The 114,938-nt window shown below is 63.4% G+C and carries 102 protein-coding genes and 1 pseudogene (2 of these 103 cut by a window edge); 40 read left to right on the top strand and 63 right to left on the bottom strand.

Translation table 11 applies throughout. The annotated features are described in order from the left end of the window. Window positions 1–376: the 5' portion of a flagellar basal body-associated protein FliL gene (gene fliL / locus V1283_RS05170; protein ID WP_334385375.1), read on the bottom strand. It extends 116 nt beyond the left edge of the window; 376 of the gene's 492 nt are visible here — the first part of the coding sequence; its start codon is at window positions 374–376; its stop codon lies beyond the left edge, outside the window. A gap of 389 nt (window positions 377–765) precedes the next feature. Here fliL and flgF point away from each other — a divergent pair, with 389 nt between their 5' ends. Genes flgF through flgH form a run of 4 tightly spaced genes read left to right on the top strand, consistent with a single transcriptional unit; the run spans window position 766 to window position 4,189 of the window. Beyond that, window positions 766–1,530: a flagellar basal-body rod protein FlgF gene (gene flgF / locus V1283_RS05165; RefSeq protein WP_334385374.1), complete on the top strand. Its 765-nt coding sequence runs from the start codon at window positions 766–768 to the stop codon at window positions 1,528–1,530. A 17-nt stretch (window positions 1,531–1,547) separates the two neighbouring features. Further along, the gene (flgG, locus tag V1283_RS05160; protein WP_334385372.1) at window positions 1,548–2,336 is read left to right on the top strand and encodes a flagellar basal-body rod protein FlgG; all 789 of its coding nucleotides are present in this window, start codon (window positions 1,548–1,550) and stop codon (window positions 2,334–2,336) included. Window positions 2,337–2,345: 9 nt separating this feature from the next. Then, a complete protein-coding gene (flgA, locus tag V1283_RS05155) occupies window positions 2,346–3,431 on the top strand; it encodes a flagellar basal body P-ring formation chaperone FlgA (RefSeq protein WP_334385371.1) in 1,086 nt (361 codons plus the stop codon). 5 nt (window positions 3,432–3,436) lie between these two features. After that, window positions 3,437–4,189 carry a flagellar basal body L-ring protein FlgH gene (flgH, locus tag V1283_RS05150; RefSeq protein ID WP_334385370.1) on the top strand — a complete coding sequence of 251 codons (753 nt, stop codon included), beginning with the start codon at window positions 3,437–3,439 and terminating at the stop codon, window positions 4,187–4,189. A gap of 240 nt (window positions 4,190–4,429) precedes the next feature. Here flgH and V1283_RS05145 read toward each other — a convergent pair whose 3' ends face one another. Further along, window positions 4,430–4,687 carry a DUF3551 domain-containing protein gene (locus V1283_RS05145; RefSeq protein WP_334385369.1) on the bottom strand — a complete coding sequence of 86 codons (258 nt, stop codon included), beginning with the start codon at window positions 4,685–4,687 and terminating at the stop codon, window positions 4,430–4,432. A gap of 315 nt (window positions 4,688–5,002) precedes the next feature. Between V1283_RS05145 and V1283_RS05140 the strand changes: the two genes are divergently transcribed. Continuing rightward, the gene (locus tag V1283_RS05140; RefSeq protein WP_334385368.1) at window positions 5,003–5,362 is read left to right on the top strand and encodes a PRC-barrel domain-containing protein; all 360 of its coding nucleotides are present in this window, start codon (window positions 5,003–5,005) and stop codon (window positions 5,360–5,362) included. A gap of 892 nt (window positions 5,363–6,254) precedes the next feature. Continuing rightward, entirely contained in the window at window positions 6,255–6,731 is a 477-nt protein-coding gene (locus V1283_RS05135) for a ClpXP protease specificity-enhancing factor SspB (RefSeq protein WP_334385367.1), read from the top strand. 4 nt (window positions 6,732–6,735) lie between these two features. Here V1283_RS05135 and V1283_RS05130 read toward each other — a convergent pair whose 3' ends face one another. The 4 genes from V1283_RS05130 to V1283_RS05115 all read right to left on the bottom strand — a co-directional run bounded on the left by V1283_RS05130 (window position 6,736) and on the right by V1283_RS05115 (window position 9,695). Then, entirely contained in the window at window positions 6,736–7,554 is an 819-nt protein-coding gene (locus V1283_RS05130) for a hypothetical protein (RefSeq protein WP_334385366.1), read from the bottom strand. Between the two features lie 109 nt (window positions 7,555–7,663). Then, window positions 7,664–8,449: a 2-keto-4-pentenoate hydratase gene (locus V1283_RS05125; RefSeq protein WP_334385365.1), complete on the bottom strand. Its 786-nt coding sequence runs from the start codon at window positions 8,447–8,449 to the stop codon at window positions 7,664–7,666. A 68-nt stretch (window positions 8,450–8,517) separates the two neighbouring features. Continuing rightward, on the bottom strand, window positions 8,518–8,883 hold the full coding sequence (dksA, locus tag V1283_RS05120) for an RNA polymerase-binding protein DksA (RefSeq protein WP_092509290.1): 366 nt from the start codon (window positions 8,881–8,883) through the stop codon (window positions 8,518–8,520). Between the two features lie 200 nt (window positions 8,884–9,083). Continuing rightward, complete coding sequence (locus tag V1283_RS05115) at window positions 9,084–9,695, bottom strand: NAD(P)-dependent oxidoreductase (protein ID WP_334385364.1); 612 nt, start codon at window positions 9,693–9,695, stop codon at window positions 9,084–9,086. Window positions 9,696–9,809: 114 nt separating this feature from the next. On the opposite strand from V1283_RS05115, the gene V1283_RS05110 reads away from it, so the two are divergent. Next, on the top strand, window positions 9,810–10,199 hold the full coding sequence (locus V1283_RS05110; RefSeq protein ID WP_334385363.1) for a winged helix-turn-helix transcriptional regulator: 390 nt from the start codon (window positions 9,810–9,812) through the stop codon (window positions 10,197–10,199). A gap of 72 nt (window positions 10,200–10,271) precedes the next feature. Here the strand turns inward: V1283_RS05110 and V1283_RS05105 are convergent, their stop codons facing one another. Continuing rightward, window positions 10,272–10,685 (bottom strand): flagellar assembly protein FliX, encoded by a 414-nt coding sequence (locus V1283_RS05105; protein WP_334385362.1) that lies wholly within the window; start codon window positions 10,683–10,685, stop codon window positions 10,272–10,274. A gap of 266 nt (window positions 10,686–10,951) precedes the next feature. Between V1283_RS05105 and V1283_RS05100 the strand changes: the two genes are divergently transcribed. The 4 genes from V1283_RS05100 to V1283_RS05085 all read left to right on the top strand — a co-directional run bounded on the left by V1283_RS05100 (window position 10,952) and on the right by V1283_RS05085 (window position 13,441). Beyond that, a complete protein-coding gene (locus tag V1283_RS05100; protein WP_334385361.1) occupies window positions 10,952–12,076 on the top strand; it encodes a flagellar basal body P-ring protein FlgI in 1,125 nt (374 codons plus the stop codon). Next, on the top strand, window positions 12,076–12,402 hold the full coding sequence (gene flgJ / locus V1283_RS05095; RefSeq protein WP_334385360.1) for a flagellar assembly peptidoglycan hydrolase FlgJ: 327 nt from the start codon (window positions 12,076–12,078) through the stop codon (window positions 12,400–12,402). Before V1283_RS05100 ends, flgJ begins: the two co-directional genes overlap by 1 nt. A 17-nt stretch (window positions 12,403–12,419) precedes the next feature. Continuing rightward, window positions 12,420–12,911: a hypothetical protein gene (locus tag V1283_RS05090; protein ID WP_334385359.1), complete on the top strand. Its 492-nt coding sequence runs from the start codon at window positions 12,420–12,422 to the stop codon at window positions 12,909–12,911. A gap of 164 nt (window positions 12,912–13,075) precedes the next feature. Further along, the gene (locus V1283_RS05085; RefSeq protein ID WP_334385358.1) at window positions 13,076–13,441 is read left to right on the top strand and encodes a hypothetical protein; all 366 of its coding nucleotides are present in this window, start codon (window positions 13,076–13,078) and stop codon (window positions 13,439–13,441) included. 11 nt (window positions 13,442–13,452) lie between these two features. On the opposite strand, the gene flaF (V1283_RS05080) is transcribed toward V1283_RS05085, so the two are convergent. The 13 genes from flaF (V1283_RS05080) to V1283_RS05020 all read right to left on the bottom strand — a co-directional run bounded on the left by flaF (V1283_RS05080) (window position 13,453) and on the right by V1283_RS05020 (window position 29,933). After that, window positions 13,453–13,818, bottom strand: coding sequence for a flagellar biosynthesis regulator FlaF (gene flaF / locus V1283_RS05080; protein ID WP_334385357.1), 366 nt, complete (start codon window positions 13,816–13,818; stop codon window positions 13,453–13,455). A 205-nt stretch (window positions 13,819–14,023) separates the two neighbouring features. Next, the gene (locus V1283_RS05075) at window positions 14,024–14,389 is read right to left on the bottom strand and encodes a hypothetical protein (RefSeq protein ID WP_334385356.1); all 366 of its coding nucleotides are present in this window, start codon (window positions 14,387–14,389) and stop codon (window positions 14,024–14,026) included. A gap of 33 nt (window positions 14,390–14,422) precedes the next feature. Then, entirely contained in the window at window positions 14,423–14,791 is a 369-nt protein-coding gene (gene flaF / locus V1283_RS05070; protein ID WP_334385355.1) for a flagellar biosynthesis regulator FlaF, read from the bottom strand. Window positions 14,792–14,794: 3 nt separating this feature from the next. Beyond that, window positions 14,795–15,172 carry a flagellar biosynthesis repressor FlbT gene (gene flbT / locus V1283_RS05065; protein WP_334385354.1) on the bottom strand — a complete coding sequence of 126 codons (378 nt, stop codon included), beginning with the start codon at window positions 15,170–15,172 and terminating at the stop codon, window positions 14,795–14,797. 230 nt (window positions 15,173–15,402) lie between these two features. After that, window positions 15,403–16,662, bottom strand: a complete 1,260-nt coding sequence (locus V1283_RS05060) for a flagellin N-terminal helical domain-containing protein (RefSeq protein ID WP_334385353.1) — start codon at window positions 16,660–16,662, stop codon at window positions 15,403–15,405. A 260-nt stretch (window positions 16,663–16,922) separates the two neighbouring features. Then, window positions 16,923–18,182 carry a flagellin N-terminal helical domain-containing protein gene (locus tag V1283_RS05055; RefSeq protein ID WP_334385352.1) on the bottom strand — a complete coding sequence of 420 codons (1,260 nt, stop codon included), beginning with the start codon at window positions 18,180–18,182 and terminating at the stop codon, window positions 16,923–16,925. Window positions 18,183–18,712: 530 nt separating this feature from the next. Next, a complete protein-coding gene (locus V1283_RS05050) occupies window positions 18,713–19,972 on the bottom strand; it encodes a flagellin N-terminal helical domain-containing protein (RefSeq protein WP_334385351.1) in 1,260 nt (419 codons plus the stop codon). Window positions 19,973–20,385: 413 nt separating this feature from the next. Next, window positions 20,386–22,284, bottom strand: a complete 1,899-nt coding sequence (locus V1283_RS05045; protein WP_334385350.1) for a tetratricopeptide repeat-containing glycosyltransferase family protein — start codon at window positions 22,282–22,284, stop codon at window positions 20,386–20,388. Between the two features lie 123 nt (window positions 22,285–22,407). Beyond that, a complete protein-coding gene (locus V1283_RS05040) occupies window positions 22,408–23,895 on the bottom strand; it encodes a flagellar biosynthesis protein FlgL (RefSeq protein ID WP_334385349.1) in 1,488 nt (495 codons plus the stop codon). Window positions 23,896–23,934: 39 nt separating this feature from the next. Further along, window positions 23,935–25,791: a flagellar hook-associated protein FlgK gene (gene flgK / locus V1283_RS05035; RefSeq protein WP_334385348.1), complete on the bottom strand. Its 1,857-nt coding sequence runs from the start codon at window positions 25,789–25,791 to the stop codon at window positions 23,935–23,937. A 53-nt stretch (window positions 25,792–25,844) separates the two neighbouring features. Further along, window positions 25,845–27,692 carry a flagellar hook protein FlgE gene (locus V1283_RS05030; protein WP_334385347.1) on the bottom strand — a complete coding sequence of 616 codons (1,848 nt, stop codon included), beginning with the start codon at window positions 27,690–27,692 and terminating at the stop codon, window positions 25,845–25,847. 189 nt (window positions 27,693–27,881) lie between these two features. Further along, entirely contained in the window at window positions 27,882–28,382 is a 501-nt protein-coding gene (msrB, locus tag V1283_RS05025) for a peptide-methionine (R)-S-oxide reductase MsrB (RefSeq protein WP_334385346.1), read from the bottom strand. A 63-nt stretch (window positions 28,383–28,445) separates the two neighbouring features. Further along, complete coding sequence (locus tag V1283_RS05020; RefSeq protein WP_334385345.1) at window positions 28,446–29,933, bottom strand: NAD(P)/FAD-dependent oxidoreductase; 1,488 nt, start codon at window positions 29,931–29,933, stop codon at window positions 28,446–28,448. 94 nt (window positions 29,934–30,027) lie between these two features. Between V1283_RS05020 and V1283_RS05015 the strand changes: the two genes are divergently transcribed. After that, window positions 30,028–30,582 carry a SixA phosphatase family protein gene (locus V1283_RS05015; protein WP_334385344.1) on the top strand — a complete coding sequence of 185 codons (555 nt, stop codon included), beginning with the start codon at window positions 30,028–30,030 and terminating at the stop codon, window positions 30,580–30,582. A gap of 158 nt (window positions 30,583–30,740) precedes the next feature. Continuing rightward, the gene (locus V1283_RS05010; RefSeq protein WP_334385343.1) at window positions 30,741–31,166 is read left to right on the top strand and encodes a universal stress protein; all 426 of its coding nucleotides are present in this window, start codon (window positions 30,741–30,743) and stop codon (window positions 31,164–31,166) included. Window positions 31,167–31,203: 37 nt separating this feature from the next. On the opposite strand, the gene V1283_RS05005 is transcribed toward V1283_RS05010, so the two are convergent. Beyond that, the gene (locus tag V1283_RS05005; protein WP_334385342.1) at window positions 31,204–31,440 is read right to left on the bottom strand and encodes a DUF1127 domain-containing protein; all 237 of its coding nucleotides are present in this window, start codon (window positions 31,438–31,440) and stop codon (window positions 31,204–31,206) included. Between the two features lie 179 nt (window positions 31,441–31,619). On the opposite strand from V1283_RS05005, the gene V1283_RS05000 reads away from it, so the two are divergent. Further along, complete coding sequence (locus V1283_RS05000; protein WP_334385341.1) at window positions 31,620–32,960, top strand: aminotransferase-like domain-containing protein; 1,341 nt, start codon at window positions 31,620–31,622, stop codon at window positions 32,958–32,960. 2 nt (window positions 32,961–32,962) lie between these two features. On the opposite strand, the gene V1283_RS04995 is transcribed toward V1283_RS05000, so the two are convergent. Together V1283_RS04995 and V1283_RS04990 are read right to left on the bottom strand one after the other, a co-directional pair. Further along, a complete protein-coding gene (locus tag V1283_RS04995) occupies window positions 32,963–33,571 on the bottom strand; it encodes a YdcF family protein (protein WP_334385340.1) in 609 nt (202 codons plus the stop codon). Between the two features lie 94 nt (window positions 33,572–33,665). Next, window positions 33,666–33,980, bottom strand: a complete 315-nt coding sequence (locus V1283_RS04990; RefSeq protein WP_334385339.1) for a hypothetical protein — start codon at window positions 33,978–33,980, stop codon at window positions 33,666–33,668. A gap of 362 nt (window positions 33,981–34,342) precedes the next feature. Here V1283_RS04990 and V1283_RS04985 point away from each other — a divergent pair, with 362 nt between their 5' ends. Next, the gene (locus V1283_RS04985; RefSeq protein ID WP_334385338.1) at window positions 34,343–34,777 is read left to right on the top strand and encodes a hypothetical protein; all 435 of its coding nucleotides are present in this window, start codon (window positions 34,343–34,345) and stop codon (window positions 34,775–34,777) included. A 31-nt stretch (window positions 34,778–34,808) separates the two neighbouring features. Here the strand turns inward: V1283_RS04985 and V1283_RS04980 are convergent, their stop codons facing one another. The 4 genes and pseudogenes from V1283_RS04980 to V1283_RS04965 all read right to left on the bottom strand — a co-directional run bounded on the left by V1283_RS04980 (window position 34,809) and on the right by V1283_RS04965 (window position 41,527). Continuing rightward, on the bottom strand, window positions 34,809–37,211 hold the full coding sequence (locus V1283_RS04980; RefSeq protein WP_334385337.1) for an EAL domain-containing protein: 2,403 nt from the start codon (window positions 37,209–37,211) through the stop codon (window positions 34,809–34,811). 129 nt (window positions 37,212–37,340) lie between these two features. Then, window positions 37,341–39,353, bottom strand: a complete 2,013-nt coding sequence (locus V1283_RS04975) for a S9 family peptidase (protein WP_334385336.1) — start codon at window positions 39,351–39,353, stop codon at window positions 37,341–37,343. 85 nt (window positions 39,354–39,438) lie between these two features. Continuing rightward, window positions 39,439–40,859: pseudogene (locus V1283_RS04970) on the bottom strand (MFS transporter). A 161-nt stretch (window positions 40,860–41,020) separates the two neighbouring features. After that, window positions 41,021–41,527: a YciE/YciF ferroxidase family protein gene (locus tag V1283_RS04965; RefSeq protein ID WP_334385335.1), complete on the bottom strand. Its 507-nt coding sequence runs from the start codon at window positions 41,525–41,527 to the stop codon at window positions 41,021–41,023. Between the two features lie 381 nt (window positions 41,528–41,908). Here V1283_RS04965 and V1283_RS04960 point away from each other — a divergent pair, with 381 nt between their 5' ends. Both V1283_RS04960 and V1283_RS04955 read left to right on the top strand, forming a co-directional pair. Continuing rightward, window positions 41,909–42,973: a lysylphosphatidylglycerol synthase transmembrane domain-containing protein gene (locus tag V1283_RS04960; protein WP_334385334.1), complete on the top strand. Its 1,065-nt coding sequence runs from the start codon at window positions 41,909–41,911 to the stop codon at window positions 42,971–42,973. Between the two features lie 88 nt (window positions 42,974–43,061). After that, the gene (locus V1283_RS04955; RefSeq protein ID WP_334385333.1) at window positions 43,062–45,047 is read left to right on the top strand and encodes a hypothetical protein; all 1,986 of its coding nucleotides are present in this window, start codon (window positions 43,062–43,064) and stop codon (window positions 45,045–45,047) included. Window positions 45,048–45,176: 129 nt separating this feature from the next. Here the strand turns inward: V1283_RS04955 and V1283_RS04950 are convergent, their stop codons facing one another. Continuing rightward, window positions 45,177–45,791, bottom strand: coding sequence for a DUF2147 domain-containing protein (locus tag V1283_RS04950; protein ID WP_442895702.1), 615 nt, complete (start codon window positions 45,789–45,791; stop codon window positions 45,177–45,179). 121 nt (window positions 45,792–45,912) lie between these two features. Beyond that, complete coding sequence (locus V1283_RS04945; RefSeq protein WP_334385332.1) at window positions 45,913–46,941, bottom strand: NAD(P)/FAD-dependent oxidoreductase; 1,029 nt, start codon at window positions 46,939–46,941, stop codon at window positions 45,913–45,915. 159 nt (window positions 46,942–47,100) lie between these two features. Here V1283_RS04945 and V1283_RS04940 point away from each other — a divergent pair, with 159 nt between their 5' ends. Further along, a complete protein-coding gene (locus V1283_RS04940) occupies window positions 47,101–47,556 on the top strand; it encodes an acyl-CoA thioesterase (protein WP_334385331.1) in 456 nt (151 codons plus the stop codon). Window positions 47,557–47,686: 130 nt separating this feature from the next. On the opposite strand, the gene V1283_RS04935 is transcribed toward V1283_RS04940, so the two are convergent. Together V1283_RS04935 and V1283_RS04930 are read right to left on the bottom strand one after the other, a co-directional pair. Further along, window positions 47,687–48,007: a 2Fe-2S iron-sulfur cluster-binding protein gene (locus V1283_RS04935; protein ID WP_065749294.1), complete on the bottom strand. Its 321-nt coding sequence runs from the start codon at window positions 48,005–48,007 to the stop codon at window positions 47,687–47,689. Between the two features lie 134 nt (window positions 48,008–48,141). Further along, window positions 48,142–48,519 carry an Hpt domain-containing protein gene (locus V1283_RS04930; RefSeq protein WP_334385330.1) on the bottom strand — a complete coding sequence of 126 codons (378 nt, stop codon included), beginning with the start codon at window positions 48,517–48,519 and terminating at the stop codon, window positions 48,142–48,144. Between the two features lie 387 nt (window positions 48,520–48,906). Between V1283_RS04930 and V1283_RS04925 the strand changes: the two genes are divergently transcribed. The 5 genes from V1283_RS04925 (at window position 48,907) to V1283_RS04905 (ending at window position 58,353) form a co-directional block, all read left to right on the top strand. Then, window positions 48,907–54,147: a negative regulator of septation ring formation gene (locus V1283_RS04925; RefSeq protein WP_334385329.1), complete on the top strand. Its 5,241-nt coding sequence runs from the start codon at window positions 48,907–48,909 to the stop codon at window positions 54,145–54,147. Between the two features lie 179 nt (window positions 54,148–54,326). Beyond that, window positions 54,327–55,925 (top strand): flavin monoamine oxidase family protein, encoded by a 1,599-nt coding sequence (locus V1283_RS04920; RefSeq protein ID WP_334385327.1) that lies wholly within the window; start codon window positions 54,327–54,329, stop codon window positions 55,923–55,925. A 10-nt stretch (window positions 55,926–55,935) separates the two neighbouring features. Next, on the top strand, window positions 55,936–56,373 hold the full coding sequence (locus V1283_RS04915; protein ID WP_334385326.1) for a c-type cytochrome: 438 nt from the start codon (window positions 55,936–55,938) through the stop codon (window positions 56,371–56,373). 28 nt (window positions 56,374–56,401) lie between these two features. Next, window positions 56,402–56,887, top strand: coding sequence for a RidA family protein (locus V1283_RS04910; RefSeq protein ID WP_334385325.1), 486 nt, complete (start codon window positions 56,402–56,404; stop codon window positions 56,885–56,887). A 29-nt stretch (window positions 56,888–56,916) separates the two neighbouring features. Then, window positions 56,917–58,353, top strand: a complete 1,437-nt coding sequence (locus V1283_RS04905) for a M20/M25/M40 family metallo-hydrolase (protein ID WP_334385324.1) — start codon at window positions 56,917–56,919, stop codon at window positions 58,351–58,353. Between the two features lie 47 nt (window positions 58,354–58,400). Here V1283_RS04905 and V1283_RS04900 read toward each other — a convergent pair whose 3' ends face one another. The 3 genes from V1283_RS04900 to V1283_RS04890 form a co-directional block, all read right to left on the bottom strand. Further along, window positions 58,401–59,309 (bottom strand): MlaD family protein, encoded by a 909-nt coding sequence (locus V1283_RS04900; RefSeq protein WP_334385323.1) that lies wholly within the window; start codon window positions 59,307–59,309, stop codon window positions 58,401–58,403. A gap of 113 nt (window positions 59,310–59,422) precedes the next feature. Continuing rightward, the gene (locus V1283_RS04895) at window positions 59,423–60,193 is read right to left on the bottom strand and encodes an ABC transporter ATP-binding protein (RefSeq protein WP_334385322.1); all 771 of its coding nucleotides are present in this window, start codon (window positions 60,191–60,193) and stop codon (window positions 59,423–59,425) included. A gap of 2 nt (window positions 60,194–60,195) precedes the next feature. Next, a complete protein-coding gene (locus V1283_RS04890; protein WP_334385321.1) occupies window positions 60,196–61,329 on the bottom strand; it encodes an ABC transporter permease in 1,134 nt (377 codons plus the stop codon). Between the two features lie 140 nt (window positions 61,330–61,469). Here V1283_RS04890 and dgcA point away from each other — a divergent pair, with 140 nt between their 5' ends. Next, on the top strand, window positions 61,470–62,465 hold the full coding sequence (gene dgcA / locus V1283_RS04885; RefSeq protein ID WP_334385320.1) for an N-acetyl-D-Glu racemase DgcA: 996 nt from the start codon (window positions 61,470–61,472) through the stop codon (window positions 62,463–62,465). Here dgcA and V1283_RS04880 read toward each other — a convergent pair. Further along, on the bottom strand, window positions 62,435–63,634 hold the full coding sequence (locus tag V1283_RS04880; RefSeq protein WP_334385319.1) for an MFS transporter: 1,200 nt from the start codon (window positions 63,632–63,634) through the stop codon (window positions 62,435–62,437). The two genes, dgcA and V1283_RS04880, sit on opposite strands and share 31 nt — an antisense overlap. Before the next feature lie 76 nt (window positions 63,635–63,710). Here V1283_RS04880 and V1283_RS04875 point away from each other — a divergent pair, with 76 nt between their 5' ends. Together V1283_RS04875 and V1283_RS04870 are read left to right on the top strand one after the other, a co-directional pair. Further along, on the top strand, window positions 63,711–64,997 hold the full coding sequence (locus V1283_RS04875) for a hypothetical protein (protein ID WP_334385318.1): 1,287 nt from the start codon (window positions 63,711–63,713) through the stop codon (window positions 64,995–64,997). 147 nt (window positions 64,998–65,144) lie between these two features. After that, a complete protein-coding gene (locus V1283_RS04870) occupies window positions 65,145–66,083 on the top strand; it encodes a diacylglycerol/lipid kinase family protein (protein ID WP_334385317.1) in 939 nt (312 codons plus the stop codon). A gap of 247 nt (window positions 66,084–66,330) precedes the next feature. On the opposite strand, the gene V1283_RS04865 is transcribed toward V1283_RS04870, so the two are convergent. From V1283_RS04865 to glsA, 4 genes are all read right to left on the bottom strand, one after another. Then, on the bottom strand, window positions 66,331–66,894 hold the full coding sequence (locus V1283_RS04865) for an HdeD family acid-resistance protein (protein ID WP_334385316.1): 564 nt from the start codon (window positions 66,892–66,894) through the stop codon (window positions 66,331–66,333). 50 nt (window positions 66,895–66,944) lie between these two features. Beyond that, entirely contained in the window at window positions 66,945–67,265 is a 321-nt protein-coding gene (locus tag V1283_RS04860) for a hypothetical protein (protein ID WP_334385315.1), read from the bottom strand. A gap of 11 nt (window positions 67,266–67,276) precedes the next feature. Beyond that, window positions 67,277–68,929 carry an MFS transporter gene (locus V1283_RS04855; protein ID WP_334385314.1) on the bottom strand — a complete coding sequence of 551 codons (1,653 nt, stop codon included), beginning with the start codon at window positions 68,927–68,929 and terminating at the stop codon, window positions 67,277–67,279. Between the two features lie 64 nt (window positions 68,930–68,993). Continuing rightward, entirely contained in the window at window positions 68,994–69,992 is a 999-nt protein-coding gene (glsA, locus tag V1283_RS04850; protein WP_334385313.1) for a glutaminase A, read from the bottom strand. Between the two features lie 489 nt (window positions 69,993–70,481). Here glsA and V1283_RS04845 point away from each other — a divergent pair, with 489 nt between their 5' ends. Further along, window positions 70,482–71,003: a DUF1269 domain-containing protein gene (locus V1283_RS04845; RefSeq protein ID WP_334385312.1), complete on the top strand. Its 522-nt coding sequence runs from the start codon at window positions 70,482–70,484 to the stop codon at window positions 71,001–71,003. Window positions 71,004–71,039: 36 nt separating this feature from the next. Continuing rightward, window positions 71,040–72,770, top strand: a complete 1,731-nt coding sequence (locus V1283_RS04840; protein ID WP_334385311.1) for a metallophosphoesterase — start codon at window positions 71,040–71,042, stop codon at window positions 72,768–72,770. Here the strand turns inward: V1283_RS04840 and V1283_RS04835 are convergent. Further along, window positions 72,767–73,801 (bottom strand): AI-2E family transporter, encoded by a 1,035-nt coding sequence (locus V1283_RS04835; protein ID WP_334385310.1) that lies wholly within the window; start codon window positions 73,799–73,801, stop codon window positions 72,767–72,769. The two genes, V1283_RS04840 and V1283_RS04835, sit on opposite strands and share 4 nt — an antisense overlap. Window positions 73,802–73,963: 162 nt before the next feature. Between V1283_RS04835 and V1283_RS04830 the strand changes: the two genes are divergently transcribed. Next, entirely contained in the window at window positions 73,964–75,550 is a 1,587-nt protein-coding gene (locus V1283_RS04830) for a caspase family protein (protein WP_334385309.1), read from the top strand. A gap of 70 nt (window positions 75,551–75,620) precedes the next feature. On the opposite strand, the gene V1283_RS04825 is transcribed toward V1283_RS04830, so the two are convergent. The 6 genes from V1283_RS04825 to thiD all read right to left on the bottom strand — a co-directional run bounded on the left by V1283_RS04825 (window position 75,621) and on the right by thiD (window position 82,212). Further along, complete coding sequence (locus tag V1283_RS04825; protein ID WP_334385308.1) at window positions 75,621–76,610, bottom strand: threonine ammonia-lyase; 990 nt, start codon at window positions 76,608–76,610, stop codon at window positions 75,621–75,623. Window positions 76,611–76,681: 71 nt separating this feature from the next. Beyond that, window positions 76,682–77,740: a glycosyltransferase family 4 protein gene (locus V1283_RS04820; RefSeq protein ID WP_334385307.1), complete on the bottom strand. Its 1,059-nt coding sequence runs from the start codon at window positions 77,738–77,740 to the stop codon at window positions 76,682–76,684. Beyond that, window positions 77,737–78,549: a UDP-2,3-diacylglucosamine diphosphatase gene (locus tag V1283_RS04815; protein ID WP_334385306.1), complete on the bottom strand. Its 813-nt coding sequence runs from the start codon at window positions 78,547–78,549 to the stop codon at window positions 77,737–77,739. Before V1283_RS04815 ends, V1283_RS04820 begins: the two co-directional genes overlap by 4 nt. A 337-nt stretch (window positions 78,550–78,886) precedes the next feature. Next, entirely contained in the window at window positions 78,887–79,672 is a 786-nt protein-coding gene (locus tag V1283_RS04810) for a peptidoglycan recognition protein family protein (protein WP_334385305.1), read from the bottom strand. 20 nt (window positions 79,673–79,692) lie between these two features. After that, entirely contained in the window at window positions 79,693–81,186 is a 1,494-nt protein-coding gene (locus tag V1283_RS04805; RefSeq protein ID WP_334385304.1) for a hypothetical protein, read from the bottom strand. A 225-nt stretch (window positions 81,187–81,411) separates the two neighbouring features. Further along, window positions 81,412–82,212: a bifunctional hydroxymethylpyrimidine kinase/phosphomethylpyrimidine kinase gene (thiD, locus tag V1283_RS04800; protein WP_334385303.1), complete on the bottom strand. Its 801-nt coding sequence runs from the start codon at window positions 82,210–82,212 to the stop codon at window positions 81,412–81,414. Between the two features lie 132 nt (window positions 82,213–82,344). Between thiD and V1283_RS04795 the strand changes: the two genes are divergently transcribed. The 3 genes from V1283_RS04795 to V1283_RS04785 all read left to right on the top strand — a co-directional run bounded on the left by V1283_RS04795 (window position 82,345) and on the right by V1283_RS04785 (window position 84,803). After that, window positions 82,345–82,590 carry an Lrp/AsnC ligand binding domain-containing protein gene (locus V1283_RS04795; RefSeq protein WP_029583462.1) on the top strand — a complete coding sequence of 82 codons (246 nt, stop codon included), beginning with the start codon at window positions 82,345–82,347 and terminating at the stop codon, window positions 82,588–82,590. A 70-nt stretch (window positions 82,591–82,660) separates the two neighbouring features. After that, window positions 82,661–83,731: an Ldh family oxidoreductase gene (locus V1283_RS04790; protein WP_334385302.1), complete on the top strand. Its 1,071-nt coding sequence runs from the start codon at window positions 82,661–82,663 to the stop codon at window positions 83,729–83,731. Between the two features lie 247 nt (window positions 83,732–83,978). Then, window positions 83,979–84,803, top strand: a complete 825-nt coding sequence (locus tag V1283_RS04785) for a J domain-containing protein (protein ID WP_334385301.1) — start codon at window positions 83,979–83,981, stop codon at window positions 84,801–84,803. A 21-nt stretch (window positions 84,804–84,824) separates the two neighbouring features. Here the strand turns inward: V1283_RS04785 and V1283_RS04780 are convergent, their stop codons facing one another. Continuing rightward, entirely contained in the window at window positions 84,825–85,760 is a 936-nt protein-coding gene (locus tag V1283_RS04780) for a c-type cytochrome (protein ID WP_334385300.1), read from the bottom strand. A 167-nt stretch (window positions 85,761–85,927) separates the two neighbouring features. On the opposite strand from V1283_RS04780, the gene V1283_RS04775 reads away from it, so the two are divergent. Continuing rightward, window positions 85,928–86,347 (top strand): CHRD domain-containing protein, encoded by a 420-nt coding sequence (locus V1283_RS04775; protein ID WP_334385299.1) that lies wholly within the window; start codon window positions 85,928–85,930, stop codon window positions 86,345–86,347. Between the two features lie 164 nt (window positions 86,348–86,511). Here the strand turns inward: V1283_RS04775 and V1283_RS04770 are convergent, their stop codons facing one another. The 7 genes from V1283_RS04770 to V1283_RS04740 form a co-directional block, all read right to left on the bottom strand. Further along, window positions 86,512–86,958 (bottom strand): c-type cytochrome, encoded by a 447-nt coding sequence (locus V1283_RS04770; protein ID WP_334385298.1) that lies wholly within the window; start codon window positions 86,956–86,958, stop codon window positions 86,512–86,514. Between the two features lie 104 nt (window positions 86,959–87,062). Then, a complete protein-coding gene (locus V1283_RS04765) occupies window positions 87,063–89,372 on the bottom strand; it encodes a xanthine dehydrogenase family protein molybdopterin-binding subunit (RefSeq protein WP_334385297.1) in 2,310 nt (769 codons plus the stop codon). 330 nt (window positions 89,373–89,702) lie between these two features. Next, window positions 89,703–91,244 carry a murein biosynthesis integral membrane protein MurJ gene (murJ, locus tag V1283_RS04760; RefSeq protein ID WP_334385296.1) on the bottom strand — a complete coding sequence of 514 codons (1,542 nt, stop codon included), beginning with the start codon at window positions 91,242–91,244 and terminating at the stop codon, window positions 89,703–89,705. A 117-nt stretch (window positions 91,245–91,361) separates the two neighbouring features. Continuing rightward, window positions 91,362–92,513, bottom strand: a complete 1,152-nt coding sequence (locus V1283_RS04755) for a DegT/DnrJ/EryC1/StrS family aminotransferase (protein ID WP_334385295.1) — start codon at window positions 92,511–92,513, stop codon at window positions 91,362–91,364. Window positions 92,514–92,541: 28 nt separating this feature from the next. Continuing rightward, window positions 92,542–93,558, bottom strand: a complete 1,017-nt coding sequence (locus tag V1283_RS04750) for a Gfo/Idh/MocA family oxidoreductase (RefSeq protein WP_334385294.1) — start codon at window positions 93,556–93,558, stop codon at window positions 92,542–92,544. A 169-nt stretch (window positions 93,559–93,727) separates the two neighbouring features. Then, window positions 93,728–95,140, bottom strand: a complete 1,413-nt coding sequence (locus tag V1283_RS04745) for a mannose-1-phosphate guanylyltransferase/mannose-6-phosphate isomerase (RefSeq protein ID WP_334385293.1) — start codon at window positions 95,138–95,140, stop codon at window positions 93,728–93,730. 7 nt (window positions 95,141–95,147) lie between these two features. Continuing rightward, window positions 95,148–96,128 (bottom strand): NAD-dependent epimerase, encoded by a 981-nt coding sequence (locus tag V1283_RS04740; protein WP_334385292.1) that lies wholly within the window; start codon window positions 96,126–96,128, stop codon window positions 95,148–95,150. A gap of 177 nt (window positions 96,129–96,305) precedes the next feature. Between V1283_RS04740 and V1283_RS04735 the strand changes: the two genes are divergently transcribed. Beyond that, window positions 96,306–97,265 carry a lysylphosphatidylglycerol synthase transmembrane domain-containing protein gene (locus V1283_RS04735; protein WP_334385291.1) on the top strand — a complete coding sequence of 320 codons (960 nt, stop codon included), beginning with the start codon at window positions 96,306–96,308 and terminating at the stop codon, window positions 97,263–97,265. 28 nt (window positions 97,266–97,293) lie between these two features. Further along, window positions 97,294–98,307: an MraY family glycosyltransferase gene (locus V1283_RS04730; protein ID WP_334385290.1), complete on the top strand. Its 1,014-nt coding sequence runs from the start codon at window positions 97,294–97,296 to the stop codon at window positions 98,305–98,307. Here V1283_RS04730 and V1283_RS04725 read toward each other — a convergent pair whose 3' ends face one another. The 7 genes from V1283_RS04725 to rfaD form a co-directional block, all read right to left on the bottom strand. Next, window positions 98,308–98,733: a GFA family protein gene (locus V1283_RS04725; RefSeq protein WP_334385289.1), complete on the bottom strand. Its 426-nt coding sequence runs from the start codon at window positions 98,731–98,733 to the stop codon at window positions 98,308–98,310. 118 nt (window positions 98,734–98,851) lie between these two features. Beyond that, the gene (locus V1283_RS04720; RefSeq protein WP_334385288.1) at window positions 98,852–100,054 is read right to left on the bottom strand and encodes a glycosyltransferase family 4 protein; all 1,203 of its coding nucleotides are present in this window, start codon (window positions 100,052–100,054) and stop codon (window positions 98,852–98,854) included. A gap of 46 nt (window positions 100,055–100,100) precedes the next feature. Next, window positions 100,101–102,017, bottom strand: a complete 1,917-nt coding sequence (locus tag V1283_RS04715; protein WP_334385287.1) for an SDR family NAD(P)-dependent oxidoreductase — start codon at window positions 102,015–102,017, stop codon at window positions 100,101–100,103. 85 nt (window positions 102,018–102,102) lie between these two features. Beyond that, window positions 102,103–103,389, bottom strand: a complete 1,287-nt coding sequence (locus tag V1283_RS04710; RefSeq protein ID WP_442895701.1) for an O-antigen ligase family protein — start codon at window positions 103,387–103,389, stop codon at window positions 102,103–102,105. 23 nt (window positions 103,390–103,412) lie between these two features. After that, window positions 103,413–104,690, bottom strand: a complete 1,278-nt coding sequence (locus tag V1283_RS04705) for an O-antigen ligase family protein (RefSeq protein ID WP_442895700.1) — start codon at window positions 104,688–104,690, stop codon at window positions 103,413–103,415. Continuing rightward, the gene (gene rfaE1 / locus V1283_RS04700) at window positions 104,687–106,159 is read right to left on the bottom strand and encodes a D-glycero-beta-D-manno-heptose-7-phosphate kinase (protein ID WP_334385286.1); all 1,473 of its coding nucleotides are present in this window, start codon (window positions 106,157–106,159) and stop codon (window positions 104,687–104,689) included. Before rfaE1 ends, V1283_RS04705 begins: the two co-directional genes overlap by 4 nt. Window positions 106,160–106,177: 18 nt before the next feature. Further along, window positions 106,178–107,155, bottom strand: a complete 978-nt coding sequence (gene rfaD / locus V1283_RS04695; RefSeq protein WP_334385284.1) for an ADP-glyceromanno-heptose 6-epimerase — start codon at window positions 107,153–107,155, stop codon at window positions 106,178–106,180. Between the two features lie 160 nt (window positions 107,156–107,315). Between rfaD and waaF the strand changes: the two genes are divergently transcribed. Next, window positions 107,316–108,380 carry a lipopolysaccharide heptosyltransferase II gene (gene waaF, locus V1283_RS04690; protein ID WP_334385283.1) on the top strand — a complete coding sequence of 355 codons (1,065 nt, stop codon included), beginning with the start codon at window positions 107,316–107,318 and terminating at the stop codon, window positions 108,378–108,380. Between the two features lie 88 nt (window positions 108,381–108,468). Here waaF and V1283_RS04685 read toward each other — a convergent pair whose 3' ends face one another. After that, complete coding sequence (locus V1283_RS04685) at window positions 108,469–109,512, bottom strand: glycosyltransferase family 4 protein (protein WP_334385282.1); 1,044 nt, start codon at window positions 109,510–109,512, stop codon at window positions 108,469–108,471. Between the two features lie 185 nt (window positions 109,513–109,697). On the opposite strand from V1283_RS04685, the gene galE reads away from it, so the two are divergent. The 4 genes from galE (at window position 109,698) to V1283_RS04665 (ending at window position 113,973) form a co-directional block, all read left to right on the top strand. After that, complete coding sequence (galE, locus tag V1283_RS04680) at window positions 109,698–110,711, top strand: UDP-glucose 4-epimerase GalE (protein ID WP_334385281.1); 1,014 nt, start codon at window positions 109,698–109,700, stop codon at window positions 110,709–110,711. A gap of 103 nt (window positions 110,712–110,814) precedes the next feature. Beyond that, window positions 110,815–112,635, top strand: a complete 1,821-nt coding sequence (locus tag V1283_RS04675; protein WP_334385280.1) for an ABC transporter ATP-binding protein — start codon at window positions 110,815–110,817, stop codon at window positions 112,633–112,635. 45 nt (window positions 112,636–112,680) lie between these two features. Beyond that, window positions 112,681–113,382, top strand: a complete 702-nt coding sequence (locus V1283_RS04670) for a fumarylacetoacetate hydrolase family protein (RefSeq protein ID WP_334385279.1) — start codon at window positions 112,681–112,683, stop codon at window positions 113,380–113,382. Between the two features lie 276 nt (window positions 113,383–113,658). Further along, a complete protein-coding gene (locus V1283_RS04665; RefSeq protein ID WP_334385278.1) occupies window positions 113,659–113,973 on the top strand; it encodes an EthD family reductase in 315 nt (104 codons plus the stop codon). An 83-nt stretch (window positions 113,974–114,056) separates the two neighbouring features. On the opposite strand, the gene V1283_RS04660 is transcribed toward V1283_RS04665, so the two are convergent. Continuing rightward, window positions 114,057–114,938: the 3' portion of an aspartyl/asparaginyl beta-hydroxylase domain-containing protein gene (locus tag V1283_RS04660; RefSeq protein WP_334385277.1), read on the bottom strand. The gene runs 48 nt beyond the window's last position; the window shows 882 of its 930 coding nt (coding positions 49–930); its start codon lies beyond the right edge, outside the window — the gene reads right to left on this strand; its stop codon occupies window positions 114,057–114,059.

Genomic DNA, 114,938 nt, shown 5'->3' with positions numbered 1-114,938 from the left:
TGTCGGAGGGGCGCAGTTCGCGCAGATAGGTCTGGAACAGGTCGGTGACGCGCGGCAGGTTCGGCTTGATCGCCTCGACCTGCTTGTCGTCCTTGATCTCGAGCACGACCTTGACGCGGAGATATTGCACCCGCTCGCCGGGAGCCCCGACCAGGTTGACCATCATATCGGGCACTTCGACAAAGGACGGCGGCTTTGGCGGCGGCGCTTCGGCGTGCTTCTCCTCGCCATGGCCGCGCATCAGGAAGAACCCGCCGGCGCCGGCGCCGAGAATTGCGATGAACCCGACGGCCGCAATGATCAGCTTGAGCTTGCTCTTTTTGGACGACGCGGCTTCTGCGCCGTCTGCGCCTTCCGCCTGCTCGTTGTCAGCCATTGCCCCGCCCGCTTCGATTTCCGAAAACGAACGCGGTTGCCACCAGCCTGGGTAACGAAGCCCCCACAACGCGAAACAAAAGCCGCCAGCGCACACGCGCTCTCTATAGCTGCAACGCTAGGGTAGTAATGGTTAACGGAACCTTTCCCATTCGCACCCAAGTAGGAAAAATCTGCCGGGCAAACATGGTCAACAAGACCTTTCTGCCGCCCGCCTCGCATCCTGAAAAACGCCTAACCCCTTACAAACCCGGTATTTCCCGACTTGGCACGGCTTTCGCTGAGTAACTGGCGTGACCTGCCGGCTTGGGAGAGCCCAAAGGTTTACGACGGATCCGGACCACGGGCTTGGGAGAGCCCGCCTCGGATCGATCAAGGGGAGAACCACCGATGGAGAATATGCTTCTCGTCGGACTTTCGCGGCAGATGACGCTGGAACGGCAGATGGATGTCGTCGCCAACAACGTCGCCAATATCAACACGACCGGCTTCAAGGCCGACCGGTCGCTGTTCGAGGAATATCTGCGCTCGCCGGCGCACGAAGACAATTTCGCGCGTGCGGACCGTCGCGTCTCCTTCGTGCAGGACCGCGCCACCTTTCACGATTTCGCAGCCGGCCCCTCCGAGCAGACCAAGAACCCGCTCGACGTCGCGATCGACGGCGGCGCCTTCCTGGCGGTGCAGACGGCAGCCGGCGAGCGCTACACCCGCGACGGCGGCCTGCAGATCAACAACCAGGGCCAGCTCGTGACCGCGAGCGGCGATCCGGTGCTGGGCAACTCCGGCCCGATCGTGTTCCAGCCGACCGACAAGGCGATCAGCATCGCAGCCGACGGCAATATCACGGTCCTCGAGGGCACCGGCCGCACCGACTCGGTCCGTGGCAAGCTGCGGCTGGTCTCGTTTGCCGATGCGCAGAAGCTCGTCAAGGAAGGCAGCAACCTCTACTCCGCGGGCCAGGGCGTCGCCGCCCAACCCGACACCACCTCGCGCGTCCGCCAGGGCTTCATCGAGAAGTCGAACGTCAATTCCGTCCACGAAATGAGCCGCATGATCGAGATCACGCGCACCTACACGCAGATCTCGGCGATGCTGCAGCAGCAGCACGATCTGCACCGAACCGCAGTCGATAAACTCGCCGACGTTCCGGCATAACCGTAAGGCATTGATCGATGCGCGCCCTTTACACAGCAGCGACCGGCATGGCGGCACAGGAACTCAACGTTCAGGTGATCTCCAACAACATCGCCAACATGCGCACCACCGGCTACAAGAAGCAGCGGGCGGCGTTTCAGGATTTGATCTACGACCACGTGCGCCGTGTCGGCGCGCAGGCTTCCGACCAGGGCACCATCCTGCCCGTCGGTGTCGATGTCGGCGGCGGCGTCAAGACTGTCGGCACCCCGCGCCTGATGAGTCAGGGCACGCTGTCGCCGACCGGCAACGACCTCGACGTCGCGGTCCGCGGCGAAGGCTTCTTCAAGATCCAGGTGCCCGACGGCACCTATGCCTATACCCGCGACGGCTCGTTCATGATGGACGCGCAGGGCCGCGTCGTCACCGCACAGGGCAACCCGGTGCAGCCGACGATCACGATCCCGCAAAACTCCTCGCAGATCACCATCAATGCGCAGGGCCAGCTGACGGTGATGCTGCCGGGCTCGACCACGCCGACCCTGGTCGGCCAGATCGGCCTGACGCGCTTCATCAACAAGGCCGGCCTCAACCCGATCGGCGACAATCTGTTCACGGACACCCCGGCCTCCGGCACGCCGCAGGACGGCATCGCCAACACCGACGGCTTTGGCGACATGCAGCAGAGCAATCTCGAACAGGCCAACGTCGAGGTGGTGACCGAAATCTCCGACCTGATCGCCGCCCAGCGCGCCTATGAGATGAACGCCAAGGTCGTCAGCGCGGCCGACCAGATGCTGCAATCCACCTCCAACATGTTCCGCTAAGGACTGGTCATGATCGCCCGCACCCTCCTCCTGGCCACAGCCCTGATTACCGCATCGAGCGCGGCCGCGGTCGCGCAGACCCGGGAAACCTTCGCGAACCGCAACGCGATCGCCGCGCCCGTGCTGCGCGCCAACGTGCAGGTGTCCGGCGATCTGGTGCGGATCGGCGACGTCATCGACAATGCCGGCAGCGCCGGGCAGATCGCGATCTACCGCGCGCCGGATTTGGGCACCACCGGCTCGCTGCCGGTCGCGCAGGTGCTCAACACCCTTCGCGCCCATCAAGTGATCGGCGTCGACACCCGCGACCTGAAGGAAATTTCGGTGACGCGCCTGGCTCGCACGCTCGAGGGCAAGGATATCGAGTTGCAGGTCGCCCGCGCGCTGGAGCGCCGCAACGGTCTCGGCGACGCCGCCAATCTGTCGCTGACCTTCGACCGCGACCCCGGCGACGTCAGGCTGGACGCCGGCTTCGCCGGCGCCATGCAGGCCGCCATCGTGCGCTACGACAACCGCAACGGCCGTTTCGACGTCACCTTTGAAATCGGCAGCGATAGCGGCGCTGCCGCGGCCAAGCTGCGTTTCACCGGCACGGCGATCGAGACCGTCGAAGCCGCGGTGCTGGCCCGCAATATCGAGCGCAATGAGGTCTTGAAATCATCCGACGTCGTGGTGGAGCGCCGCCCGAAGGCGGAAACCGGCACCGACGCCGCCGCGCGCGACCGCGCGGTGGGCATGCAGGCTCGCCGCCAGCTCCGCGCCGGCCAGGCGATCCGCACCGCCGATCTCGCCAAGCCCGACCTGGTGCAGCGCGATCAGAACGTCACGTTGATCTACGAGGCGCCCGGAATCTACCTCACCATGCGCGGCAAGGCGCTGGAAAACGGCACCGAAGGCGACGTCGTCAACGTCATGAACCTGCAGTCGAAGCGTACACTGTCCGGCACCGTGACAGGCCGCGGCCAGGTTTCGATCACGCCGGTGCCGCCTCGTCCGCCTCAGACCAGCGATGCCACCTCCTCGCCCGGCGCAACACAACCCGCGCCCGTCGCGGTCGCTACCGTCAGTTCGTCAGTCGCTCCAAAAGCCGAGTAATGTAAATGTCAGTTATCCGTCTCAACCGCATCATTCTCACCGGTGCCCTGCTGTCGCTGGCCGCCGTCGCGAGCGGTTGTTCCTCGATCGACCGTCTGTCCCAGATCGGCGAAAAGCCGAAGCTGACGGAGATCGAAAACCCGACCACGCAGCCCGGCTACAAGCCGGTGCAGATGCCGATGCCGAAGCCGGAACAGGCGTCCTATAATGCGAACTCGCTGTGGCGGAACGGTTCTCGCGCATTCTTCAAGGATCAGCGCGCCGCCCGTATCGGCGACCTGCTGACGGTGACCGTCAACATCACTGACAAGGCCAACATCGCCAACGAGACCCAGCGCAGCCGCACCAACAAGGAAGATTCCGGCATTACCGATTTCATCGGATCCAAGACGATCACGCAGGCAAACAAGATCCTGCCCGGCCGCATCCTGACCGCGGACTCCACCGCCTCGAGCGACGGCAAGGGTTCGGTCACCCGCCAGGAAGCGCTGCAGACCAATGTCGCCGCCGTGGTCACGCAAGTCTTGCCGAACGGCAATCTCGTGGTCGAAGGCAAGCAGGAGATCCGCGTCAACTTCGAAATTCGCGAACTGATCGTCGCCGGCATCGTCCGCCCCGAAGACATCCAGAGCGACAACACCATCGATTCCTCCAAGATCGCGCAGGCCCGCATCGCCTATGGCGGCCGCGGCCAGATCACCGACGTGCAGCAACCCCGTTACGGCCAACAGGTGATGGACGTGCTGCTGCCGTTCTGAGTTTCATTCGAGCTCCCACATCTCGTTGCGAACCTAGGCGCGACGGAGATGTTCTACGCGGCCCTCGTCAGCTCCCCTGGCGAGGGCCGTGGTCGTTTCTCGATCACGCATCAGGTCCGGCGACTTCTGGCCATCAAGGCGAAAACCACGGCTAGCGCCGACGTTGCCATGTCGGAAGCAGTCATCGCTTTTGAACGAAAAATGGCGAAACCGAATAAATGCTACGCGCACCGCGCGATTTTAGTGCGAACGATGGCGCAGGCGGCTCTTGTCGATGAGCAAGGCATTGGCGTTGAAATAACGGTTGGGTTCGCAATGAGCCGTCCGTCCTGAAGCGGTCGCCTGGCACTGCGCGTAGCTTGAGAAGCTGCACTCGCCGGCCCCGCCGGGGAAATCATCACCTTGGATGCAGTATGGATAGTTCTGCGCTCCCGCCGGGGTCAAGCCGGTTGCAAAAATGGCTGCGGACGTCACGAGAGCAAGAAATACGGTACGCATTTTTCTCTCCTGCGGTTTCAAGTCCCCGCGCATGTGCTAGGTCCGATTGCAGCCCCGTAGCATGAAGTACTTCACATCGCCCCGCTCACTGTTAGGTGACCGGTTGCGTGAGTGCCGAAAACAGGCGGGATGCTTTCCCAACTCCTCGCCCACGATCCCGCCCTTCGCTGTGACCGGCGGACAGCGCTCGGTACAAAACGTAACTCAGGAACTTCGCCACGCACGCATCACGCTGCGTCAATGCGCAACGTCTGCTTTCGGAACGCTTTCGTGTGCCCTTCGTTTTTCCTTCATCTCGCATCTGGAGGAGAACCCATGGCATTGGAAGCAAACGAAACCGGCAACCTGATCGGCAGCGACAAGGTTGAGGGAACTGCGGTCTATGGCGCCGATCAAAACAAGATCGGCTCGATCGAGCGCGTCATGATCGACAAGAAGAGCGGCAAGGTGTCTTACGCCGTGCTCTCTTTCGGCGGCTTTCTCGGCATCGGCGACGACCATTATCCGCTGCCCTGGCAATCGCTGAAATACGATACCTCCCTCGGGGGCTACGTCACCGGCGTGACGGAAGCACAGCTCAAGGGCGCACCGCATTACCGCAACGACAACACCTGGAACTGGAGCGACCCGACCAGGACCCGCGCCGTCAACGACTATTACGGCGTCGCGATCTGATCGCGATCACACCTCGACTTCCGAAGGGGCCCGCCTCGATGGCAGGCCCCTTGCGGACGCAGGTGCGTTCGCGCGTCAGCACAGAACTATTCCTGCTGCTTTGCGTTGGGGATCTAAAGAGGCAGAGCAATGGGAAAATTCTTCTTGATCATTATCGCCATAAGCGTCGCCGTTTTGCTGGCGACGAGCGCGTATGTCATCAGCCTGTGACGGTGATGCGATTGCCAACAGCCCGACTAAAAGGCGCCGGCTGCGAGGGACGCGGCGATAGTTGCCGCTGCGAAGAACCGAAACGGCGCTTTCGCGTTTTAAAAAGACAGGCTCCAGCGCCTCTCGGGGGCGAAAGATTGCGCCGAAGCCTGCCAAGGTTACCGTATGTCTAGCGACACAATTGCATAATTTTCCCGATCGAGAATCGTTCCTTCGGACGTCACTTCTTCGTCGTCCCGCCTGGAGAAGTCGCATCGCCCTTCTTCATGCTGCGATCGTCGCGAACGATGCGGTGGGCTCCGGTGTGCAAGTTTGTCGCAGGATGGCGCGCAAACGAACGTCGCTTATAATCGCCTACGCCAGGACTTCGGTCGCCAGGACTTCGGTCGCCAGGACTTCGGCTGGCAGCGCGTGCCCACCCGATACGATTGGTTAACGAGGCTGCGACGGCGAGATAAGGGGGCTCTGGTATCCGTTATTAGCGCCACGGAGGCGAACCGTCTTCGCGCCCGGCCAAGCTTTCAATTAACCACCAGCTCTCCGGCGTGTATCTGCCACAAACACACACGCGAGTGTAGGTGCACGGCGACCTGGCATTCCCCGGGCCCTCTTTCCTTTTTGATGGAACTGGTTAGCATGACCGTGGGTGGAGCGAGCGCGGCGACACGAACGGACGGCCCCGTTGTCGTTCGTCCGCGCGGGCAGGCGATCGAGTATTCCAGAGACAGCAGTGATGGACACGACAGGTCGCGGCGTACTGGATACCCCGCAGGTGCGGGGTATGACGATCTCCTATGCGGCGATGCTTCTCTTCCTCGCGATCCTCATCCCGGCCTCGCCTGTGTTCGCCGAGCCGTGCAGCAGGCCGGCAGCACGCTCCAAGATTGTCGAGACGCTCCCGCTCGCTTCGGAGCAGCGGCCGCTCAATATCACGTTCCGCACCCACGCCGACGGCGTGAAACTGTCGGTTGGCCTCAAGTCGAAATATCCCGACGATATGACCATCATTCTGCAGCATGACTTCGAGCAGCTGAACATCAGGGACGACCGCTTCGAGGTCTTGCTGCGGCTGATGGGGGCTCGGGAACGCCTCTCGGTGCCCTTCACTGCGATCAAGGCATTTTGGGATAAATCCGAGCTGAAGTGCTCCGACGGCTGATGCGTCAGTGCGGCGTCGCGCGCCTGATCAGGGCGCAGAGCCCCGTCATGCGCGCGATCGGATGTTCGACGAATAGTCGGCAGGAAGCCAGCGCGCCCTTCAGCGTATCGGGTGGCGTGGCAGGTTTCAGTTGCGATGCGAGAACCGCACCATGGGCATACCCAAGCGCACGAGTCGAAAGCGTCAGCGAATTCAGCCGCCCTTCCCGCTGCAGCGGCGCCAGCATGGTACGCACCAGCGCCAGGTATGCCGGCCAGTAAGCCAGATGCCGGTACATGCTCGCGATCAGTTGCGGCTCGGTGTCTTCGCCGAAGGAATTCAAATCACCGACCAACGCCGCCACTTCGGGATCGAGCGCATCCATCGGCGGCAATTCCGGGATTTTGACGCCGGACGGTTTTGGCGCGGTATCGGCAGGCTTCACGGCATCGACCGGGCGCGGCTCGTAATGCACCAGCAGCGCCGAGAGCACGACGAGTGCCAGCGCGTTGGTATATTGATAGCTGTCGAGCACGTCACGAATGAGCGCGCGTTCGGTCTCGTCCACCCCGGCGGCAAGCAAGCTGTCGATGGAGAAGCCGGGCCAGTCCGGCAGCGCGATCGTTTGCCTGACGGCTTCGGCATGCAATGGGGCGTCGCCGAGATAGAGCGGACGGACGGTGGACCAGGTCCATTCCAGCGCACCCGGCATGGTCGCGAGGTTGCGCCAGATCAGGTTGACCACGCTGGTGCCGAGAACTTTTCGAATGTCGGCATAGATGTTGGCGATTTCACCTCTGGCTTCGGCTTCGAGAACCGACGGAACGCTCTCCTGCCCCTGCATGTACTCATCCCGAAATCAAACGGTGCCCGTAGCCCGGATGAGCGAAGCGATATCCGGGAACAAACACCATACCGCCCGGATGTCGCTTCGCTCATCCGGGCTATGAAGTTTACAGAAACTTCGCTTCCACGGTACCCAACCCGTCCAGCTCCATCTTCACGCTGTCGCCGGCATCGAGCCACACGGTTTTCACGAGACTGCCTGTGAGCACGATCTGCCCGGCATGCAGCCCCTTGCCCTCGTCGGCGAGATGGTTGGCGAGCCAGGCCAGCGCGTTGTGGGGATGGCCGAGCACGTCGGCGCCGGTGCCCTTGCCGGCCTCCTTGCCGTTGACGATAGCGCGGCCCTTGACCGTGAGCAGGTCCGGCGCTTTGGTGCGCGTCACCGCCTTGCCGAGCACGCAGCCGGCGGCGAAGAAATCATCGGCAACCAGCGTCGGCGCGCCCATCGTCTCCCATTTGACGTAACGGTCGTCGACGATCTCGATCGCGGGGTGATAGGCCTCGATCGCTTCCATCATCCACTCCGCGGTGAAAGGTCCTTCGCCGGGCGACAGATTGCGTGCGAGTCGCACCGCGATCTCGCATTCGACCCCGACACGGACATAGTCGCCGTGGCGCAGCTTGGCACCGCTATCGTGAACGCCCTTGGCGAACACGCCGCCGGCGCAGGGATGGGGGATGTCGAGATATTCCTGCATCACCGCGCTGGTGCAGCCGATCTTGTAACCGACCAGAGCGCCCGTCTGTGGCAGCAGCAGGTCATGGACCGCGCGTTGAATGCGATAGCCTTCCGCCTCATCGCCAGGCATGAGCTCAGGAGCAAGCGAGGCCAGCGGCGCGCGACTGCGGCGCGCGGTGGCGATGATTTGTGCGGCCGCGAGAATGTTGTCCATCAGCGGCGGCTTTCTTGTTGCAAGGCGGAGCGCTGACCGCACACGGCGGTCAGTCGCCCGTCGATGCCCTACTCATCCCGGTAAACCTTCTCGCGCTTCTCGTGGCGTTCCTGCGCTTCCACCGACAACGTCGCGATCGGACGGGCTTCCAGCCGCTTCAGCGAAATCGGTTCGCCGGTCTCCTCGCAATAGCCGTAAGTGTTGTCCTCGATGCGTTGCAGCGCTGCGTCGATCTTGGAGATCAATTTGCGCTGGCGGTCGCGGGCGCGCAGTTCGATGGCGCGATCGGTTTCGGAAGAGGCGCGATCAGCCAGATCGGGATGATTGACGTTCTCTTCCTGGAGAGTCTGCAGGGTGATCTTTGATTCCCTCAGGATCTCGTCCTTCCACGCCAGCAGCTTGGCGCGAAAATAATCGCGCTGGCGGTCGTTCATGAAAGGCTCTTTTTCGGAGGGTCGATAATTCTTCAACTTTTCCAAGGCCAGCCCATCTTCACGTGCAAGGCGGGGCGGAAAATTGTCCGTCCGCGCGGGCCTTATATAGCGGCGGGTTGTGACAGACAATATAGGTGATCCCCTTGGGGGTACCTCCCCCAAGGCCTTGCACAGGCAAAGTTATCGGGACCGTCGGCCCTTTAGTAGCCGACTGTGAAGCGCTGGCGGATATGGGCCGGGCGTTCGATCTCGTCGGCGAGTGCAACTGCGAAGTCCTCGAAGGAAATCGAGCTTTTGCCGTCGGCAGCGGTCAAAAGCTGGTCGGTCCCGAGGCGGAACTTGCCGGTCCGCTCGCCGGCGGTGAACAGGGCCGAGGGCGACAGAAAGGTCCAGTTCAGCTCTTTTTCGGCCCTAAGCAGGTCCAGGAACGCCGCCCCTTTCTCGGCTTCGGCCTTGTATGCCACGGGAAAGCCGGGGGTCGTGACCAGCCGGACACCGGGGACCACTTCGAGGCTGCCGGCGCCGCCGACGACGAGGTAACGGGTGACCTTCGAATCCCTGGCGGCCCCGATCAGCTTCAGCGGATCGCTGGCGAGAAAGTGGACCGAACTGACCGCCGCATCATGGCCGGTCAGCAGCCGGGCAAGTCCGGTCTGGTCCATGACGTCGCCCTGGATCGGCGTGACGTTGACCTGGGCGGCAATCTTTTCGGGATGGCGGGCGATCGCGGTGACGGCGTGGCCGCGGCGGGCGAGTTCAGCGGTGATGCGCGAACCGGCATTGCCGGACGCGCCGATGACGGCGATTTTCATGAAAGTCTCCCTTGCGATACGCGAATGCGGTATCCGATGGTGACTAGATAGCGAAAGGGATGTAAGTGTGAAGAGAGCACTTTTGGGTCACCTGATTACGCAGGAGTAACCGCCGTGAAAGCCGCCAATTCGAAGATCCCGAACGCCTATTCGGCCGATTGCCCGACGCGCCAGATTCTCGATCGCGTCGGCGACAAATGGGCGGTCTTAATCCTGCTTCTCGTGCGCGACGAGCCGATGCGTTTCAATGCGTTACGGCGGACGATTGAAGGCATCTCGCAGAAGATGCTCAGCCAGGTTCTCAAGTCGCTTGAACGCGACGGACTGATCCGGCGCCGCGCGATCGCGACCGTGCCGGTCACGGTGGAGTATTCGATCACGCCGCTCGGCGCGACCCTCGCCGACGCCGTCGATCCGTTGCGCGACTGGGCGGAAAAGAACCTGAAGGAGGTGTTGAACGCGCAGCGCCGCTACGACGCGGCGCGCAAGGATATCGCGGCGTGAGACATCCACCGCCGTCATGCTCCGCTTCAAGCGGCACATGAAGTGCGCCGCCCGGGCAACGACATGCAGAATCTAGAACTGCCCGGCCTTTGCGAGCTCCACCTCAACCCGCAACTCGATCTCGGACAATACCGCGTCGAGGCCTGGATCGCCGGAGGAGGATTTCAGGTTGGCCGCGGCATCGCGCAGCCGGTTCACGGTGGAAGCATCGAGATTGCCGGAGAGCAGCCCGAGCTTGAGTTCGTCGAGCACGTCAAGCGCGCCCCTGCCCCGCGCCACCGAACGCTTGCGGCGCTCGGTCGGATCCTCGACGCCCTGCAGCGCGAGCAGCGCATCGATGTTGCCGGCGGCCTTGGGTGCTGCGGCCGAGCGAAGCTCTTCGGGCGCGGCCGTCGTCTCCGGCAGCGAGAAGCCGGTCGAACTGGTTCGCCGCGTCTGACTCGTGGGCGATCCAAGCGTGGTGCCGTTCGGTCCGTAGATGCGCATCGTGGTGATCTCGCCGTGAGAGTCGGGAGACCTTCGCCTTGTTATGGTTAATGATGCGTAAATAGCCCGGCAAAATCTGCCGACGTGCGGCAGTTTCGCCCATCGTGGTGAAGCCGCAGCAAGATCATGCCTCCGGAGAACATTCAGCACTATCAAAGTATTGGCCGAGAAACGCGACATGGCATGACCCTCGCATAGTTAATGCCGGATCGCCGTCATGGGAGTGGCGCAAGCGGTCCGGTGGAAGACCTCGAGGGGAGCACAGGATGCCCGGCATCCGTTCGGCAAGACTGATTTGGGTGACCTGCGCCGCGCTGCTGGCGCTGGCGTTATCGCCCTTGCCCGCGGGTGCGACATCGCGGATCAAGGACCTCGCCAACATCGAAGGCGTGCGGCAGAACCAGTTGATCGGCTACGGCCTCGTGGTCGGCCTCAACGGCACCGGCGACACGCTGAACAACATCCCCTTCACCAAGCAATCGCTGCAGGCGATGCTCGAGCGCATGGGCGTCAACATCCGCGGCGCCACCATCCGCACCGGCAACGTCGCCGCCGTCATGGTCACCGGCAACCTGCCGGCGTTCGGCACCCAGGGCACGCGGATGGACGTCACGGTGTCCGCGCTCGGCGACGCCAAGAACCTGCAGGGCGGCACCCTGCTCGTCACCCCCCTGCTCGGCGCCGACGGCAACGTCTATGCGGTCGCCCAGGGCTCGCTGGCGATCTCCGGCTTCCAGGCCGAAGGCGAAGCCGCCAAGATCACCCGCGGCGTGCCGACGGTGGGCCGCATCGCCAACGGCGCCATCATAGAGCGCGAGATCGAATTCGCGCTCAATCGCCTGCCCAATGTCCGGCTGGCGCTGCGCAACGCCGATTTCACCACGGCCAAGCGCATCGCGGCGGCCGTCAACGATTTCCTCGGCGTCAAGACCGCCGAGCCGATCGATCCCTCCACCGTGCAGCTGGCGATCCCCGCCGAATTCAAGGGCAACGTCGTCGCCTTCCTGACCGAGATCGAGCAATTGCAGGTCGAGCCGGATCTCGCCGCAAAGATCGTCATCGACGAACGCTCCGGCATCATCGTGATGGGCCGCGACGTCCGTGTCGCCACCGTGGCAGTAGCGCAAGGCAATCTCACCGTCACGATTTCCGAGAGCCCGCAAGTCAGCCAGCCCAATCCGCTGTCGCGCGGCCGCACCGTGGTGACGCCGCGCACGGGCGTCAGCGTCAGCGAAGACGGCAAGAAATTCGCGGTCGTGAAGGACGGCGTCTCGCTGCAGCAGCTCGTCGACGGCCTCAACGGGCTCGGCATCGGTCCGCGCGACCTGATCGGCATCCTGCAGGCGATCAAGGCCGCCGGCGCGATCCAGGCCGACATCGAGGTGATGTGATGATCGGGATCGACAAGGCCTCGCTGATCAACGGCCGCAAGGATCCGCTGCTCGCCGAAGCACTGACCAAGGTTTCGCCCGAGGCGCAGAAAAAGACGCGCGCCAAGGCGCAGGAATTCGAGGCGATGTTCCTCAACTCGATGTTTTCGCAGATGACCACCGGCGTCAAAGGCGAAGGGCCGTTCGGCGACACGACCGGCACTGGCGTCTGGCGCTCGATGCTGACGGATGAATATTCGAAATCCTTTGCCAAGTCCGGCGGCATCGGCATTTCCAACGACGTCTTCCGCACCTTGATCCTGCAACAAGCCAACCGTGCCGGCTGATCAAAAGGGAATCCAACATGAATCAGCGTCTTCAAGCCAAGCCCGCGCCGGCCCCGGCAAAAGCGATTTCCACGCCGGTCGAGGCGCGCCAGCTCACCGAAGAGCTGATGGAAGTGATGAACGGGCTGCTCGGCATCATCGAGCGCGAAACCGAACTGGTTCGCGCCGGCAATGTGCGCGAGGCGATGCAGCTGGAACGGCAGAAAAGCGAGTTGTCGGGCCGCTACATGGTCGCAGTCGAAAGCCTGAAGAACGCGCAAAAATATCTCAATCAGGTCTCGCCGGAATTGCTGACCACGCTGCGGCGCCATCACGACACCTTCCGTGCCATGCTGCAGATCAATCTCACGGTCCTTGCAACCGCGCACGCGGTGTCCGAAGGCATCGTGCGCGGCGTCAACACCGAGATCCAGCGTCGCAATATTCCGAACACCTACACCGCCGCCGGCCAGCGCGCCGTCCCCGGCCCGCGGCACATCAAGCCGCTCTCGGTCAGTCGCTCGCTGTGATCATTCCGGCGCTTGTAAAAAATAAGAGCAATTTTAATTAAAAACTTGCGCGGATTTGAGCGTGAAATTCAGGGCATTCTCTAACATTGTATTGAGGGGTGTTGGGGCATAGTTGCGATTCGAGAGGGGTTGGGATTTGACTCGAAGCAAGCCAGGAGGCTGCCGTGAGTACAGATTTCAGCATCAGACCGGTGGGGGCACCGGTTGCTACGCCGATTGTGCAGCACGTGAGCGAAGCGGCGCACAAGGCGGTGGCGACAGAACTGCCGGCGCCGCAAAGCGTCACGGCGGCAGATGTGAGCGCACGCGCGCGCGCGGAGTCCGATGCGGTCAATGTTTCCAGATCGCGTCAGGTGGTTTTCGATCGCGCAGCCGCCTCGATCGTCTACCAGGTCGTCGATGTCAGGACCAGCGCGGTGGTGCAGCAGTTCCCCGATGAAGCTGTGCTGCGCCGTCGCGCCTATTTCCATACCCTCGACCTGGCCAAGGGCGCCCCTTTGCGTGCCCTTGCCACCGACCGCAAGGCTTGACGCGCGAACCGTCAGGGCTTGCCTGACAGGCCCGCCGCGAGGTTGCAATTGATGTCGATCAGCGAATTCAGTTTCGCCGGATCCGGATTCAATTGCATCTCGACCGTTTGCTTCATCACGAACACGCCGAGATTGGCGATGTTCTGACGAATTTCCAGCGGTTGCGGGTTGTCGTTGGCCTCGACCGCGCTCATGAAGATCGACCACAGCCGGCGATTGAAGAGCAGCGCGCTGTGCATGTTCTTATCGGGACCAGCCCAGTTGGCCTGGACATCCAGAAGCTGTCTCGCAGCCTTCAGCAGCGCCTGCGCCTCGATTTCACGGGGGGATGCCGTCGTATGTGACGTACGCGAGTAGGCCTGGGCTGCATTAGACATTCACGACCTCAATGGGAGCGGTTCGCAGGACCGCGGGGGGACTTCAAAACTGCCCAACTTTCATACAGTTGGCGCCTTTAAATATGGTTAGCAACGGTTACCAAATGTGACGTAATCCAGGCAGTCACGCGACCGCGCCGATCGTCGATGAGTTGCATCGTTGATGATCGTGACGTCGATCGCGCCGGTGCAAAGTTCACAACAATCAGACCCGATCGACCGGCGCCGAGTTCAGGGCCGACTGTCCGGTGGCGGCATTGGTGACCACGGTCTTGATCGTACCGTGGCCCTCCTTCGACAGCAGGAATTTAGAGTCGCCGAACTTGAAGGCGTTGTCCTTGATCAGGATATCCTGGTATTTGATCGGACCGTTGCCGCTCTGATATCGCACCTTGCCGCGAAATCCCTGCACGTTGGACACCGAGAAGGAAAACTTCTCGCCCGTCGAATAGGTCCCCTTCCAGGTCCCTTCCCACTGCGTGGCATCGACCGGGACATAGGTCGTATGGGACGGAATCGCCGCGGGCTTGGACGTGTAGCCTGCCGCGAGAACGCTGAAGATGTCACCCATAGCTCAACCCTCCTGCTTGATGCCCGCTGCTATTCAGGCGCGGCCGCTGAGGCCGGCCGCGAGATTGCGGTTGATCTCGATCAGCGGCTTGATGTGCTCGACCTGCGGGCTGATCTGCAGCGCCATGGTCTGGCTCAGAACGAAGATGCCGATGTTGGCGATGTTCTGTCGCACCTGCAGCGGTTGCTGGTTTTCGTCGCGCAAGACGTCGCCGAGAAAGATGGACCACAGCTTGCGGTTGAACATCAGCGCTTCGGAGATCTGCTCGCTCGTCGCGTTTTCATTGCCGACGATAGCCTGCAACTTGTTCGCCGCCTTCAGCAGGGCCTGGGCTTCGATATCACGGGGAGAGGAGGTAGTGGTCGCAACACGCGCGTAAGCCTTGGCAGCAGCACTAGACATTCGTCACCTCAGCAACTCCTCTTCCATTCTGACAAGCTTGCGGATTTCCTTTAACGAAGTGTAGAGTTGGCCGCTTAAAATTAGCTTACTTGCGGCCTCGATCTGCGGCCTGAAGCTCGGCACCGCCTCCAGCAAATCCTTGACGAAGCCCATATAAAGCTCCTGGTACTTCGGGATGTCCTTCTCCAGGTACATCTGCTGCACGCAGAGATAGAGCCGCTTCACCGGGGTATTGGCTGTCTCCGCCGTCAGGATGTCCTTCTCGCGCAGGATCGGCGCTTCGCCATCGATCAAAAAGTGGGCTCGCGTCTCCGAATTGGTGATGACGCTTTCACCGATGATGATCCGCTCGAACGGCTTCAATTCAACCTTCAGCGCCATCGCCTAACCCCTTGCAAACCGCCGCGTCGCGGCGCGCGTGTGCGGAAACAATTCCACGAATCACCATGAACAATACCCGAACATTCCAATGCAAAACTGCATCAAAAAAAAGGCTTTTGCTTCATCAACGGAGCGGGTTTGGGGCGTCGTCCGTCGGCTCCATCGCGGCTTCAAGGAATAGCGGCGGGGCCCTGCCCCGCCGTTTTGATGGCTCGAAACGTTGCTCCGGCTTACTGCAGAAGCTTGAGCACGCTCTGCTGCGACTGGTTGGCGAGCGCGAGCGCGGAGACCGCGATCGACTGGCGGGTCGACAACGCCTGGCTGTTGGCCGCCTCCTCGTTGGAGTCGGCCAGGGTCAGGTTGGCCGATCCGGTCTGCAGCACGTTGATGATGTTCTTCGCGAAATCCTGACGGATCTGCACGATCGAGAGGTTGGCGCCGAACGCCGAGGCCTGCGAGCGCAGCGTGCTGCTGGCGTTGTTGAGCGCGTTCAGCACCTTGCCGGTCAGCACGTTGTCGATGAAATCGGTGCCAGGGGCGAGCGGTGCGAGGCCGAGGCCATTCGGGTCGAAGCTGACGCCCGCAATCGTCAGCGTCGACTTGCCGGTTTCGTTGAAGATCAGCTTCAGCGAGTTGCCGTCCAAAAGGTTGATGCCGTTGAACGATGCATCCTGCGCTGTGGTCTTGATCTGCTCGATGACCTGGTTGTACTGGCTGACTAGCGTGGCGCGCGCGGTTTGCGACACCGCATCGGGAACCGTTGCAACGACTGTGCCGCCGGCGCCGCCACCGAGCGCATTGGCGCTGATGTTGATTGCATCCAGCGCGGTAGGCGCAGCAGCGGCCGTCGTGCCGGTGATCGTCTGGGCTGCACCGTCGTTGGTCGATGTGAAGGTCAGCTCGTCCGTGTTGGTGATCGAAGCCGACAAGTTGACGCCCGCTACTGCCAGCGCCGTGTTGAGCTGGTCGAGCGTCTTGACGGTCGCCGTCTTGCTCGTGGAGTTGAAGGGCGAGGCAGCCGTGCCGATCGTGATTGTCACAGCGGTGCCCGCCGAATTGGTGAACGTGAAAACACCACCGTTGAGCTTGCTGGTCGTGAGGTCGGCGGCAGTCGCCGGACCTGCGGGGGGGACCCCGGTGCCCGTACCGGTGAATGCAATGCTGGACTTGGTGCTGTAGCCCGTCGGCTGCTGCAGCGCCTGGTTGGCGATCGACTTGGCGGTATCGACCAGCTTCTGCAGCGAGGTGATGCCGGTGTTGGCGGCCTGCAGCACCTGTACGCCGTTGCCGATGCTGTCGAGCAGATTGCTGATGTCACCGGCGCGGGCATCGAGGCCGGCCGCGGTGAAGTAATTGGTCGGGTTGTCGAGCGCGCTGTTGACCTTCTTTCCGGTGGCGAGGCGGGTCTGCGTCTTCGAGAGCAGGTCGGCGGTGCCCTGCAGCGAGAGCAGGTTCTGGCGGACTGCCGCCGTCAGGACGATATCGGACATATTCAACGCCTTCCTCAAGTGTGCGTCGCCGGCACCTTCTCCCGCGCCGGCGGCCTACATGACCTCACCCGAGTACGTTATGAACAAAAGCTTTTAAAATGTGGTTAACGGTACCTTATGAGGCATGGTTAATAACCGGTTCCCCTGCTCACGACCCTTTAAGGCGCTGTTTTCGAACGACATGATCCTCCCGTTCCAGACACAAAAAAACGGCGGGGCCGAAGCCCCGCCGCCGTGATGGATCGAGTAGTTCGCCGAAATCAGCGCAGGAGCTGCAGAACGCTCTGGTTCGACTGGTTGGCGAGCGCGAGCGCGGAGACCGCGATCGACTGGCGGGTCGACAGCGCCTGGCTGTTGGCCGCTTCCTCGTTGGAATCGGCCAGGGTCAGGTTGGACGACCCGGTCTGCAGCACGTTGATCAGGTTCTTCGAGAAGTCCTGACGGATCTGCACGATCGAGAGGTTGGCACCGAAGGCCGAAGCCTGCGAGCGCAGCGTGGTGCTGGCGGTGTTGAGCGCCGTCAGAACCGAGTTGGTCGCGGAGTTATCGATGAAGTCGGTGCCGTTGACGAGCGACTTCAGGCCAAGACCGTTCGGATCGAAGGTCACGCCCGTGATCGTCGAGGTCGACTTGCCGGTTTCGTTGAACACCAGCTTCAGCGTGTCGCCGTTGAGCAGGTTGACGCCGTTGAAGGACGCGTCCTGCGCAGTGGTGGTGATCTGCTGGATGATCTGGTTGTACTGGGCAACGAGACTGGAACGGGCCGTCTGCGACACCGTGTCCGCAACAGCGGCGACAACGGTTCCGCCAGCGCCACCACCAGCCGCGTTCGCGGAGATGTTGATGGTGTTGGCAGCAACACCGGTCGCAGCTGCCGTCGTGCCGGTGATGATCTGGCTCGCGCCGTCATTCGTCGACGTGAAGGTCAGCTTATCCGTGCCGGAAATCGAGGCCGTCAGATTGACGCCAGCCGCCGACAAGGCCTGGTTGAGGTCGTCCAGCGACTTAACCGTCGCCGTCTTGGCGGTGGCATTGTAGGCGACAGCCGTCGCACCGACCGTGATCGTGGCGGCGGTACCAGCCGAGTTCGTGAAGGTGAACACGCTACCGGTGAGAGCGCCCTGGTTCAGGTTCGAAGCACTTGCCGTGGTTGTTTGGCCGGTCGCAGCGCCGGTGAACTCCAAGCTGGCCTTCGTGCTGTAGCCCGAGGACTGCTGCAGAGCCTGGTTGGCGATCGACTTCGCGGTATCGACCAGCTTTGACAGCGAGGTGATGCCGGTGTTGGCGGCCTGCAGCACCTGCACGCCGTTGCCAATGCTATCGAGCAGGTTGCCGATGTCGCTGGCGCGGGCGTCGAGGCCGGAGGCGGTGAAGAAGTTGGTCGGATTGTCGAGCGCGCTGTTGACCTTCTTGCCGGTGGCGAGGCGGGTCTGCGTGGTCGAGAGCAGGTTCGCGGTGTCCTGCAGCGAGAGCAGGTTCTGGCGAACCGAAGACGAGAGCGTGATGTTGGAGAGAGACATGAACAAAACCTTTCTGGTGTTACGCAACAGCCCGGCCTTCTTGGCCGAACCCGGGGGCACCCTGAAAGCAAATGATCAATGGGAAATGAAATCGGCCTGAGAGATCCGCCGATACCAGGCGGGTTCTGAAGTCATGCGGAATAAAGAGTGAAAATGATGGGTAAATGATAGGTAGAAGTCGAAGCGATCGGGCGGCAAGGCCATCCGGGGACGCCCAGGTTTCAGGCCATTACAGAGCGATTGGTCGCCCCGCCCCAGCGTCAGTTCCGGACCACGGACAATCGGCATAGGGGGCGACCTTTCGGGTCGCTCCCCCGCCACACCACCCGGCATGCGGGTCCGCACCGGGCGGTTCAAGAAATTGAGGTCATGAGAGAGGAGGCAGTCCGCTCTCGCCAGACCTTCGGCGTTTGCGCCAGCGGAAAGTATGCCTTCCAACCCAGAACATTCGGCCGCAGATGACCCACCACATCAAAAAAACGGCGGGGCCGAAGCCCCGCCGCCGTGATGGATCGAGTAGTTCGCCGAAATCAGCGCAGGAGCTGCAGAACGCTCTGGTTCGACTGGTTGGCGAGCGCGAGCGCGGAGACCGCGATCGACTGGCGGGTCGACAGCGCCTGGCTGTTGGCCGCTTCCTCGTTGGAATCGGCCAGGGTCAGGTTGGACGACCCGGTCTGCAGCACGTTGATCAGGTTCTTCGAGAAGTCCTGACGGATCTGCACGATCGAGAGGTTGGCACCGAAGGCCGAAGCCTGCGAGCGCAGCGTGGTGCTGGCGGTGTTGAGCGCCGTCAGAACCGAGTTGGTCGCGGAGTTATCGATGAAGTCGGTGCCGTTGACGAGCGACTTCAGGCCAAGACCGTTCGGATCGAAGGTCACGCCCGTGATCGTCGAGGTCGACTTGCCGGTTTCGTTGAACACCAGCTTCAGCGTGTCGCCGTTGAGCAGGTTGACGCCGTTGAAGGACGCGTCCTGCGCAGTGGTGGTGATCTGCTGGATGATCTGGTTGTACTGGGCAACGAGACTGGAACGGGCCGTCTGCGACACCGAGTCCGCAATTGCGGCGACAACGGTTCCGCCAGCGCCACCACCAGCCGCGTTCGCGGAGATGTTGATGGTGTTGGCAGCAACACCGGTCGCGGCTGCCGTCGTGCCGGTGATGATCTGGCTCGCGCCGTCGTTCGTCGACGTGAAGGTCAGCTTATCCGTGCCGGAAATCGAGGCCGTCAGATTGACGCCAGCCAGCGACAAGGCCTGGTTGAGGTCGTCCAGCGACTTAACCGTCGCCGTCTTGGCGGTGGCATTGTAGGCGACAGCCGTCGCACCGACCGTGATCGTGGCGGCGGTACCAGCCGAGTTCGTGAAGGTGAACACGCTACCGGTGAGAGCGCCCTGGTTCAGGTTCGTAGCACTTGCCGTGGTTGTAAAGCCGGTCGCAGCGCCGGTGAACTCCAAGCTGGCCTTCGTGCTGTAGCCCGAGGGCTGCTGCAGCGCCTGGTTGGCGATCGACTTCGCGGTATCGACCAGCTTTGACAGCGAGGTGATGCCGGTGTTGGCGGCCTGCAGCACCTGCACGCCGTTGCCGATGCTATCGAGCAGGTTGCCGATGTCGCTGGCGCGGGCGTCGAGGCCGGAGGCGGTGAAGAAGTTGGTGGGGTTGTCGAGCGCGCTGTTGACCTTCTTGCCGGTGGCGAGGCGGGTCTGCGTGGTCGAGAGCAGGCTCGCGGTGTCCTGCAGCGAGAGCAGGTTCTGGCGAACCGAAGACGAGAGCGTGATGTTGGAGAGAGACATGAACACAACCTTTCTGGTGTAACGCAACAGCCCGGCCTTCTTGGCCGAACCCGGTCAGCCTTCTTGGCCGAACCCGGGGAGACCCTGAAACCAAATGGTCAACGAAAACTAAATTGGACCGGCAGATGCGGTGCTACCGCGCCGGTTTCAAAATCATGGTTAAAAAAGGGTGAAGGGGATCGGAGAGCTCGACGCGGCCGGGTGGTCACCGGCGGTCGGGCGGTCACCGGCGGTCAGGTGTCACCAGGCGTAAACAGCGCGCGGACCAGCTTCCGAGGTCCTGCTCGCTCGCACATCATTGAAGGTCGGAAAAAGCGCCGCGCGTCTTCAGAGCGGTCGCAAGGCCCGCGGGCATGATCATGCCTGGAGCCAACAGGCTCCGAGCGACGGCGGCGGGCGGGCCGGTGCGAAGCTCAGCTCGTCAATGCCGGCTCGTCGGGCGATGCAGATGCCGCGAGAGGGGTTTCGGCCATCTCCGGCGCGGGCCGCCACTCGCCGATCCGATTCTGCAGCTCGGTCCGAATGCGATCGATCACGGGTGCGTAGTCGCGCGTTTCGGTCTGCCGGAACAGACGCGCGGTCGGATACCAGGGGCTGTCGTCGCGATCGAGCAGCCAGCGGTAGTCGGGCGTGAACGGCAGCATGATCCACACCGGGCAGCCGAGCGCCCCCACGAGGTGGGCAACGCTGGTGTCCACCGTGATCACGAGATCGAGGCAGGAGATCAAAGCGGCCGTCGCGACGAAATCCGTGAGGTGTTCGCTGACGTCGAGGATTTCGGCGCGTTCGCGAAGGAAGACCATGTCCTGGTCGCGCGGATCCTTCTGCAGGCTGACGAAGGTGGCGTCGAGATCCAGAATCGGTGACAGCGCCTGTAGCGCTATCGACCGGTTGTGATCGTTCTTGTGAACCCGGTTGCCGGACCATACGAGGCCGACGCGGAAGCGATCGTGCGGTCCTAGCCGGCTTTGCCATTCCTCACGGCTCGCCTGCGGAACAGCAGGCAGATACGCCACCGGCGCCGGAATCGTCTCCAGCCGCGTGCGGAACGCCAGCGGCAGGCTGGACAACGGGCAATGGACATCGAACGCCGGCATCATGGGGAAACCCCGCGGCACGCCGTGCGTCACCCCGGACATCCCCAGCATCAGGGAATGGATCGCACCCGGGACCTCGAGAATGACCCGCGCGCCGAGCGCAGCCACCATCGGCACATAGCGGGCGAAATGGATCACATCGCCCAATCCCTCGTCCGCATGCAGCAGGATGGTCTTGCCTGCGATGGACTCTTGCCCCAGCCAAAGCGGCTGGGTGAAGTTGCGCTCGATCAGGCCGACATTGGCCTTCCAACGCGCTTCGCGGCCGGCCCAGCCGGTTTCGAAATCGCCGGTCAGCAACTTGTGCATGGCAAAGTTCCAGCGCGTCGACGGATTATCCGGATCGATGGCCAGCGCTTTCGCGTAGAGCACAAAGGCTTCATCGAACCGATGCTGTTCGACCAGCGCGAGCGCCTTGTTGGTCAATGTCGTCGGCTGCTTCGGATTCAGCTTGAGCGAGCGATCGAAGCACGCGTGCGCCTCGTCGAAGCGAAAGAATCTCAGATGGACGACGCCCAGATTGCAGTGGGTTTCAGCGTGGCGCGGATCGAGCTGCAGCGCCCGGTTGTAATCGGCCAGCGCTTCCTCGAACCGCAACGTCTGCTCGAAGCAAATGCCGCGCACCTGAAAGACCCCTACGCGCCCCGGCTCGATCTCGTCGGACTGATTGAACAAGGCCAGCGCTTCGTCATAGCGTTTCAGATTGAACAGCAGTTGCGCGCAGGTGCTCGCAGCTTCCAGATGGCGCGGATTGAACTTCAAGGCATGCTGAAAACTCAGCACGGCCTCGTCGCGACGCTCCAGCTTGATGAGCACGTTGCCCATGCTCTTCCACAGCTCGGCGTCCTCGGGCTCGAACATCACGCCGCGATCATAAGCCTTCAGGGCCTCGTCCAGCCGCCCTGCCTGTTGCAATGCATTGCCGAGACTCATGAGATATTCGGGTTTCGGGACCTGCCGCAGGGCACCGGCGATCCACTCGACGGCGTGATCGTATTGCTGCTTGTGAAAGGCGACGATGCCCATCAGATGCAGCGCATCGGCATAGTCCGGCTGCTGCGTCAGGGCTTGCCGGGAACAGCCTTCGGCTTCGGCGACCTGCCCCGCTTGCAGAAGTTTGAAACCGAGTTCACAGAGCGCAGCCGGCGTGGTCGCGTGCGGGCCGGGCACGATCTTCGCGGATTTAGCGGCAGTCCGGCGTTGGTGACGGTTCATCAGCCCCCCAGTTCAGAATGACCCCAGCGCCGAATCGTTAGATGATTCCGCGGCAACCGGGAAGGAATACAAAGTCTCAAGCCCCAAGTCCGGCGATGACGGAGGCCAGTGATGGCCGACCCGTTACAGGTATTTCAGCAGCGAGGTTTGATACAGCATCGCCGTCGTCTGGTACGATGCATTGAGGCTGTTCTGCACGGCGAGGAGTTTCGCCGTGACCTCCGCGTCGGTGACGCCTTCGATCGATTGCAGCATGGTCTCCGCGGTGTTCTTGGTCTGGGTCTGCCGATCGGCTGCCGACTGCATCGCGATCTGCGCGCCGGCGAAATCCGCCGTCATGTCCTGCACGGTCTGCTGGCCGCTCTGCGGCAGAAGTTTTGTCGCCACCCGCTGGTAGAGCGCGCCGATCTGGGCGCTGGCGTTCGGGTCGCCGCTCGTGGTGGTCATGGCGGCCATGGCCGCGATGGTCTGCAATTGCGCCGTCAGCGCCGGCTCGTTGGCGCGGGCGCCGTATTGCACGGTGATGCCGTCGTCGACGCGTGCCACCGCAGTGCCGCGCGCGGGATCGGTGCCGGTTTCGCCATTGTACCAGGAGAGCGTATTCGCAGCCGTGCCGGGCACCTGCGCCGTCGCGGTGGCGAACGGCGGACCGCTGACGCGCGGCACCGGGCTGCCGCTGAAGAATTCGCTGGACGCCTTCAGCGCGGACGCCGCGACCAGCGCGCCGTTGGCGAGGCCGCTGACCGCGGTGGTCAATGCGGCGTTGATGTTGGCGGCGGTCGCGGTCGAGTTGGCGCCGATCAGGAACTGGCCGGCCTGCGGCGGCGTCGTGGTGGTCGCGGTCAACTGCACGTTTTCGCTGGTGCCGTCCGGTAGATTGAACGCCAGCGTGATGCTGTCGCCGGTGTTCAGGTTGGTCGCGCCGAGATCGAACGACCCGGTGGCCGGCGAGCCGGTCGGCCCAGAGGTCGTGACGCTTGCGGCCGACGAGGTGATCGAGGCGAGCTTCAGGCCGAACGGACCGGTGTCCTCGGTCAATGAAATCGACGTCGGCGTCGGCGTCGCCTGTGTCAGCCGGCCGGTGCCGGAGCCGACATCGGCCTGCTTGCGTTCCGCGATCAGCTGCTTCAGGCCCGCCTGCGCGCCGACGCCGTTGAGAATGTCGTCGGTCGCCGCCGTCGCCGCCGTGTCGGTGGCGCGTCCGGAAAACAGATAGCGGTCGCCCGACTGGCTGTTCAGCAGGCTCAGCATCTCGTCGAGCGAACTGCGCGCCGTGCCCTGGGCAATGGTCTGGCCGTTGCTGGTGATCTGGGTCGAGGACGTCACCGCCGCGCCCTGCACCGTGGTTCCGATCGCGACAATCCGCGTCAGTGCCGCGTTGGCGACGTTGATGCGCGTGGTGACATTGGTCTGCGTGTCCGCGAACGCGTCGATGCTGCTGATCTGCGCACGCAGCGCGACGGCAAAGCCGCGATTGGTGCCCATGCCGGCATAGGTGTTCGATTTCTTGCCGGTGGCAAGCTGGGTCTGCAGACTGTCGAACTGGCTTTGCAGATCCAGGATCCGCGATGCCAGAATCGATGTCTTGATGCCTACGCCGCTAACCGTCATGATGACCTACTCCAAAACCGTCGCGCCAAACCGATAACGTTAGACCTGCATCAACGTGTCGAACATCTGCTTGACGGTCGACATCACCCGCGCGTTCGCCGCATATGCATTCTGCAGCGACAGCAAATGCGCCATCTCTTCGTCGATATTGACGCCGGACTGGCTGTTGAACTTCTGCTGCAGCGTACTCAGCACCACATCCTGACCGTCGGCGATCTGTTTGGCGCTGTCCGCCGCCTGGCCCTGGGCGCTGGCGACCTGCTGCGAAAAATTCAACAGCGTCGCCTGGAACGGTAACGTCGAGGTACCGAAGCCGGTCGAAGGTGAATACAGCGACTTGCCGGCGGTGAGCTGCTGGTACAGGAAATCCGGTCGCAGGGTGTCGCCGGACGGCGTCGTCGCGTTGTACTGCACCAGCTTGGCCGGATCACCGACGAGCTGGCTGTTCACCCGGATGCGCGCCGCGAGCCCCACCGACTGCTGGCCCGCCGCGGTGATCGCGCCGGTGTAAAGGGCGTTGCCGTCGGTAAACAACGGCACCTCGCCGCTGCCGCCCTGCAGCGAGGATGTAGTCGACGTCACCGAGGCGGCGTTCACGGTCGCGGTCCCGACGCCGTCGTCGAGCACCCGCAGCGTCGAGCCGGTGTTGGAGAATTGCAGGCCGGCCGAACCGAGCGCCGCATTGAGCTGGCTCGTCACCGAAGCCATGCCGCCGGAGAAATTGATACCGATCACCTGATCGTTGGGATCGGTGGTGGCGTTGTTGGACAAGGGCAACACCGACGGATCGTCGACCCGCACCAACGACAGTTGATGCTGGACGTTGCCGACATCCGTATAGGTGAGATGGATTACATTGCCGTTCTGCAGGCCGGACAGATCGAGATCGAAGCCGTTCGACGCCCCCGAGCTCACCGCAGTTCCCGCCGTGGTCTTGTCGGACAGCAGGCTCGACATGTTGGCGGCAAACTGATCAAGCTGGGTTTGCGCCTGCACCAGCGTTTTGTCGCGCAGCTCGAGATAGCCGGCGATGGTGCCGGAGCGGATCGAATTGGTTTGAATCAGGTTGAGCGAACCGCCGTTCGGGAAATGGACCGCGAGGGTACCGAGCGTGCTTTTGGTCGGATCGGCGTCCCACTGGGTGTTCGGTGTCACCGTGCCTTGCGGATTGAACGACAGCGTCGAGGCCTCGGCACCGACCAGCTGCACGCCCGAATTGGTGAAGACCTGGATTTGATTGTTGCCGCTGTCGATGACGCGAATGTCCATCAGTTGCGACAACTGATCGACATACTGGTCGCGCTGGTCCTTCAGGGCCGCGGCCGCAGCATCGCTGGTGTTGCCGCTCTGAAGCTGGGTGTTGAGATTGACGATCTGCTGCATCGCCGTATTGGCGGTGTTGACCGCCGAATTGAGCCCGGCTTCCGCCTGGCTGCGCAGCGACTGGATGCCGCCCGACATGCTGTTGAGCTGCTGCGTCAGCGACTGCGCGGCATTGAGCACGCCGATCCGTGCCGACTGGCTGTCCGAGCTGGTCGACAGCCCCTGCACCGCGGTGACCAGATTGTTGAACGCGGTTTCCAGCGTTCCGGTGCCGCCGGGGGTGCCGTAGATCGACTGCAGGCTGCTCAGGATCGAGGAGCGCAGGTCGGCGTACGACGCACCGGACTGCTCGGTGCGGATCTGCTGCTGCAGATACAGGTCGAGTTCGCGATTGACACCGGTGACGCTGACGCCGGCGCCGATCGAACCGGAGGACGTCTGGATCTGGTTGACGGTCTTGCGAATGTAGCCCGGCGTGTCGGAATTGGCGACGTTCGACGACGTCAGCGACAGCCCAAGCTGGTTGGCGCGCAATCCCGACATGGCAATTGAGAGGGCTTGACTGAGACTCATGACAAACTGCTCGTTTCAATTCCCTGTCGGATCAGAGCGTCCATGTGCGTGACCTATCGCAGCACGTTCAGCAGATCCTGAACCATCGAGTTGGATGTGGTGATCACCTTCGTGTTGGCCGAATAGGCCTGCTGGGTGACAATCAGCTTGGTGAACTCGTCGGCGATGTCGGTGTTGGAGTTTTCCAGCGACGAGCCGACGATCGTGCCGCCGCTGCCGAACAGCGCCTGGCCGGACTGGTCCGTCGCCTCGAACGCGCCGCCGTCGATGCGTTTGAGGAAGTTGGTGCCGTTGAAGGTTGCGACCGAAATCTGCGCAAGGTCGATGTTGCGACCGTTGGAATAGTTGCCGACCACCCGGCCGTTCTGGCCGATCGACACGGTCTGCAGCGAACCGGCCGGAAAGCCGTCCTGCTGGATCTGGTTGACCTTCACGTTGCCGTTGGCATCGGCGAACTGGGTGATGCCGCCGGCGCCGAAGTTGAGCGAGATATTGCCGAGCGGCACGCCGCCAATGGTCGGCGCCGTCAGGGTGATGCCCGCGATCGCCGGCGTCATCTGGCCGTTCGGCGAGAAGGTGAAGTCGGTATTGACGTTCTGCCAGGCGACGCTGGTACCGGTGGCGCTGGAGTCGACCTGGTAGAACAGGTTCCAGGTATCGGTGTGGCTGGTGCCGAGCGACGAACTGTCGACCTTGGCCCAGCGCAGTTGCAGGCTGACCGGCGAGCCGGAGATGTCGTAGGCCGTCACCGCTCCGCCGCTGACGGATTCGTTGATGAAGGCCTGCAGATCGCTGCCAACCACCCTGCCGGTGCCGGCAGTGCCGCCGCCGGTTCGCGACACGTTCACGGGCGCGCTCAGGCCGAGGGCCCCCAATGCCGAGGTGGCGTTGGTCGTGGTGATCTGCAGGTCAGCCGTGACACCGGTATGCAGGGTGATGGCACCGCTGGAGTTGATCGTGGACGGCGTTGGCGGCGTCGTCGATGACGCACCGGTGATGCCGTCGATGGTCGAGAGCAGGTTGCCGACGGTGGCTGTCGCGAGATCGAGATAAAGATTCGGCGGCGCGCCTGCGCTGCCGCCGGCAGCCGAGTCGTAGAACTGGATGGTTGTTGTGTTCACGGTAATGGTATTGCCGGCGGCGAAGTTCGTGGTGAGCGAATTCGTATTGGTGCCTCCGGCCAACAGGGTTGATGTCGAGATGGGAGTCGGCGTCGTCAGCTTGTTGTTCCTGGCGGCGCCCGCGATCGTGGCGTCGGCAAAAGGCGTTGCAGGCGTGCCGAGCGAGCGCGGATTGCCGGACGCGAAATCCGCCGGCTGCAGCAGTTCCGACCCCGGGATCGAATTGTCGTGCTTGGTGGTCAGCGGATAGCTCGCCAGGTTGGCGCGATAGCTCACTACCGATGTCGGCACCGCCGGCAGGAAGTCGTTGGCGAATTTCAGCACCTGCGGCACGCTGCCGGTCATGTTGCCGGTCGCCGGATCGATCGGCACACCTTCGACATAATAGCCCGCGCCGTTGACCAGGTAGCCGTTCTTGTCGAGCGCAAAGTCGCCGCGGCGGGTGTAATTGTCGACGCCCGAAAACACCGGCTGGTTGTCGCTGAAGCTGCCGGGCTTCTGCACCACGAAGAAGCCGTTGCCGTTGATCGCCATGTAGGTGGAGACCGACGCGGTCTGCACGTCGCCCTGCACCGTGTTGGTTTCGCGCGATGCGGTGGTGACGCTGCCGGCGAGCTGATTGTTGACGCCGGTGTCCGGGATCAGATCGAGGAAGCTGGTGTCGATCCGCTTGAAGGCGGTGGTCTGCGAGTTGGCGATGTTGCCGGAGATGTTCTCCAGCGCATAGGACTGCGCGCGCAGGCCCGCGACGGAGGTCGTAAGAGCGCCGAAGATACCCATGACATTTTCTCCAAATTCGATCCGGGCGGCTCGCCGGTCTCAGGAAACCCAGGCCGCGTCGGGAGAAGATGTCGCAAGCGTCGTGCCAAACTATAAAATCACAACAAATCAATGGCTTAAATAAAAAGCCCCGGTCGGGGGACCGGGGCACATTTGCCGGGCGGGGCAACAATTGCCGGGCGTAAACCGTCAGGACGCCGACGGACCGGCCGGGTGAAACACCAGCCCAAACCCGTCGATGCAATAGCGCAAACCGGTCGGTTTCGGCCCGTCGTCGAAGACATGACCCATATGTCCACCGCAGCGGCGGCAGTGGACTTCCGTGCGCGTCATCCCGAACGTCGTGTCCTTGGTTTCGCCAATGGCATTGTCGAGCGGCTTCCAGAAGCTCGGCCAGCCGGTGCCGCTCTCATATTTGGTGTCCGAGGAGAACAGCGGCAGGTCGCAACCGGCGCAGGCGAAGATGCCCTTGCGTTTTTCCTTCAGGAGCGGGCTCGAACCCGGCCGCTCGGTGCCGTGGTTGCGCAGGATTTCATACTGCTGCGACGTGAGCTGCGCGCGCCATTCGGCGTCGGTCTTTTCCACCTCGAATTTCTCGGCGGCTTGCGCCGGCGTGGTGCGCAGCCAGCGGAAAGCGGCGAGGCCAAACAGGCCGGCCAGGGATGTGAGCAGGATACGGCGTTCGATCATGGAAATCTCCGTGCGAGGCGGGCGTAACGGTTCGCCATCAGGTACGGCCCACGGGCGCCGACGTTACACGGAACCGTCCCGGATTTTCTCACTTTCCTGCGAGGGAGCGGCTGATATCCCGCCGTCCTGCGCCGCTACCGGCCGCGGAGGCTGTGGACGCACCGGGCCTGGCCCAACCGGCGGACGGCGCGGCGGCCTGGTTCCGGCCTGCCGGTTGGCCTCCGCCAGGCGTGCCTCGCGCACGCGTTCCCGGGCGCGGGCGCCTTCGCGGTAACGGGCCAGCGCGCCCGCCGCAGCGGAATGGCCTCGCCCCCACAGGCCGATCAGATGGCCGGCGACGCGGCCGGTGGCACCGCCGGCCCAGACCAGCTCAAACGGCGAGAACAGTTTCCAGCGTTCCTCGCCCCACAGGATGCTGCGCGCGATGACCTGCCCGGCCATTGCCGAAGTGTTCAGTCCATGGCGGCCGAAGCCGCTGGCGACCCACAGCCCTTTGCGCAGCTGGCCGATCTGCGGCATGCCGTGCACGGTCACCCCGACCGCGCCGCCGAACACGTCTGAAATCGCGACCTTGCCGAGCTGGGGAAAGATGGTGGCAATGCGGCGCTGAATGACAGGTCCAAAGCGGCGTGGCCGCGCGTCCCAGGTGGTTTCCGGGCTGGCCCACATCAGCCGGTCGCCGTCGACGATCCGAAAATGATCGATGCCGTCACTGTCGGCCACCGACCCCTTGAAGGCGATCAGTTCGCCCAGCCGCTCGCCGAGCGGCTCGGTTACCGCGGCATAGCGCCAGACCGGCAACAGCGTCTCCGACAGCCGCCGCAACGGCGCACCGAGATGAACGTTGCCGGCCAGCACGATATGCGATGCACGCAGCCGCGCCGACGGCGTCACGATGCGTTTGCGAATCCCGGACGAATCGATACTGACGACCGGCGTGTCCTCGAAGATGCGGGCGCCCGCCCGCCTCGCCTGTGCAGCAAGACAGTGGATGTATTTGCGGCCGTCGATCTGGAATGCGCGCGGATAATAGACGCCGTGGAAATAGCGTGCAGTCCCGAGCTCACTGCGAACGCGATCGACCTGCCATCCCTCGACCTCGGTCTCGAAATCCTCGCTCAGCGTCTGCAGCCGGCTGATCAGCGTTTCGCCGGCGTCAACGGTGGAGACCTCCAGCGCGCCCTCGGTCAGTGCAATTCCCGGCATTGCCTCTTCGGTGGCGGCGGCGCGAACGTAATCGGCGCCCTCCTTCGACATCGCCCACAGCTCGCGCGCGTCATCCAGGCCGACGCGCTCGATCAGGTCCCCGATCGGAAGGCTGTAGCCCGGCATGACCGTGCCGAGCTGATGGCCGGAGGCGTTCCAGCCGACATGCCGGCCTTCGAGCACGGCCACGCTGGCGCCGAGGCGCGCGGCCTCCAGCGCCACGGTAAGGCCGGCAAGGCCGGCTCCCACCACGCAAATGTCAACATCCAGGTCGAATGACAGACGCGAGCGAAAAGGCGCGTCGTCGTCGGGGCCGTTGGTCGCACTTGTGAAAGTCTCGGGCATGGCGTTTCTTACGGACCGCTGCAGCGCTTGTCACCTTGTCCCGGACATGAGCTTGTAGATTAGTCGAGACTAAGACCGAATCGAGATCGCGCCCATGCGCCGTTTGATGCTGCTGCGTCACGCCAAAACCGAACACCACGCGCCTTCGGGCCATGACCAGGACCGCCGTCTCGACGAGCGCGGCCGGCTGGATGCCGCCGCCATTGGAACCTGGATCGGCCGGCATCCGCCCCTCCCCGACGCGATTCTGGTTTCGACCGCGGTGCGGACACGCCAGACCTGGGAGATCGCGCGCGATGCAATGAAGGATGTCGTACGGGAACAGCTTCCGCAGCCACAGGTCGAACTGCTCGACGAACTCTACGGCGCCGAGCCGACGCAGCTCCTGCGCATCATCCGCATGGCCGAGGCCACCGATCCCGCGCGCTTGATGCTGATCGGCCACAATCCCGGCATGCAAGAGCTGGCGCTGATGCTCGCCGGCAGCGGCGACGCGGCGGCGAAGAAATCACTTGAGGACAATTTGCCGACCGCCGGCCTTGCCATCCTGGATTTTGCGATCGACGACTGGAACGAAGTGGCGTTTCGCCGCGGCAAACTCGCCCGCTTCACCAGCCCGAAATTGCTGAAGCAGGCGCTGGACGATTGAGGCAGGCGGACATCCCTTCCCCGCCATGCTAAGCTCCTCACGACGCGATTTTCGAGCGAATTAAGAACAAGTTCGCGTAAAAGAAAATGCGTCGCAACAAAAGGCTGGAGCCCGGTCCTGAAAATCAGGAGCAAACGGGTTCGCCTCAGGAGGCGCAGATGTTCAAGTCGATTCTCGTGCCGATCGACCTCGCAGATACCGATCTGGCCAAGCCCGCAATCGCAACGGCTGCTACACTGTCGCAGACCTGGAACGGCTCGGTGCGCCTGCTCAACGTAATGCCGATGACGCCGGTGATGCTGGCGGAATATGTGCCGGCCGATTTCGACGCCCAGCAGCGCGCCACCTCGGAAGAAGCGCTCACCATCGTGGCGACGGAATCCGGCATCGAGGCATCGCGCATCTCTACCGCAGTGCGGCAGGGTGGCATCTATCACGAGATCCTCGAAGAGGCGGCGGCGATCAAGGCCGACCTGATCGTAATGACCTCGCACCGGCCGGCGATGCGGACCTATTTCCTCGGCTCCAACGCCGGTCATGTCGTGCGCTATGCCAAGTGCTCGGTGCTGGTGGTGCGGCACTGAGACGTAACGGCGCCGCTGGGCCGCGGCGCCGGACACCTCACATGATGCGCCCGAAGTCCGGATCGACGCCGCCGCGCACCGCCGATTCAATCCGGCTGCGTTCGATGCCAATGTCGCGGAGCGCACGATCGTCCAGTTCGCTCAGCGTCTGGATGGCATGGCGGCGCGCGAAATAAGTGACGATGCCGTTTACCCAGCTTCCGAGCAGGCGGAAAAATCCGCTCACCGAGCTCCGGGGCGCAGGTTGGCCTGCCGTCGAGTAGATCGTGGTCATCGCACTTCTCCTTGCTTTCACGCGGCAAGCCGCTGCCGCCGGAGCAAACGCTTGCGAGAGCGCCTGCACCTAATGGACCGATTGTTTTGCACCCCTCTCAGTGCAATCTTGGACTTGATGGTTCCAAAATGATCCGATACATTACTCGGTGCAAGGAAAACATTGCTCTCGGTGCAATTATGTCAAAATTCGAGTACCTGAAGCTTGCCGATACCGTCGCCGCCGAGATCGCCAATGGCGCGCTCAAGCCCGGCGACCGCCTGCCGCCGCAGCGCAGCTTCGCCTATGAACGGAAGATCGCGGTCTCCACCGCGAGCCGCGTCTACACCGAACTGTTGCGCCGCGGCCTCGTGGTCGGCGAAGTCGGGCGTGGTACGTTCGTTTCGGGCGAGACGCGCCGCGGTATCGCCATGCCGGCCGAGCCGCGCGGTGCGCGGATCGATCTGGAAGTGAACTATCCGATCCTGCCGACGCAATCGGCGATGATCGCAAGAAGTCTTGCGGGGCTGGAGCGCCCCGAAGTGCTCGATCTCGCGCTGCGCCACTCGACCACGGCGGGCACGCAGGCGGCGCGGACCATTTCCGCCGAGTTTCTTGCCCGTGAGGACTGGTCCCCCGCCCCCGACCAACTGGTCTTCACCGCGAACGGCAGGCAATGCATCGCGGCGGCGCTAGCGGCGATGGTGCCGAGCGGCGGCCGCTGCGGCGTCGAAGCGCTGACCTATCCCTTCATCAAGGACATCGCCGCGAGGCTAGGCGTCACGCTGGTGCCGCTCGCGATGGACGAGAACGGCGTTCGCCCGGACGCGGTGGCCAAGGCGCACCGCGAAGCGAATTTGTCCGCCCTGTACGTGCAGCCGACGATTCAAAATCCGCTCGGCATGACTATGCCGCCGGCGCGCCGGGCCGATTTGCTGCGCGTGGTCGAGAAGCTCGGCCTCACCGTCATCGAGGACACGGTCTATGGCTTTCTCGACGAAGAAACGCCGATGGCCGCGCTCGCGCCGGATAGCTGCATCACGCTCGACAGCCTGTCGAAGAAGGTGGCGCCCGGCCTTGCGCTCGGCTTCATCGTTTCGCCGCCGCGACTGCGCGAGCGCATCATGGCCGCGGTGCGATCGGGCGGCTGGACGGCTTCCGGATTTGCCTTTGCCGCCGGACAGCGGCTGATGGCGGACGGCACGGTCGCCGAGCTGTCACGGCTGAAACGGATCGACGCGGCACGGCGCCAGCAGATGGCGGCCAGATACCTCGCCGGCTTCGAAGTCCAGGCGAACGTCAAATCCTACCATCTCTGGCTGACATTGCCCCAGCATTGGCGCTCGCAGACATTCGTCGCGGCCGCGGCCCGGCGCGACATCGCGCTGACCCCTTCGACCACCTTCGCCGTTACTCCGGGGCACGCTCCCAACGCCGTCCGCCTGGCGCTCGGCGCCCCCAGCACCGAACAGCTCGATCTGGCGCTGCGCACGCTCTCGGGAATGCTGACGGCAAAAGAAGACGTCGATACGACTGAATAGAGCTACCGATCGCGCGCTTCGCACGCCGGCCACTCCGCTATAAAGCCCTTTGCCTTATACGGCTCGATCTTGTCCCATTCATTGAGCATGCGGCGCGAGAATTCGGCGTCGGTGTGCCAAAGCGCCCGCGGCGTCTTGAACGTGTCGATCGTGACCAGCATTTTCTCCACCTCCGGCCAATGCCGGTGCAGCGTCATCGGATAGCGGCGCGCGGTCCAGGTATTGCCGAGACAGATCACGCTGCGGATGTTGGCGAGACCGAGCGCTTTCTCGATGATCGGCAGCGAGAAGGTCACGTTCTCGCCGGTGTTCATCGCGCGATCCTCTCTCAGGATGATGTCGGCAGGAACACCGCGTGAGGTCATTGCCTTGGCAATGATCTCGCATTCCGACCGATCGGATCCCGGCGTCACGCCGCCGCTCACGATCGCCCAGCGAAAAAACCCTTCGCGCCACAGCCGGCAGGCTTCATCGACGCGCTCGCCGAAATCCACGCGCGTGCCGAACACGAACAGCAGGTCGGCCGGCCGTAGCGGCGTCTCGATCAGATGCTGTGCATTGATCGCGGCAATCTCGGCTTCCGTCGGCGATCGCGCAGTTGGGATTGTCACGGCAACTCGTCTGTCATCAGGAATGCCGCACACAGTGCCGCGCCCTGCGGCGCTTCGCGAAATCACGTTTCGTGTCGCTTGATTGCGAAGCCTGTTACGGCAGCAAAGTCTCGGGCAGCGCATCGAACGAATATCTGCGCGGCCGGTTGCGCTTGATGAAGCCGCCGATGGTCCAGGCAAACCAGATCGCGATGCCGACCAGAAACAACGCGCCGGTGAATTCGAAAGTCGCAAGCGCCCGGACGAGAAGCCCGACCATGGCGATCGCCAGCAACGCCAGCATCGCAACCGCGATGGCATAGGTCACCGTCCCAATGCCGCCGATCAGGGAAGCCTTGCTGTCCGCCTCCCGCATCCTTCGATGCAGTTCGGTGATGAAAGCACGGTAATCCTGGTCCTGCGGCGTCATCAACGTGATGGTCTGCCAGGTCGTCGAAAGGATGGCGATCCGTCCGCCGCCGGCCCGTTCGATATCGGCGCGAAATCGGCGGGGGTTGCATCGACATCGGCCGGTACGACAGGCGGATCGACGCGATATCCGCATAGGGCCACACGCCGGACCGGCGGCCGATCTGCCACACCAGTCCGGAATCCGTCAGTTCGAATTGATACGCCGACGAAACCAGTGACGCCTTGTAGGCGTAGCTGACCGTGCGCGCGCCCTCGCCTTCCGCGGCCTGGTTCGGTAGTGATGTCGGCAATCCAAAATATCCGTGTCGTTTGAAAACCGCCTGCTTGCGCGGTGCGCCAGCTTTACCTTACAAGCGGGCCATGGCCGAGACGACTTTTTTTCCGCGCCGCCTGATCCTGGCCGGCGCGATAGTTTCCGGAGTGCTGCTGGCGCTGGCCGTGCACATGCTGGGCGCGCGCTACGGGCTTGATCTCGGCGGCCTGTGGCGAACAGATACAAGCGACTTCATGCCCGCGGGCGCGGCGATCGCCTGGTGGCTGATCGCGACCGTCGGCTTTTCCGGCGGCTATTTTACCGCCAACCTGATGCACAGCGCGGCCTCGGGCCAGATTCCGCTGCGGATGCGCCAGTTCCTGATCGCCGTCGGCGTGCTGATCCTCGCCGGCGCCGGACAGGCCGCCTCCGCGCCGAGCCCTGTCCCGACCATATCAGGTGTGCTGGCCGGCCTTGCGGCCTTGTGCCTCGGCGCAGCAATGGCGTTTTGCGGCGCGCATTTCGCGCTACGCAAGGCCTGAGCGAATAGTGTCTTCGAGCGAAAGCCTGCCCCTAGGCGGTCAGGCGCTGCCGCGGTTGCGTCAGCATGTTCTCGACCTCGGCGGCGGGACGCGGGCGGCTGAACAGATAGCCTTGCGCCTGCGTGCAACCCTCCTGGCGCAACAGATCGAATTGCGCATCGGTCTCGACACCTTCAGCCGTGGTGACGATGCCGAGGCTCTTGCCGAGGCCGGTCACCGCCCGGACGATCGCCATCGAATCATCGCGCGTCGCCAGTTCGCTCACGAACGAACGGTCGATCTTGATCTTGTCGAACGGGAAACTGCGCAGGTAGCTCAGCGACGAATATCCCGTTCCGAAGTCGTCGAGCGAGATCCTGACGCCAAAGCCGCGAAGCTCGTGCAGAACCGCCAGCGTCGCCTCGCTGTTCTGCAGCAGCACCGATTCCGTTATCTCCAGTTCGAGCCGATGCGCCGGAAGGCCGGAGGCCTTCAATGCATCCTTCACCGACGATACCAGGTTGAGATTCTTGAACTGCACCGGCGAGAGATTGACGGCGACGCCGACGTCCTGCGACCATTGGGCCGCGTCCATACAGGCCTGGCGCAACACCCAGTCGCCGATCGGCACGATCAGGCCGGTTTCTTCCGCCAGCGGAATGAAGTTGACCGGTGAGATCATGCCGCGCAGTGAGTGGTTCCAGCGCGCGAGCGCCTCGAAAGCAACAACGACGTCCTTGGCGACGTCGCGGATCGGCTGGTAATAGACTTCGAACTCTCCACGGTGCAGCGCGGCGCGCAAGTCGAGTTCCAGTAGCCGCCGGGCCTGCGCGCGCGCGTCCATTCCGGTCTCGAAGAAGCGGTAGGTGCCGCGGCCGTCCTCCTTGGCGCGGTAGAGCGCAAGATCAGCCTTCTTCAGCAGCTCATCGGGGTTCTTGCCGTCCTCGGGCGCCAGCGAAATGCCGATACTGACCCCGATGACGAGCTGGTGACCGGCGATCTCGTAGGGCGCTGAAACCTTCTCGACCACATGGCTGGCGAGCATGGCGACGGCGGACGGCTCGCAATCGCTGCAGAACTGCACGATCGCGAATTCGTCGCCGCCGAGCCGCGCCACCGTGTCGTGCTCCGTCACGCATTCGCCGAGACGACGAGCGACCTCCTTCAGCAGCGCGTCGCCGACCGGATGACCAAGTGAATCGTTGATGTCCTTGAAGTGATCGAGATCGAGACACAGCACCGCAAGCTGATCGCTGCGCCTGACGAGCCGCAAGGCCTTTTCGAGTTGTTCGCGGAACAGCGTCCGGTTCGGCAGATTGGTCAGCGCGTCATGGCGCGCCATGTGCGAGATCTGTTCCTGGGCCGCCTGCCATTCGGTGATGTCCTCGAAGGTGGCGACCCATCCGCCGCCCTTCATGGGCTGATCGACCACGCGGAGCGAACGTCCGTTGCGACCCATCGTCTTGGTCACGGTCTTGCCGGCTCTCGCGTCCGCTACCACCGCCGCGAAGAACTCGTCGGGATCGCCGTCCCACTCGCCGACCCCTTTCACTTCGCGCAGAACGTCGATCAGCAGACGGCCCTGAAGCGGCATGCCGGTCCGGTCCATGAGCTCGACATAGCGCTGGTTGAACAGGAGGATGCGGCCGTCCGCATCGAACATACAAAGTCCCTGCGACATGTTTGTGATGGCTGAATCGAGCAGGATCTTTTGTTCATGGAGTTCGCCCTTTGCGGCGCGATCGAACATGGCCGCCAGCAGCGATATGCCGAGAATGGCAAAGGCCCCAATCGAGGTCAGAAACGAAAGCGCCGTCGGAGAAACCGTTAACGCATCGGAGCCGAGCGTCGGATCGGGAACCAGCGTAACGGCGCCCATGGCCGTGAAATGATGTGAAACGATTGCGACTGTCAGCAGGCCGGCGGCGGTCAGGGTATGAACAGTATCGTCGCGACGCACGGCGACGAGCATTGCAGTTGCCGCGAATACGCTTCCGAAAACGATCGAGGCCAAAACGGTACCGGGAGCCCACACAATGTAGGCGGGAAGCTCGAGTGCAGCCATGCCGGTATAGTGCATCGCCGCGACACCGGCGCCGATGATCGCACCGCCGATCGCAACGACCGACGGACGCGCACTGGACAGTGCAACGCAGAGGCCGATGGCGACAATGCACACCGCGAAGAGCAGCGACAAAAGCGTGACGGGTATGCTGTATCCGGCGCCGGCACCGGGATCGTAAGCCAGCATCGCGACGAAATGGGTAGCCCAGATTCCGCAGCCGCCGACAGCCGCGTCGAGGCAGATCCAGATCGCGCGCGTTCGGCCATGCGAGGCCCTGGCACGATGAAACAGGCTGATGGCGACCGCGCTGGCGAACGTGCAAATGGAGCCTGCCAGCAAAACCAGGCGCCAGTCATGCTCGGTGACGAGGCAATTCAGGACTTGGTACATTACAGACCCCTCAGTGGGCCTATAATTGCGGGTTCATTGGTATATTTTGGGGTAACCACCGCAGTTCAGTTGCGCGGATGGTGAACAAAATGCTTCTGGAGGCGCTGGCGAGGACAGTCTTGTTGCGCGCTATCCGGAAATGCCGGGAACCAGTTCGCCGCCGGTCTCGACCTTAAGCGAGGAGCCGGCAAAATCGCTTCCGATCGGCTGGTAGCGGCCGCCGAGATGCTTGGCGAGGAACGCCTCGGCCACCCCGAAGAAGGCGAGCCGGTTCTCCGGCCGCACGAAACCATGTCCCTCGTCGGGAAACGTGATGTAGGTGACGGGTACGCCGCGTTGCTTGAGCGCGGCCACCATCTGCTCGGATTCCGCGGCCACCACCCTGACGTCCCGCATCCCTTGTGCGATCAGAATGGGCTTGGTCGCACGATCGAGATGGTTGATCGGCGAGCGCTCGGCAAGAAAGGCGCGACCGGCCTCGGTGGCGGGATCGCCGAGGCGGTTTTTCCAGACGCTGAACCACGGCCCCCAATAGGGCGGAATGGTCGCCATGAAAGTGATGAGATTGGAAATTCCAAAGAGATCGACGATGCAGGCGAACACCTCGGGCGTCTTGGTCGCCGCCATCAAGGCGGAATAGCCGCCATAGCTGCCGCCGAAGAAGCCGACCCGTTTAGGATCGGCGATGCCCTGCGCCACCGCCCAGTCGACCGCGTCGATCAGGTCGTCATGCATCCGCCCGCCCCATTCACGGTCGGCGGCCTTGACGAACGCCTTGCCGAAGCCGGTCGAGCCCCGGTAGTTGACGCTCAGCACCGCATAGCCGCGGTTGGCGAGCCATTGGTGGGTCGAATTGAAACCCCAGACGTCGCGCCAATAGGGACCACCGTGGATCAGCAGCACCAGCGGCATCCGGCCGCCGCCCACTTCCGTCGCGGGCAATGTCAAATAGCCGTTGAGGCGCAAGCCGTCGCGGGACGGAATGATCACCGGCTGCATCTTTCGCAGCGGTACGTCGGCCAGCGCCTTGCGCTGGACCAGCAGCTTGCTCACCTCGCGGCTTTCGCGGTCGAGCAGCGCGAATTCGCCGCTCTCGCTGTCGCGCTCGAAGAACACGCTTGCCTTCCGCCGGTCGGCGCTGTCGCTGAGAAAGTAGACGTCGCCAGGTCCGTGCCGGGCGAGATCCGCGATGTCCTGCTTGGCGCCGGGGTCGATGGCATACCAGCGGGAGCGGTCGCGGTTCGCCCGGGCGGCGACAGGACGGCGCTGCTCGTCGAGCGTGACCTCGACGATATCGGCTTCGTCATCGGCGGCGAGCAATCTTGTCTCGCGCGTCGTCATGTCCATGGAAAACAGCGCGGCCTTGTCGCGTTCGCGCGAGTCGATAAAGTAGAGCGTGTTGCCATCGGCACCCATGTCAATGAGCCTGAAGGCATCGATATCGCCGATCGGCACCTGAATGAACGGCGTCCATGTACCATCCGCCTTGCGCTCGAAAACCTCCGTGGTGCCGTCGGCCGCGAGGCGCGTCGCCAGCCGCAGCTGAAAGTCGCTATCCGTGAACAGGTCGGCATATTCGGTGTTCACGAACTTCAGTTCGCTGGCGCCGGTCAGGATGTTGATCCGGAACAGATCGAAGCGGCTCTTGTCGCGCGCATTGTGCCGGAACAGCATCTCTTCCGGAAATTTGCGATCGACTTCCTGAAGGGACGACTTTACGCCTTGCTCCGGCGTCAGCGGAACGATCGCGCCGCTCGTGATATCGACGCAGGCGGCACGCCAGTTCTCGTCGCCGTCACGTTCCCTGAAGAACACCAGATGATGGCTGGTGTAGGCCCAACGGTAGTAGCCTCCGATGTTGCGGTCGGTGACGTGGGTAACGGCCCGCGCCGCAGCCGGATCGTTCAGCGGCGCCACCCACAGATTGTTCACGCCGTTGAGCGGCGCGATGTAGGCGACGTTCTGCCCGTCAGGGCTCACCCGCACATTGGCGCAATCGGGATTGTCGAAAAAGACCCGGCGCGCGACCACCGCAGCCGGCTCTGCGCGCGCCTGCAGCACAAGCCCCGCCATCGGCAGCGCGGTGCCGAGCATGGCCGCATGACGCAGGAAATCGCGGCGATCGATCGGCGCGGTGGGCATTGCGGAGCCTCCCCCTGACGGCAACGCGACGTTGCTGTTCTGTAAGGTTAAACGGCGCGGAACATTTGCACAAATTACAACCGGTTCATGATTCTTCGTGACCCGCCATGTCGATAGGCGACCCCCACCAGATCGCTGCGGCGGCTGCGAGCAGCACGCCCGCCGAAATGATCAGCGATGCATGCAGCCCTGTCATGAAAGCACCGGACTGGCCGACCAGCGAACCGAACAAGGCGACGCCCAGCACGCTGCCGGTTTGCCGGGTCGCATTGAGCACGCCGGCGGCGATGCCCGAACGCGATTTCTCCACGCTGCCGAGCAGCGTCGATGTCAATGGCGGCACCAGCAACCCAAGACCCGTGCTCATCGCAATCAGCTGCAGGCAGATCGCCCAGTAGCTCGTATCGGCCGCGATACCGAGCATCGCGAGGCATCCGGCCGCGGAGAGCGCCGCACCGGCAGCGATGGTGGCGCGCGCGCCGATATATTCGGTCACGCGGGGCGCGACCAGATTCACGGGCAACACCGCGCCCATCATCGGCACGAAAGCGAGCCCGGTTTCGAATGCCGACAATCCATTGATCTGCTGGAAATAGAGGCTGAGCACGAAGATCAAGCCGTAGATCGCGACATTGACGAGCAGGCCGATCAGCGACGTCAGTGCGAACATCCGGTTCTGAAACAGCCGCAGCGGCAGCATGGGTTGCGGCGCACGCGCTTCGCGCCAGACGAACAGCACCGCAAAGATCGCAGACGCCGCAAAGCCCGCGATGACGAACGGACTGCTCCATCCGAGCGAGCCACCTTCGATAATGGCGCCGGCGAGAAAACCGAGCGCCGCGACCGCGGCAACCTGACCCGGCAAGTCGATCCCGCGCTGCGCAGATCGCGTCGTCTCGCCGGCAAAACGCCACGCCAGCCACAGCCCCGCAAGGCCGATCGGCAGATTGACCAGGAAGATCGAGCGCCAGCCGACCAGCGTAATCAGGCCGCCGCCCACAAAGGGACCAGCCGTCAGCGCAAGGCTCGCGCCGGCGGCCCAGATACCGACCGCGCGTCCGCGCGCTTTTTCGTCAGGATAGGCGTGACTGAGCAGCGCCAGCGAGTTCGGCACCAGAATGGCGGCCGCCAGGCCCTGGACACAGCGCGCGGAAATCAGGGTCGCTGCATTGGGCGCCAGCGCGCAGGCAACGGAGGCCGCCGTAAAGAGAGGGCAAAGCCCGCGATGAATATCCGCTTGGAACCGATCCGATCGCCCAGCGCGCCCGCCGTCAGGATGAAGGCCGCAAAAGCGATGGTGTAGGCGCTCACCACCCATTGCAACTCGGCGACGCCGCCGCCAAGCGAGATTCCGATGGCATTGACCGCGGTGTTGACGATGGTGACGTCGAGCTGAACCACGCCATAACCGAGACTCATCGCCGCGAGCGTCAGCGACGTTGCCAATCTTGACGGCGCCGGTCCGGCTTTCGAAACCGGCTTGAATTCGAGAGAAGCGCTTCGCATGGATCACCTCAATTTGGGGATCCAACGCCATTCCATGAGGTCCGTTTCAATAGAACATTTCGGCAAAGATCGAAGTATGGATGTATCCGGCGGTTGCCTTACGACAAAAAGCCGCGCGAGGTGCCCCCCGCGCGGCTTTTTGCCTCATTCAACGGAACAGATCAGCCTGCGGCCCGCAGGTTGACCTTGCCTTCCGCCAGCGAGGTCAGCTTTTGGTCAGTGGTCTTTTCCTCGTCGAGCGTCTTCTGCAGAATGCTGGCGCAGTCGTTGCGTCCAAGCTGCCGCGCCCACGCGATCAGGCTGCCGTAGCGGGTGATCTCATAGTGCTCGGCGGCCTGCGCGGCGTTGATCAGCGCGGCGTCCAGCACGGCCTTGTCGGCGATCTCGCCTGCGACGTCGTCCGCTTCCTCGATGATGCCGTCGATCGCCGGGCAATCGACCGCCTTCACCTCGGCGCCCTGCATGCGGAATACCTCTTCGAGGCGCTGCACATGCGTCCTGGTTTGATCGAGATGGCTCAAAAAGCCCTGTTTAAGCTGCTTGTCGGTGGCTTTTTCCGCCATCTTCGGCAGGGCCTTCACGAGTTGTTTCTCGGCGTAATAGATGTCCTGCAATTGATGTATGAACAGGTCGTTCATCGTCTTGATGTCTTTGCTGAAGAGTCCCATTGCCGTCGTCCTTTGTTTGGGGAACATGCAGGCACAGGCCTTTTTCCGGCCGGATGCGTGCGCTTCATGTTCGATGCTGATGGGAGCTAACCAGCACGCGAAAAGGATGTTCCTAAGGGCCTCGAAAACGCCGTGATGGAAGGACGGAGCGGCAAAATGAGCCCGCGGAACGGACCTCGTTGCGACTCAAAATCGTTAATACGGCGACATATGTAGGGCGTATGACAGGGACGGCGGACGAAGCCAAAAGGCATGTTTGTCAAGGGCTGCACAACGGCCCGGTTTTGGCTTATGGATTTCGCGCACGGTGCCTCTGACCGTCGACTGTCACCTGTCGTGACAGGTCCCATTTTTACGTGTTGCCCCCCGCCGGGAGGATGAATGCATCGGCTGCTGACCGCGCTCGGGCGTGGCTTCAAGAAGAAGATCGGCTGGAAACGGCTAGGAATCGCTGCGAGTCTTCTCATCATCGGTCTTGCGATCACCCATCTGGTTCACACCCTCAAGGGGGTCGACACCGGGGTCATCCTGACTGCGCTCGCCGACATCGCCCCGCACCGCATTGCGCTGGCCGCGCTGTGCGTGGTGGGCGCGTTTTGCACGCTGACCTTCTATGATTTCTTTGCCTTGCGGACCATTGGCAAGACGCACGTGCCCTATCGCATCGCCGCGATGTCGAGCTTCACCAGCTACACTATCGGGCACAATATCGGCGCCACCGTCTTCACCGGCGGCGCGATCCGGTTCCGGATCTATTCCGACTACGGCCTGACCGCGATCGATGTCGCAAAAATCTGCTTCCTCTCGGGCCTCACCTTCTGGCTCGGTAATCTGTTCGTGCTCGGCTGCGGCATGGCCTGGCATCCCGAGGCGGCATCGGCGATGGACCTGCTGCCGCCGGCGATGAACCGGCTGATCGCGATCGGCTGCCTTGCCGGCATCGTCGCCTATTTCCTTTGGTTGCTGATGGGCGAAGGCCGCCGCGAACTCGGGCAGAACGGCTGGAAGGTCGTGTTGCCGTCCGCCCGGCTGACGCTGCTGCAGGTCCTGATCGGCGTCGTCGATCTCGGCTTCTGCGCGCTGGCAATGTATCTGTTGATGCCGACCGACCCGCATATCGACTTCGTTTCGCTGGCGGTGGTGTTCATCCTGGCAACGCTGCTCGGTTTTGCCAGTCATGCCCCCGGCAGCATCGGCGTGTTCGACGCTGCGATGCTGGTGGCGCTGCCGCAGTTCAGCAAGGAACAGCTGCTGGCGACGCTGGTGGTGTTCCGGATCCTGTACTTCCTGATCCCCTTCGGCATCTCGATCTGGATCATGGGGACGCGCGAACTCTGGCTTAGTGTGCTGCAACCCTGGCTTGAGCGGCGCCGGCCCGGGGAAGCCTGCACGGCCAGGGCCCGGGTGCGGCAACCGATGAAGCGCCGGCAATCCCAAGGCCGGTAACGGCGTCGTTATCTGCGCCGTCCGGTCTTTTGACGCAGAGCTGCCTCATTCTCTTATTTCTGCCTTACCGCTAACGTCAAACGACGCCATGGCTGCAATCCTCCTACGTTCAATACTGTCGGTCGCGCTGGTTGCCGGCGCGCTGGCCGGCATATCCACGTCCACTGCACAAGCCCAGACCGCCGGCGGCTATGGGCCGCTGCAGATTTCCTGGGAGGTGCGCAACCGCTTCCGCCTGTTCCGCGAGGAACGGGATTTCCTGCTGCACGCCGAAAGCAGCCGCGGCCGAAGCGTGCTGGCCTCGGAGCAGGTGCTGGCAGTCCAGAGCGACGGCCGCGGCTGGGCGCGCAACACGGTGAACCGGCTCTGTATCGATCTCGCCGGCCACGTCAACGAGCCCTGCACGCGCGACAACGTCAAGGAAAGCTATCTCACCCCGATCGATCATCCGGTCGTGATCCGCCTGACCGGCCCGGTACCGGTCGGCGCCACCTGCGCCTGGACGGTCGACGATGGCGACGGCCCGCAAACCTCCAACTTCGACTGCGCCGAACCGGTCAATCTCCGGGTCCGCTACGGCCGCACCACGGGGGTGACCGCCGACGTGTCCAGTTCGGAGGGCAGTCAGCGCGTGTTCACCGAGATCGCAGTGCGCGACATCTTGATCGCCGGCCTCGGCGACAGCGTCGCTTCCGGCGAGGGAAATCCGGACCGGCCGGTTGCGCTGGCCGATGAAGGCTTTTGCTTCCGCTCCTATCTCGGAACGGCCGCCGCGCAATATTACCGTCCGAGCCGCGCCGGCTACAAAGGCGGACGCGCCTGCGAGGCGCCGGACTTGCTGACGGTCTGGCAGCGGCAGAGCGCGCTCTGGTTCAATCCTGCCTGCCACCGTTCGCTCTACAGCTATCAGACCCGGACCGCACTGGCGCTCGCGGTGCGATATCCGCACATCGCGGTGACCTATCTGCCGCTGGCCTGCACCGGCGCCACCATTGCCGACGGGCTGTTCGGCTCGCAGCGCGCCCGCGACTGCCTGCCGTCGAAATCGGGCGGTGCGTGCCAGGGCACCGTCAACGGGCAACTGTCCGAACTGCGCGACGCCATCAGCGCCGCGAAACGCCGGCAACCGGATCGCAAGCTCGACCTGGTGCTGCTGTCGATCGGCGCCAACGACATCTATTTTTCCGGCCTCGTCGCCGACGTGATCGTGGACACGGCGACCGAACGCGCGCTGTTTCGGCGCAGCGGCGTGATGGCCTCGGTGGACGACGCACGCAGCGCGATGACGCGGGACCTGCCGCAGGGCTTTGCCAAGCTGCGCGAGGCGCTGAAGCCGCTTGTCGGCGACCTGTCGCGGGTGGTCTATACCTCCTACGCCAATCCGACGCTGGCGAATGGCGGCGCGCCCTGCCCCGGCGGACGCGCCGGCTTCGACATTCATCCCTCCTTCAATGCGCAGCCGCAGCGGCTGGCCGCCGTGTCGAACTTCGTCGAAAGCGAATTCCTGCCGCAGTTGAGAGGACTGGCGCTCTGCGAGGGCGGCATCCTGTGCCGCAATCCGCGCACCGACCGCATGACCTTCGTCGATGGCCATCAGACCAGCTTTGCCAGCCACGGTTTCTGCGCGCGCGCCGAAAGCGATCCCGAATTCGACCGGCAGTGCTTCTCGGCGACCGGCAACAGCTTCGATCCCGATATCGTCACCGCCGCCAACCAGCCGATGCTGTGCGGCCGCAGCGCCGGCGAGTACCGCGCTTACCTGCCCCGCGCGCGCTGGATCCGCGATGCCAATGACAGCTACTTCGCGGCGATGACCTACCCGCAAGGGCTGCCGACATCGCAGCAGCCGGCCGACATCCATGACGCGACCTGGGGCGTGTTGTCGGCGGTCTATGGCGGTGCCGTGCATCCGAGCGCCGAAGGCCACGCCGCGATGGCGGATGCCGCTGTGCCGGCCGCCGCCGCAGTCCTGCAGCTAGATGCGGGCGTACCTGACGTCAGCTCGCAGCCGATGGCGCCGATCCCGGTTGCGCCGGACGTACCGCGACCGCCGGGCAGAACCGGATTGAACTAGCGCAGCATCAGGCTGGCACGTGACGGCGGGGCATCTCGTGCCCCGAACGCAATCGGCATGAGTGCCGCGAGCCCGAGGCCCATCCTACTTTGCATGGGGTTGTTTTCGATATTTTGTGTTTGGACCGCGCTAACGCGCGGGCGCAGGAACGGGTGCAGGCGCAGCGGCCTTCTTCGGCGCCGCCGGGGCCTTTGCCGGACCGACCGGCAGCTTCATCGCCGCCGCCTGCGCCGGAAGATATTTTATAATGATGGGCGGATCGACCTGGGCCAGCGCCGTATCCGGCAGGCGGGTCCAGACCTCATCCTTGCCCAGCAACGAGATGCCGAGATAACCGCGCATCGTCAACGTCTGCCCATCGGGACTGAGCGTCATCTTGGCCTTGTAGATCTTGCCGTCGCGCGGATCGAGCACGTTGCCGTTCTCGTATTTCAATCCGTCGCGCTTCATGTCCCGGATGAAGGACATCCCGAGCCAGGGCGCGTCCTTTCGATCGTCGGCGCATTTCGAGCAGACCGGATTGGGCGGATCGTCGGCATCGAGAAACAACTTGGCGAACACGCCTTCGAAGACGCCGTTGTGATCGACCACCAGGAACCATCCGACCGGCTTGCCCTTCTCGACCTTCTCCCACAGCCCGGCAGCAGAAAACTCCGCCGGCTGCGCGGCGAGTTCACCGGCGAATGCGAGCCCGATCACGATCGGAAGTATCAGTTGAAGTCCGGCCAGCTTGCGCATCGTCATCACCTGATCAATCCCTTAAATCAATGGGCGCAGACTAAGGCCATTTCGCGGATGGTTCCAGTGACGATCGTGCACGCGCTCCGGCAAAGCTTTCGCGAACCCAACTGTCATATTTTGGGATTCAATTGACCCCGAGCTTCTTCTGCAGGCTCGACGACGAGGTGGTGTACTGGAACACCAGCCGCTTGTCCGGATAGACGTAGCGGTGCGCCTTCTGCGCCATCAGCGCGCCTTCATGGAATCCGGACAGGATCAACTTGAGCTTGCCGGGATAGGTGTTGATGTCGCCGATCGCGAAGATGCCGGGAACATTGGTCTCGAACGCGGCGGTCTCGACCGGCACGAGATTGTTCTCGAGCGCGACGCCCCAGTTCGCCACCGGGCCGAGCTTCATGGTCAGCCCGAAGAACGGCAGCATCGTATCGCAGTCGATCTTCGAGATCGCGTTGTCGTTGCCTTTCATCACGGCCCCGGAAAGCTTGCCGCTCTCGCCTTCCAGCGAGGTAACCTGACCGATCTTCAGATCCATTTTTCCGCCAGCCACCAGCGCGCGCATCTGCTCGACGCTGTGAGGCGCGGCGCGGAAATCGTCGCGCCGGTGCAGAAGCGTCACGCGCCTGGCGATCGGATGCAGATTGAGCGTCCAGTCGAGCGCGGAATCGCCACCGCCGACGATCAGGATGGTCTTGTCGCGGAACTGCTCCATCTTGCGTACGGCGTAGTGTACCGAGGTGCCTTCGTAGGCCTCGATGCCCGGCACCGGCGGACGCTTCGGCTGGAACGAACCGCCGCCCGCCGAAATCACCACCACCTTGCACTCGAACACCTGGCCGGCATCGGTCGTGACGCGAAAGGCGGGATCGCCGATCTTCTCGATCGTCTCCACCATCTCGTTGAGATGGAAGGTCGGATGAAACGGCTTGATCTGTTCGAGCAGCGCCTCCGTCAGGCCCTGGCCGGTGACGAAGGGAATGCCGGGAATGTCGTAGATCGGTTTTTCCGGGTAGAGCTCGGCGCACTGGCCGCCGATCTTGTCGAGGATGTCGACCAGATGCACCTTCATGTCCAACAGGCCCAGTTCGAAGACGGCAAACAGGCCGCACGGACCCGCGCCAATAATCAACACATCGGTTTTGATCGCTTCGCTCATGTCAGCTTCTTTTCGGTTGAACCTGGCGGGAAGGCCGCATCTGTCTAGCCAACCCAAGGCTAACAGGAAAGCCATAATATGGTGTTCGGGACGACGGCAACCCCTTGCCGTCATTCGACAAGTGGGCTGTAAGGGAACGAGATTTTCGGAGATGGCCCCGTGAACGCCCCCTTGCGTCCCGACGCGACCCCGCGCCTGGAGGATTTTCCCTATCGCTTGTCGGACAATGTCAGATTTGCCGACCTCGATCCCAACCAGCACGTCAACAACGCTGTTTACGCCACCTATTTCGAGACCGGCCGCGTCACGCTGATGAAGGACCGCAGCTACGGGCTGATGCCGGACGGCGTCACCTGGATCATGGTCCGGCTCGATATGCATTTCCGCGCTGAATTGCGCTGGCCCGGTACGATCGAAATGGGACTTGGCGTCGTCAAGTTCGGCCGGACTTCCGTCACCTTCGATCAGGTGGTGTTCTGCGAAGGCATATGCGTGGCTTCAGCGCAATCGGTATCGGTGCTGCTCGACGAAGCGACGCGCAAGCCGACGCCGTTGACGCCGGACATCCTGGCGAATTTTCAGCGCTGGATTCGCCGCGGAGCAAAACCGGCATGACACGCGCGGCGATGTTGTTGCGGCCGTCGGGTACGCGCCGCTACCCTCTCGCACACCACGCGAAGGGGCGGCGCGTGAACCATCTCGCCGATAATGCCAACGCCGGACCGCGCTGAATGTTTTCCGAACCTCAGGCCTGCCGTTCCGGCGTCGACACCACGAGGCCGTCGAGGTCGTCGCTCACCTTGATCTGGCACGACAGGCGCGAGTTCGGCCGCACGTCGAAACCGAAATCCAGCATGTCTTCTTCCATCGGGGTCGGAGCGCCGACCTTCTCGCGCCAGGCTTCGTCGACATAGACGTGGCAGGTCGCACACGCGCAGGCGCCGCCGCATTCGGCTTCGATGCCAGGAACGGCGTTGCGGATCGCGGCTTCCATCACGGTCGCGCCGTTCTCGACTTCAATGGTTCGTTTTTCGCCGGTATGGTCGACAAAGTGGATTTTGGCCATGATCGCTCGTGCTGCCGGAATATGTAAGGTCCCGCAGTCCTATAACGGGTCGATCCGCACAGCGCCAGCGGTCGGGACGAAAACCTGAGGCCGCAATTTAACGGCATTTCGGCCGATACGGACCCGCTTTCCGCTCAGGAACGGCGCAGAATCGCCTCGATCGCCGCCCGCGCCTCTGCGACCGCCTCGCCGAGCTCGGCGAGTGCTGCGGACGTATCGAAACCTCTGGCGATGGCCACCTCCAGCCGGGCGGCGGCGTCAGCGACCGCAAAAGCGCCGATCGCGCGGGCCGAGCCCTTGAGCGTGTGCGCCAGCGCGCTGGCATCCGCAGGTATGGCGGCGAGCATGTGCATGTGCCTTGCCGATTGGGCCAGGAACATCGTCAACACCTCCTGCTCGATGTCGGCATCGCCGAGCGTCATGCGTTGGAGGTGCTCGAAATCGACCGGCCCGTCGCCGGGAGCCAGCGGTGGCGATGGCATCCATTCTATCCGTTCGAGGTGAAGCGGCATGGCCCAGGTCCGGATCGCCCCAACACAGTGATTCTACGGAAGGGCATTTTCCGCCAGCCAACCACGGCAACAGTTAACGGAACGTTCTCAGAATTAGCCGTAGTTTTGCCTGATTTTAGCCGGCAATCGGCCTGGATTTGCGATTCGCTTCCAGAAATCTGTGTATCTCTAATAACTTATGGAACAAGGCTGTTAACGATGATTAAGAATGTCTTAATCGCGGCCATTTCATTCGTATCGGTCAACCAATAGGATGTTCGCGGATGTGTGCGGGACAAGCGGCCGGCGGCTACGCTTGCGTCCGCGGGGGTTATGAATCCAGCTTCGAGCTTGCGGGTTTTTGCGAGAACGGCTGGGTGCGTACAAAGTTAAGAGGGCTCGGCTGACATGGCGAACAATCCGAAGAAGGTCAAGGATCCGACTGAAGTCGCGCTCTCCGCCATTCAGGAAGCGCTCAACATCAGCGATACGCGCGTCGACACCAGCCGAAATTCGCTCGGCAACGAACTGGCCCCTCCGACCGGTCCGTCGGTCCCGCCGCCCTATTCCGATATGTCTTTTGACAAGCGCGGAAGCGCCGAGGAGCCGCGCAGCCCCCGTCGCGCCGCCAACGACGATCGCGAAACCATCGGACAGATTCTGCAGGCGATCCAGAAGGGCAGTCCTGCCCGCAGCGTCTACACGCTTGCCACCATCTTCGGCGGCGTCTGGGTCGTCGGCTGCGTGCTTCTGACCATCAGCTTCCTGCCCGCGCTGCAGGCGGCGATCGGACAGAGCGGCGGCGTGCTGGTGCTCGCCGGCCTTGCCGCGTTGTTCTTCGCGCCGGTGCTGTTGTTCTATTTCCTTGCCAGTCTCGCCTGGCGCGGCCAGGAAATGCGGATGATCGCGCAGTCGATGGCGCAGGTCGCGATCCGCTTCTCCGAGCCCGAGGGCGCCGCCGCCGATTCGATGGTGACCGTAGGGCAAGCTATTCGCCGCGAAGTCGCTGCGATGGGCGACGGCGTCGAGCGCGCGATCGCGCGCGCCGGCGAACTGGAAACGCTCGTCGCCAATGAAGTCGCAGCCCTCGAGCGCGCCTATTCCGATAACGAGGTGCGGATTCGCGCCCTGCTGCAGGACATCGCCCATCAGCGCGACAATCTGGTCGGCCAGGCCGAGCAGGTTCGCAGCGCCATTTCCGGCGTCCAGATCGATCTGCGCCACGACATCGCGCTGATTTCGGACGCGATCGCCTCGCGCGTCGACGAGGTCGCGAAAAGCATCACCGGCGCGCTGGAGGAGCGCGGCCAGCACATCACGGGCGCGCTCAGCCACGCCGGAGACAACATGATCCTCGCGCTCGGCGAGCGCGGCGGCGACCTGCTCGACCGTCTGGAAGAAGCCAGCGCCGAGACCACCCGCGCCGTGCTCGACGCCTCCGAGCGGCTCACCACCAGCCTCAACTTCAAGACCGGCAACGTCCACGACGAGTTCGTCGATCTCGCCGATCGCGTCCACGAGATGCTGAACGAACGCATCGACCGCATCACCGGCGAATTCGAGCAGCGCTCCTCGACCATAGTCGACGGCATCTCCGACCGCACCGAGCAGGTCCACGACTCCCTGAAGAATTCCTCGGACTCGCTCTTGCTCGAGCTCGAACTGCGTTCGGGCGATCTCGTCAGCAAGATCGACGACGCCGGCAACCGCCTCGCAAGCCGCATCCTCACCTCCGGCGACAAGGCCAGCGAAGCACTGGACGTGACCGTGAACTCGATGGTCGCCAAGGTGATCAGCCAGACCGAAAACGCACACGACAGCCTCGCGTTGCAGATGAACGCCTACGACGAACTGGTGAAGAACCAGGGCTCGGAGCTTGCGGAAAGGTTCGCCCGCGACAGCGGCACGCTCGGCGCGCTGATCACGCGCCATATCTCCGAGTTCGATCGCACCGTCAAAACCTTCGGCGGCGAGATCGTCGAGCGCATGGGCGCGCGCACCCAGGAGATGAGCGACAGCCTGAAGAATTACGTCGACACGTTCGACACCCGCATGGTCTCGAACAGCGGCGAGATCACCGCTTCGCTCGATCAGCGCCTGCTGCAGTTCGAAACCACGCTCGGCACCCGCGTCAGCCACCTCGACACTTCGCTCGACAGCAAGATCAGGTCGTTCGACGAGACCATCGACAGCCGGCTGAAATCGCTGGAATCGAGCTTCGACACCCGCGCCAGATCCGTCACCGAAACCATCGATGGCCGCCTCGGCACGCTGGCGACCTCATTGACCGACGGCGCGGCGCAGGCGATCCAGTCGATCGACCAGCGGCTCACCCTCCTCACCTCCTCGCTGACCGACGGCACCGCGCAGGCGATTGCGGCGGTCGACCATCGTATTGCCAACGTCACCGAAACCATCAACGGCCGCAGCGCCCATCTGACCGACACCATCCAGGCGCGCTTCCAGGAAATCCATCAGGGCATCGAAAGCCGCATCGGCGACATCGCCAGCGGCGTCGAGACCCGGGTCGGCGCCATCGCCGGCGATATCGACACCCGCGTGGCGCAATTCGAGGATCTGCTCGGCTCGCGCATCGAGGCGGTGGCCGGGCGGATCGAAAGCAGCGGCCGCCAGGCCAGCGAAGACCTGATGTCGCGCGCCGAAATGCTGTCGTCCGGCATCAAGTCGCATGTCGAGGACGCCGAGCGTTCGCTGACCAATCTCGTCGTCAACACCGCAGAGACCATCCAGACCGGCGCGCGCACCGCGCAGCAGGCGCTGCTGACGGCTTCCTCCGATGTCGGCGCCCAACTCAAACTGACTTCGGCCGAGGTCGAGGCCGCCCTCACCGCCGTCGGCACCGGCGCGGCCGCTTCGATCCTCACCAGCGCCCAGGATGCCCAGACCACGCTGGTGTCGGCCTCCTCCGAGGCAGCCCAGCAGATCAAATCTCTCGCCGCCGACGTCGAGCGCACCCTCTCGGCCGCCGGCGACGCCACGGCCGCGTCGGTTCTGTCAGGCGCGCGCGAGGCGCAGAGCACGCTGGTGACCGCATCCGCGGACGCGGCAAACCACGTCAAGTCGCTTGCCGCCGATGTCGAGCGAGCGCTGTCGGTCGCAGGAACTGCAACCGCCGACGCCGTCACCGCCGGCGCCCGCGAAGCACAGAGCACGCTGGTCGCCGCCTCTACCGAGGCCGCCACTCAGGTCAAGTCGCTCGCCGCCGACGTTCAGCGCTCGCTCTCGATCGCCGGAACGGCGACCGCCGAGGCGATCACGGCAGGCGCCCGCGAGGCCCAGAGCACCCTCATGAACACGTCCGCCGACGCATCGAGCCAGGTCAAGTCGCTCGCCGCCGACGTGCAACGTTCGCTCTCGATGGCCGGCAATGCCACCGCCGAGTCGATCACGACGGGCGCGCGCGAAGCGCAGAACACGCTGATCACGGCGTCGACCGAGGCCGCCAACCACGTCAAGTCGCTGGCGATCGATGTCGAGCGCACGCTGACCGCGGTCGGCGCCGATACCGCCGGCTCCATTCTCGGCACCGCGCGCGAAGCCCTGGGCTCGCTTTCCGCGACCTCCGCCGACGCCGCGAACCAGATCAAGGCGATCGCCGCCGACATGGAGCGTTCGCTCGGCGTCGTCACCGCCAGCACGACCGACACCATCCAGACCACCGCGCAGAACGCGCAGAGCGCCCTGATTGCCGCAACGAATGAGGTCAGCACCAAGTTCAAATCGACCTCGACCGATATCGAGCGTTCGGTGCTCGCCGCCAGCAGCAATTTCGGCTCGACGATGACCGGCAAGACCGACGAAATCGTCACCTACGTTCAGCAGCAGACCGACCGTCTGGCGCAGATCGTCGACAGCCGCCGCGGTTCGCTGGTCGAGGCGCTCAGCACCAGGACCACGCAGCTCACGACCGATATCGACCGCGTCACCGCCGACGCCCTGAAATCGATCGAGACCCGCGGCCAGGTCTTCTCGCAATCGATGTCGACCCACGGCTCGGAAGTCGCGCGCACGATCACGACCGCGGGCGACCTCGCCACCGGCGCGGTGGCCAAGTCGCTGAAGGACCTCGAACAGGCGTCGCGTTCGGCCATCGACCAGTCGCGTCAGGTCTCGATCGCCGCCGTCACCGAAATGCAGGAGACCAGCAAGATCCTGCGCACCGACACGGTGGCGCTGTTCGAACGGCTGCGTGAAGGCAACATCCTGCTGCAGGAAGTGCTGACCGGCGCCCACGACAATCTCAACTCGCTGGAGCGCGCGCTGGTGACCCGCGTGGCCGACTTCGTGTCCGCCATGAACGACGTCACCGCCCGCAACGGGATCGCCACGCAGACCCTGGAAGACCAGCTCACCGTCTTCAACAGCAAGACCACGAAGGCGCTGGAAGATCTCGGCTCGCTGTCGAGCGAGTTCGAGAAGCACGGCAAGGAACTGGTCGAGGCAGCCGGCGTGGTCGAACAGGCCAACCGCACCACCACGACCTCGGTCGCCGACCGCAAGTCGCAGCTTGAATCGCTGGTGACCACCATCGACCTGCGTACCACCGACCTCGACCAGCGGCTGTCGCGCTTCACCGGCCTGCTCGACGAATCGCTTGCCGCAGCCGAAGAGCGCGCCCGCGATATCGCGCGCGTGGTCGCGGAAACCGCGGGTGCAGGCTCTGCCGCGATCAGCCGGCAGTTCGATGCGGTACGGGCCGCCGCCGAAAACGAGCGGCAGCAGACCCTCGATGCGATGAACGACATGTACCAGCAGAGCACCGTCGAGACGGATGCGATGTTCAAGCAGTCGACCGAGAAGTTCGCTGCGATGGTGCAGGCCATGAAGCAGATGGCCACCGAAATGCATAACGAGCTCGAGGCGACCCGCAGCGAGCTGCGCCGCGGCGTACTCGAGATGCCGCAGGAGGCCGCCGACAACACCGCGCAGATGCGCAAGGTGATCGTCGACCAGATCGAGGCGCTCGCCGAGCTCAACCGGATCGTCGCCCATCATGGCCGCGGCCTCGATGTCGTGACCCCCGGTCGCGCCAGCGTGCAACGCCAGGAAGAGCCCGTGATGGCAGCCGCCGCCAACGGCCGCAACGAGGTGCGCATGCGCGACGCCGGCGTCGGCAGCGCATCGACGCTGCCGCCGCCGGACCTCGGCGTGCCGGCGCCGCGGCGCGCCGAAGCCCCGCCCGTCTCGCCGGCAGGCGGAGGCGGTCAGGACGGATGGCTGTCCGACCTGCTCCACCGCACCGACGCCGGTGCGGGACAGGCTCCCCGTGGCCGTGCGCCGCAGACCCCCGCCAATCCGCTGGAGTCGCTGTCGCTCGACATCGGCCGGCTGATGGATCGCAACCTCGCCGCCGAAATGTGGGACCGCTATCAGCGCGGCGAGAGCAAGGCGTTCAGCAAGCGGCTCTACACACCGGCCGGCCAGAAGGCGTTCGACGAAGTCACCCGCAAATACCGCGCCGACCGCGCCTTCAAGCAGACGGTCGACCGCTATATCGCCGAGTTCGAACGGCTGCTCGACGAAGTGGCGCGCGAGGATCGCGGACCGCAGGCGCTGCGCGGCCACCTCACCTCGGAGACCGGGCTGGTCTACACCCTGCTCGCGCACGCGGCGGGACGGCTGGGGTAAACGGCCAACAGCGAATAGCGAATAGAAACGGAGGCCTCGCGGCCTCCGTTTTACTTTGAAATTGCCACGAAGACAGCCTGGTATCTGGAGAGATGCCGCTGGCGCACGCGAAAAACAGTCCTTATCTGTTGAAGCGCAAGCGCGCTCGTCGGAGCGCATCGCGCGGGGCGAGGCCGGCCATGCCGAACGAAAGTGAGACAATTCCAAGCCGACGCGATCTTCTGTCGCTTGTTGGTTCGGTCGCCGGCAGCGCCGCGATGTACCACGCCATGACCAGCCTGGGCTTCGCGTCCGAGTCCAATTACAAGGGCCCGATCAAGCTGAGCGGCGATCCAAAAGGCGCATCCGTACTGGTGCTCGGCGCCGGCCTCGCAGGCATGACGGCCGCGCTCGAGTTGCGCGCGGCGGGCTACAAGGTCCAGGTGCTGGAGTTCAATAGCCGGCCGGGAGGGCGCAACTGGACGATCCGCGGTGGCGACCGTTTTACCGAACTCGGTGGCGCGACGCAGACCTGCGGCTTCGAGGAAGGCCTTTATCTCAATCCGGGACCGTGGCGAATTCCGTATCATCACCGCGCCCTGCTCGATTATTGCAAGCGCCTCGGCGTCGCCCTCGAACCCTTCATCCAACTCAATCATAACGCCCTGCTCCACGCTTCAAATGCGTTCGCCGGCAAGCCGCAGCGCATTCGTGACATCAAGGCGGATTTTCAGGGCCATGTTTCGGAACTGCTCGCCAAGGTGACGCAGCAGAGCAAGCTCGACGAAGCGGTGTCGGTGGAAGACAGAGAGATTCTGCTGCAGGCGCTGCGCTCCTGGGGCGCGCTCGACAAAAACTATGCCTACAAGGCCAACCTTATCTCGGCGGACTATCGCGGCTACGCCAAGGACCCCGGCGGCGGCCTGGGTGCCGCGCCCGTCGCCGGCGAGCCCATCAACCTTTCGGACATCCTGAAATCGCGGCTTTGGCGTTATTTGCAGAATTTCGCCCTGCATCAATTCCAGACCACCATGTTTCAGCCTGTCGGCGGCATGGACATGATCGGGAAGGCTTTTGCAAAGCAGATCGGCGATCTCATTCTGTACGACGCCAGGGTGATCCGCATTCAACAGAATGATGGCGGCGTCACGGTCAGCTACGTGAACTCCAAAACGCCATCCACGCCTCAAATTGCAACGGCTGATTGGTGCGTATGCACGATCCCGCTTTCTATCTTAAGTCAAATCCAGATCGACGTCGGCCCGCGCATGAAGGCGGCCATCGACGCCGTGCCCTATTCGTCCTCGATCAAGGTCGGCCTGCAATTCAAACGCAGGTTCTGGGAGGAGGACGAAGCGATCTACGGCGGCATCAGCTACACCGACCTGCCCATCCGGCAGATCTCCTATCCGAGCGGCGGCTTCAATCGAAATGGCCGCGGGGTGCTGCTGGGCGCCTATGTTTTTGAGGGAGCGAACGCCTACGAATTCACCTCGATGGCGCCGGCGGACCGGGTCGCGCGTGCGGTTGAATTTGGCGCCAGGATTCATCCACAATACAGCGCCGAGTTCGAAAACGGCATCGCCGTCGCCTGGCATCGTGTCCCCTTCACTTTGGGATGCGCGGGAGCCTGGAGCGAGAAGGCCCGGGAGGAGCATTACGACAATCTGTGCCAGATCGACGGCAGGATCGTGCTGGCCGGCGAACACGCCTCCTACCTTCCGGCCTGGCAGGAAGGCGCGATACTTTCCTCACTCGATGCCATCAAGCGGTTGCATGACCGCGTCGTCAGGATTTGATGCGATGCCGATGAGCCGAATTGAACCAGCGAAATTCAGTTCGGCGTTGTCGATCGGCGTCCTGGCCGCAGCGTTGATTGGATGGGCACTGCCCGCAGCACATGCGGACGAGGAACGCCGTTCGCAGGGCTCGCTGAGCACGGGATTCAAATTCACGGAATCGACCGGAGAGCAGTTGTTCGCGAACGTCTGTCAGGGATGCCACATGCCTGACGGCGGCGGCGCGACTGGTGCGGGCAATTATCCCTCACTTGCCAAAGACGCAAATCTCGAGGCCGGCGGCTATCCGGTTTATGTCATCGTCAGGGGACAACGGGCGATGCCACCGGTCGGTGCGATGATGAGCGACGATCAGGTCGCCGCCGTCGTCAATTATGTGCGGACGCACTTCGGAAACCAGTACCAGGACACTGTGACGGCTGAAGACGTCAAGCGCGTTCGGCCCTAGATTTGATCATCCTCATGCGGAGACAAACATGAAATACGGACTGTTGGCATCGGCTGCCCTGTTGCTTGGCTCAAGCGTCGCTCAAGCCGACATCGTTCGATATCCCATTCCCAACTCGACGTTTCCGATCGCCCAGGCCGTGCGAGTCCCGGGCGACGCAGTCACCTATTATGTGAGCGGCCAGGTACCGCCGGTGACTAACAAGGATGCCGACCCGTCCAGTCCGCAGGCCTATGGCGACACCAAGACCCAGACCGTCGGGGTGCTCAACAAGATCAAGCAGATTCTCGAAGGACAGGGCCTAGGCATGGCCGATGTCGTCAAGATGCAGGTGTTTCTGGTGCACGACGCCCGCGCGCCGATGGACTTCAAGGCCTTCATGGAAGGCTACACCCAATTCTTCGGCGGCACGCAGCCAAATCTTCCGGCCCGCTCTGTCATCGGCATTGCGGCGCTCGCAAATCCAGGCTTCCTGGTTGAAATCGAAGTCGTCGCCGCCAAGGACTCGAAGTAACGTCAGATCGATTTTGAAGGATGGGTCAAATGGGTCGAATTTCCGGTTCAGGTTTCAAGGGATGGCTTCGTCCTGCTTCGCTTTGCACGGCAATACTGATGTCGGCGGCCACGCCGCTCGCGGCTGAAGGCCTGAACGCGAACCAGCAGCGCGCCTTCGACATCTACAAGGAACTCATCGAGATCAACACGGTGACGGCAACGGGCGACACCGCCAAGGCGGCCGAAGCCATGGCGGCGCGGCTGCGTGCTGGCGGCTTCCCCGACACCGACGTTCACGCCTTCTCGCCGGCGCCGCGCAAGGGCAATCTCGTCGCGCGCCTCAGGGGCACCGGCGCGCGCAAGCCGATCCTGCTGGTCGCTCATATCGACGTGGTTCCTGCCAGCCGCGAGGACTGGTCGACCGATCCGTTCAAGCTGATCGAGCAGGACGGCTATTTTTATGCCCGTGGCAGCGGCGATGACAAATACATGGCGGCGGCCTTCATCGCCAATCTCATCCGCTACCGACAGGAGGGCTACAAGCCCGACCGCGACATCATCGTGGCGCTGGAGACCGATGAAGAAATTCTCGACAAGGATGCATTGGGAATCCAGTGGTTGTTGAAAAATCACCGCGACCTGGTCGATGCCGAATTCGCCCTGAATGAGGGCGGCGGTGTCGGGCTGAGGGGCGGCAAACCAATCCGCAACTCTGTCCAGACCAGCGAAAAAGTCTCGGTGAGCTACGAGTTGACCGTCAAAAACAAGGGCGGCCACAGTTCGCTTCCGGTCAAGGACAACGCGATCTATCGCCTGGCCGCGGGATTGACCCGTCTTTCAACCTTCAGCTTTCCGGTGAACCTGAACGAGACCACCCGCGCCTTTTTTGAACGCACCGCGCAGATGGAAGGCGGTCAGGTTGCCGAGGATTTGCGGGCCGTGTTATCGGGCGAATCCGATTCTGCTGCAGCGGCGGCTGCCCGCCTGAGCGCCAACGCGTTCTATAACGCACAATTGCGTACGACCTGCGTCGCGACCATGCTCGACGGCGGCAATGCGATCAACGCGTTGCCGCAGCTTGCCAGCGCCAAGGTCAATTGCCGGATCATGCCCGGCGAACCCGTCGATGGCGTGAAAGCAGCACTTGAGCGCGTGCTTGCCGACGATCAGATTGCGGTCAAGCAGATCGACCAGGCGACGCTCAGTGCGCCTTCGGCGCTGAGCGAGGGGATCATCGGACCGATCACGCAATTGTCGGCCGAATTCTTTCCCGGCGCAGTGGTGCTGCCGACCATGAGCACCGGCGCGACCGACGGCAGCTACCTTCGCAACGCCGGCATCCCGACCTACGGACATTCAGGGCTGGCAAACGACATCGGTGAATCGCGCGCCCATGGCCGCGACGAGCGGGTTCTCGTCGAGTCGTTCTTCACAGGCAACGAGTACCTGTACCGGCTCGTAAAACTGCTCGCCGGCGGACAATGATGGCTTGAATGAATGCTGTCGGCGAAACGAAACGGAGCCGATAATCGCTATTGCCGCTTCTGCCCGCTCGGCGCCCTCGGAGCTGCCGCGGCCGGCGCCGGCCTCGGCGGGGCTGCCGCGGTTGTCGCAGGCTCCGCCGGCGCGGCGTTGTTGCTTCCGCCGAAGATCACCCGGCTCGGGTTGCGGTCGAAATTGTTCACGGCGCGGCTGATGTCGGAGAGGGTGCGGCGGCCATCGGCTATCAGCGCGCCGGATCGCTTGTCGAAATCGTCGGCGAGTTCGCGGATCGACTTCACCATGAGATTCAGTTCGCCGCCGGCAGCGCCGCCCGCGATCGTGTTCAGCCCGAGCATGAGGCTGTCGGCCTTGCCCATCACGCCATCGACCCTGATCATGACGTTGTCGATCTTCTCGGAATTGCGCGCCAGCGCGGCCGTGAAGGTTTCGAGATTCCTCAGCGAGTTCTTCACGGATTCCTGGTTGTCGGCGACGATCCGGTTGACGTTCTGCAGCGTGGCACGAATGGACTCGGTCACATCCTGCAGCGCGCTCGGATCGGCAGTCAGCATCGGCACGCCATCCTCGTCGAGCGGCACGGCAGCGGCATTTTCCTCGCCGCCTTTCAGCGAGATCGCCGCGACGCCGGTCAGCCCCTGGAATTCGAGGCCGACCAGCGTGTCCTTGCGGATCGGGGCGTTGTTCTCGACCATCGCCAGTGCGACCACGCGCCGCGGGTTGTCGAGTTTAACCGAGACAACCTCCCCTATCCGGATACCGTTAAAGTTGACGCTGCCGCCATTGCGCAGGCCGGACGCAGGACCTTCGAACACGATGCGGATCGGGCTGCGCGCCTTGGTGGTGTGCAGGCTCTGAAACCACAGCACAAAGCCGAACGCGGCGGCGATCACTGCCAGCGTGAAGGCCCCGATCAGGACGTAGTTCGCCCGCGTTTCCATAATTCAAGGTACTCCGGAACCTGGTCTGTTCAGCTTCGCCGATCAGACCTGTCGTTTATCGCTTGTTTGAGCATGATCTCATCAAAAACAGGTGCCCGCTTCGTGATCGTGCTCTAACCCATGACCGCGCGGGCGCGCTTGCCATGAAAATATTGCCTCAGCCAGGGATGCTGCGAAGCCTGCATGTCGGCGATCGACCCTGCGGCAATGATCTTACCGTTCCCTAAAACCGCAATGCGGTCGCAGGCCGTGTAAAGGCTGTCGAGATCGTGGGTTACCATGAAAACCGTCAGGCCCAAAGTACGCTGCAGGGTGCGCACCAGCTCGTCGAAGTCCCCGGCGCCGATCGGATCGAGCCCCGAGGTCGGCTCGTCCAGGAACACCAGTTCCGGATCGAGCGCGAGCGCGCGCGCCAGCGCCACGCGCTTGACCATGCCGCCGGAGAGCTCTGACGGATAGCGGTCGGCGACCTCGGGCCGCAGGCCCACCATGCCGAGCTTGGCGACCATGATCTCGTCGAGCAGCCGCTGCGAGACCTTGAGATATTCGCGCACCGGAAACTGGATGTTCTGGCGCACCGTGAGCGAGGAGAACAGCGCGCCCTGCTGGAACAGGATCCCCCAGCGGCGCTCGACGCCGCGGCGCTCCGCGGCACTTGCCGCATCGAGATCAACGCCGAACACTTCGATGCGGCCGGCAATCTTCGGCACGAGGCCGATGATGGTCCGCGTCAGCACCGATTTTCCGGCGCCGGAGGGACCGACAAATCCCAAAATCTCGCCGCGCCTGACGTCGAGGTTGAGCCCGTCGAGCACGCGTGTCTTGCCGAACTGCACGGTGATGTCGCGAACCCGGATGATGGCGTCGGAAATCTCGTCCGCCATGGTCACATTCCGATCGATGCGAAGAAGATGGCGAACACGCCGTCCATCACGATCACGAAGAAGATTCCCTTCACCACCGAGGATGTCGTGTGCTGGCCGAGCGACTCGGCGCTGCCCTGCACGGCCAACCCCTCGACGCAGGCGACGATGCCGATCACCGCGGCCATGACCGGCGCCTTGATGATGCCGACGATGAAATGGTCGATCGATATGGCGTCGCGCAGCCGCAGCAGGAAGGCTTCGGGATCGACGCCGCCATAGAGCCACGCCACCAGCCCGCCGCCGTAAAGCGCGGCCATCGCCCCCAGAAACGCCAGGATCGGCAGCGCCAGCACCAGCGCGAGCATCCGCGGCAGGATCAGAACCTCGATCGGGTCAAAACCCATGGTGCGCAGCGCGTCGATCTCCTCGCGCATCTTCATCGAACCGAGTTCGGCGGTGTAGGCCGAGCCTGAGCGGCCCGCCACCATGATCGCCACCAGCAGCACGCCGATCTCGCGCAGCACCAGCACGCCCAGCATGTCGACCACAAAAATATCGGCGCCGAATTTCCGGAAATGGAAGATGCCCTGCTGCGAGATGATGCAGCCGATCAGGAACGTGATCAGCACCACGATCGGCACCGCGCGCCAGCACACCTGCTCCAGATGATGGATGGTCGAGGTCAGGCGGAAGCCACGGGGACGAATGAGGACATGGGCGGCCGCGGCAAGCACCGCGCCCAGCATGTGGATCAGGCCGATCAAGGTGCCGCCGATACCGGCCACGCTGCGGCCGATCTGTTCCAGCATGCCCGTGATCGTCACGGGGTTGCTTTCGACGATCGGCTCGGCCTTCACGCGGCGCACCTCATCGACCAGGCTCGAATAATCGGCCGAGAGCCCGGCGATCTGGCCCTCGACGCCGCCCCGCGTCAGGCTTCGCCGCAGCCGCTCGATCAGCCAGGCGCCGAACGTGTCGAGCTTCGCCACCTGGGAGGCATCGATGAAGATATTGGGTCGGGTGCCGCCGAGCTTCTCGGCATCGGCGACCATTCGTTCCAGCACCGGCGCAAAGCGAGCCGTCCACGAGCCGGTCGCGCACAGCGCCAGCGCGTTGCCCCTGGCTATCCGCTCCAATGTCGGGTTGCCGCTCACGATGCCCATCCCTTGGCCGATATGCCCCCCTGAAAAACGTCAGGTTCCACACGCCGCCTGCCTTGTAGAATCCGTCCCTAACCAGCCATAGTTGGTTGCGGCGAGCAAGCTTGCGGTTCAGAAAATTGCCAAATTTTAAAATGACTTCCAGCCTTTCCCGAAAGCTTGCCGCCAGCATCGAACGCTGGCCGATCGCAGGCGCCTTCACCATCAGCCGAGGCGCCAAGACCGAGGCCGTCACGGTCGTCGCGACCGTCAGCCACGATGGCGAGAGCGGCCGCGGCGAATGCGTACCCTACCCCCGTTACGGCGAGACGCCGGATGCAACACTTGAAGCGCTTAACGCGATGCAGGAACCGCTTGCGAGGGGACTGGACCGAACGGCCCTGCAGACGGCGATGCCCGCAGGCGCGGCTCGCAACGCGCTGGATTGCGCGCTACTGGATCTCGAGGCCAAACGCGCTGGTCAACGGGTCTGGACCCTGCTCGGCCGGCCAGCGCCGCGCCCTTGCACCACCGCCTTCACGATCTCGCTCGGCACACCGGAAGCCATGGCGGCGGCAACCGCGAAGGCCGCGCACCGGCCGCTGCTCAAGATCAAGCTCGGCGGTGACGGTGATGACAAGCGGATATCCGCGGTACGCAAGGCGGCCCCTGAATCCGAACTCATCGTGGATGCCAATGAAGCCTGGACGCCGGACAATCTCGAATACAATTTGGCGGCCTGCGCCAACGCCGGCGTAACGCTGATCGAGCAGCCGCTGCCGGCCGGGCGCGACGAGGCGCTGGCCCGTATCAAGCGCCCGATCGCGGTCTGCGCCGACGAAAGCGTGCATGAGCGCACCTCGCTCGAAGCCCTTCGCGCGCGCTACGACGCCGTCAATATCAAGCTCGACAAGACCGGCGGGCTAACGGAGGCGCTCGCAATGGCCGATGCCGCGCAGGCGCTCGGCTTTGAAATCATGATCGGCTGCATGGTCGCCACCTCGCTGGCGATGGCGCCGGCCATGCTGCTGGCGCAACAGGCCAGATTCGTCGATCTCGACGGTCCCCTGCTGCTGGCGCGCGACCGCGATGGCGGGCTGCGCTACGACGGCAGCCTGGTCTATCCGCCGGAAGCCGCCTTGTGGGGCTGATGCAAGAGCCGCTCCCGCGCCAGCCAGACCACCAGCCCGCCCAGGGCAGCCATGACAGCCATCACGTAATAGATGCCCTGTCCCCAGGTCTCATAGATCGTGCCTGATGCGACCGAGGCTAGACCTGCCACGATGCCGCCGCAGGCAGTCATATAGCCCTGCCCCCTTGCCATCATATGGCCGGGCACGTGATGCAGCATCAATCCCATGACGCCGACCTGCGTCAGTCCAAAACTCAGCGCATGGGCGAGCTGGACGATCGCGAGAACCGCCAGTGGCGGATCCTGCGCCGTTATCACCCAGCGCGCGGCCGCGCTCAGCGCCGCAATCAGCACCAGCATCGACGGCTGCAGGGTGAACCGCGGCGACAGCGCGAACAGCACGATCTCGGCAATCACGCCCAGAACCCACAGGGTTGCAATCGTCAGTCCGTCGTACCCCGCCTGCTGCCAGGCGATCGACGCGAAAATGTAATAGGCGGCATGGCTGCCCTGGATCAGCGCCGACGCCACGATGATTGCGATAAAGCCGCCGTCGCGCAGCAACGCGCTCGCACCACCGGTGCCCGGGCGGACTGTCCGGGTGTCGTCCAGCGGACGCAGCGCGAGGCTCGCCAGCGCCCCGAGCGCAGCGGAACCTGCGATGATCCAGATCAGATGATGGGCGGCGATGCGGTCGAGCAGCACCCCGCAGACCAGCGCACCGAGAACGAAGGCGGCCGAACCCCATAGCCGTAGCGGTCCGTAATTGAGCCCATAACGCTTCACGCCCCGCAACGCATAGGCATCCGTCAGTGGCACCATGGGCGTCCACAGGCAGCAGGTCAGGGCGTAGATCAGGAACACCAGCACCGGCAGATGCTGGGTGCCCAGGATGAAAAAGCCCAAAGCGGTGGCAAAGGCGGTCACGATGATGCCGCCGCGCAGGGCCTGGCGCCGTTCCGCAAGGCCCGTCACCAGCGGCAGCGCCGTAAACCGGGTCACGGGGGGAACGGCCGTGATCAACCCTATCCAAAACGAATCAATTCCGACCGCCTTCAACCAGACCGTGAAAAACGGCAGGTGGGTGCCGGTCATGCCGAACAGCGTGGCGTAAAATAACGCCACCCGCGTCGCGAATTGCTTCGACGCGGCTTGAGAAGCTGTGGGGATTTGTGATTCGTTCTGCATCAATTCAATTGCGATTCGGGCAATATCGTGTTGTTTCGTTATCGCAATGCGCGCTGATTTGCGCGAAGAGTTTGACATGGCCGACGAAGCATTCGCCCTTTCGCCGATCTCAGCACGCGCCACGCTGCCGGGCGAGGAGGACTATGCCGCGATCGCCGAAGCCTTCATGGAGACTTCGCGGGGCCGCTGGTTCCTGACCGAATACGCCAAGCGCAACCGCAATGCCGACACCCGCATGGTGCTGGACGCGGTGGCGCGGATCGAGCAAAGCCTCACCGCCCAGCGGGAAGAAACCCTTGAGCGGGAGGCAACCCTCCAGCGGGAGGAAGGCCTTTCGGCGCAGCAGGCCGCGGAGGCCGTCGCGGCGGCGGCGGCGGCGCAGGAACGCCTGACCGAGGCGCTCGCCGCCATCCGCGGCTCGGTCGAGGCTGCCGAGGAATCAGCGGTGGAAGCGCTCGACAGCCTCGCGCTGGAGCAGCGACTGGCGCCGGTCCGCAAGGGCGCACGGGTGCTGCGGGAAATCGCCTGGCGGTTGCGGGAAATCGGCAATGACGGGCGGATCTGCGACCTGATCGATTCGCAGGTCACCGTCATCGAAAAGGGCACCGACCAGTTCTCCTCCGAAGAGGCGCGAGTGGCCCTGCGTGCGGCCTTTGCCGCCCTCCAGGGCCGGCTTGTGGAATTCGGCGACGACGAGCGCTCTCAGGCGACGGCTGCCGAGAACGAAGCGGCGGCGCAGATGCCCGAAACAATTTTGACGGAAGAAGTTGCCGAGGCACCGTCCGCTTCGCCGGCCACGACCGCCGAGACCGCGCGTGCGGCGGCGGAACCTGTGTTGACGGAGACGAGAACGCCGCCTGCCGCCGAGGTCGCCGCTGCCCAGCAAGCCGCTGTCCGGGAAATCGCCGTCCACGAAGTCGCTGTCCAGAACGCCGCTGTCCAGAACGCCGCCCCCCAAGATGCCGACCCTCAAGACGCCGACGCCCAGGACGAAGCGGTACTCGACATGATCGCGATGGAGATGGGCGCGCTGGATGATCCGATCAGCGACGACGAGATCGCCGAAGCGATGGCCGAGCAAGCCCGTGCAGCGGAGCCTGCGGCGGTCGTCTCCGTGAGCGTCGCAAGAGCGCCCGAACCGGTCGCCGCGCCGGCGCCGCCGCCGGTTCAACAGGTGATTCAACCGCCCCCGCCGCCTGTCGCCGCGCCTGTGCCACCGGCGCCTGTACCGGCGGTGGAAGTGTCGCTCGGTTCGACCCTGATCGCGAGCGGCATGCTGCGAAAGCCGGTCACGGCGGCCAATGACCCGCTGGCGCCGATCCGGCGCATGAGCCAGGTCGAGAAGATCGCGTTCTTTTCGTAAGAGGCATCTGCGTCGCCGCGCGAAACTCTCCCGGCTTCCATAACGCGCCCGCAGCATTTTGTTGCATCTGCGAATGGTTCGCTTTCCGGTTGCTTCACGCCTCCGCCGACGTCAAGCTGATGCGATTGTCTTCTGGCGGAGATGACCGTGAAAACCAGGATCATCGTCAACCCGATGGCGAACAAGGGCGGCTGCGGCAAGCGCTGGCCGCAGATTCGCGCCGAACTCGAAAAGCATCTCGGCCCGATCGATGACCATCACATTGCGATGACGCGCGAGCGGAATCACGCGATGGCATTGGCTCAGGAAGCGGTCGTCGCCGGCTATCGCCGCCTGGTGTCCGTCGGCGGCGACGGCACCTTCAGTGAGGTACTGAACGGCGTGATCTCGGACGATCGGCCGATCGCGCCCGACCTCGTGCTGGCGCAACTGCCGGGCGGCACGTCGAACGAACTCTCCCGCTCCTTCGGCCAGCTCTCGCTCGGCGAGGCCAGCAAGGCCATCGCCATGGGCCACACCCGCGACATCGACATATTCCGTGCCGACGCCAGGGGCTATGCGGGCGGCCAGGTGACGCGCTACGGGTTCGTGCTCGCGATCGTCGGCGCCGCCGCCACGATTTCCTGGCGCGCGCAGCGCGTGCCGCTGCTGAAGCGGCTCGGCCCGATCAGCTACGTCCTGATGACGGCGTTCACGTCGCTGACCTACAACCCACGCAACTACCGCATCAGGATCGACGATGAAGCCGAGCAGAGCCTGCCGATGTGGTCGCTGATGCTGTGCAGCTTCGACGGCGCAGGCGAAGGCCTGATGCTCGCGCCCGGCGCCGACCCCGGCGACCGTAAGCTCGACCTGATCATGGTTGGCGACATCGGACATTGGGAGACCCTGACCAGGATCGTCCCCAACCTCGGCGACGGCAGCTATCTGGCGCACCCAAAAGTCTCGCGGCGCCACGCGACGCGGGTCACCATCGACAGCGATCGCATGGTCCGGGCCGACGTGGACGGCGAAAGCATCGGACAATTGCCGATGTCGGTGACGATGCTGCCGTTCCGCCTCAAGGTGGCGGTCAATCGGGTATAGCCCGAAGTCGCCCGCTCCGGCGTTGCAGTCATGCCGTCCAAACAGCAAATGCCAGGATTTTGACGTCTTGGGGCCAGGACATGGAAAACCTCGACTGAATAACGCAGGGTTCAACAAGAACCAGAAATATCGCCACCCGCGACGAAGCGATGTTGGGACGATTGCCCGAAGATCATGCTCAAACAGAAAAAAGGAGCGAGATGACGATTCGACGAAAAGCCATCTCGCTCGAGTGGGCAGGGAGGAACTATGCGCTGCGGGTGGTCGGCAGCCACGCATAAGACAGCCAGCCGATCCCATGAGATATCAGGTCGACACCGAGGAGGAATCCAAGGACCCACAATCCCGTCATTGGAAATCCCGTCAGGATCACGACGCCGGCCAATACGCCGAATACGCCGGACAGCAGCATGATCCAGCCCGCCTCTCGCCAATGGCTGATACCAAGCAGGATGCGGATGAACCCGGAAATCAGCAGCATCAAGCCAAGGACGTAGGTGAGGATCAGCGCACTGGCGACCGGCTGGCTCACCAGCACGGCGCCAAAAGCGACGTACAGGATGCCGAGCAGCACCTGCCAGACAAACCCGCCCCATCCCTTGGTCCAGAATGCGTGGACGATCTCGAAAGCGCCAGTGAAGATGGACACCCAGCCGATGAACATGGTGCTGATCACGGTGACGAGCATGACATCCCCGAGCACAAAGAATCCCGCCACGATCATGACGAGCCCGAGCAGAACGCAAACCCAGAAGGGTGGCGCAGGCAGGTTGGTGACGCCCATCGGCGAACTATTGTCAATTGTGGCCATGGAATTCCTCCTGGATTTCGGATCGCCCCTGCCTCATCGCACACAAATGCTCACCGCCAGCGGCATACGCGGCGGCCACGGTGCCACGAGCAAACCCGGCGTGGACGACGGCGGCCCCAATGATGATGGTGACCCGGTTGGCGAATGGGCCGCGGCGGCGGTCGCGTAGCCACGGCTTGCGCTTCGTGCCTGAAATCGTCGGCCTTGTTTCCGAGATTTTTTTCCATGGCGAGCGGCATCGCTTCGGCCGAGCCCGGTAGCAAGCCGACACCCAATCCTGCTGCGACGATGCCGTCAAGAAAGCCCCGCAGCACACTGCGACGATCGATTGCATCCATTGTTTTTCTCCTTGCCGGGATGTCCCTCGCCATTTCGTATTCGCTCAGCTCGATCTCACCCGGCTGCCCGTCGGCGCATCGCTCGGTATTTCGCCCGGCAGGTAATTCGGAAGCCGGCCCGCCGGGAAGATCGCCAGCAGTGCCAGACCGGCCATGATCAGGAGCCCGATCTTCAGGGCGCGCAGCCGCGCCTCGGTGTTCACGCGCACCGCCTCCTCAACCTGTTGCGGGCTCGCGGTGGTGCCTTCCATCACGCTGCGCAGCCGGTCGTTGCTGACGAAAGTGATGTTGTCGAGATCGACCTGACTCTGGATTTCCTTCGGCAGCACCGGGTTCGCCGCGATGCTGCTCAGCGCAATCGTGCTCAACAGGCCGACGAGAAGCGCACCCGCCAGCGCCGTGCCGACCGCCGCGGCAAGATTTTGTGTCGTGCCGCGCAGCGAGCCGACGTCGCCTGCCAGTTCCTTGGGCGAGGCCGTGACCAGCACGTTGAACAGCAGCGTCACCAGCGATCCCTGGCCGATGCCGAACAGGATCAGGCCCAACAGCACGGGAACCTCGCTCCAGTCGTTGCGTACGACGAAGGCGAGCCACACGAGGCCTATGGTGCAGAGAATGAAGCCGTAGCGACCGATCTGCCGCGGCGTCAGCTTGTCGTAGAGGTTGACGATCAGCATTGCCGTGAAGAAGACCGTCAGGTTGAACGGCATCATCGCAATGGCGGTCGCGAGCGGCGAGCGACCCTGGACGATCTGGATATACAGCGGCACCGAGAAATTCAGCGCCGCCTCCAGCGCGACCACGGCAAACAACGCGTAGACCGCGCTGCGCTCTTCCGGCGAGTCGATCACCGCGAGCGCCAGCAGCGGCGTCTTCCCCTCCGCCTGCCGCCGGTGCGTCCACATCAAAAACGCCTGCCCGAGCACGACGCCGAGAACGATCATGACCGGCGCCGGCGAAAGGCCGAGCAGATCGAACGGTGCATTGGCGGTCGCCAGCGCCAGTCCCCAGCCGTTCAGATTGTTGAAGCCGAAGCTGATGAGGATGATCGCCGACGCCGCCAGAACGACGCCAAAGATGTCGATATGAACATCCGGGCGGCCGTAGTCGCGCTTGAGACGGAAGCTCAGCAGGAAGACAATGGCCGAGACCGCGATCAAAATTCCGAACGCCGGGCGCCAGCCGGTATAGGTGCCGAGCACGCCGCCGATGATGAACGCCAACACTCCCGCCGCCGCCCGCGCCGAGCCGAGCGCGCCCACGGCCGTCGCCTGCTGCCGCCCCGTGTAGTTCTCGGCGATCAGCGCCACCAGCGACGGCACGATGACCGCGCCCGCCGCGCCGCACAGCGCCTGCGCCGTGATCATCAACGTCGCCGTGGGGCTGAAGGTCATCAATATCTGCGATGCGCAGAACAGGACGACGGCGAAGCGGAACACCTGCAGCGCGCCGAACCGTTGCGCGAGCTTGGCGCCGAGCATGACGAAGCCGGCCACCAGCATCGAATAGGCCACGATACCGGTGGCGACCGTCGTCGGCGGCACCGAAAAACTCTTGACCATCCCGCCGAGCGCGACCGGCAGCGAGGCGACGTTGAAGGACATGATCATCTGACCGAGCGCGATCGCAATCATCGGCACCCATGACTCCCGCGCTCCTTCCCGGATTGCTCCGATCGATATCGAGTGCGTCGCCATGGCGTCCTCCCGAGTTGCCCGGTTTTCGGATCGACCGAGCCATCGGCCCGATCAAGCCGCTCCGTCAGTTTTCCGGTTGCGATACGAACAGATCCATTCCCAGCCGCTGCGACAGGAATTTCGCCGCGAGCTGCCCCTTCACGCTGTTGCCGGCCGCATCGAGCGGCGGCGCAAAGGTGCCGAAACCGCCTTTGCCCGGAGAAACCGCAACGATGCCGCCGCCGATCCCGCTCTTGCCCGGCAGGCCGATGTCGTAGAGCCAGTCGCCCGAGGTCTCGTACAAGCCTGCGGTAATCATCACGGTGAGCGCGTAGTGGCAGACCGCGGCGTCGACCACGCGCTGCCGGGTAACGGGGTTGACGCCGCCGTCCGCCAGCGTCGCCCCCATCACCGCCAGATCCCGCGCGCTCACATTCAGCGAGCACTGCCGGGTGTAGAGATCGGTCGCCTGCTTCGGGTCACAATAGATGCGGTCGTAGCTCTGCAGCAGCCGGGCGATACTGCGGTTGCGATAATTCGTCTGCGACGCCGAGGCGTAAACCTCTTCATTGAGCGCGAGCTTGCGCCCCGCAAAACGCGACAGGCCGTCGTGAATGAACTGCCATTGACCTTCCGCTGTAAGCCCCGGCACGAGGCTCGTGGTCGCGATCGCACCCGCATTGACCATCGGATTGGTGCGGCCAGCGCCCTGCTCGACGGCGGCGAGCGAGTTGAACGGCAATCCTGTGGCGTTCGCCCCAAGTCTTGCGCGCGCCTCCTCGGGGCCGAGCGTCTCGCACACCAGCGCGAACACGAACGGCTTCGACACGCTCATGATCGAGAATTTGAACTCGGTGTCTCCGGCCTCATAGACGCGCCCGCTGGTGCCTGCCACACAGATCCCGAACAGTTCTCGTGGAACGCGCGCGAGCGCCGGATAGACTTGCGAATTGTGCCCATCACCGTTCGACTTGAAACGCTGGTGCGCATCGGACACCAGCTTCTGCACCATCTCAGGTTCAGGCAGATGCCCCGTCGAAATGTAGGGCCGGTCGGTTTGTTCCGAGATCGAAGGCAAGTCCATTGGACTCCTCCACCCGGCTCGAACGATCCTGCTCGCGGATTGTCGAGCCGTTCGGCAACACAAATTGCGCGCTGAAAAACGATCACTCGACCGCTTCAGCTTTCTTGCTGATTGCACGGACCGTACCGCTGTAGTGTATATCGAGTCAACGACACAACCTGAAAGAAGGTTGGCGAGGTGTTGCGCCTCGCTACAACATTTTGTGACAAATCGCGTAATGCTGACTATGCATCGACAGTGCGTACAGCAACCATCCAGCGAATTAAGCGCGAATTTGACTACAGAGGTCACCTCCAGGAATGCGATCAGCGAACCGTGATGCGCTCGCTCGCGAGTTATGATACGGTCAAGGGTCTCGCTGCGCGGCCGCTGATCTCTTGAGCGACAAGACTCTTGGACGACAACGCTCTTGGACGACAACGCCCTTGGGCGTGTTGAAAGCGCTGTGCGGTCCGCATCAGGTCCATCATCGAGCCGGAGGATACGGAGATGTCAGATCTAGTCGCAATCATCTATCCATCCGAAGCAAAAGCCGAAGAGGTGCGGCAGCGCCTGTTCAAGCTGCAGAAGGAATATCTGATCACGATCAGCGATGCCGTGATTGCCGTGAAGACGGAAGCCGGCCCCGTCAAGCTGAACCAGCTCGTCAATACGACGGCAGTGGGCGCCGTATCAGGCAGCTTCTGGGGACTCCTGATCGGTGTGATCTTCCTCAATCCCATCCTCGGTGTCGCGCTCGGCGCGGCGTCGGGCGCGCTCGGCGGCGCCCTGTCCGACTACGGCATCGATGACGCCTTCATGAAGGAACTCTCCGCAAGCATGCAGCCCGGCAATGCCGCGCTGTTCGTGCTCATCAAGAACATGACCCCCGACAAGGTACTGCGGGAGATTCAAGACGCGGGAGGCACCGTGCTCAAGACATCTCTGGACGACACCAAGGAACAGCAGCTTCGCGACGCACTCGCGAAGGCCAGCACCACTCAAGCGGCGCCCAAGACGAACGCCGCCTGAGCGGAGCAACCGAAGTCCGCCCGCACCCGGGACAGCATGCTGATCGATCCGCGCCACGGCGATATCGAGGACGATGCCGCCAGTCCCGGGCAGCGGTCGCTGCTTGCCATCGCCGGCAGCCTTCTGGTCGAAATCAGTTTGCCCAAACTGCTGTTTGCCTGGACGGTATTGCTGTTGTTGCCGGCGGTGCTTCTGGGTCTGGCGCCGTTGCTGGTTTCCGCCTGGTTTTCAACCCTGTCGCAAAAGCTTGCCACACTGACCGGGATCGGCACGGCCCTCGCCCTGCTCGCGATTGTCGCGGTGGGATGGATCGGATGGCGACCGCTGTTCCGGATCGCCGAGAATAATTTCTGGTCGCTCAACGCGCTCGCCGTGCAGCCCGGCTACGCGTTCGCCCGCGAAGCGTTGCGCCACCTGACGGAACGGATATGGGGCAGGAAGCTGACCGTCGCCGGCCGGGCGAAGTTGCGCAGCGCCAATTCGGTTGCGGCCGGCATCATGCTGTCCGCATGCGCCGTGCTGATTGCGATGCTGGCCTGGCCCGCCTCGCGTTGGACGGGCGGCTGGAACGACCTCGCCTTGCTGCATCGCCTCGCCATGCCGGCGCTGGCAAACGCCATTCTGCTGGTGTCGGCATATCTGGCGGCCGCATCGCTGGTTTGGGGATTTGCGGATGCCAGCATGCCGCAACCCGTCGATCTCGCCGCCTTCGATGCCGTCTCGTCCGGAGGACCGAGCTGGCGCGTGGCGCATCTATCGGACCTGCATGTGATCGGCGACCAATACGGCTTCCGCATCGAAAGCGGACGTGCCGGCCCGCGCGGCAATAGCCGGCTCGATCGGGTCCTGGCGCGTCTCGCCGCCATTCATGCGATCGATCCACTGGACCACATCCTCATCACCGGCGACATGACCGACGCCGGCCGCGCCGGCGAATGGGCGGCATTCCTCGACGCAATAGCGCATCATCCGGAACTTGCCGCGCGCACGCTCATGTTGCCGGGCAATCACGACGTCAACATCGTCGACCGCGCCAATCCGGCCCGGCTCGACCTGCCGTTCAGCCCCGGCAAGCGGCTACGGCAAATCCGCACCCTGTCGGCGATGGCGGCCGTGCAAGGCGATCGCGTGCGCGTGGTCGATGTCTTGGGAAAGCCGGCCGTAACGCTGAACGAGGCGCTGGCGCCGCACCGCGATGCGATCGTGACGCTTGCGGAGCAAGGCGGCCTGCGCCGTGCAGCGGCGCTGCGCGGTCTCTTCGACGACCAGTTTCCGATGATCCTGCCGCCGGAAGCGGAAGACGGCCTCGGAATAGCCATCCTGAACTCCAATGCAGAGACTCATTTTTCCTTCACCAACGCACTCGGGCTGGTATCCGTCGAACAGACACATCGCCTCGAGTCGGCGATCCGCCATTATCCGGCAGCACGCTGGATCGTCGCATTGCACCACCATGTGGTGGAGTATCCCATGCCGGTAAAGGCGTTCTCGGAACGCATCGGCACGGCGCTGATCAACGGCAGCTGGTTCGTGCGCGGACTGGAAGCGTTGGCCGGTCGCGCCGTGGTGATGCACGGCCACCGCCATATCGACTGGATCGGCGCGTGCGGTTCGCTAAAGATCATCTCCGCGCCCTCGCCGGTGATGAATGCGACCGATGATATGGCCACGCATTTCTATATTCACACGCTGACGGCTGGCGCAGACGGACGGCTTGGCCTGCTGCCGCCGGAGCGCGTGGAGATTGCCGGCGAGAAGGAATCCTAAGACTTGCCGGGCTTCGCCGGATCCGGTCCGCCGAGCAGGTCGGCGATCCAGCGGCTTGACGGGTGCGCGGCGCAGAAGGTCAGAATAGCGAGTCCGATCGGCACGCCGATGAAGGTCCCGAACAGGCCCCACAGGAACGTCCAGAAGAAGATCGAGAACAGCACGATGACGGGCGAGATCGACAGCATGGTACCGGCCACCCGCGGCTCGATGTAGCTGCCGACCACGAACTGAATGATGTTCAGGCAAACGAAGACGCCCAGGACCGCAGGCCAGCTCTCGAACTGCGTCATCGCCAGCAAGGTGGGAAACAGCGTGGCGACGAAGGGACCGATGAACGGGATATAGTTGAGCACGAAGGCGATCACGCCCCACTCGAATGCGAATGGCAGTCCGGTAATCGCAGCGAAGATGCCGACCAGCAGACCGGTCACCGCGCTCATCTTCGTCCGCACCAGCAGGTATCTTCGAAATTTCGCCGCGGTCGCCGCGCTGCCGTCGAGCAGCAGGCGTGCCGCGGTACGGTTATCCAGCCGCTCGATCTTCTGCCTGACGTTCTCGACTTCGAGCAGTCCGAGCATGACGTAAATCAGCGCAATCACCCAGAAGCTGAGCGTGGTATTGACGCGCCCGGTGACATACTGCGTCGCGCGCAGCAGCCAGCCTACGTTGAAATGTTCGGCCCAAAGCCCTGCGACCGAGACGCCGTGGCCGTCCAGCCAGATCACCATCGCCGCATAAAGGGCCTGGTAGCGCGGCAACTCCGCGACCAGCGATCGTCCAACGCGGCCAAATCCCCAGGCTGCGAGGGAGGCAAAGCCGAGACAGATCGTCACCGTGACGACGATGGTGATCGCGAGCGCGACAAGCTTCGGCATCCACGATTGCAACTGCTTCTGGATCGGCCACACGATGGCGATGATGAATATGGCCGCTGCAAGCGGCGCGAATACCCTGCTCGCCTGCGCCAGCGCCGCGATGATCAGCACCGCCGCGATGATTCCTGTCGTGACCTTGAGCCCGAACCCCATGTTGGGTTCCTTCGATCTTCCAGCAACCCGAGATTGTCAGTTGCGACGAACGGCGGCAAGGGCGATGGCGCCTCCAGCAACAACGTGATCGGAGTCACGTACAATGACGTCCGCCTCAACATAGCGTGCCTCCTAATCTCCGAGGAGAGAAGGAGCACCGCCATGTCCCGTTTCAAGTCACTGCTGCTATCTGCCAGCCTGCTGGCAGGCCTGTTGGGCTTCGCCGGCGCTGCTTTCGCCGAGGCCCCCAATGCCGACATCCGCAACGGCATGCAAACGCCGCCGCCGACCGACCAGCGCATCGCGCTGGTGATCGGCAATTCGAATTACCAGACCGCGCCAAAGCTCGCCAATCCCGGCAACGACGCGCAATCGATGTCGCAACTTTTGAACTCGGCGGGCTTCGAGGTCACCCAGGCGACCGACCTGACGCGCAACGACATGGTCAGGGTCGTGCAGGACTTTACCGCCAAGGTCGCCGAGCGCGGCCCCGGCACCGTCGCCATGATCTACTATGCCGGTCACGGCGTGCAGGTCGAGGGCGAGAACTATTTGCTTCCGGTCGATGCGAAAATCTCATCGGTATCCGATCTCGACGGCAATTCGCTGCGACTGGTCGACCTGATGGGCACGTTGGAATCCATTACAAGCCGGATGCGCATCGTCGTGCTCGACGCCTGCCGCAACAATCCGTTCCCGGAGGTCAACGACGCCGGGCGGGGCCTGGCCATCGTCGATGCGCCGAACGGCTCGATCGTCGGCTACTCGACCGCACCGGGCATGGAGGCGGCGGACGGCGACGGCAACCACAGCCCGTATACGTCCGCGTTCCTCAATATTGCGCGCGAGCCGAACTTGCCGATCGAGCAATTGTTCAAGCGCGTCCGGCTCGAAGTGAACAACGCGACCAGGGGCCGTCAGACGCCGTGGGAAAGTTCGTCGCTGACCTCCGATTTCTATTTCTTCGGGGATACGGCAGTTGCCGCGGGACGCGCGCCGGATCGCCGCCCGATCCTGCAGATGGCGGCGAACCTGCCGTCGCGTTCGGTGCGGCAGGCCTACGACTATGTGGTGTCCGAAGGCTCTCCTGAATATTATGAAGAGTTCATCCGGCTCTATCCGCACGACCCGCTGTGCGACGACATACGCGTGCTGTACTACAATTTGAAGGTCGCAAAGGCGTGGCACAAAGCGGTGCTCGCGAACTCGCCGTTCGCCTACAAGACGTTCCACGAAAATTATTCCAACAGCCTCTACGCCCCGGCAGCGCTGAAGCTCTACGATGCGCCGAAGGCCGTGCCGGTGATGCAGTTCACGCATCTGGCAAAACAGTCGCCGTCGTACAAGCAGGGCAACTTTGGATCCTCGTTCGCCCACAACAAGAGCGGAGGCGCAAGCGGCCTGATCCAGCACATGCCCGCCCACGCCGGATCGAAGCCGTTCGGCAACGGCAACATGGGCAAAATCGGCGGGCTGCCCGGCAGGAACAAGCAAGGTGCCTTCAACGGCAGCAACAACGGCAAGTTCTCGAGAATGCCGGGTCGGTTCAACAACAATCCCGTGCGGACCGGCAACAAGCAGATGTTCAACAGTGGGCCGCGTCACTTCGGCGGCGGGATGGGCGGCGGACGATTCAGCCAGCGCTTCTCTTCCGGCCCATCACGGATGTCGTTCGCCCGCAGTTCGTTCGGTGGCGGCCGCTCATTCGGCGGTGGCCGTTCGTTCGGCGGCGGTTTCGGGCGGCGCTGACGAAAGAGCTTAAATCATGCAAAACCGGGCAGAGCATGCGCTCTGCCCGGTTTCGTTTGAGACGGGATGATCAGGCGACCAGCTTCGCGAACAGGTCCGCGTCGACATTGCCGCCGGAGAGCACGATGACGACGTTCTTGCCCCTGGCGTCGATGCGGCCGGCCAGCAATGCAGCGAGACCGACCGCGCCGCCCGGCTCGACCACCAATTTCAATTCCCGATAGGCATAGGCAACCGCCGCGCCGACTTCCTCGTCGGATGCGGTCACGCCATTGGCCAGCAGCTTGCTGTTGATCGAGAAGGTGAGCTCGCCCGGCATCGCCGCCATCAGCGCATCACAGATGGTGCGGCCGGCGGCGTGATGGGCCTCGCGATGGCCGGCGCGCAGCGACAGGCCGTGATCGTCATAATCCTTGGGCTCGGCGACGATTATTTGTGCTTGCGGAAATTTTGCCTTCACAGCCGTCGCAACACCGGCAATCAGCCCGCCGCCCGATGCCGGCGCCACCACGATATCGGGGACGAGCCCGAGCGCCGCCATGTCCTCGGCGATCTCGCGGCCCGCAGTGCCTTGTCCGGCGATCACAAAGGGATCGTCATAGGGGCGCACCAGCGTCGCGCCACGCTTTTGGGCAATGCCGTTGGCGATCGCTTCGCGGTCTTCCTTGTCGCGGTCGTAGAGCACCACCTCGGCGCCGTAGCCCTTGGTGCGCTCGCGCTTGGTGACGGGAGAGTCCGAGGGCATCACGATGGTGGCCTGCATGCTGAGGATCCGCGCCGCCGCCGCCACGCCCTGGGCATGGTTACCGGAGGAGAACGCGACCACGCCGCCGCTGCGCTTGTCCTGCGGGATCGAGGCCAGCTTGTTGAAGGCGCCGCGGAACTTGAACGATCCGGTCCGCTGCAGCATTTCGGGCTTCAGGAAGACCTTGGTCCCGACCCGTTCGTTGAGAACGGGAAACGACAACAGCGGCGTCCGCACCGCGAAGGGCGCGACCACCTTGGCGGCGGCCTCGATATCGGCGGCGCCAATGGGTGGATTTTGGATGGGTTCTGGCATCCGCAATTTGTATCGCGGTCGCCGACGGGCGGGCAAGACGATTTACCGTGAATTCGGGCGTTACCGTGAGCTCAGGCGGCGAAATGCGGGTCTTTCGCGCCAAATTCGGCCACCTCGCCTTCCGGCGGCTCGGAGCGAACATTCAGGGCATGTTCGACAAAGACCCGCGCGGAGGCCTGCCAGGTATGCGCGGTGGCAAATTCGACGCAATCCTGCCGAGAAACCTGCAGCGCCTCCAGGCACGCCTTGTGCAAATCTTCGTCCAGGACGCCGACCGGCGCCGCGCCGATCACATCGCGGGGACCGGTGACCGGAAAGGCGGCAACCGGCAGGCCACTGGCCAGCGCCTCCAGCAGCACCAGGCCAAACGTGTCGGTCTTGCTGGGAAATACGAAAATATCGGATGCCGCGTAGATTTCGGCCAGTTCCTCGCCGTGCCTTGCGCCCAGGAACACGGCGTCCGGATATTTCCGCTCCAGCGCCGCGCGGGCCGGCCCGTCGCCGACGATGAGCTTGGTGCCGGGCAGATCGAGATCGAGGAAGGCCTCGAGATTCTTTTCGACCGCGACGCGCCCGACGCAGAGGAACACCGGCATCGGCAAGCAGAGGTCAGCGCTGCGCGGATGAAACAGCGAGGTATCGACGCCACGCGACCACAGCACCACGTTGCGAAAGCCGCGCGTGCGCAATTCGGCCGCCAGCGCCGGCGTTGCCGCCATTACAGCCTGGCTCGGCCGATGGAAGGCGCGCAGCGCCCGCCATACCCAGGATTCCGGGATCGGCGAACGCGCGGAAACATATTCGGGGAAACGGGTGTGAAAGCTCGTGGTGAACGGCAGGCCGTGCTTGCGGCAGTAGCGCCGCACCAATAGCCCGATCGGGCCCTCGGTCGCGATATGAATGCTGTCGGGTTTTGCCGCCTCGATCAGTTTTGCGATTCTTGCCGGGTACGGCAGCGCCAGGCGCAAATCGGGATAGCTCGGCATCGCGAAGGTGCGAAACGATTGCGGCGTCAGGAAACTCACCTCGACGCCAAATCCCTTCGCCGCCTCTGCCATCATGGTCAGCGTCCGAACCACCCCGTTGACCTGGGGATGCCACGCATCGGTCGCGACCAGGATATGCGTCATGCGGCGCGCGCCGCGACGCGGGGAACCGGCGCCGCCCTGCGCAGCGGATCGGTCCAGGTGATGATCTCGAATCTTCCGTCCTCATGCTCGGCGAGCGCGGTGCAGCTCTCCACCCAGTCACCGCAATTCATGTAGCGGATGCCGTGCTCGTCGCGGATGGTGGCGTAATGGATGTGGCCGCAGATCACGCCGTCGGCGCCGTGACGCCGCGCTTCGCCGGCCAGGGTCTTTTCGAACGCGCCGATATAGTTCACGGCGTTCTTGACCTTCAGCTTCGCCCACTGCGACAGCGACCAATAGGGTACGCCGAACATGCGCCGGAAGAAGTTGACCAGCCGATTCATCTGGATGGCGAAGTCATAGGCCTTGTCGCCGAGATGGGCGAGCCAGCGCGCGTTCTGCACGACGAGATCGAAGATGTCGCCGTGGATGACGAGATAGCGCTTGCCGTCGACGCCCTCGTGAATGGTGTTTTCCACCACGTCGATGCCGCCGAAATGCGTGCCGTAATAGTTGCGCAGGAACTCGTCGTGATTGCCGGGCACGTAGATGACCTTGGCGCCCTTGCGCGCCTTGCGCAGCATCTTCTGCACGAAGTCGTTGTGCGATTGCGGCCAGTGCCAGCTCGACTTCAGCGCCCAGCCGTCGACGATATCGCCGACCAGATAGATGGTGTCGGCGTCGTGCGTTCTGAGGAAGTCCAGCAATCGGTCGGCTTGCGAGCCGCGAGCTCCAAGATGGACATCGGATATGAACAAGGTACGAAAGCGCCGTTCCGGGCTTTCTTCACTCGAGGAGTCACTACCCATGCCTGTCCCCTGACAGATTTTTGTGACAGGGCGATGACTGTTCACACGACCGATAGCGCCACGAGAATCAGTGCCGCGCCCCTAGCCTCGCGGATAGCAGCGCGATACGACAGAGAAGCGACATACGGTATTGGAGCCACATGATCGGACGGGGGAGGACGCCAAACCGGGATGACTTCAATCCCCCGTGCAAGCCGGAACCGGATTCCACGTCCCGCCACGGCTCACGCACACCGGACGGCGATCACCCGCGGCGCCGAGCGCGAGAGGCGCCGTCACCGATGGCGCGCGCTGGACAGCCACGGGCCTTTCGGCACAGCGCCGGGGTGTTCACACCCTATGACTTTCGTTTCTTGCGTGCCTTGGTTGCGCGGGTCTTGGTTGCGCGAGGCTTACGGCTGCCAGGTCGAGCCGCCTTCTTCTTCCCGACTGCTCGTCGCGCAGCGCGCGGAGTTGCCGTCCGGCGGCTCATCTCCAGCAACGTTTCTTTTTCTGCGACAAGTTGTACGTCGTCAGTTGCCGGCACTCCCATCACATAGGCCACTTCATCAGCGGTATAGGCGGGATCCCAATGGGTATTTACGGGAACATGACAATGCCCGTAGTGACCGCCCTTGGTCTTCCAGTTCTGTTCATTCCGGTTGTGATGTCCGGGATCGCGACCGTTGACGGGCGGATTGGGATAGCCGTTCGGCCACTCCGGAGGCACGCCGTGCGTGCTCTCGATCCAGCGGCACAATCGGCCAACGTTTGTCAGACTAGCCTTCTTTTTGGGCCTTCCTGCAAAGCCGACCAGTTCGAACTGGATCGCTGAATGTCTGTTGGTCTCAACTGTTCCAGCCGGGTGTGCCAGTGCCCTCGCAGCAACATCAGTGTCAAGGTGCTGATAGATGAATTGCTCGTCCACCGTAAAATGCGGGATGTCGTGGCTTTGCTGGTAGGTCGCGAAGGCGCCGGCCGCCGTCGATCCCTCGGTAGTGTGATGGACAATCTTGAACGGGCCAGCGACGTAGTGGCCCGCGCTCCAGGGTAGTGGCATCCATTGCGCAAACGGACACTTGGCCATTCGTTTTCCCTTCGTTCTGTGGGTCAAGAGACGAGCACTAGGCGAGAACGCGTGCATGCACGATGATGTCGTCGAGCCTATTGATATCGTTTTCGGTAAGGCGTTGCAGAAATGCCGTCGCCGCCACGGTGAGCGCCGCAACGGCAGTGCGCCCCGGCCCCCCGGCTGCCGCGCCCGATATCGACGAGCGGCAATCTCACCAAACGACCGGTATCGGGGAAAAACACTTCGACGATCGCACGCAGCCCCTTGTCAGTCGGATGCAGAATCCCTCTTGCTTCGGCAACAAGGCCGAACTCCAGCAGGCGTGCCTTTTTCAAGGATATTCCGAAGACACTGCTGTCAGTTTGCACCGTGCCAAAGACTGGCTCGCCGATTCCTTCATCTTCCGTATCACCCTTCCCGAAGAAGGTCGCCTTGCCCTTGAAGACACCACGACTGCTGTCAAGGCCTTGGCTGACTTCGACAAGCTCCGCGTTGGGCAGGGAGCGCCTGCCCCAGCAATAGTCGGGCTGTTCAACAATCGTCATTTCAGAGCTCGTCGTTCGGGTCTGGCGTACCATGCGCGCGGGACCAAGCGATCTAGCCTCTCGAAACGCCGTCAGCGTCTCAACCGCGTCGATCACAACGATTCCAGGAGCGGGCTCACGGGTCTGGCCCTGGAGGCCGCTTGTCGTCGATCCTCCTCTCCGGTCACTAGTAATGGAACTGGCGGCAGGCGTATTGAAACTGACCGGCGCTGCCGTGACCGCTGTGGTGAAACTCGGTGTCGCGTTTCTTTCGGCACGCACCGCAGCAAGCACGTCATCCAGTGCGGCACCCCAGGCCGCAAGATCGAAACGCTGCGGATCGTCATGCGTGCCGACGCCCAGATCCAACACACAGTGAAACGTCGGAACCATCCAATTGCCGCGCCGGACACTCGCGATCACATATTGAAGAGCCAGCCGCACATACTGCTCGGGCGTAAAGCCAGGATCAGGAGAATCTGGATCGGTATTGCCCGGACCCTTGCGGGGCTGCACCAACTCGTGATGCAGGAACAATCCCCTGAAGCGCGTGTGGTTCGGCTTCAGCTCGAATTGGGTGGCACGCCAAGGGGTCAGATAGCTCTTATCGGTTAGCGTCTGCCCAAGGCGCGTGATGAAAATATGAGTCTTGCCGCGGGGAAGGGTTGCGAGCCGGTTGCCGGACCAGTTGGTGGTATTGATGAAGGCCGGATCGAACGTCTCGCTGGCCTTCAGCTTGAAGCTTGTGTCGTGAATGACGAAATACCGCGCCGGAGGTGCAGACGGGTTATCCGTATCGGCATGACACAGTCGGTCGGTTATCGAACCGCCCACCGTACTCTCCGGAATGCCTTGCTTCTGCAGGTAGGACCTGAGTTGGGACTTGGTGATGCCGAGGTTGAGGAGCTGTGACAGCAGAGTTGTAAGAACCTGGGGAAGGACGGCCGGCGTGTTATCAACCTCGCCGACGCGTTTGACGAAGCGAAGAAGACATCGCGCCTGTTCGACGGGTGATCCCGCGAACGTCATCTGTCCTGCATCGAAGCTGCATGGCGTGCCCATGAAATACTCCGGCAATATGCAAAGCTGAAATCGGACTGCGCAACAAATTTTCCGGACTATTCCGGTCGCCAACAATGGGTCTCAGGATATTGCAGCTTTGGGACGCTAGCAAGACTTCGTGCAATCTCCGGGACGACGGCACGCGAGAGAGGCACACGTAGAGGCGCGAGGTCTGCAAGGTTATGATGTCGACCTCGGCCAAGAGGCCGATGAGGCCGTCGCGGCCTAGTAGAATCCATGAAAATGATGGATCGGCCCGTGACCGCGGCCAACGCTGAAGCGGTCTGCAGCTGCAATCGCCGCGCTGACCCAGGCCTTGGCGTTGCGCACGGCGGTTTCCATGCCCTCGCCCTTCGCCAATCCAGCGGCAATCGCCGAGGAGAGCGAGCAGCCGGTGCCGTGGGTATTTTTTGTGGCGATGCGCGGCGCGGCGAGTGCGGTGACACCGGAGGAATCAACGAGGTAGTCGATGCTCTCGGCGCCCTCCCCGTGGCCGCCCTTGATCAGCACCGCCTTGCACCCCAGGGCCAGCAATCGCCTGCCTTGCTTCTCGACGGTGGCTTCGTCCGCCGCCACGGCCTCGTCGAGCAGCGCTGCCGCTTCCGGCAAATTGGGCGTGATCACGGACGCCAGCGGAATGAGTTTTGTCCGCAGCGCGTCGACGGCCTCAGCCGCGAGCAGTCGATCGCCCGAGGTTGCGACCATCACGGGATCGAGCACGACGTGCTTCGGCGACCAGTGCGCCAACCCGGCGACGATGGCATCGATGACCGGCGGATGCGCTACCATACCGATCTTGACCGCGCCGATGTCGAGGTCGGCAAACACCGCGTCGATCTGCGCGGCGACGAATTCCGCCGGCACCTGGTGGATGCCGCTGACACCTGTGGTGTTTTGCGCGGTCAGCGCGGTGATCACGGAAGCGCCGTAGACGCCGAGCGCGGCGAACGTCTTGAGGTCGGCCTGGATGCCGGCCCCTCCAGAGGAATCGGAGCCCGCGATCGTCAGCGCGATCGGTGTCGTCATCGCAAGCCTCGCGCAAATCGTGTGTTGAGGGCCATGAATTGTCCTACCGCGGCATGGCACAGGCGGCAAGCTGGCTTGCCATAGGGCGTGGTTTTTGGCCTATTGGGGCCAACATTTTCGGAGACGACAGCGATGGTTCCCTTCTTCGTCCAGTTCAAATGCAAGCTCGGCCAGTCCTATGCCGTCGCCAATGCGCTCGCGGAGGCCGAGATCGCCTCGGAGATCTATTCCACCGCCGGCGATTACGATCTGCTGGTCAAATTCTACGTCGACAACGACACCGACATCGGCCATTTCGTCAACGAGAAGGTGCAGGTGATTCCGGGCATCCAGGACACCCACACCATCATCACCTTCAAGGCGTTCGGCACGGGCTAGCAATGGCAGGCCCCGCCTGCCCGCCTTCGACTTCGCCCCGCGCGCGGCCATGCCCGCGGGGCCTCAGGGAGTGCCCGTCCTGTCCGAGACATCAGTCACTTTTGGCCGGCTGAAGGCCTTCATTCAGCAAGCGCTCGCCGCGGTCGGCTTGCCGGAGACCGATGCTGCAACGGTCGCGGACCTGATGGCGGCGGCCGACCTGCAGGGCTCGGACGGGCACGGCGTCAGCCGGTTGCCGCAATATGTCAGGCGGATCAAGGCCGGCGGCTTCAATGTCCGCCCGAACATCCATGTCGTGCACGAGCACGCCGGCACGGCCGTCCTCAACGGCGACAACGGCATGGGCCACCTCGTGATGAAACGCGCGGCCGGGATGGCGATCGAAAAGGCGCGCAGCACCGGAATAGGCTGGGTCAACTCGCAGTTCTCAAACCATGCCGGCCCCGCCTCGCTCTACGCCACGATGCCGCTCGCCCATGACATGATCGGGCTCTACTTTGCGGTCGGCAACGCCAACCACCTTCCGCCCTGGGGCGGCCTCGACATGCTGCTGTCGACCAACCCGATCGCGGCGGCCATTCCGGCCGGCGACGAAAATCCGATCGTGCTCGACATGGCGACGACGGTCGCCGCCTACGGCAAGGTGAAGACCAAGGCGTTGCGCGGCGAGACCATGCCGGAGGGCTGGATGATCGACCGCGAAGGCAAGCCGTTGACCGATCCGAAACGCGCCGACGAAGGCATGCTGCTGCCGCTCGGCGGCATGGAGGCCGGATACAAGGGCTACGGCCTGGCGATGATCATCGGCCTGCTCGCAGGCACGCTCGGCGGCGCCGCGATGGGCCACGACGTGATCGACTTCAATCACGACGACCACAGCGTCACCAACACCGGACAGGCGATCGCCGCGATCAACATCGCCGCGTTCGGCGACGTCGCCACCTTCAAGCGAAGCGTCGATGGGCTGGTGCGTGATTTCCGCAACAGCCGGCGCATGCCGGGCGTGGACCGCATCTGGGTGCCCGGCGAACGCAGTCATGAAACGCGGGTCAGGCGGACGAGCCTTGGCATTCCCATTGCACCGGCGTTGATGCGCGGGCTGAACGGAGTTGCCGAAGACCTTGGAATTGCACGGCTCTAGGCCGGTGTCCTGGGTGAACAAAGATCTCGGGATGACGTTCAAGGTCGGGCATTACTCCATAGCCCCCGGCCAAGCGTGCTCGCGGCAGACGTCCGTTAATGCCCGTTAACCATACCGTCCGAATTGCATGCTTTTGCCATAAGAGCATCATTCTACCGCCTTGATATTTTTGATTACCTAGGGCGTCGTCAATCGGAGGGCTCCGCGGCGGGGGTGTTCCGAGGGGGAAACAGTCGCGAGTACCACCATGGGGACGCTATACGATTTGCTCGGAGCGCTTCCGAGCGATGACGCCGAGGGGCTGCGGACCGCATTCCGCAAGGCCGCCAAGTCCACGCATCCGGATATCAACCCCGACAATCCCGATGCTGCCCTGAGGTTCAGGGAGCTGGTGCGCGCCTACGACATCCTGACCGATACCGAGCAGCGCGCGACCTATGATCAACTGCTCGCCATCGCGCTCCAGCCGCCGGCGGCCGCGACGGCTGTGCGTACCTATGAGGTTATCGGCAAGGTCGCTTCCAACACGATGGCGGCAACGGTCATTTCGGCGGTGCTGGTCGGAGGCTACGTCCTGTTCGGAATGTTTTCAAAACCACCTGGCGCAGCGGAAATCGCGCCGGATGGGATCGTCGGCGAAGCGCAAGTCGTCGCAGCGCTGCATCCTGACATCACCGCTTCGGATGAACCGCGCGTCCAGCGCGAAGCGGACGCATCGACCACCGGCGCCGCCGTGACATCGGCGGCTGCGCCCGCAGCGAAAGAGGCAAACGCCGCTTCTATCGGCCGTTTCGAACCGGTGCCAGGATTCGTCTCATACAATCTGGCGATTCAATATTATCCGCGCTTCGCAACCGCCAGTTTCGATCGCGGCATCGTTCTGTATCGCGTCGGCGATTTCGACCCGTTCGCCGCTCTCGCGCCACCCAAGCCGGCCACGGAATCGCGGCGGGCCAAGATCGCCACGCCCGCACCGCGCAAGCCACCGCTGGCGATCCTGCCTCCTGCGCCTGCTGCGCCCCTTGGGCCGCCAGAGAGGCGAATGCCGATCACCGCAGCCTTGACGCCTTGATCGCGGGCGGCAACGTGCCGGTCATGACTTCTCGGCCTCCTTCGCCTTCTTGGGCCGTGGCGGTCCCTCGACCGGCGGCAGCGACTTCACATATTCCGCGATGGCGGCGCGATCCTCCGGCGGCAATTGCGACGTGTTCCTGATCACCCGCACCATCGCTCCGCCGGCACTGTCACCGTCAGGCGTTTGCCCGGTTTCCAGGAAGTAGGCGATGTCCTTCGCGCTCCACTCGGCCAATCCCTTCTGGGTGATGTTGGGAACCCAGCCCTCGCCCTCCGGATTGGGCCCGCCTGCGAAGCGTTGCGCCTCGACGATGCCGCCGAGGAAGTTGCGCGGGCTGTGGCACTCGGCGCAATGGCCCAGACCGTTGACGAGATAGGCGCCGCGATTCCATGACGCCGAATGCGAGGCGTCCGCTGTGTAAGGCTTGCCGTCCATGAACAGCCATTTCCAGATACCGACATTGCGGTGGATATTGAATGGAAACGGCACCTCGTGGTCGCGCGGCTTGCCGGCCACCGGCGCAAGCGTCTTCAGGTAGACAAAAAGATCGCGGACGTCCTCGACCGTCGCATGCTGGTAGGACGCATATGGAAAGGCCGGGAAATAATGCTGGCCGCCCGGCGAAGTCCCCTTGAGCACCGCGGTGACGAAATCCGCCTCGCTCCACCGGCCAATCCCGTAAGTGGGATCCGGCGAGATATTGGGAACATAAAACGTTCCGAACGGCGACGGCATTGCAAGCCCGCCGCCGAGCTTCAGCCGATCGGGCTGGTTGGGAACGGCGTGGCAGGAGGAACAGCCGCCGGCATTGAACGTTGTGACGCCGTTGGCGAGGTTCGGCGTGCGGGGAGCAAGCGAAGCCGGAGCAACGACCGCCGGGACCGTCAGCCACCAGAAGATGCCGGCACCGGCAGCGCCGGCCAGGATCAAGACAAGGAAAATTCGTCGCAGCATTCAACGGTCCGTTATCAGGGAGCCTCCACCCGACGTCCAGTATGGCCGCACCTTGCGCCAAAGGCTTCCACGAAATTTCAGGCGCTTGAATTGATTTCGGGAATAAATCCGGCAAGTCGTTGTTTTGAGGCTGACATCGCCGTCTGACGTCAACAGGGAGAAACACCATGAACAAGACCATGCTTGTCACGCTCACGCTCGGAGCAGCGATGGCTGTTGCCGGTCCCGCCTTCGCCGGCAAGATGAAAGCGACGCTCAACGGCAAGGCCGAGGTGCCGCCGAACACCAGCGCTGCCACCGGCACCGCCGATATCGACTACGATCCCGCCAGCAAGAAGCTGAGCTGGAAGGTCACCTATTCCGGCCTGTCCGGTCCGGCCACCGCCGCGCATTTCCACGGTCCCGCCGAAGCCGGCAAGAACGCCGGCGTAGCGGTTGCGATCCCCAATGCGACGTCTAGCCCGGTCGAAGGCAGCGCAACGCTGACCGATGCGCAAGCCGCCGACCTCGCCTCGGGCAAGTACTATGTCAACATTCACACCGCAGCCAATCCGGGCGGCGAAATCCGCGGCCAGGTAACCAAATAAATCAAGTCACCAAGTAAATTGGTGACGAAGTAGGTAAGTTCGAGCGCGATTGAACAAAAAAGAGCGGACGCTTCGCGGCGTCCGCCCTTTTTTGGGGCCAGAGCATGATCCGGAAAAATGTGTATCGGTTTTCCGAGAAGATCGTGCTCAAAGTTAGAATGCGATCAGCCCTTCTTGATCCGGTATGTCTCGTGGCAGCCACCGCACTGCTTGCCGATGACAGGCAGTTCCGCCTTTAGCGTGTCGAGATTCTTGATCTTGCCTTTGGCATCAGCGACGACCCTGGCGAAGTTCTGAATTTGGGACTCGAAGCCAGCCTTGTCTTCCCAGATCTTCGGCGAGGGATCGTAATCACCCTCCAGCTTAAGACCTTTCATGCTCGCGGGGAACAGCGTCGGAAGGTTCTTGGCGGTGTCTTCGAACTGGGCCAGCGCGGCATTGACAGTCGACTGGTCGTAGGGCTTTTCGCCCTTGACCATCGCCGACAACGCGCCAGCGTTCTTGCCATTGTCCTTCATCATGCCCTGGGTCCGCTTGACCTGATCCTGCTGTGCAACGACCGCACCGGCACTGAATGCAAGCACCGCTGCGACGACGACGATCCGCTTCATTGGCTAAATTCCCTTCAATTCGGGTTTGTACCGGCCCCAAGATGGTGCGGACCAGCTTTTTGCAAACACCGCAGTCGGAGCTTCATTCCGCCTGCGACAAAATATCAGAGATTATGCCGTTTCTGCGCCTCGCGGATCGCGATCCAGACCCGTTCGGCCGTAGCCGGCATATCAATGTGGTCGATCTTGTACTCGCGGTACAACCCCTCGATGATTGCATTGACCACGGCGGGACAGGAGCCGATCGCGCCCGCCTCGCCCGCGCCCTTGACGCCGAGCGGATTGGTCGTGCACGGCACGTTGTGCGTTTCGAAATGGAATGACGGGCCGTCGGCCGCACGCGGCAACGCATAGTCCATGAACGTACCGGTGACGAGCTGGCCGTCGGTTGTGCTGTAGACCGCCTGCTCCATCAAGGCCTGGCCGATCCCCTGCATCGCCCCGCCATGCACCTGGCCGGCGAGCAGCAGCGGATTGAGCGTCACGCCGAAATCATCGACGATGACATAGTTGACGATCTTGATGATGCCGGTGGCGGGATCGATCTCGACTTCGGCGAGATGCGTGCCGTTCGGATAGGTGCCGTCGGCCTGCGCGAAGGTCGCACTCGCATTCAATTTCGAGGGATCGACGCCGGGCCGTTTCGCAAGGTCGGCGAAGCTGATCGAGCGGTCGGTGCCGGCGATGCGCACGAGGCCATTGCTGATCTCGAGGTCGCCCGCGCTGGTCTCCAGCGCTTCGGCGGCGATCTCCTTCAGCTTGCCGCCGAGGTCGCGCGTCGCACGCTCCACGCTGACGCCGCCGGTCGGGATCGAAGCCGAGCCGCCGGTGCCGAGACCGGTGGCGATCTTGTCGGTGTCGCCCTGCAGGACGTGGACGCGCTCCGGCGGCACACCGAACTGCTCGGCGACGAGTTGCGCATAAGCCGTCTGGTGGCCCTGCCCGCTCGACTGGGTGCCGATCAGGATGGAGATGTCGCCATTGGGATCGAGCGCGACATTGGCGGTCTCCTCGCCCATCGTGCCGCAAACCTCGACATAGCTCGCAAGGCCGATGCCGCGCACCAGGCCGGCCTTCTTCGCCGCCTTGACGCGCTTGGGGAATTCCTTCCAGTTGGCGACTTCCATCGCGCGCTTCATATGCGCGGTGAAGTCACCGGAATCGTAGACCTTTCCGGTCGCGGTCTTGTAGGGCATCGCCTTTGGCGGAATGAAATTCTTGCGCCGGATCGCGTCCGGCGTCATGCCGAGCTTGCGTGCTGCGGCATCGACCAACCGCTCGATCACATAGGCAGCTTCCGGGCGCCCGGCGCCGCGATAGGCGTCGACCGGCACGGTGTTGGTGAACACGGTGCGGACGCGGCAGTGGAAGGCCTGGATGTCGTAGAGCCCGGGCAGCATGCCGGCGCCGCCATGCGGGATATAGGGCCCGAAGGTCGAGAGATAGGCGCCCATGTCGCCCATCAGGTCGACATCCATCCCTAAGAATTTGCCGTCCTCGGCCAGCGCCATCTTCGCGGTCGTGACATTGTCGCGGCCCTGCGCGTCGCCCATGAAGTGATCGGAGCGGTCGGCGGTCCATTTGATGGTCTTGCGCAGCTTTTTCGCGGCAACTGAAATCAGCGCGTATTCGCGATAGGGAAACAGTTTTGTGCCGAAGCCGCCGCCGACGTCGGGGCAGATCACCCGCATCTTCTCCATCGGCATCTTCAGCACCATGCCGCACAGGATTTCGCGCAGGCGATGGCTGCCCTGGCTGCCGATGGTCAGCGTCAGGTGATCGCGCTTGGCGTCGTATTCGGCGACGGCCGCGCGCGTTTCCATGAAGTTGGTGATGACGCGCGGGTTGACGATCGAAACTTCGGCGACCGCATGCGCCTTGGCAAAGGCGCCTTCAACCGCCTTCTTGTCGCCGACCGGCACGTCGAACAGCAGGTTGCCGGGCTTGTCGGGCCAGACCTGCGGCGCGCCCGGCTTGACGGCGTTGACGACGCCGGCCACGGCGGGCAGCGGCGTCCATTTGACGTCGATCGCCTCGATCGCGTCGCGGGCCTGGTCGATGGTATCGGCGACCACGAAGGCCACGGCGTCGCCGACATGGCGCACCTCGTCCTTGGCGAGGATCGGATATGGCGGCCCGGTGAAAGGATCGGTTTCCAGGTTGAACAGGCACGGCAGATCGCCGAGATCGCCGACCTCGGCCGCGGTCAGAATCAACGACACGCCCGGCATCCCGCGGGCCTTGGTGACGTTGATGGTGAATTTCGCATGCGCATGCGGCGAGCGCAGCATCAGCGCGTGCATCGCAGGCTGCGGCGAATGGTCGTCGGTGTAGCGGCCCTTGCCGCGAATCAGCGCGTCATCTTCCTTGCGGAGCACGCTTTGACCGACGCCGAATTTGATGGGAGCTGCCATCGTATCTCCAATTCCATTAGCGCGTGACGAGTTTTCCTGGAAACGTCACCGCACCCACTTTTGTCTTTGAGCATGATCCTTTCGGAGAACCCGGTGCCCGCGTTTCCGGATCACGCAGCTGGAAGCGTTCTATATTGCAGCGGTTCGCGAGCCAGCGCAAATCCGCTTTCGGCGGCGACCACTATTCCAGCGGCCGGATTTTCCGCACCTGCACAAAAGAAAACTTGATGATGCCCGGCCCACAATGCCGGCGTTTTTCCGTCAGCAGACGCCAAATGCGTCAACGCGGCCAACGCGCGACTTCCAGAAATTCCCTTTATTCACAGAAGTTTAGCCCCGGGATTGGCGGTCGCGGACCAGCACAAACAGCCATCCCCTGCCGAACAGCAGCAGGATGATAACCCCATAAACGAACGCGCCGGCGACAATCAGCAGCAACAATGCAGTCTCATCGCGGAAAGTATGCATTGATGCGAAATAGAAGGCCGCGAATCGCGCGGTGGCCCAAAGTGCGGCGGCGAGCAGGACACCGGCCGCCGCGAACTTGGCGAGCGACGTCATCCAGGCGCGATCGAGTTCGAGGTAACCTGCCCGCACCGCGAAGAACAGCACCAGCAGCAGATTGACCCAGGCTCCGATGGCGGTGGCAAGCGCCAGGCCGATTTGCGCCAGCGTGCCCATCAACGCGACCTTCAGCGCCACGTTGACGGCAACGCCGGTCAGCGCCGCCTTGACCGGCGTCGCGGTGTCGTGGCGGGCGTAGAAGGTCGCGACCGCGCTGCGGATAGTCACGAATGGAACGAGGCCGATCGCGTAAGCGGCCAGCGTGGCGCCAGCGGCTGCGGCATCCGCCTTCGAGAACGCGCCGCGCGCAAACATCGCGCGCATGATGACGTCAGGCACGGTCAGGAAGGCGGCGACGAACGGCACCGAAAACAACAGCGAGAATTCGAACGCGCGCCGCTGCGCGGCTGATGCACCAGTGACATCGTTCGCAGTGAGGCGCCGCGACATTTCCGGCAACAGCACGGTACCGATCGCGATCCCGATCACGCCGATCGGCAACTGGTTGAGACGGTCGGCATAATACAGCGCCGAAAGCGCGCCTGCCGGCAGAAAGGTCGCGATGATGGTGTCGGCGAACAACGCGATCTGGGTTCCCATCGAACCGATGGTCGCAGGGCCCAACGCCCGAAAGAACGCGCGCACGTCTTCATCGAACTTGATGGAAGCGAATTTCGGCAGGATGCCGGTCCTGGCCGCATCGCCAGCCAGCAGCAGGAATTCAAGGACGCCGGCGAGCAGGACGCCCCATGCGGCGGCGTAACCCGCGCCTGGAAAGAACGCGGCCAGCGCCAGCGTCGCCATCATCGACAAATTGAGAAAGATCGGCGCGGCGGCGGCGCTGGCAAAGCGATGCATCACGTTGAGCATGCCGCCATACAGCGTCACCAGCGTGATCAGCAGCAAATACGGAAACGTGATCCGCGTCAGCGAAATCGCGAGTTCGCCGCGCGCCGGATCGTCCTTGAACCCCGGCGCGAGGATGGCGATCACCTCGGGCATGAACCACCAGGCCACGACGAGCAGGATCACCTGGGCGGCAAACAGCAGCGTGAAGATGCGGTCGGCGAACAGTTTTGCCGACGCTTCGCTCTTGCCGTGCAGATGCGCATAGGCCGGCACGAAGGCGGCGTTGAAGGCGCCCTCGGCGAAGATCGCGCGAAAATGATTGGGCAGCCGCAGCGCCACGAAAAACGCGTCCGCGACGGGACCGGCACCGAGAATCGCGGCGAGCATGATGTCGCGCGCGAATCCGGTCAGCCGCGAGAGCAGCGTGTAACCGCCGACGGTGAAGATACGTCCGAGCATGCGCCGCTTCTAGCGCATATTCGCGAGACGGGGAAATCAGGGAGTTATCTGTTTAGGCATGATCCGGTCTGAAAACCGGAAGACCACTTTGCGCTAACGCGGCCCTTCGGGTCGGGATCATGCCTGAAGCGCGCCGCGCACCGCCTCGATGACGCGATCCTGCGCCGGCTCGTCGAGATAGGCGTGAATCGGCAGGCTGATGACATCGTCCGAGAGCTTTTCGCTCACCGGCAGCCCGCCATCCGCTACCGGGAAGCCCTTGTACGCGGTCTGCTGATGCATCGATTTCGTATAATAGACCATCGTCGGAATGCCCTGCGCCTTCAGCGCCGCCGCAAAGCCGTCGCGGTCGGTCCCCTCAGGCAGGCGGATGGTGTACTGCGCCCAGATCGAGGTGCATCCGGGAGCCAGCCGCGGCACCGTCACGAGGTTGCCGAGGCCGCGCGCATAGCGCTCCGCAACGCGATTGCGGGCCGCGATCTCGTCCCCGAAAATCTTCAGTTTCTCGATCAGGACCGCCGCCTGCATTGTATCGAGGCGCCCGGTCAAGCCTAGGCGCATATTGTCGTATTTGTCGGAGCCCTGGCCGTGAACGCGGATGCTGCGCAGCGTCTCGGCAAGTTTGTCGTCATCGGTAAAGATGGCGCCGCCATCGCCGAAGCAGCCGAGCGGCTTGGTGGGGAAGAAGCTGGTCGCGGTCGCAAGTCCCAAAGAGCCGATCCGGCGGCCCTTGTAGCTCGCGCCAAAACCTTGCGCGGCGTCATCGAGCACGAACAGGCCTTCGGCCTGCGCGACCTCGGCGATCGCATCGTGGTCGGCGCTTTGGCCGAACAGGTCGACGGGGATCACGGCCCGCGGCTTCAGGCCGCGCTGCTTCGCCGTCGCGATGCCGCGCCGGAGCGAGGTGGCGTCCATGTTATAGGTTGCTGCATCGACATCGACGAAAACCGGCGTCGCGCCGGTCAGCGCCACGGCTTCGCCGGTCGCGCAGAACGTGAACGACGGACACAGGACGGCGTCCCCGGGGCCGACGTCCTTGGCCATCAACACCATCAAAAGCGCGTCGGTGCCGCTCGCGCAGCTCACGACATGCTTGGCGCCACAGAAATCCGCCAAGGCCTTCTCCAGCACGGCAACTTCCGGACCATTGATGAAGAGGCAATGGCTCGTCACGCGCGAGATCGCCTCATCGATCGAGGTGCCGAGCCGCCGGCGCTGCGAGCCGAGGTCATAGAAGGGAACGGGTTCTGGACGCATGTGCTGGTTCATGGAGCCTTGCTTGGATCGGAATTAAGGTTCAGCCGACGATGCGGCGCGGTCCCTTGCGCGCGGCGGAGGCCGCGGGCTTGGCGGGCTGTTCGAGGCAGCGGATCGCGATTTCGAGGCTGGCGACGCCCTCGTCGCCGGAAACCGCCGGCACATTGCCGGTGCGGACGGCATCGAGGAATGCGATCAGCTCGGCGCGCAGCGGTTCGTCATGGCCGACCGGCAGATGCCGCATCGAATAGCTGCCGTCGGGCTTGAAGCCGAAGCATTCGGTCACCTGGCGCGTCAGGAGATCGCCCATCACATATTTGCCGCGGGTCGCAACGGTGACGCTGCGCGCCTTGAACGGCGTCAGCCAGTTGGTGTTGATGTGGGCGAGCACGCCCGAGGCGGTGCGGAACTGCAGCAGCGCGATATCCTCGCGCTCGGCGACCGCGCTGGAAAGCTGCGGCTGCACCTCGACGATATCGGATTCGGTGAACCAGCGGATCAGGTCGATATCGTGCACGGCGAGATCGATCACGACGCCGACATTGGACATCCGCGGCGGAAACGGCCCGACCCGGGTGATGCCGATCGAAAGAATATCCTCGCCCGAGATCGCCTGCTTGATCGCGGCGACCGCCGGATTGAAGCGCTCGACATGGCCGACCATCAGCGTCACGCCGGCGCTGCGCGCCGCGTTGACGATGTCCTGGCCCTCCTCCACCGTCGAGGCGACCGGCTTCTCAACCAGGATGTGGATGTTGCGCGTGATGCAGGCGAGCGCAATCTCGTGATGGAGATGGGTTGGTGCTGCGATCGTGATGGCGTCGACGCCCTCGTCAAACAGTTCGTCGAGTTCGGCGAACGCGCGGCAGCCGACGAGCGCGACGGCCCGCGCGCGGTGTTCCGGCAACGGATCGACGATGCCGACCAGCGTCACCCCGGACAGACCGGCCAGCACGCGGGCATGGTTGCTGCCCATCACGCCCGCGCCGACTACGCCGACGCGCAAGCCGCGCGTCGCGTCGGTCTTCGCATCAGATGCGAATCCTTTGATACTCATGATTTGTCGACCCCAAGCAGATTGCGCCAGCCACGCCCCCGCCGGTTCTCTAGCACGCCGTCACAAATGTGGCGAATGCCATCGACCGTTTCTGGACACGTTTTGATTCAAACAATTACATTGTTCTGGCGAGACTTAGGCACTGCGCCCGGTAGAACTACCGGGTCGCTCAACTGCGCTGGTAGTCGTCCTCGATGCGAATGATGTCGTCCTCGCCGAAATAGCTGCCGGTCTGGACTTCGATCAATTCTAACTGGATCTTGCCGGGATTCTCCAGCCGGTGCACCGCGCCGATCGGGATGTAGATCGATTCGTTCTCGTGCACGATCTTGACCAGTTCATTGACGGTGACCTGCGCCGTTCCGCGCACCACGATCCAGTGCTCGGCACGGTGGTGGTGCTTCTGCAGCGAGAGCCGCCCGCCCGGCTTGACGATGATGCGCTTGACCTGATGACGGTCGCCATTGTCGACCGACTGATAGGATCCCCAGGGCCGATGCACCCGGATGTGGTCCTCGGTGACCTGCGGCGCCACCGTCTTCAGCCTCGCGACGAGCCGCTTCAGCCCGTTGGCGTCCTGCTGCCTGCTGACCAGCACGGCGTCCTGGGTCGCGACCACCACGAGGTCGTCGACACCTTCCAGCGCGACCAGCGCGCGGTCGGTCGATACGTTGCAATTGCGGGAATCCTCGAACACCGCAGCGCCCCGCGCCGCGTTGCCGTCGCCATCCTTGCCGGACAATTCCCACACCGCATGCCAGGAGCCGACGTCGGACCAGCCGCACGCGACCGGCACAACCGCGGCGCGCGCGGTCTTTTCCATTACTGCGTAATCGATCGATATCGACTTCGCCGATCCGAATGCGGCCTCGTCGAGCTTGACGAATCCGAGATCGGTGCCTGCCTTGGTCACCGCATCCGTCACGGCCTGGACGCTTTCCGCATCGACCTTGCGATATTCATCCGTCAGCACGGCGGCGCGGAACATGAAGTTGCCGCTGTTCCAGAGATAGCCGGCCTCGACATAGTCAGCAGCCGTTGCTGGGTCCGGCTTCTCAACGAACTTCGCGACCGCGCGGACCTTTCCGGAAATAGCCTCGCCCGGATTGATGTAGCCATATTCGGTGGCGGCGCGCTCGGGCTGCACGCCGAACGTCACGATGTGGCCGGCTTCCGCGGCAGCCAGTCCCTCGCGGCAAGCGGCGAGGAAAGCGGGCGGGTCGCTCACGACGTGGTCGGCGGCGAGCGCCAGCACGATCGCATCCTTGTCGCGCGTCTCTGCAAAGGCGGCGCCGGCCGCGATCGCAGGCCCGGAATCGCGCCGCATCGGTTCGAGCAGCACGTCGGCCTCCAGCCCGATCTCCGCCAGTTGCTCGAGCACCATGAAGCGATAGGCGTTGTTGGTGATGATGACGGGCCGTTCAAACAGATCAGCATCGGAAACCCGCAACAGCGTGTCCTGGAACGTCGAGCGCGCCCCGAACAAGGACAGGAACTGCTTGGGGTGAACCTCGCGCGAGGCCGGCCACAGCCGCGTTCCCGCGCCGCCGCACATGATCAGGGGGATAATTCGTCGGTTCATCGGCGTCTCAGATCCTGTAGTAGTCACGATACCAGGCGACAAAATCGGCAAGCCCGTCCTCGATCGAGGTCTGCGGCCTGAAGCCGGTGTCGCGCATCAATTCTGCGACATCGGCGAAGGTTTCGGTCACGTCTCCGGGCTGCATCGGCAGCATCTCCCTGATCGCCGCGCGGCCCAATTCCCGCTCCAGAACTGCTACCACATGGGTCAGTTCCTCCGGATGATTATTGCCGACATTGTAAACTCTTGCCGGCGCCGCGTCGCCCTCGTGCGGGGGCTGGTCGACCAGTTGCAATACGACACGCGCCGCATCGTCGATATGGGTAAAGTCTCGCCGCATCCTGCCATGGTTAAAGAGCCGGATCGAAGTCCCTTCCGCGATCGCCTTGGTAAACAGGAAAACCGCCATATCGGGCCGTCCCCACGGCCCGTAGATGGTAAAGAACCGCAAGCCCGTTACCGGAAGCCGGTAGAGATGGCTATAGGAATGTGCAATCAGCTCATTGGCCTTCTTTGTGGCGGCGTAGAGGCTGACCGGATGATCGGTTTTGTCGTCTACCGAAAACGGTAGTTTCGTATTGGCGCCGTAGACCGACGACGAAGATGCATAGACCAGATGGCCGCATCCGTGATGCCGGCACCCCTCCAGCACATTGACGAAGCCTTCGAGATTGGCGCCGACATAGGCATGCGGATGGTCGATCGAATAACGCACGCCGGCCTGCGCCGCGAAATGCACCACCCTGGCAAAGCGATGTTCGGCGAACAGGCGTTCCATTGAGGCGCGATCGGCGAGATCGATCTGCTCGAACGCGAAGCCCTGCTCCCCGCGCAGGATGTCCAGCCTGGCCCGCTTCAGCGCCGGATCGTAATAATCGTTGAGATTGTCGAGGCCGACCACGGCGCGGCCTTCGGCGAGCAGCCGGCGAGCGACGTGGAAGCCGATGAAACCCGCAGCTCCAGTGACCAATATGGGTTGATCCGGCATCGTATCCTTGGAAGGCAGCGCTCAAGGCTGAAATCTCTGTCCGGGCCTCTTTACCTGCGTTGGCGAGGCCGCCGCAACACCTAGCAGCCCCGCTATTGCCAGATCGGCCTGAAAACCATACCAAGGCGCCGAATTGCATCGCTTTTTGCACCCCTTCTCAAACCCCGCACGGGCGAGATGCGCCGTATCCTGCTTTCGACGTTGAAGATTGTGGTCTCGGCGGCGCTCCTGTATTTCTCGCTGCGCAAGGTCGACCTCGCCGAGCTCGTCGCCCGCATCGACGTTTCCAGCCTGAGCTGGCTCGGCGTGGCGATCGCCGTGACGTTCCTGCAGATATTCATCGGCGTGCTGCGATGGCGCGAGATCAGCGCGGAGTGCGGCGCACCGCTGCCGACGCGGCAGGCGATGCGCTTCAACGTGATCGGAACCTTCTTCAACCAGACGCTGCCCTCCTCGATTGGCGGCGACGCGGTGCGGCTGTGGCTGGTCGCGCGCAGCGGCCACGGCTGGCGGGCTGCGACCTATTCGATCTTTGTCGACCGCGCCATCGGCCTGATCGCGCTCGCGGTGGTGATCGTCGCAAGCCTGCCCTGGAGCTACCGCCTGATCACCGATCCGCACGGCAGGTCGGCCTTGCTTTTCGTGGATTTCGCAGCCCTTGCCGGCGGCCTCGGATTTCTCGTGCTCGGCCGGCTGCCATGGCCGTGGCTGAAGCACTGGTGGGGCACCCACCACATCCACGCCTGTTCGGTGATCGCCAATCGCGTGCTGTTCGGCCGCGTTCACGGCCCGAAAGTCGCCGTGTTGTCGCTGCTGGTGCACGTGCTCGCCGTCGTCATCGCCTGGTGCGTGGTGCAATCGATCGAAGCCCCCGTGCTGTTCGGCCAGATCTTCCAGCTCGTTCCGCCGGTCATGCTGATCACCATGGTGCCGATCTCGATTGCCGGCTGGGGCGTCCGCGAAGCCAGCATGGGGCTCGCGTTCGGCTATGCCGGGCTGATGGCCAACGAGGGCGTCAACATCTCCCTGCTCTTTGGCGCGGTATACTTCATCGTCGGCGCGGTCGGCGGGCTGGTCTGGATACTGAGCGCCGAGAAGGCCGCGCAGGGCACGGTGCCGATAGAAGTTCCCAAATAATTGCCGAGCAACTTTCCACGCGGATAGAATGGCCAGTTCGCAACTACTGCTGTCGTTGGCCGCCGCAGTGCCGGCGGCGCTGTTGTCGGGCGTCCTGACATGGGCGATCCGGCCGATGCTGATTCGGATAGCGCTGGCAAAGCCAAATGCGCGCTCGTCCCATCGGGTTCCGACGCCGCAAGGCGGGGGCATCGCGGTGGTCGCGGCCACGCTGATCGCGGCCGTTGCGGTCATCGCCTTTGCCGGCGCGGCGGAGATAAAAATTCCCGTCGCGGTATTCGTGGCGACGCTGTTCATCGCGACCGTAGGTTTTGCCGATGACGTCAATTCCATCCCCGTAGTGCCGCGGCTGCTGCTGCAGGGGCTCGCCGTCGCCGCGGTGATCTTTGCCACGCCGGAAAACTTGCGGATCGTTCCCGCCTGCCCGCTATGGCTCGAGCGCGGCTTGCTGTTGCTCGCAGGCCTGTGGTTCGTGAACCTCGTCAACTTCATGGACGGGCTGGACCTGATGACGGTTGCCGAGATCGTGCCCGTCACCGGCGCGCTCGTTCTGCTCGGCTGGCTCGCCGAACTTCCGGCGCCTGTGACGATCATCGCCGCGGCGCTGTTCGGGGCGATGCTCGGCTTCGCGCCGTTCAACCGGCCGGTGGCGAAGATCTTTCTCGGCGACGTCGGCAGCCTGCCGATCGGCCTGCTGGCCGGCTGGTGTCTGCTGCAACTCGCCTGGCATCAGCAGGTTGCGGCCGCCCTTTTGTTGCCGCTCTATTATCTCGCCGACGCGACTGTCACGCTGTTTCGGCGGATGGCACGGCGCGAGCCGTTCTGGGCAGCTCACCGCACCCATTTCTACCAGCGCGCCACCGACAACGGATTTTCCGTATCAGGTGTGGTGCGCGAAGTATTTGCACTCAATGTCCTGCTGGCGACGCTGGCGATCGGCGCGGCCATGACCTCGTCGACCGCTATCGCCGTCCTGCTCTTCGTCATCGGCGGCCTCGCCACGGCGCTCCTGATGCGCCGTTTTTCCCGCCGGCAGCGATAGTCAATCAGCCGGGGTGAAGCGGAGCGTGCCTGCTCGACGCGTTGGCCTGCCGGTGTCGTTCGTGTGATTGACGCCATCCGTGACAGGCACCTCAGGGAAATCGAAAGGGCTCACGCCGTCCAGGCAAGCCACGTTTACAGCATATGAATTCTGGTTAGATCGTCGTTGATGATGTGTGTATATTCCGCAGCGAGAACAGAAGAAGTGCTGCGCTGATCCGGTATGGAAGCGGTAGCTTGTCAACGCATCGTCGCCCTGCAGGACCTTGATCCCACCCATTTCCGCCATGACAACGACGGCGCCTCGCATTCGGCAGTAAGAGCAGGTGCAGCGGCGGATCGAATCGAAGCCGTCGCTGAGCGTCACCTCGAAACGCACCGCACCGCAATGGCACTGGCCAGCCCGAACGTTCGTGTCGTCCACCATATTGTCTGTGTCCCCTGTTCAGATCAGTTCTTTCGCCCGGTCTTGGTGGGCGTACGAGACCGTCTTGGCGACGTCAACGCGTCGTTCGGCTGCGGCTGCGTGCTTGTGATTCCACGGCCTAATTCCGTTTCTGCTGCAAAAGCTCGCGGATCAGGCTGCAATACTCGGTCATCGCGATCTCAAAATCGAAACGTCGGGAAATTTCCGCGGCGCGCTCGGCCCGCCGCGGATCTTCGGCGCCGGCGGCGCGGCTAACCGTGTTCGCGAGCTCATCGGCACTGCCGGGTTGGACGACCCAGCCGACATCGTGTTCGGTCACCGTCAACGCCGCCTCGGCATCCGCTTCGGAAACCAGGATCACCGGGCGGCCGATCGCCAGCAGATTGTAGAACCGGCTGGGTACCGATACGCCCGCGGCGTTCCGGCGGTAGGGAATGATCCAGACGTCCGCCGCAGAAAGAAACGTCTCGAGTTGGTCGTCCTCGACGCGATCGACCAGCGTGACGTTCGGAAGCTTTGCCTCGGCCTGCATCGCGCGCAATTGATCGAATCCGATCCCCCAGCCCGACAGCAGGAAATGAATGTCCCTGCTCTCGCGCAGCAATCGCGCGGCCTCGAACACGATGACGGGATCGTGGGTAAAGCCGAGATTGCCGGAAAGCCCGACGACGAAGCGGGCGGAAAGCGGCCGGCGATAAGGATTATCTGGATCGACCGCGCGAACGCCGCGCTCGAGCGTCGCCCAGTTCGGTATGAAGCGAATCTTGTCGCTTGTCATTCCGCCATAGCGCAGCAGCAGCTTTTCGGTATCGCGGCCGATGATGACGACGGCGTCGAGCGCGCGAAACATCGGCGCGTTCAAGGCGCGCATCGCTTTCGCCACGATCGACTGCGGCTTCAGCAGGCCCGCCATGATGAGAACGTCGGGATAGAGATCGTGCATGATCAGCACCGACCTCGCGCCCTTCAATTTCGCGGCGGCGGCGAATGCATAGGGCAGCATGAAGGGTGCGGGCACGGTGAGCGCGACGTCGCCGCGGCGCAGCTTCAGCAATAGCGTAGCGAACATCCGGATCGTGAACAGCAGTTCGGCCAAAGCGCGCTTGAGCAACGCAGCCTTGCCGGGCATCCAATTCTTCACTTCGACGACCGCAGGCTTGCCGGCAGCCGCTTTGGCGGCGGAGCCTGCCGTCCCCGACAGCACCAGGACTTCGGCTTTCCGCGCCACGCGTTCCCCGATCGCCGCCATGATCGCGGCCGTCGTGCTCGGATCCGGCGGATAATGCTGGCTGACGACGACGACTTTTCGGGACTTCTGCATCATGGCTTTCGAAACGGCCCGCACGGCCGGCGGGCACCGAAAAAGTTCAGGCGGCGTTCGAGCCGAATTCGGGCACGGCATCCTTGAGCACCGCGCGGATGGTGGAACGGTCGTCCCGCGCAATCGCATCCTCCAGCGCCGCGAGCCATTTGCTCAAGGTCTGCATCGGTGGCTCGTTCGGCTTGGCCGCCATGATGCCGGCGACCCCGATCTCCACCGGCGGCTCCTCGCTGGCGAACAGGATCTCGTTCAGCCGTTCGCCCGGCCGCATGCCGCTGAACACCACCTCGATATCGATGCCGGGTTCGAGGCCGGACAGGCGGATCATCCGCTCGGCAAGCTCCACGATCTTGACCGGCTGCCCCATGTTGAGGACGTAGACGGAGACATCGGGCCGCGCCGGCGTCAGCGCATGGGTGGCCGCGGTCAGCACAAGATCGCAGGCTTCGCGGATGGTCATGAAGTAGCGGACCATGTCCGGATGCGTCACCGTGACCGGGCCGCCGGCCTCGATCTGTGCCTTGAATTTCGGCACCACCGATCCGTTGGAGGCCAGCACGTTGCCGAACCGCACCGAAATCAGCCGCATGTGCGGCTTGCCGTCCGATTGCGTCATCAGGTCATGGTCGAGCGCCTGGCAATACATTTCGGCAAAGCGCTTGGTCAGGCCCAGCATCGAGACTGGCTCGATCGCCTTGTCGGTCGAGATCATCACCATTGCGGTTGCACCCGCCGCCCGCGCGGCGTCGGCGACGTTGACCGACCCGAAGATGTTGGTCTTGACGCCCTCGCTCCAGTCGCGCTCGAGGATCGGCACGTGCTTCAGGGCGGCGGCATGGAAAACGATATCGGGCTTGAATTCCCGCATCAGGTTCATGATCCGGTCACGATCGCGGATATCGGCGATACGGCCCTCGATCACGGCATTGGCCGCGCGCGCCGCCAGCGCCTCCGTCACCGCATAAAGCGCCGGTTCGGAATGCTCGATCACCAGCAGCCGCGCGGCGCCGAAGGTCGCGACGCGGTCGCAGATCTCCGAACCGATCGAGCCGCCGCCGCCGGTGACGATCACCGCCTTGCCTTTCACCAGCGTTTCGAGCCTCGCGTAGTCGATCTTCTCGCTCGGCCGCAGCAGCAGGTCTTCGACGGCGACATTGGTCAGCCTCGGCACATCGCCGCTTTCGAGCGATGGCAGGCGGCTGACGAACAGGCCGAGCCGCTTGGCGCGCATCAGGACCGCCTCGGGATGCGCCTCGGGTTCGAACGCCGACGGGGTCATCACGATTCGCGAGATCGGTTTTCCTCGTCCGGCATAATCGCGCACCACATCCTCGACATCGTCGAGGCCGCCGAGCACCGGCACGTTGCGGATCGACTGGCCGCGGTCCGCGGCCGACGGCGACAGCACGCCGACCGGCCAAAGGTGCTTGACCGCGCCGCTCTCGATTGCGCGCAACAGCACCTCGGCGTCGGCGGCGCGGCCGATCAGCAGCGTCGACGACGCCCCTTCGGTCTGGGCATGGCGACGAACGCGCGAGTAACGGAAATAGCGATAGCCGAAACGGAGCGCGCTCAGCGCGAACACCTGGAGGAACCAGTAGAGCACGATGGTGATGCGGCCGAACAGCACCGGCGCCTTGCCGCTCGATGCCCCGAAAATGAAGGCATAGTCCAGCACGATGAGCGCCACCGTCAGAACGCTGGCCACACGCATGATGTTCAGCGCATCGGGGAGCGAAATGAAACGCCATTTCGTCGTCGTCAGGTTAAAGACGTAGCAGATCACGACGCTGAAAACGATGAAGAGGGGCAGAATACGCAGCAACAGCGGCAGGCGGGCATAGAAGGCCTCGCCTCCCTCGAAGCGCAGATAGAAGCTTGCGAGCAGCGCAAACGCTGTCGCCAGCGCATCATGCGCTGCGATCAGGTAATTGCGACGGGTCAGTTGCGAAAGAGGCGTCATTCCAATGGCCGGCTGCGGAAACGATCGGGATTTGCAAGGCGTCCCTGGCCCGCTGATATCTTATCTGCGGCGCGCATGCCAGCGATCATGGCCGGACTGTTCCGGAAGATTCCGCGGCCTCCGATCTGGCGCGTAGCACCATGCCACCGGCTATGCCGACGCCCAGCACATACATCCAGCCTTCATGAAAATCGAATAGATGCGAGTTGAACAGCGAACTGAACACGTTCTGCAGCACCACCATCAGCCCGATCCAGGCCGCCAGCCCCTCGCCGCGAAACAGCGCGAAATGCGAAAGCCACATCGCATACAGGATCACGACCCCGACCGTGCCCCACTGGACCGCGACGTTAAGGGTCTGGTTGTGCGGGTTCCCGATCACCTGCCCCTGCGCCAGCACGGCAGGGCCGGTCGCCGCCGCCTCGAACAGCCGGCGCGTCGATCCCGTGCCGTGGCCGATGACCGGCGCCTCGGCAAAGAACCGCAACGACTTCTCCCAGAATTCGAGCCGCAGCCCGATCGATGTCGGCTGGTTGAATTCCTTGTAGATCTGGTAGTCCCGCGTGAACTTGTCGGTCGTCGCCTGCAGATGAGGCGATAGCGTCCAGGCCAGCGCGCCGAGCATGGCGGCGGCGACGAACAGCATGATGTTGGTACGCCATTTCAGGTGCGCCATTGCGAACACAGCGAGCATCACCGGCAGCGTCACCAGTGCCGTGCGCGACACGACGACGAACACCATGTTGACGACAAAGTTCGCCGCGACCAAGGTCAGCAACAGCGCTTGCCGGATTTTCCCTTCTCGCAGCAGCGTGATGATGGGGAAAGCAAGCACGACCGTGCACAACACGAATTCCTGGCTCTGGTCGATGTAGTTCTTGACGAAGATGCCGTGCCCTGTCGCCTCGCCGGGAGCCTTCAGCGAAAGGCTGGGATCAATCGCAACCATCCAGGACGCGGCCGTCAGCAGCGTGCAGGACACCAGGAACGCGATGAATACCCACATGCCGCGCGTCGAGCGCTCGAAATGATAGAACAGGAACGGCAGAAAGAGCAGCTTCGTCGCCGGGCTCAGCGCATAGAGGCGCGCGCCCCAGAGTGCGTCCGACCACAGGGTTCCCAGCGCCGCAAGCGCAACGAGCGCGATCGGCAGCGCGCAGATTGGACGCTGCAACGATCGCAGGAACGGGCGCAGTTCGAGGGTCGCGGCCAGAGCGGCAAGCCAGAGCAGCATGCCGATGCCCACGCCGCTGGTCGACCACGGCAATAACACCGCTACCAGCACCGCGATAAGATCGACGTTGAAAATCCGTACCGCCGGATCGCGCGCGGATGAAAGCAGTCGAGAGACCATCGAGCCGATGAAATTCATCTCAATACGCCCGCTATCCGCCGTCATCGCCGTTCGGCCAGTTGATTGCGTTGCTTGGCCGCGAGCGTCATACCGCCCGCAACCCCGACTCCCAGCACATACATCCATCCCTCATGAAAATCGAAGAGGTGCGAATTGAACAGCGAGGTGAAGATATTCTGCACCACGACAAGCAATCCGATCCAGGCGACGAGCCCCTCGCCACGAAACAGCAGAAGATGCACCAGCCACATCGCGTATAACAGGATGACCCCAACCATACCCCACTGCACCGCAATGTTCAACGTCTGGTTGTGCGGATTGGCAATAACCTGATCCTTCGGCTCGTGGTTGGTCGCGGCCCGCTCGAACAGCCCGCGCATCGAACCTGTTCCGTGGCCGATGACCGGCGCCTCCGAAATGAACCGCAGCGATTTTTGCCAGAACTCCAGCCGGAGCCCGATCGACGTCACATGCTCGTCCGTCTTGTAGTACCGATAGTCCCTGAGCAGGCTTTGCGGTCCCCACCGCACGTCAGGCGTGGCAAACCAGAGCAGGCCAGCCAGCACGAGCATGACGCCAATGAGGATCAGGCTCGTTCGCCGCTTCAGGTGAAGCAGCGCAAATACGCCTGCCATGATCGGCATCGTAACGATGGCCGTCCGCGAGACGGTCACAAACACCATGTTGACGAGAAATCCGAGCGAGATCGCGCCCAGCACCAGCGCCTGCCAGATCCGGTTGGTGCGCAGCAGGCGGATGATCGGATAGGCCAGCGCTACCACGCACAGCGCAAACTCCTGGCTCTGGTCGATATAGTTCTTGACGAAGATGCCGCGCGCCCCCGGCTCATTCGGGGTCTTCAGCGTGAAGCTGGGATCAATCGTAACCAGCCACGATACGGCCATCAGCAGCACGCAGGACACCAGGAAGGCGACAAAGACCCACATCCCGCGCGACGACCGCTCGAAATGATAGAACAGTCCGGGCAACACCAGCAGCTTGAGGGTGGGAGCGACGGCGTAAAGCCGCGCACTCCATGTCGCGTCCGACCAGAGCGTGCCGATGAGAGCCAGACCGACCAGCGCAAACGGCAAATAGCAGATCGGCTGTTTCAGCAGGCGGCCGTAGTCCCGCCAGTCCATCACCCATGCCACGGCGCCGAGCCAGCAGGGCACGAAGATCGCCACCAGCGTCGTCGACCAGGGCAAGGCGAGCGCGGCCAGAATTGCAAAGACGTCCGCAATCGTCGTCCACAGCGCCCGGTCACGCCAGTACCGCCGCACCAGCAACATCGGTGGAGCCGCAGCGCTCAGGCTCACGCCTTGCCTCCCCGCGCGCGGTCGACCAGCGACGTCGTGCTGTGGCCCGGCATAATGTCGACGAGCACGACCTCGCCGCCGGCAGCCTCGACGATCTCATGGCCGACGACCTGCTCGCGGGTATAGTCTCCGCCCTTGACCAGCACGCTCGGCCTCACTTTCGTGATCAGTTCGATCGGCGTGTCGTCCTCGAAGATCGCGACGAGATCGACCGCTTCGAGCGCGGCCAGCACCTCGGCGCGTGCGCCCTCGTCCTGAACCGGACGTCCCTCGCCCTTCAACCGCCTCACCGAGGCGTCGCTGTTGAGGCCGACGATCAGCCGGTCGCAGGCGCCGCGCGAGGCCGTCAGCACCTTGACATGGCCGGGATGCAAGATGTCGAAACAGCCATTGGTGAAGCCGATGCGCAGCCCCTGCCGGCGCCACTCCGCCAGATGTGCATCGAGATCGCCGCCAACAGGCACGATCTTCTCTTCGGCCGCCAGCGACGCATGGGGGAGGATTTTCCGCCGCAACTCCGCCGGCGTCACGGTCGCAGTGCCCTTCTTGCCGACCGCAACCGCCGCCGCCGCATTCGCCATCCGCAGCGCGGTCTCCCAGTCGGCCCCGGCCGCAAGCGCCAGCGCCAGCGCGGCGGCGACCGTGTCGCCCGCCCCCGAAACGTCGCGCACCTTGACCGGCAACGCCGGCACATGGATCGCCTCGCCGCCGCGAGCCACCAGCGTCATGCCGTGTTCGCTTTGCGTCACCAGCATCGCCTCGCAATCGGCCAGAACCATCGCGTCCTGCGCCGCGCCGGCAATGCTCTGGTCGGTCTCGGCGCGGCTGCGGGTGGCTTCGGCAAATTCCTTGCGATTCGGCGTCAGCAACGTGGCGCCGCGATAGATCGCGAAATTGGCGCTCTTGGGATCGACGATCACGCGCTTGCCGAGCTTCTTCGCGGCGTCGATGATGTTGCGGATGACGCGCGCCGTCAGCACGCCCTTGGCGTAGTCGGACAGCAGCACGATATCGGCGCGTGCGACCTGCGGCAGGATCGCGTCGATCAGCTTTTGCTCGATCTCGGCCGAGGCAGCAACGGCCTGCTCCCAATCCGCGCGCAGCATGTGGGTGGAAAAATGCTCGGAGACGAAGCGCACCTTGCGCGTCGTCGGGCGGGAGGAATCGGTGACCAGCACGGCCTCGATCAGCTTCTCCCGCGCCAGATCGGCCTTCAGTTTCGCGCCCGCCTCGTCCTCGCCGACCAGACCTGCAAAGATGCAGCGCGCGCCGAGAGCGGCGATGTTGCGGGCGACATTGCCGGCGCCGCCGATATTGGTCTCGCTGCGCTGGACCGCGATGACCGGCGCCGGCGCTTCCGGCGAAATGCGCGACACCTCGCCATAGACGAATTCGTCGAGCATGAGGTCGCCGACGCAGAGCACGGTCTGACGCGGGATCGCCTGGCTCAGGGCTTCAAAATCAAACATCTGTCCACCTGGTGCCTATCAGCGAAAGCGATCGTCGCGATCGAGAAAACCCTTCACGTAACGCTCGACCGCGTCTTCCAGCGCGGTGAAGCCGCCGTTGTATCCGGCGCGCAGCAGCCGATCGACTTCGCTCTGGGTGAAGTATTGATAGCTGCCGCGGATCGCTACGGGCATATCGATATACTCAATGTTCGGCTGGGCGCCGAGTGCCGCATAAGCCGACAGCATCAGGTCGCGAAAGCTGCGCGCGGTGCCGGTGCCGACGTTGAAGATGCCGCTGACGCCGGGCGCAGCCAGCAGCCACATCGTCACGCGCACGACATCGTCGACATAGATGAAGTCGCGGCGCTGGTCGCCGTCGGCGATGCCTTCGCGGTGCGACTTGAACAATTGCACGGGGCGCCCGGCCTTGACGTCGTCGAAGCGCCGCGCCAGCACGCTCATCATCGTGCCCTTGTGATATTCGTTGGGGCCAAACACGTTGAAGAACTTCAATCCGGCCCATTGCGGCGGCAGCCGTTCGCCGCGCGCGGCGCGTTCGGCCACCGCCATGTCGAACAGATGCTTGCTCCAGCCGTAGAGGTTCATCGGCCGCAGCTTCTTCAGCGCGTCCATGGACTGGTCATCGCCAAAGCCGTCGCCGCCGTCGCCATAGGTCGCCGCCGAGGACGCGTAGATCAGCGGCGTGGCGTTCGCCGTGCACCAGTCCAAAAGCCGCATCGACAGCCGGAAATTGGTCTCGATCACCAGATCGCCGTCGGTCGCCGTGGTCTCGGAGATGGCGCCGAGGTGAATGACGGCCTCCAGCCGGCGGCCCTTCAGCCAGTCCATCAGTTCCGAGGGCGGCACGATATCGGCGAGCCGGCGCTTGGCCAGATTGCGCCATTTGCCGTCATGGCCGAGCACGTCGCACACGACCACGTCCCGGCCGGCGTCATTTAACGCGGCCACGACGTTCGATCCGATAAAACCGGCGCCCCCGGTCACCAGCAACATGCCATCCCCTGCCATGATTGTCCGGCAAAGCTTTGCCCCACTCCCGCGCGGCAGGCAACTTTGTATCTTGGGCAAGTGAAGGCCAATCGACAGCTTTACCTGTCGATGCGGAGCGGTTACCGACGGGGCCGCAACTGGTTAGTGGCGATATAATCAAAGTATGAATACAAATTCACCAGATAGGATCGAAATGGAGGATGCCGCCGACACCAGGCCGATCCTCATCGTCCCCTATATGTGGATTGGCGATTTCGTCCGCGGCCATACCGTCGTGCGGGTATTGAAGCAGCGCTGGCCGAACCGCCCGGTCGACCTGTTGGTGACCCCCCTTTGCGCCCCGCTGGTCGACTACATGCCGGGCGTCCGGGCGGGCATCGTCTGGGATCTGCCCCGCAGCCGGCTTGCGCTGGCGAAGCAGTGGGGTCTCGCATCGGAACTGCGCGCCCGGGGTTATGGAACCGCCCTCGTCCTGCCCCGCACCTGGAAGGCCGCGATTGCCCCCATGCTGGCCGGTATCCCCGAGCGGGTGGGGTTTTTCGGCGAGGCTCGATTCGGGTTGATCAACCGGATGCGCTGGGGCGAGAAGGCCCTGCTCCGCTTTATCGACAAGAATGCCGCATTGGCACTGCCGGCAGGCGTGCCGCTGCCGGGCGAATGGCCGGTGCCGCAACTCGTGGTGCCGCGTGAGGACATCGCGCGCTGGCGGCAGGCCAATGAATTGGGCTCAGGCCCGGCGGTGGCGCTGGCCCCCGGGTCCGTCGGCGCCTCCAAACGCTGGACCTATTACCCCGGCGCCGCACGGCTCCTGGTCGAGCGCGGGCTCGACGTCTGGGTGGTCGGCGGCCCCGGCGAGAAGGCGCTGGCGCAGGAGATCGTTGCCGCCGGCCGCGGCAAGGTCCGCGACCTCACCGGCACTGACCTGCGCAACGGCATCCTGGCGATGGCGGCGGCCGGCGTCGCCATCTCGAACGATTCCGGCCTCATGCATATCGCGGCGGCGGTCGGCACGCCGACCATCGGCATTTTCGGCCCCACCAGTCCTTATCTGTGGGCACCGCTGAACGGCCTCGCGGCCACGGTTCTTCAGACCAAGGCAGTGCTGCCCTGCCAGCCCTGCCAGCGCACGGTCTGCACCATGAACGACCACCGCTGCATGCGCGACATCGATCCCGCCTACGTGGCCGACGTGGCGCATCGGCTGCTGGTCACTCAGCCCAGAGCCTGATCGGTTCTGATTACATCAGAACCGGGCTCTGTTCCTTGTTTTGACGCGTTTTCCTTGCGCGAACCGGCATCCACTTCGCTCGAAAACGCTATAGCTTACGATAGACCGCGGCGATCGCATTCGCTTCCGCATCGAGGCTGAACTTTTGCAGCACGCGCGCACGCGCGCGCTCGCCCATCGCGATGGCCGATGCCGGATCGCACATCAGCGGCTCCAATGCGGCGGCCAGCGCATCGGCATCACCCGGCGGCGTCAGCACGCCGGTCACGCCGTCCTCGACCACGAATTCGGCTGCGCCCGCGCGCGCCGCCACCAGCGCCGCACCTGACGACATCGCCTCGATCAGCGTCAGGCCAAAACCTTCATTGCGCGAGGTGAAGGCATAGATCGTCAGCCGCCGATACCAGCGCTGCACCTCCTCGATTGCGAGCTCGCCCGTGATGACGATGCGCGACTGCAGTCCGGCGGCCTCGATCTGTTGTTTCAAGCCGTTGGCAAATCCCTGCTGCTCCGGCACGACAGCGCCGACGATGATGGCGGTGAAATCGGGATAGCGCGGCAACAGCCGGCACATCGCCTCGACAAAGACGTCGGTGCCCTTTTGCGCGCGCACCCGGCCGAAGCAGCCGATTGCGTAACGCCCCGGCAGTTTGGCTTCCGCAAGCGCCGCCGCGCGGTCAGCCGGCGGCGCATACGCATCAGTATCGACGCCATGCATCACCACCGTTGCCTGGCGCTTGAGAAACGACGCCGAAAGCTCGGACGTGGCGATCACCGCATCCATCTGCCGGATCAGCCAGCGCGTCAGCCGCTTGTGATGCCGCTGTGCGGCCGAAGTGAAGACGAGCTTCAGCGGCCAGCCGAGCGCGCGCAGCAATAACCCTGCGATCATCTCGTCATTGCGGCGCGCGTGCCAGATCAGCGGCGTGCCGTGACGCCGGAGTTTCAAAAGCTCCGCAAATCCCATCCGCGCGATGCCGTCGGGCGCGTGTGGCCCGAGCCATGCCGCCCGGTACATCCGGGCGAGCTTCGGCGCCACCATCCGGTTGGTCGCCGTGACGCCCGAATAGCGCCTGTGCAGATTCGGCACGATCAGTTGCAGGTTACTGGCCAAATTGTTCTCGATCGGCACGTCCGGCTCCGTTTCGGCCAGGTTCTATACGCAACATTAAGCATAGTGGCCAGTTCGCCCGTGCCGAAACCCACTCTTCACCGCAGCCCAGCTAGCATCGCCTCCAGTAGAGCGCGACCAGCATAATGTGGAAACCGGTTTTGCATCCGGGCGCGCTTCCCAAATTCAAGAGCGAGAGGTGGCCCATGACCGTGCTCGTCACCGGTGGCGCCGGCTACATTGGAAGTCATATGGTGCATGCGCTGGCGGATGCCGGCGAAAGCGTCGTCGTGATCGACAACCTGTCCACCGGATTCTCCACCTTCCTGCCGGAAGGCGTGCCGCTGTTCATCGGCGATGCCGGCGATGAAAATCTCGTCGCAGGCGTGATCGCCCAGCACGGCATCGAGAGCATCATCCATTTCGCCGGCTCCATCGTGGTGCCGGATTCCGTGCGCGATCCGCTCGGCTATTATCGCAACAACACCATGACGACGCGCAGCCTCTTGAATGCCGCGGTGAAGGGCGGCGTCAACCGCTTCATCTTCTCGTCGACGGCTGCCGTCTACGGCGATCCGGACCAGGTGCCGGTGCCCGAACATGCGCCGACACGGCCGGCGTCGCCATACGGCTCTTCCAAGCTGATGACGGAAATCATGCTGCACGATGTCGCCACCGCGCATGGCATGAACTATGTCGTGCTGCGCTACTTCAACGTCGCCGGCGCCGATCCGCATGGCCGCTGCGGCCTCGCCACCGTCGGCGCCACGCATCTGCTCAAGATCGCGGTCGAAGCCGCGACCGGCCAGCGCGCCAAGATCGACGTGTACGGAACAGATTACCCGACGCCGGACGGCAGCTGCATCCGCGACTTCATCCATGTCAGCGATCTCGCGCAGGCCCATCGCGCCGCGCTGGCCTATTTGCGCGGGGCGAGAGGCTCGATCACGCTGAACTGCGGCTACGGCCGCGGCTATTCGGTGCTCGAGACCATCGAGGCCGTCCGCCGCGTCTCGATGCGCAATTTCGCGGTTTCCTATGCGCCGCGCCGCCCCGGCGACATCATGACCATGGTCGCCGACACGCGCCGGATCCATGCGACGCTGGACTGGACGCCGCAATTCGACAATCTGGAGACCATCGCCGCCCACGCGCTGGCCTGGGAACAGAAGCTGTTCCGCGACCGCGGCGGCCTTCCGCGGCATGCGGAATCGGCCTGAAATCAATCGCTTATTTGGCTTGAAAAAGCCCCGCCAAGCAGGCAAGGACTAACCCGCAAAAGCCCTGACGCGCCGGTCTACCGGCCCCGTCAATGGAACGCGGATGACCGAACTTCCAAGCAAGCCGACCCGAAAAATTACCGACGATCCCTATGGCGCGGCGATCCTGATTCGCCGCCTCGTCATGGAACAGGGTTTTGTCTATTGGCGGCGCTATGTGACCGCATTCGCGCTGATGGGCGTGTCCGCCGGCGCCACCGCCGGCTCCGCCTATATCCTGGGCCAGGTGATCAACCAGGCCTATATCGACAAGAACGTCACCGGCATCGCCATTCTCTCCGGCGTCACCGTGGTGCTGCTGTTCATCAAGGGTCTGGCGACCTACGGCCACACCGTGATCCTGTCCAAGATCAGCAACGCCATTCTCGCCAACAACCAGCGGCGGCTGTTTGCCAAGCTGATGAGCGAAAGCATCGGATTCTATTCCGAGCGGCATTCCTCCGAATTTTTGGCGCGGCTGACATCGGGCGCAAAATCCATTACCGACGTCCTGACGCTGCTCATCAACGCCGTCGGACGCGACGTGCTGCTGCTGGTCAGCCTGATATTCGTGATGGTGACGCAGGATCCGGTGCTGTCGTTTATCGGCCTCGTCGTGGTGCCGCCGGCGATGCTGATCCTGCGCAAGTTGATAAAGCGCATCAAGGGCCTCGCTCACAACCAGTTCACCGGCAGCGCCGACATCATGGAGACCATGCAGGAATCGCTGCAGGGCATCCGCACGGTGAAGGCATTTACGCTGGAAGCGACCATGCAGCGGCGGATCGACGAGAACATCGCGGTCGTCGAGCGCAACGCCAACAAGATGGCGCGGGTCTCAAATCGTTCCAACCCGCTGATGGAAATGCTCGGCGGCTTTGCGGTCGCCGGCTGCCTGCTTTATGGCGGTTACAGCGTGGTCGCGCTCGGCGCTACCCCCGGACAGTTTTTTTCCTTCATGACTGCGTTCCTGCTGGCGACCGAGCCTGCCAAGCGGCTGGCACGGCTCAACATCGACCTCAACAGCCAGTTGGTCGGTGCGCGCATGCTGCTCGAAATCGTCGACAGCCCGGCGAGCGAGCCCGCCGACAACGACAAGCCGGCGCTAAAGCTCTCGAACGCGCGGGTCGAGTTCCGCGACGTCAATTTCGCCTACCGGCCGGACGAACCGGTGCTGAAGAACATGAGCTTCATCGCTGAACCCGGCAAGACCACCGCTTTGGTCGGCCCCTCCGGCGGCGGCAAATCCACCGTGCTGGCGCTGTTGCTGCGGCTCTATGAGGTGAAGCAGGGCGAAATCCTGATCGACGGCCAGGACATCTCGGGCGTATCGCGGCATTCGCTGCGCGCCCAGACCGGCTATGTCGGACAGGACGTCTATCTGTTCCGCGACACGATCGGCGCCAACATCGCCTTCGGCAAGGCAGATGCCACCAGGGACGAGATCGTGGCGGCGGCGAAAGCGGCTTGCGCGCACGATTTCATCATGGGCTTTCCGCTCGGCTACGCCACGCCCGTCGGCGAGCACGGCACGCAGCTATCCGGCGGCCAGCGCCAGCGCATCGCGGTGGCGCGGGCGCTGATCAAGAACGCGCCGGTCATCCTGCTCGATGAAGCGACCGCGGCGCTGGATTCGGAATCCGAAAAAGCCGTGCAGGAAGCGATCGACCATCTCTGCCAGAACCGCACCACCATCGTGATCGCCCACCGCCTGCACACCATCATGCACGCCGACGCCATTCTGGTGGTCGAAGGCGGCGAGATCGTCGAGCGTGGCCTGCATGACGATTTGCTGCGGCGCGGCGGCCGCTATGCTTCGTTCTTCCGCCTGCAGCAGCGCGATGCCGGCCACCCCAGTCTGGCGCCGGTCAGCGCAACCGCGTAAAGGCTATTCCCGAATTTCCAACCGTAACCCGTTGAGATCCTTTTCATGAGCGCAGCCTCCTACGTCATATCAGCAGCCCCGCAGCCCACGCTTCCCGTCGTCGGCGAGGCAGGCACCTATCCGGTCCGCCGCATCTGGTGCGTCGGGCGCAACTATCTCGAGCACATCCGCGAGATGGGCAATGACGAGCGCGCGCCGCCGTTCTTCTTTGCCAAGCATGCCGACATGCTGGTGCCCGATGGGGCCACGGTCCCCTACCCGCCGCTGACCAAGGATCTGCATCACGAGGTCGAGCTGATCGTCGCGATGAAGAGCGGCGGCCTCAACATTCCAGCCGACAAGGCGCTCGACCATGTCTACGGCTATGCGGTCGGCATCGACCTCACCCGCCGCGACCTGCAGATCGCCTCGCGAAAGAAGGAGCGGCCGTGGGAAGTCGGAAAGTCCTTCGACTATTCCGCGCCCTGCTCCGCGATCCAGCCCGCTTCCAAGATCGGCCATCCCGCCAAAGGCAAGATCTGGCTGACGGTCAACGGCAAGGAAACCCAGAAGGGCGACCTCACCGAACTGATCTGGAGCGTGCCCGAAATCATCTGGCAGCTCTCGCAGCAGGTAAAACTCGCCGCCGGCGACATCATCATGACGGGCACACCCGCCGGCGTCTCCCAGCTGCAGCCGGGCGACAAGATCGAGTGTGGTGTCGACGGCGTCGGCACGCTGAAGGTGAACATCGGCAAGCCGGAATAACGACCGGCAACACCTGTATCAGACAGAAGGCCCCGGAGATGATCCGGGGCTTTTTCATGGGCAGCAGGATGGGTAGAGCGAAGCGAAACCCATCATCTCACCGCCCGCTCCGGAATCGATGGGTATCGCTTCGCTCCATCCATCCTGGGCCGCTGCGTGCGTCCCGTCACAGTGATACCCCGAACACCGCCTGCCGGTTGCAAGATCCGCAAAACTGACACAGATTTCAACTATTGCCGGACAACAACGGCGAACGTCAGAGTGGAGGACACGTCCATGATCAAGGTAAGCGTAATGTATCCCAATACGCCCGGCGGGCGCTTCGATCACGATTACTACCGCGACAAGCATATGCCGCTCGTGAAGGCACGCATGGGCGATGCCTGCAAGTCCTACACGGTCGACAAGGGTATGGCCGGCGGCGTCCCCGGCGCTCCAGCGACCTATGTCGGGATGTGTCACATCTTCTGCGACTCGGTCGAGGCCTTCCAGTCCGGCTTCGGGCCTCATGCCAAGGAGATCATGGCCGACATCGCGAACTATACCGACCAGTCTCCAGTCATCCAGATCAGTGAAGTCGTCGTAGGCTGACAACCCGGCAGCCGCAGCCCGGATGAGCCATCGGACGCGCAATCGTGCGCCCCGATGGCTGATGCGGGTTACTTGCTGCGCGATTACCGCAACGCAGATAAGACAATCAACCCAACAATCCCGATCATCAGGCTGTACTTCAGCGCGTAGTAAACCTTGCGGTTCCACTCCTTGACCTTGCGGCTGGCGAGGTGAACCTCATAAAGCCTGCCGAACACCTTGTTGAGCGCGCCGACATGCTCGCCTTCCATGTTCTGGGTCGCGGACGCCTTGACGATGTGATGGCTGACCCAGCGGTTGATCGCGGTCATGAAGCCGAACTTCATGGGGCGCTCAACGTCGCAGAACAGGATGATGCGGTTGACGTCGGTGGCATTCTCCGCGCTGTGAATAAAAGTCTCGTCGAACATGAAGGCCTCGCCGTCGCGCCAGACGCATTCGACGCCGTCGACCAGGATGCGGCATTTGTCCGAATTGGGCGTGACGAGCCCGAGGTGATAGCGCAGCGAGCCGGCAAAGGGATCGCGATGCGCGCCGAGCTTGCCGCCAGGCGGCAGCATGGCGAACATCGCGCCGTGCACCGTCGGGATCGAATTCAGGAGCTCGACCGTCTTCGGGCACAGCGTGCGCGCGGACGGAAGAAAGTCGTCATACCATTTCAGGTAAAACCGCTTCCAGCCGCTCTTGAAGAACGAATAAAAACCCCAGTCGTTGTTCTTGGCGGCGGCGCGGATAAAGCCCTCGTCGAACAGCCGCACCGCCTCCTCGCGAATCGTCTCCCAGTTCTCGCTGAGCTTTGTCAGTTCCGGAAAGCGCGCGACCGGGATCACCGGCTGGTTCGGAACCGCCGAGCCCGCATACATCAGCACGTTGTAAGGCGCGAGATAGGTCGAGTGATCGCCGAGTTGGCGCGCGATCCGAAGCCGCTCGCGGCCGCGGAAGTGAACGTAGAGCGTCGATGCGAC

It is taken from the genome of Bradyrhizobium sp. AZCC 2262 (genome assembly GCF_036924535.1).
GTDB lineage: Bacteria > Pseudomonadota > Alphaproteobacteria > Rhizobiales > Xanthobacteraceae > Bradyrhizobium.
This window is presented reverse-complemented; position numbering and strand designations above follow the sequence as displayed.

Bases quoted from the DNA above. Each gene is read 5' to 3' on its own strand.
- V1283_RS04675 (WP_334385280.1), top strand. From the start codon at position 110,815: ATGACCGAACTTCCAAGCAAGCCGACCCGAAAAATTACCGACGATCCC.
- V1283_RS04960 (WP_334385334.1), top strand. From the start codon at position 41,909: ATGCATCGGCTGCTGACCGCGCTCGGGCGTGGCTTCAAGAAGAAGATC.
- flgF (WP_334385374.1), top strand. From the start codon at position 766: ATGGAGAATATGCTTCTCGTCGGACTTTCGCGGCAGATGACGCTGGAA.
- V1283_RS04945 (WP_334385332.1), bottom strand. From the start codon at position 46,941: ATGAGCGAAGCGATCAAAACCGATGTGTTGATTATTGGCGCGGGTCCG.
- V1283_RS04765 (WP_334385297.1), bottom strand. From the start codon at position 89,372: ATGGCAGCTCCCATCAAATTCGGCGTCGGTCAAAGCGTGCTCCGCAAG.
- dgcA (WP_334385320.1), top strand. From the start codon at position 61,470: ATGACTTCCAGCCTTTCCCGAAAGCTTGCCGCCAGCATCGAACGCTGG.
- V1283_RS04980 (WP_334385337.1), bottom strand. From the start codon at position 37,211: ATGTACCAAGTCCTGAATTGCCTCGTCACCGAGCATGACTGGCGCCTG.
- V1283_RS05000 (WP_334385341.1), top strand. From the start codon at position 31,620: ATGTCAAAATTCGAGTACCTGAAGCTTGCCGATACCGTCGCCGCCGAG.
- V1283_RS04975 (WP_334385336.1), bottom strand. From the start codon at position 39,353: ATGCCCACCGCGCCGATCGATCGCCGCGATTTCCTGCGTCATGCGGCC.
- V1283_RS04770 (WP_334385298.1), bottom strand. From the start codon at position 86,958: ATGAAGCGGATCGTCGTCGTCGCAGCGGTGCTTGCATTCAGTGCCGGT.
- V1283_RS04725 (WP_334385289.1), bottom strand. From the start codon at position 98,733: ATGGTGGACGACACGAACGTTCGGGCTGGCCAGTGCCATTGCGGTGCG.
- V1283_RS04820 (WP_334385307.1), bottom strand. From the start codon at position 77,740: ATGACGCATATCCTGGTCGCGACCGATGCGTGGCATCCCCAGGTCAAC.
- V1283_RS05105 (WP_334385362.1), bottom strand. From the start codon at position 10,685: ATGCGCATCTACGGACCGAACGGCACCACGCTTGGATCGCCCACGAGT.
- V1283_RS05045 (WP_334385350.1), bottom strand. From the start codon at position 22,284: ATGAACCGTCACCAACGCCGGACTGCCGCTAAATCCGCGAAGATCGTG.
- rfaD (WP_334385284.1), bottom strand. From the start codon at position 107,155: ATGTTGCTGGTGACCGGGGGCGCCGGTTTTATCGGATCGAACGTCGTG.
- V1283_RS04715 (WP_334385287.1), bottom strand. From the start codon at position 102,017: ATGACGCCTCTTTCGCAACTGACCCGTCGCAATTACCTGATCGCAGCG.
- V1283_RS04925 (WP_334385329.1), top strand. From the start codon at position 48,907: ATGGCGAACAATCCGAAGAAGGTCAAGGATCCGACTGAAGTCGCGCTC.
- V1283_RS04710 (WP_442895701.1), bottom strand. From the start codon at position 103,389: ATGAATTTCATCGGCTCGATGGTCTCTCGACTGCTTTCATCCGCGCGC.
- V1283_RS04915 (WP_334385326.1), top strand. From the start codon at position 55,936: ATGAGCCGAATTGAACCAGCGAAATTCAGTTCGGCGTTGTCGATCGGC.
- V1283_RS05040 (WP_334385349.1), bottom strand. From the start codon at position 23,895: ATGACGGTTAGCGGCGTAGGCATCAAGACATCGATTCTGGCATCGCGG.
- rfaE1 (WP_334385286.1), bottom strand. From the start codon at position 106,159: ATGTTTGATTTTGAAGCCCTGAGCCAGGCGATCCCGCGTCAGACCGTG.
- galE (WP_334385281.1), top strand. From the start codon at position 109,698: ATGACCGTGCTCGTCACCGGTGGCGCCGGCTACATTGGAAGTCATATG.
- V1283_RS04740 (WP_334385292.1), bottom strand. From the start codon at position 96,128: ATGCCGGATCAACCCATATTGGTCACTGGAGCTGCGGGTTTCATCGGC.
- V1283_RS04950 (WP_442895702.1), bottom strand. From the start codon at position 45,791: ATGACGATGCGCAAGCTGGCCGGACTTCAACTGATACTTCCGATCGTG.
- thiD (WP_334385303.1), bottom strand. From the start codon at position 82,212: ATGACGACACCGATCGCGCTGACGATCGCGGGCTCCGATTCCTCTGGA.
- V1283_RS05100 (WP_334385361.1), top strand. From the start codon at position 10,952: ATGCCCGGCATCCGTTCGGCAAGACTGATTTGGGTGACCTGCGCCGCG.
- murJ (WP_334385296.1), bottom strand. From the start codon at position 91,244: ATGCTCGGACGTATCTTCACCGTCGGCGGTTACACGCTGCTCTCGCGG.
- V1283_RS05055 (WP_334385352.1), bottom strand. From the start codon at position 18,182: ATGTCTCTCTCCAACATCACGCTCTCGTCTTCGGTTCGCCAGAACCTG.
- V1283_RS05005 (WP_334385342.1), bottom strand. From the start codon at position 31,440: ATGACCACGATCTACTCGACGGCAGGCCAACCTGCGCCCCGGAGCTCG.
- flaF (WP_334385355.1), bottom strand. From the start codon at position 14,791: ATGTCTAGTGCTGCTGCCAAGGCTTACGCGCGTGTTGCGACCACTACC.
- V1283_RS04825 (WP_334385308.1), bottom strand. From the start codon at position 76,610: ATGCCAGAACCCATCCAAAATCCACCCATTGGCGCCGCCGATATCGAG.
- V1283_RS04730 (WP_334385290.1), top strand. From the start codon at position 97,294: ATGGCCAGTTCGCAACTACTGCTGTCGTTGGCCGCCGCAGTGCCGGCG.
- V1283_RS04810 (WP_334385305.1), bottom strand. From the start codon at position 79,672: ATGCACGCGTTCTCGCCTAGTGCTCGTCTCTTGACCCACAGAACGAAG.
- V1283_RS04835 (WP_334385310.1), bottom strand. From the start codon at position 73,801: ATGGGGTTCGGGCTCAAGGTCACGACAGGAATCATCGCGGCGGTGCTG.
- V1283_RS05125 (WP_334385365.1), bottom strand. From the start codon at position 8,449: ATGGACAACATTCTCGCGGCCGCACAAATCATCGCCACCGCGCGCCGC.
- flgG (WP_334385372.1), top strand. From the start codon at position 1,548: ATGCGCGCCCTTTACACAGCAGCGACCGGCATGGCGGCACAGGAACTC.
- V1283_RS04670 (WP_334385279.1), top strand. From the start codon at position 112,681: ATGAGCGCAGCCTCCTACGTCATATCAGCAGCCCCGCAGCCCACGCTT.
- V1283_RS04990 (WP_334385339.1), bottom strand. From the start codon at position 33,980: ATGACGCCGCAGGACCAGGATTACCGTGCTTTCATCACCGAACTGCAT.
- V1283_RS05015 (WP_334385344.1), top strand. From the start codon at position 30,028: ATGCGCCGTTTGATGCTGCTGCGTCACGCCAAAACCGAACACCACGCG.
- V1283_RS05050 (WP_334385351.1), bottom strand. From the start codon at position 19,972: ATGTCTCTCTCCAACATCACGCTCTCGTCTTCGGTTCGCCAGAACCTG.
- flgH (WP_334385370.1), top strand. From the start codon at position 3,437: ATGTCAGTTATCCGTCTCAACCGCATCATTCTCACCGGTGCCCTGCTG.
- V1283_RS04665 (WP_334385278.1), top strand. From the start codon at position 113,659: ATGATCAAGGTAAGCGTAATGTATCCCAATACGCCCGGCGGGCGCTTC.
- V1283_RS04875 (WP_334385318.1), top strand. From the start codon at position 63,711: ATGGCCGACGAAGCATTCGCCCTTTCGCCGATCTCAGCACGCGCCACG.
- V1283_RS04865 (WP_334385316.1), bottom strand. From the start codon at position 66,894: ATGGCCACAATTGACAATAGTTCGCCGATGGGCGTCACCAACCTGCCT.
- flgA (WP_334385371.1), top strand. From the start codon at position 2,346: ATGATCGCCCGCACCCTCCTCCTGGCCACAGCCCTGATTACCGCATCG.
- flgJ (WP_334385360.1), top strand. From the start codon at position 12,076: ATGATCGGGATCGACAAGGCCTCGCTGATCAACGGCCGCAAGGATCCG.
- V1283_RS05010 (WP_334385343.1), top strand. From the start codon at position 30,741: ATGTTCAAGTCGATTCTCGTGCCGATCGACCTCGCAGATACCGATCTG.
- V1283_RS04735 (WP_334385291.1), top strand. From the start codon at position 96,306: ATGCGCCGTATCCTGCTTTCGACGTTGAAGATTGTGGTCTCGGCGGCG.
- V1283_RS05145 (WP_334385369.1), bottom strand. From the start codon at position 4,687: ATGCGTACCGTATTTCTTGCTCTCGTGACGTCCGCAGCCATTTTTGCA.
- V1283_RS04955 (WP_334385333.1), top strand. From the start codon at position 43,062: ATGGCTGCAATCCTCCTACGTTCAATACTGTCGGTCGCGCTGGTTGCC.
- V1283_RS05130 (WP_334385366.1), bottom strand. From the start codon at position 7,554: ATGCAGGGGCAGGAGAGCGTTCCGTCGGTTCTCGAAGCCGAAGCCAGA.
- V1283_RS04880 (WP_334385319.1), bottom strand. From the start codon at position 63,634: ATGCAGAACGAATCACAAATCCCCACAGCTTCTCAAGCCGCGTCGAAG.
- V1283_RS04935 (WP_065749294.1), bottom strand. From the start codon at position 48,007: ATGGCCAAAATCCACTTTGTCGACCATACCGGCGAAAAACGAACCATT.
- V1283_RS05075 (WP_334385356.1), bottom strand. From the start codon at position 14,389: ATGGGTGACATCTTCAGCGTTCTCGCGGCAGGCTACACGTCCAAGCCC.
- V1283_RS04815 (WP_334385306.1), bottom strand. From the start codon at position 78,549: ATGGGTAGTGACTCCTCGAGTGAAGAAAGCCCGGAACGGCGCTTTCGT.
- V1283_RS05060 (WP_334385353.1), bottom strand. From the start codon at position 16,662: ATGTCCGATATCGTCCTGACGGCGGCAGTCCGCCAGAACCTGCTCTCG.
- V1283_RS05140 (WP_334385368.1), top strand. From the start codon at position 5,003: ATGGCATTGGAAGCAAACGAAACCGGCAACCTGATCGGCAGCGACAAG.
- V1283_RS04745 (WP_334385293.1), bottom strand. From the start codon at position 95,140: ATGAACCGACGAATTATCCCCCTGATCATGTGCGGCGGCGCGGGAACG.
- V1283_RS04785 (WP_334385301.1), top strand. From the start codon at position 83,979: ATGGGGACGCTATACGATTTGCTCGGAGCGCTTCCGAGCGATGACGCC.
- V1283_RS04905 (WP_334385324.1), top strand. From the start codon at position 56,917: ATGGGTCGAATTTCCGGTTCAGGTTTCAAGGGATGGCTTCGTCCTGCT.
- V1283_RS04855 (WP_334385314.1), bottom strand. From the start codon at position 68,929: ATGGCGACGCACTCGATATCGATCGGAGCAATCCGGGAAGGAGCGCGG.
- V1283_RS04805 (WP_334385304.1), bottom strand. From the start codon at position 81,186: ATGGGCACGCCATGCAGCTTCGATGCAGGACAGATGACGTTCGCGGGA.
- V1283_RS04845 (WP_334385312.1), top strand. From the start codon at position 70,482: ATGTCAGATCTAGTCGCAATCATCTATCCATCCGAAGCAAAAGCCGAA.
- waaF (WP_334385283.1), top strand. From the start codon at position 107,316: ATGAATACAAATTCACCAGATAGGATCGAAATGGAGGATGCCGCCGAC.
- V1283_RS04895 (WP_334385322.1), bottom strand. From the start codon at position 60,193: ATGGCGGACGAGATTTCCGACGCCATCATCCGGGTTCGCGACATCACC.
- V1283_RS04840 (WP_334385311.1), top strand. From the start codon at position 71,040: ATGCTGATCGATCCGCGCCACGGCGATATCGAGGACGATGCCGCCAGT.
- V1283_RS04985 (WP_334385338.1), top strand. From the start codon at position 34,343: ATGGCCGAGACGACTTTTTTTCCGCGCCGCCTGATCCTGGCCGGCGCG.
- V1283_RS04910 (WP_334385325.1), top strand. From the start codon at position 56,402: ATGAAATACGGACTGTTGGCATCGGCTGCCCTGTTGCTTGGCTCAAGC.
- V1283_RS04920 (WP_334385327.1), top strand. From the start codon at position 54,327: ATGCCGAACGAAAGTGAGACAATTCCAAGCCGACGCGATCTTCTGTCG.
- flaF (WP_334385357.1), bottom strand. From the start codon at position 13,818: ATGTCTAATGCAGCCCAGGCCTACTCGCGTACGTCACATACGACGGCA.
- V1283_RS05090 (WP_334385359.1), top strand. From the start codon at position 12,420: ATGAATCAGCGTCTTCAAGCCAAGCCCGCGCCGGCCCCGGCAAAAGCG.
- V1283_RS04965 (WP_334385335.1), bottom strand. From the start codon at position 41,527: ATGGGACTCTTCAGCAAAGACATCAAGACGATGAACGACCTGTTCATA.
- V1283_RS04900 (WP_334385323.1), bottom strand. From the start codon at position 59,309: ATGGAAACGCGGGCGAACTACGTCCTGATCGGGGCCTTCACGCTGGCA.
- V1283_RS04930 (WP_334385330.1), bottom strand. From the start codon at position 48,519: ATGCCGCTTCACCTCGAACGGATAGAATGGATGCCATCGCCACCGCTG.
- glsA (WP_334385313.1), bottom strand. From the start codon at position 69,992: ATGGACTTGCCTTCGATCTCGGAACAAACCGACCGGCCCTACATTTCG.
- V1283_RS04720 (WP_334385288.1), bottom strand. From the start codon at position 100,054: ATGCAGAAGTCCCGAAAAGTCGTCGTCGTCAGCCAGCATTATCCGCCG.
- V1283_RS04750 (WP_334385294.1), bottom strand. From the start codon at position 93,558: ATGAGTATCAAAGGATTCGCATCTGATGCGAAGACCGACGCGACGCGC.
- V1283_RS04830 (WP_334385309.1), top strand. From the start codon at position 73,964: ATGTCCCGTTTCAAGTCACTGCTGCTATCTGCCAGCCTGCTGGCAGGC.
- msrB (WP_334385346.1), bottom strand. From the start codon at position 28,382: ATGATCGAACGCCGTATCCTGCTCACATCCCTGGCCGGCCTGTTTGGC.
- V1283_RS04780 (WP_334385300.1), bottom strand. From the start codon at position 85,760: ATGCTGCGACGAATTTTCCTTGTCTTGATCCTGGCCGGCGCTGCCGGT.
- V1283_RS05115 (WP_334385364.1), bottom strand. From the start codon at position 9,695: ATGAAAATCGCCGTCATCGGCGCGTCCGGCAATGCCGGTTCGCGCATC.
- V1283_RS05020 (WP_334385345.1), bottom strand. From the start codon at position 29,933: ATGCCCGAGACTTTCACAAGTGCGACCAACGGCCCCGACGACGACGCG.
- V1283_RS05030 (WP_334385347.1), bottom strand. From the start codon at position 27,692: ATGGGTATCTTCGGCGCTCTTACGACCTCCGTCGCGGGCCTGCGCGCG.
- V1283_RS04795 (WP_029583462.1), top strand. From the start codon at position 82,345: ATGGTTCCCTTCTTCGTCCAGTTCAAATGCAAGCTCGGCCAGTCCTAT.
- V1283_RS04860 (WP_334385315.1), bottom strand. From the start codon at position 67,265: ATGGCGAGGGACATCCCGGCAAGGAGAAAAACAATGGATGCAATCGAT.
- V1283_RS04755 (WP_334385295.1), bottom strand. From the start codon at position 92,513: ATGAACCAGCACATGCGTCCAGAACCCGTTCCCTTCTATGACCTCGGC.
- flgK (WP_334385348.1), bottom strand. From the start codon at position 25,791: ATGAGTCTCAGTCAAGCCCTCTCAATTGCCATGTCGGGATTGCGCGCC.
- V1283_RS04775 (WP_334385299.1), top strand. From the start codon at position 85,928: ATGAACAAGACCATGCTTGTCACGCTCACGCTCGGAGCAGCGATGGCT.
- flbT (WP_334385354.1), bottom strand. From the start codon at position 15,172: ATGGCGCTGAAGGTTGAATTGAAGCCGTTCGAGCGGATCATCATCGGT.
- dksA (WP_092509290.1), bottom strand. From the start codon at position 8,883: ATGAACGACCGCCAGCGCGATTATTTTCGCGCCAAGCTGCTGGCGTGG.